We start from the raw sequence: 112,094 nt of genomic DNA on the forward strand, positions 1-112,094 counted from the left end.
TTTCGAAATAGAAATGCGGGTCTGGCGTCAGCTGGAAGGGTCGTCCGGTGAAACCATAGAACTGATCGTACATCGCAATATTCCCGTTGCCCAAAGGGTCAAACCCATCAGAAGTTGTAACGCAGTCCCACCAAAGCTGAACCGATAAGCTGGCTGTCGAAGCCATCCTGATCGAAGGCGTTGAGGCTGGCCGCGGCCGTCCCCGTCAGGCCGCGCCAGAAACGCCGCGAATATGCGGCCGAAAGTCCGGCCGATTGGACATCGCTCGCGTTCGGGGCGCCATTGTCGAAATAATTGACGTAACCTGACAGGCTGAGATCCGAATCGACATCGAGCTGGCGGCCGGCCGACAAGAAGAGATAATAGCTCTCGTCCTTGACGCCGTTGAGATTGGCGATGGGCGAAAGTTGCGGCACAAGCAGCTTGCGCTGGTCGTAGCCCACCCCGACGCCATAGGCCCAGCCGCCGAAGCGCGACGACAGCGTCGCCTGCACGCCGCGGCTGCGATATTGTGCCGAATTGGCGTTGCCGAGCTGGTTGTTGAGGCAGCCGCCGCCTTCCTGCCCAAAGACGCACGGATTGATCGTACCGCCGATCGGGTTGCGGGTGGGGTCGAATTGCGTTGGCAGCGCGGCGAGCCCGCCCGACAGGCCGCGACCCAGGCTCGACAGTCCGTCATACACGCCGATCTGGATTGAGGTCGCATGATCTGCGCGATAGGAAAAGCTGCCCGTGTAGATGGTATCGCCATAGCGGCGACCGACACGCGCGGTCAGCGAGGTGCGACGGCTCGGCTGCCACATCACGCCGGCGTCCCATATCAGCCCGTCGGTATCGAATGACAGTCGGCGCGGCTGGGACTTGTCGGTGACGAAACGGCCGTTCGCATCGCGAACGGGCACGCCATCGGCGTCGAGAACGGGATCGCGCTGGCCGATTTCAATATCCTCATAACCCACGCCGCCGAGCAGCGCGACCGTCGGACCGATCGGCATCGTGACATCGGCGCGCGCATATTTGCCCTCGAACCGCTGGTCCAGCTGGCTCGCATCCTCGCGCTCGTACCCACCCGACAGCTGCCAGCCGAACGGCAGGTCGCCCGGCCGCGCGCCAAAGCTGGCCCATGCGACGTGGTTGGTCGAGCTGTCGAAAATATCCTGCGGCTGGCTGCCGGGACCGAGGATCGCGGGTTCATCGACGTCGACCTTGGTATAGCCGAAACGATAGCCTGCCCCGACATCGAGGCCGCCGATGCGCCGGGCGAAGGTCGGCCCCGCATAGAAGGAATAGAGGTTCGCGACGTTACTGGCGTCGCCGACGAACAAACCACTGTCGGCCCCTTGCCCGTCAGCGCGTGTGCGGGTGGCGAGCGCGCCGCCTTCGAGGTTCAGCCCGCGCATGAGTTCGTAGCGCCCACGCGCGAGGCCGCTAATGACGTCGGTGTCGCCCTCACGGCCCCAGCCGAACTGATGTTCGTATCGCAGCGTCGCGGCCAGTTCGGCACGGCGCGTAACGATCGCCGCATCCACACCCGCCGCGACCGTCGTATAGGTCAACACGTCGCCGCCATTCTTGAGATCGGCTGTCAGGACCTGCCCGACTTCGAGATAGGGGCTGACATCGACCCGACGCGCGGTACGCCGCGCTTCCCGGCGACGCTCCGCGCGGCCGGGCTCGGATGCCGCAGGCGTACCCGCCGATGGCGCATCGCCTGCGCCCGGCCCGGGGTCGCCCGAAAATTGCGCGTGCGCGCCCGTCGCCGTCCCGGCGAGCAGCAGGGCCGCCAGCGTCCCCACATGACGCATGGTGGTTGTGGTGCGCATCACGCGCCTCCTTGTCCATAATAGGTCCCGAAGCGGCGACCGCCCGGCGAATATTTCACTCCGTTGAGGAGCAACTGGATATGCGGACACGCCCCCATCAGGCCGATCGCGTCGCGCAGCGAGGATTCGAGCGTTTCATCGGCGCGCACGACCATGATGAGCTGGCCGACGTGGCCCGCCAGCACGGCGGCGGGCGACGCCGCCAGCACCGGAGGCGAATCGAGAATGAGGATGCGGCCCGGCGCACCGGCTTCGAGCTGCGCCAGCAGCGTTTCGGTCCGCGCAGAGGCGAGGAGTTCGGTATCGTGCATGTGGCCGGTGCCGGCCGGCATGACCTTGAGCCCCGGAATGTCGGTCTGGATTAGGCAGTCGCCGACGGCCAGATGCGGGTCGGCGAGTGCATCCATCAGGCCTGGACCATCCTCCAGCCCTAACACGTCGAGCACGCTTGGTTTGGCGATGTCGGCGTCGATCAGCAGCACGTCATGATCGGCCTCGACCGCAAGGCTGAGCGCGAGATTGACCGCCGAGAAGGTCTTGCCTTCGCCCGGATTCGCGGACGCGATCAGCACGCGATGCCCGCGCGGCAGAATCGGGCGGTTGCCGCTGCCGCCGAAATTTCGAATCAGCTCGCGCTTTACGATGCGATATTCTTCGGCGATGCCGGTGACAGGCGTGCCGGGGACGATCATCCCGCGCGCGGCTAGGCGCTCGCGGTCGATGGTGCCCTGTCGCGCCGGAACCACGGCGGGGGCCGCCCTGGCGACGTCCTTGCGCGGTGACAGTTTGGGCGCCGGGGCCGGTTCGACCGCAGGGGCCGCTTCGACGACGGGGTCCAGGATTTCGGGCGGCGGCGTTTCAGTGGCCGGCTCGGCCTTGACCTTCTTTGTCTTTTTTTCGGGCTCGGGCGGGAGCTTGGACACGTCGATCGTCGGCGCATTGGCGACGGGATCGAGGCCGAACATGTCGGCCGCGCGTTCGAGGAGCGAGGGCGGGCGCTTGACTTTGCGTTGGTCGTTCATGTCATCGTCCCCCGTCACGCAACCATGCCGCGCTGGATGAATTCGGCGACCAGCAGCAGGACATAGAGGCCGACGAGCGCACCCCCTCCCCCGGTCAGCCAGACGAGTTTCTTGCGCCGGTCGAGATGGCGTTCGGGCGTCACCACTTCGGTGATCGATCCGATGACCGGCAGGCCGCTGGCTCGTTCGAGCTTGCCCGCCGTCGCATAGCTGGTGCGCACCTGGCCCAGGCCGAAAGCGACGCCGATGCCCCCGCCGAGACCAGCGAACAGGACGAGCGTCAGGAACAGCGGCCGGTTCGGCGCCGCGGGGCTGGTCGGTTTCGACGGCGGATCCAGCAGTTCGACCTTGATCGCATCGGTTTCGGTCTGCACCTCGCCGCGCAGGCGAACCTGTTCGCGCTGCGCGAGCAGCTTGTCATATTGCGCCTTGAACGCGGTATATTCGCCATTGATCCGGTCATACTCGGCGGCGATGCCGGGGTTCTGTATCTGTTGCGCGGTGATCTTGGCGATATCGCCCAACAGCTGGCTTTTGCGCGACGACAGCGCGCTGACGGTCGCCTGGCGCTCGGCACGCATCGCAGCGAGCGAGGCATAGGCGGGATTCTGCATCCCGCCGGCGCCGCCGCTTCCCTCGCGGTCGGCCGTCGCCTTGAGCGACGCGATCTGGCTCTTCAGCGCGATAACGTCGGGGTGCGCGTCGGTCAGGCCGCGCGAGCGCATCGACGAAAGTTCGTTCTGGGCGCCGGCAAGCTGCTGACGCGCGACACCGCCGCCGACGCCGCCCACTCCGGGGATCGTCTGCGGGGTCGAAGCGAGCTGGCCGTTGGCCGCCGCAAGCTGGGCCTGCGCCGATACCAGCTGCGAGTCGATCTGGCTAAGCTCGGCGCGCGCGGCCTCGACGCGCTGCGCCGGAGAGCCCGAACCGCCGGGGATCAAGCCGATGTTCTGCGCCTCGAATGCGCTGCGGCGCGCTTCGACTTCGCGCAAGGCCTTTTCGCGGTCGGCGATTTGCGCATCGAGGAATTTCAGCCCCTCGCGCGCGTTCATCCGGCCGCCGCGCAATTGATCGTCGCGGAACACGGTGATCAGGCTTTCGAGCACGCCCGATGCAAGCTTGGCATTGTCGGCGTCCGACAGGCTGGCGACTGCGATGCTTGAGGTGATTTCGAAGATGTTATCCTGTTGCGGAACGACCTTGATGTTCTTTTGCAGCATCGCGACCGCGCCCGCCTTTTCGCGCTCACCCGCGCCGGCGGGAAGCAGCCCGGTGGTCGCGGCGACCTTTTCGAGGTTGCGCGCACTGGTCAGCGTTTCGCGGATCTGGTCGATCTGCTGGCGTCCACCCATCCCTCCACCCTGCACATCGTCGGGCAGGATTTCGTTGATATCGACGAGCAGACGGGCCCGCGAATCATAGCGGTTCGGGATCGAAGCGATCGCCAGCCAGCCGAGGATGCAGATGCCCCAGGCCACCGCGAGCACCAGCCACCGGCGCGTCCAGACGCTGTGCAATGCCACCCGGAATTCGTCATAGAGGCTGTTCATCGCTTCGCTTCAGTCCTTGGGAGAGGGTTGACCAGCTGCCGGATCAGAACATGCTTTCGGGGATGATGATCACATCGCCCGGCTGCAACCGCACATTCGCCTTGATATCGCCGCGCTTGATCAGGTCGTTGAGCCGCAGGCCGAATTCCTGCTGCTTGCCGCTGCCCTTGTCGAAGCGGACGAGTCGCGCCTTGTTTCCAGCCGCATATTCGCCAAGGCCGCCCACCGCAATCATTGCGTCGAGCACGGTCATGTTGGCGCGGAACGGGATCGAGGCAGGCTTTTCGGTCGCGCCGACGATCCGCACCTGCTGCGAAAAGGTGCTGTTGAAAGTGGTGACGATGACGCTGACGATCGGATCGGTGATATATTGGCTGAGCTGCAGCTTGATATCCTGCTGCAGCATCGTCGGCGTTTTGCCCACCGCGGGCATGTCGGTGATCAGCGGTGTCGTGATCCGCCCGTCGGGGCGCACCTGCACCTTGCCGCCGAGTTCGGGGTTGCGCCACACGAAGATCTGAAGTTCATCGAGAGGGCCGATGATATATTCCTCGCCGGGTCCTTCCTGGTTCTGGACGAAGGTCGCGCTGGGCAGCTGCGGCGCAGGGCCGCCAGCGCCGGAGCAACCGGTCAGCGCGGTAGCGGCAATGCCCGAGACGAGCGCGGCACGCGCAACGCGGAGCGAGTAGAAGGAAGCCATAATCAATCAACCTTTCGAGCCGCCGGGGGTTGCCGCGGTCCCGATCCCCCGACGACAGCTGTTACGTCAGCATCAGCCATTGCTCGAAAAGGGTGAACATAATGTTAGTATTGACATAAGTTTGAATCGCGGCGCCCCGGAAATGTCCCGATAAGGAACAGCTTCTCGTCGTCAGACGAGCATTTCGCCGGCCGGCCCTTGTCCCAGAAAAGCGGCGGGGCTCGCGCTGGCGCCATAGGCACCCGCCTGAAAAATTGCGATCAGGTCGCCGACGCCGGCGCGCGGCAAGGCCACCTGGTCGCCGAGCCGGTCGAGCGGGGTACAGAGGCAGCCGACGACCGAGACCGTTTCCGTCGGTTCGACGCCGAACTGCCCCGCGACCGCGATCGGATAGTTGCGGCGGATGACGGTTCCGAAATTACCGCTTGCGGCAAGCTGGTGATGAAGCCCGCCGTCGGTGACGAGGAAGGTTTCGCCATGGCTGATCTTTCGGTCGACGATGCGGGTCAAATAGACCCCCGCTTCCGCAACCAGCCAGCGCCCAAGTTCCATCGCGAAGCGGCTGTCCGCGAGGATCGGATCGCGCGCCGCCAACGTCGCGGCAAGCGCTTCGCCGACCGCCACCGCATCGACCGGCTTGTCACCCGGAAAATAGGGAACACCCATCCCCCCGCCCAGATTGACGAGCGGCGGTGTCACGCCGATCTCGCCCCCCAATCGCGCCGCCAACGCAACCGTCTGCGCCTGCGTTTCCGCGATGGCGACCGCGTCAAGCGCTTGCGATCCCGCGAAAATATGGAAGCCCCGCCAGTCGGCTCCAGCGTCGATAAGACGGCGGACGAGCGTTGGGACCTCGGCGGCATCGACCCCGAACGGCTTGGCTCCTCCCCCCATTTTCATCCCCGACCCCTTAAGGTCGAAGTCCGGGTTGACGCGGACCGCGAGCCGCGGGGTCAGGCCCAGATGCGCCGCGATCGACAGCGCCCGGTCCGCCTCGCCCGCCGATTCGAGATTGAGCGTTGCGCCCGCCGATATCGCCGCTTCGAGTTCGCGATCGCGCTTTCCGGGACCGGCAAAGCTGATGTGTTCGGCCGCCATGCCGCAGCCCAGCGCAGCCTTGAGTTCGCCGCCCGAGGCGACATCGAACCCGTCGACGAGCCCCGCCATATAGGCGAGCAACGGCGGATAGGGATTGGCCTTCATCGCGTAATGAAGCTGGACTTCGGCAGGCATCGCCGCGCGCCATTCGGCGACGCGCGCGGTCAGCATTGCGCTGTCATAGACGAACAGCGGCGTGTCGCCCGCGGCGTCCGCCAGAGTCCCGACGCGGTCGCCGCCGACGAGCAACATGCCGTCCGCGTCGGCTCGGAAACCGGGCGGGATCGGACCATGCGGTTTCATGCCGGCACCTCCTGCGCCCAATCGGCCGCTATCGCGACGCGGTCGAGCTTGCCGTTCGGATTGCGCGGCAATTCGAGCCGCCATTCGATGACGTGCGGATGCATGAAATTGGGCAGATTCCGACGAAGATAGCCGGCAAGACCTTCTTCATCGGCGAGGCCGTCCTTGCCGCGCACGATCAGCACGATCGCCGCGCCCAGCCTGGCGTCGGGCACCCCGAACGCCACGGCCTCATAAATCAGGCCCGATGCTACCGCGACATCCTCTACCTCGGTCGGGCTGACGCGGTTGCCCGCTGTCTTGATCATCGCATCGTGGCGGCCAACGAAATAGAGCAGGCCTTCGCCGTCGCGGCGCACCGTATCGCCCGACCAGACGGCGGTGCCGCCATAACGCGATGCGCCGGGTGCCGGCCTGAAACGCTGCGCGGTGCGTTCGCCGTCGCGCCAATAGCCCTGTGCGACGAGCGGCCCGCAATGGACCAGCTCGCCCGGCTCGCCGTCGGCGGTGACGCTGCCGTCGGGGCGACACACCAGGATTTCGGCGTGCGGGATCGCGCGGCCCATCGACGTCGGGTGCGCGGCGACGAGGCCGGGATCGAGAAAGGTCGACCGGAAGGCCTCGGTCAGTCCGTACATTGGATAGATGTCGGCATCGGGGAAGGTTCGGCGCATCGCATCGATCAGCGACGGGGTAAGCGCGCCGCCGCTATTGGTCAGGCGCTTCAGGAGAGAGGCCGTTTCGACGGGCCATTCAGTTTCGACCAGTTGCACCCAGAGCGGCGGCACCCCCGCAAGCGTCGTGATACCGTGCCGCGCCACGGCCTTCGCGACATCGCGCGCGGTCAGATAGTCGAGCGGCGCGACCGCAGCGCCGGCATGCCAGGTCGAAAGCAGCTGGTTCTGGCCATAATCGAAGCTGAACGGCAGCACTCCGAGCACCCGGTCGTCCGGTGCGATCCGCAAATAGGTGGCGACGCTTTCGGCGCCGAGCCAGAGATTGGCATGGCTGAGCATCACCCCCTTGGGCCGTCCGGTCGAGCCGCTGGTGTACAGGATGGCGGCAAGGTCGTCGGGTTCGGCGATCGACGGCGGCAGCCCCTGTCCAGCCGAATCAATCACTTCCTCGCCGACCTTCAGATCCTGCAATGCGCATTCGACGGGCAGCGCCTCACCCAGCATGTCGGCGCGCGCGCCGTTGGTGACGAGCAGCCGCGCTCCGCTGTCGGCAAGGATATGCGCGACCTGCGGTCCTTTGAGCAGCGGATTGATCGGAACATGGATCAACCCGGCGCGCGCGGCGGCAAGCGGCATCAGGCAGGCGAGCCGCGTCTTGGCGCTCCAGCTTGCGACACGTTCGCCCGGACCGCCCGCCTGTTCGAGCAGCCACGACGCCAACCGCCCGACGCCGGCATCGAGTTCAGCGAAGGTCGTGACCGTGTCGCCAGTCAGGAGCGCAGCCGCATCGGGCGCGCCGCGGCGGGCGAGATGGTCGATCGGCCTTGAGGATGGGTTTTCGGCTTTGGTCATCGGCTGTTAGGACAAGAGTGATAGAGGGCCACACCATGCAAGGGAACGGTGAAGATCAGGCTAATGATAATGTGGCACGCGCCGCAGGCTTCGCTTCGCCCTTCGATCGCACGTCGTGGTTCGACCTGCTGGAAGCGCATGGCTTCGCCGGCGAAGGCCGGATCGATGCGCGCGGCAAGGCTGGCACCACCATTGCCTTCTTGCCGCTCCGTATCGACAAGCCCGGGCACGTTGCCGGGCTGACGAACTGGTACAGCTTTGCCATCCGGCCGCTTTACCGGGGCGCGGCGGATCGCGAGGCTGCGCTGACCGGCCTTTTCCGCAGCCTCCGCAAACGCGCCGCACGGCTTTCGCTCGATCCGGTCCGTGACGAGGATCGCGAGGCCATGGAATTTGCGCTACGCGCCGCAGGCTGGTGGACAAAGGCGGTCGCAGCGGGCGATCGCCACTGGCTCGATCTGGGCGATATGGATCACGATGGCTGGTGGGCCACCCGCCCCGGCGCGCTCCGCAGCACCGTCCAGCGCAAGACGAAAAAGGGGATCGTCGATATCCGGCTGTTCACGGCCTTCGATCCCGGAAGCTGGGCGGACTATGAGCGGATCTATGCGGCGAGCTGGAAACCCGAAGAAGGCCATCCCGTCCTGCTCCGCGCCTTTGCCGAAGCCGAAGGCGCCGCCGGACGGCTGCGCATGGGGATAGCGCGGATCGAGGGTGCGCCGGTCGCAGCGCAGTTCTGGACGGTGGAGGATGGCACGGCCTTCATCCACAAGCTCGCACATGTCGAGGACAGCTTGAAAGCCTCGCCGGGCACGCTGCTGTCGGCCGCCTTGTTCCGCCATGCGATCGAGATCGACGAGGTGCGGCGCGTCGATTTCGGCACGGGCAACGACGCGTACAAGCGCGACTGGATGAACCGGCACGATCCGCTGTGGCGCATCGAGGCTTTCAATCCGTCGCGCATCGCGGCATGGGGTCCGGCATTCAAAGCCTTTGCGCGAACCCTGCTCAGGAAAGATACATGACCCAAGCCAATAGCGTCGACGCCACCCTCCGTGCCCTGCTCGCCGACGTGCTCGGGTTGGGAGAGGATCGTGCCGCGGCGCTGACTGAAGACAGCGGTCTGTTCGGCGAGTTGCCCGAGTTCGATTCGATGGCGGTCGCGACGGTGCTGACCGAGATGGAAGACCGGCTTGGCATCATCATCGACGATGACGAGGTCGATGGCGAAATCTTTGAAACCTACGGTAATTTGCTCGCCTTCTCGCTGCGCAAAGTAACCGACTGAGCCGGACGCGGGGCGATGGCCGAACATCAGTTGCGCATCGACCCCGCAGGCGCCCCGCGCGCCACGGTCGTTATCGTTCCGCCGCTGTTCGAGGAAGCGAACCGCATGCGCCGCACGCTGGTGCTCGCGATGCGCGCGCTGGCAGCCGACGGGTTTGCGGCGCTACTGCCCGATCTGCCGGGGCAGAACGAGAGCCCGGTCCCGCTTGCCGAGGTCGACCTCGATCGCTGGCGGGATGCGCTTGCCGAAGCGGTATCGGGGGTCGAGAGTCCGGCGATCGTCGCTTCGTTTCGCGGCGGGGCCCTCATCGATCACAAGGCGAACGCCGAAGCGTGGTGGCGCCTTGCGCCGGTCGGCGGCGCATCGTTGCTCCGCACTTTGCTGCGCGCGCGTGTCAGCGCCGATCGCGAAGCCGGCATCGCGTCGTCGATCCAGGTGCTGCAGGATCAAGCCGGAGCCGCGCCGCTGCTGCTCGCCGGCAATCGCCTTTCGCCCGCGATGATCGCCGGCCTCGGCGCGAGCGAAGCGCAGGCGGTGAGGCCTTTGCGCAGCATTGGCCTGGGTGCCGACGGTATCGCGGGAACGCCGCTGTGGCTGCGCGCCGAACCCGGCGAAGACGCGGCGATGGCACAAGCGATCGCCGCCGACATTGCGGCGTGGAGCAAGACATGCGGCATCAGCTGAGTTTCACCTGCGAAGGTTGCACGCTCGCGGCGACGCTCGACGATGCGCCGGAAACCACCGGGCTGCTGATCGTCTCGGGCGGCAACGAAGTCCGCAGCGGCGCGCACCGCGGCATGGCGACGCTGGCGCAGCAGGTCGCGCTGGCTGGATATCCGGTATTGCGGTTCGACCGGCGCGGAATCGGCGACAGCGAAGGGACGAACGGCGGGTTCGAAAACAGCCGTTCCGATATTGCGGCGGCGATCGCCGCCTTTCGGCAGGCCGCGCCGCAGGTTACGCGCCTCGTCGCTTTCGGCAATTGCGATGCGGCGAGCGCGTTGCTGCTGCACCAGCCGCTTGCGCTCGACGCGCTCATACTTGCCAATCCATGGACTTATGACGGCGAACAGGCCGACGAAGCGGGCGAACCGGCGCTCCCCCCGGCCTCTGCGATCCGTGCGCGCTATCTGTCCCGGCTGAAGGATCCCAAGAGCCTGTTCCGACTGATCAGGGGCGAGGTCGATTTGCGGAAGCTGTTCCGCGGGCTGTCGGCGCTCGGCGCTCCGGCGGCACCCGCTCCGCCCGACAGTCTGGCGGCGCGGATTGACGGCGCGATCGCGGCGCTTGCGGCGCCCGCAACGATCCTGCTGGCGACCGGCGACCGGACCGCTCAGGCCTTTATTGAAAATTGCCCTGCGGCGCTGCAACGCATTCCGGTCGAGCGCCTCGCCAGCGCGTCGCACAGCTTTGCCGGCGACGACGCGGAATGGCTAGCGGAACGGATATTGGCGGCGCTGTCCGGTCAGACTGTCGCCATCGCGTGATATTCGGCTTCGGCGAGGAAGCGTTCGGCGTCGAGCGCGGCCATGCAGCCCATGCCCGCGGCGGTCACTGCCTGGCGATAGACCTTGTCGGTGACGTCGCCCGCGGCGAAGACGCCCGGAATCGCGGTCAGCGACGTGCCCGGGGTCACCTGAAGATAGCCGTCGTCGTCGAGCGGCAGCTTGCCCTTGAACAATTCGGTCGACGGGCTGTGGCCGATCGCGACGAAGCCGCCGTCGGTGGGTTCGTGGCTTTCCTCGCCGGTGACCGTGTCGACCAGGTCGACGCCGACGAGGCCGGTCAGGCCTTCGCCCGCGACGAAGCGCTCGACGTGCTTGTTCCACAGCGTCTTGATCTTCGGATTGACCATCAGCCGGTCCTGCAGGATCTTTTCCGCACGCAGGCTGTCGCGGCGGTGGATCAGCGTGACGTCCTCGCTGTGGTTGGTGAGGTAGAGCGCTTCCTCGACCGCGGTGTTGCCGCCACCGATCACGACGACCTTCTTGCCGCGATAGAAGAATCCGTCGCAGGTCGCGCATGCCGAGACGCCTTTCCCGCCAAGTTCCTGCTCGCCCGGGACGCCCAGCCATTTCGCCTGCGCACCCGTCGCGATCACCAGTGTTTCCGCCATATAGACGTCGCCGCCGTCGCCGGTCAGCTTGAACGGGCGGCGCGACAGGTCGACGTCGACGATCGTGTCCCAGATCATGCTGGTACCGACGTGCATCGCCTGCGCGGTCATCTGTTCCATCAACCACGGCCCCTGGATCACGTCGGCAAAGCCGGGATAATTTTCGACGTCGGTGGTGATCGTTAGCTGGCCGCCCGGCTGGAGTCCCTGCACGACGATCGGCATCATGCCCGCCCGCGCCGCATAAATGGCGGCCGACAGTCCGGCGGGGCCGGAACCGAGGATGAGCATCTTGGTGTGGTGGACGGCGGGCATGGCGATCTTTCGTTGGCTGTGCGGACAGGCACAGATGGGTGTTGCCAACCGCGCTAGCAAGGCTCACCTTCCGCGCCAAGAGGGAGCGATGCAAATGGCGAACTGGTGGGAACGTCACGGAGTACCACGCCTGATCAAATGCGCCTGTTCGCAGGGACAGATCATGAAGGTGCGTAGCAAGGTTGTGCCGCATGCGCGGGGCCATGTGCTGGAACTTGGCTGCGGCGGCGGGATCAACATGGAATTCTATCGCCCCGGCCAGATCGAGAGCTTCAGCGGACTCGACCCCTCGCCCGAACTGCTCGCGATGAGCGTCGCGGCGGCAGCGGCGCGCGGCATCGACGCCGATATCCGCGAAGGCGTCGGCGAGGCGATGCCGTTCGAGAGCGGGCAGTTCGACACCGTCGTCACGACCTTCACGCTCTGCTCGGTCGCCGATCAGGCGGCGGTGCTGCGCGAAATCCGCCGCGTGCTGAAACCGGGCGGCACAGCGCTGTTCCTCGAGCATGGCGCCGCGCCCGATGCCGGCGTCGCGAAATGGCAGCGGCGGATCGAGCCCATATGGAAACGGATCGGCGGCAATTGCCACCTGACCCGCCCGATCGCCGATGCCTATGCGAAGGCCGGCTTTGCTGTCGACCGGCAAGCCGCCGCCTATATCCCCAAAACGCCCCGCCCGTTCGGCTGGTACGAATGTGGAGCCGCACGCCCCGCCTGAAAAGGGATTGCAAGATGATCCGTTTCTGGCTGCTCACCCTCAGCGGCCACGCCAGCCCCCGCCGCTGCAACCGAGATAGCGAGCATTTTCCCGACGGATCGCGCGAGATATTTTCGATAAAGCGCGGCGAAATCTGTGTCGCGGACCGATTCTCGCCTTTGAACAGCCGGTGAGTTTCCGGCTGAGTGAATTTGACGACATCGGGGGCAGCGACACGATCGGAACGATCGGATCTCCGCGACACGCCGGGGACATTCACACGAACGCCCGATGGCGATAAGAGCGATTACGGGATGACCTATACGCTGACAGTCGGCTAGCGATCGTCAGGACCGGACAAAGAACGCCCCGCCGGATCGCTCCGGCGGGGCCGTTCATTGCCCGCAAGCGCGGCGCGGGTTAGGCCGCGCCGTGGGCCAGCGCCGCGAGGAGCAGGATCGCCACGATGTTGGTGATCTTGATCATCGGGTTGACTGCCGGACCCGCGGTATCCTTGTACGGATCGCCAACGGTATCGCCGGTCACCGCGGCTTTATGGGCTTCGCTGCCTTTGCCGCCATGGTTGCCGTCCTCGATATATTTTTTGGCATTGTCCCACGCGCCGCCGCCCGAGGTCATCGAGATGGCGACGAACAGGCCGCCGACGATCACGCCGAGCAGCAGCGCGCCGAGCGCTTCGAGCGCCGCGGCCGGACCCGCCACCCACAGGATCACGAAATAGACGACGATCGGCGCCAGCACGGGGAGCAGCGACGGGACGATCATTTCCTTGATCGCGGCCTTGGTGACGAGATCGACGGTGCGGGCATAATCGGGGCGGCTGGTGCCGTCCATGATCCCCTTGTTGTTCGCGAACTGGTCGCGGACATCCTTCACCACATCCCCCGCCGCGCGGCCGACCGCGGTCATCCCCATCGCACCGAACAGGTACGGCAGAAGCGCGCCGAGCAGCAGCCCGACGATGACATAGGGCGACGACAACGAGAAGGTCAGCGGCTCGGTCAGACCCAGCACCGACGAATATTCGGTGATGTCGGCAGTATAGGTGCCGAACAGCACCAATGCCGCCAGACCCGCCGAACCGATCGCATAACCCTTGGTCACCGCCTTGGTCGTGTTGCCCACGGCGTCGAGCAGGTCGGTCTTTTCACGAACCGAGTCGTCAAGCCCCGCCATTTCGGCGATGCCGCCAGCGTTGTCGGTGACCGGGCCATAGGCGTCGAGCGCGACGACCATGCCCGCAAGCGCGAGCATCGCGGTCGCGGCAAAGGCGATGCCGATGATACCCGCAAGCAGATAGGCGATGATGATGCCGGCGCAGATCACCAGCGTCGGCAGCGCGGTCGATTCAAGACTGATGGCCAGCCCTTGGATCACATTGGTGCCATGGCCCGTTTCCGATGCCTTGGCGATGCTGCGGACCGGGCGATAGTTGGTCCCGGTGTAATATTCGGTGATCCAGATGATCAGCCCGGTGATGACGAGCCCGAGCAGCGAACAATAGAAGAGCGCGCGGCCATTGAAGCCGGTGCCCGCAATCTCCGCATTCATGTCGCCCAGCGCATATTGGGTCGAGAACCAGATCGCCGGGATCGAGAGAATCGCGGTGACGAGGAAACCCTTGTACATCGCGCCCATCACATTGGTCCCGCTGCCGAGACGCACAAAGTAAGTACCGATGATCGAGGTGATGATGCACACGCCGCCCATCAGCAGCGGCAGGGTCATGAGCGGGAGCAGCATGTCGCCCGCGCTCTTCAGCAGCAGCGCGATCAGTACCATGGTAGCACCGACGGTGACGACATAGGTTTCAAAAAGATCGGCGGCCATGCCTGCGCAATCACCGACATTGTCGCCGACGTTATCGGCGATCACCGCCGGGTTGCGCGGATCGTCCTCGGGAATCCCCGCCTCGACCTTGCCGACGAGGTCGGCGCCGACGTCGGCGGCCTTGGTGAAGATGCCGCCACCAAGGCGCGCGAAGATCGAGATCAGCGAAGCACCGAATGCCAGCGCAACGAGCGAATCCACAACGGTGCGGTCGTCACCGCCGACGGTGAAGCCGCCCGGCCCGATCAGATACCAGAAGAAGACCGAAATCGCGAGCAGCGCGAGGCCCGCCACCAGCATCCCCGTGATCGCGCCGGCGCGGAACGCCATGGTCAGGCCCGCCTGCAATCCGGTCTGCGCCGCCGCCGCGGTGCGGACGTTGGCCTTTACCGAGATGTTCATCCCGACAAAGCCCGCAACACCCGACAGGACGGCGCCAATCACAAAGCCGGTCGCCGAGATCGGGCCGAGAAAATAGCCGACGAGAATGGCTACGACGACGCCGACAATGGCGATGGTACGATATTGACGGCCGAGATAGGCCTTGGCGCCTTCCTGAATGGCGCCGGCGATTTCCTGCATCTTCTCATTCCCCGCCGATGCGCTGAGCACCTGCCGCGAGGTAATGAATCCATAGAGTACGGCCAAAAGGCCGCACGCTATCGCGATCAAAACCGGATTCATGCGTGTTGCTTCCTTCCCATGCGAAGGGCGACGCAGAAGATAGCAGTCGAGCACGTCCGACTTATTGATGCCGGTTCGCTCTCTCCCCTGATGCGACCGCCCCAAATTTGGACGCCGAGTTATGGGAAGAAAGGATGCGGCGCGCAACCCCGCTTATTCGGCTGAATTCCGTGCTCGCAGGATCAATGCATGAAACCGAGGCGGGCGGGCAAGGCGATGCGCTGCGCGCGGTGCGTGAGCATGATTCCCTCGCCGACCCCGGCATGGCCGATCGGCGTCACCGCGACGTTCAACCCGGCCGCGATCTCGCGGATCGCCACCGCCGCCGACGGATCGGCGGAAAACAGCAATTGGTAATCGTCGCCCGCTGTCGCGGCGGCAAGCCGCGTGTCGAGAATGTCGGGACGCACCGCGAGCAGCGCCGCCGACAAGGGCAGCGATTCCAGCATGAGGCCAAGTTCGCACCCGCTCGCCTGTGCCATCCGCTGCGCATCGATGAGCAGCCCGTCGGACACGTCCATCATCGCGTGGACATGGCGTGCCACCGCCCGTCCGAAGGCGAGCTGGGGCTGCGGCCGCCTATAGGCGGCAAGACAGGTTTCATTAGCGTGCTCCTGCCCCAGCCGCATCGCGAGGCCGAGCCCGGCGTTACCGATCGTTCCCGTCACCCAGATCTGGTCGCCCGGCCGCGCGCCGCTGCGCAAGGGGGCGCCGCCCGGCGGCGCGCGCCCGATCGCGGTCAGCCCGAAGCTGCGCGGCGCGCCCGCCGGCACGCGCACCGTGTCGCCGCCGAGCAGGATGACGCCGAAACGGCGCAGCACGAGGCCGAGTCCTTCGGCGAAACCCGCGTCCCACGCGTCGTCGCCGAGGCTGTAACCGACCAGCACGCCGACGGGCGCTGCCCCCTTGGCCGCCAGGTCGGACAGGTTCACCGCGACGAGTTTCCACGCCACATCTTGCGGCGTGTCGTCGGGCAGGAAATGCACGCCCTCGACGATCATGTCATGGGTGAGCACCAGCCCTTCCCACTCGGCCGCGTCGTCGGCGAGGCCGCGCGCGGCGGGATCGGTCGCGATGCTGCGCAGACGGGCAATGAAATCGGCTTCGGACATGCGCGCCCCTTTCGCCCGAACAATGTGCCCTAATTCGGTTCGTGTTTTAAGTGGCTTTGCGCACATCCTTGCCGATCGCATCGAGCAGGCCGTTGGCGAAGCCGGCCTCGCGACCGTCGAAAAAGGCCTTGGCGACATCGACATATTCGCTGACAACCGCGCCGACCGGCACGTCGCCGCGGGCCACGAGTTCATAGACGCCGGCGCGCAGAATCGCCTTCATCGTGCGGTCGAGCCGGTCCATCGTCCAGCCGCTCGCAAGCCGGGCGACGATCGCTGCGTCGATCTCGCCGCGGCGCGCAAGCGTTCCCTTGACGATATCGTCGAAGAATGCCGTGTCGGCATCGGCATATTCGGCGTCCTCGATCGTCGCGCCGATACGATGCTGGTGGAATTCGTGGATCAGCTTGGCAACCGGGGTCGCTTCCATTTCATGCTGGTAGAGCGCCTGCACCGCGGCAAGGCGGGCGGCGGAGCGGGATTGGGTGCGCTTGTTCATGTCTGTTTCAATCTGTTGGCGACGCTGAGCGCGTGCGCAGGAAGTCCCTCGGCACCGGCAAGCGCGACGGCGGCTGGGCCGATCGCGGCAAGGCTCGCGTCGTCGAGCGCGAGGAAGCTGGTGCGCTTCATGAAATCGGTGACCGACAGACCGCTCGAAAAGCGCGCGCGGCGTCCGGTGGGAAGAACATGGTTCGGGCCCGCGACATAATCGCCGATCGCTTCGGGCGTCTGGCGACCGAGAAAGACCGAGCCCGCGTGGCGCACCTTGGCAAACAGCGCGTCGGCCTCGGCAGGATCGACCGCAAGTTCGAGATGTTCAGGCGCCAGCCGGTCGCAGAGCGGGATCGCGTCGACCAGGGCCGGGACGACGATCACCGCACCATTGTCCGCCCAGCTTGTCTGCATCGTCGCCGCGGTGTTCAGCGTCGGGATAACCTGCGCGACCGCCGCTGCGACCGCATCGGCGAAATCGCCATCGTCGGTGAACAGGATCGATTGGCTGGTCGGATCGTGCTCGGCCTGGCTCAAAAGATCGGCGGCGATGACATGCGGCTCGTTCCTGTTGTCGGCAACGACGACGATCTCGCTCGGCCCGGCAACCATGTCGATGCCGACGACGCCGTAAAGCTGGCGCTTCGCCTCGGCCACCCAAGCGTTGCCTGGGCCGGTGACGACGTCGACGGGTGCAATCCTGTCGGTGCCATGAGCCAGCGCCGCAATCGCCTGCGCGCCGCCGACGCGCCAGATTTCATCGACCCCGCCGATATGCGCCGCGGCCATCACGACCGGGTTCGTCTCGCCCCCCGGGGTCGGGGTCATCATCACGATACGTTCGACCCCGGCGACCTTCGCGGGAATGATGTTCATCAGCACCGACGAGGGATAGGCGGCGCGCCCGCCGGGGACATAAACCCCCGCGGCATCGACGCCGCGCCAGCGCGCGCCCAGCCGCGCGCCGGTGTCGTCGCGATAATCGCGATCCTCGGGCAGCTGCCCGGCGTGATAGGCGCGGATGCGCGCGGCGGCGAGGTCGAGAGCATCGCGCAGTTCGGGCGCCAGCGCCGCATAGGCGGCCGCGCAATCCTCTTTCGAGATGCCCCAGCCGCGCCCGCCCAGATCGAAGCCGTCGAACTTTGCGGTATAATCGGCGAGCGCGGCGTCGCCCTCGGCCTTCACGCGCGCGATGATCGCCGCGACATCGGCCGAAACGTCGGACGCGCTCTCGCGCCGGTCGCCCACGAGCGCATCGAACGCGGCCGCAAAGCCCGGCGCCGAGGCGTCAAGCCGCCGCATCGCCGACCGCTGCACGGAATTTTTCGACCAAAGCAGGAACTTCGGCCGAATTGAGCTTGAACGCCGCGCGGTTCACGATCAGCCGCGCCGATACCTCGCTGATGACCTTCTGCTCGGCCAGCGCATTTTCGACGAGCGTGCGCCCGGTCGAAACGAGGTCGACGATATGCGAGGCGAGGCCCAGCTTCGGCGCGATTTCCATCGCGCCGTTCAATTTTATGCACTCGGCCTGGATGCCCTGCGCCTCGAACCAGCGACGCGTCGTCGCGGGATATTTGGTCGCAACGCGGATATGACTTTCGCCCAGCCCGGGCGGCGCGCTGCCCTCGGGCCCCGCGAGCGACAGCCGGCAATGGCCGATGCCGAGGTCGACCGGCGCATAAAGTTCCGAATAGTCGAACTCGTCGACGACGTCCGACCCGACGATGCCAAGCTGGGCCGCGCCATGCGCGACGAAGGTCGCCACATCGAATGCGCGCACGCGGATCAGCGAGATGTGCGGCTGGTTGGTACCGAACACCAGCGCGCGGCTCTTCTTGTCGAAGAAATCCGCCGCAGGCTCGATACCGACGCGCGCGAGCAGCGGCAGCGCCTCGTCCAGGATGCGCCCTTTCGGGATGGCAAAGATGATCGGTTCGGGCATAAGCGCGCCAGCCCATAAGCGGCAGAGGGAGAAAGGGCAATGAGCGACCGGTACCAGTTTGTCGATATGGCCCAGACCGGACCTGCGGCGGTCCGCACCGCCTTTGCCAACCAGGTCGCTTACTGCCGCGCCAATGACGCCCCGGTTACGGCGCGCGTTGTCGCGGCGCTCGCGACGTTGCTGGACAGGCCCACCACGGATTTTGCGCGGCGCATCGCTGCCTGGCCGGGGACACCGCTCGCCGACGCGCTGCCGCTGCGGGCTGCGGGCGGCATCCACGCGCTGCATCTCGGTCGCACCGTGCCCGATCTTGCCCCCATTTATGCCGACGCCGACGGCTTCAACGACGCGGCGATCGTCGGCGCCGTCGTCAACCGGCACGAGGCGGCGCTGCTGCCATGGCTCGACGGACCGCCGCAGACCAACGAGGCCGGGCGCTCGTCGAATTTCATCGCCGCGATGTTGTGGCTCGCCGAGCGGGGCCTGCCGCCGCACTTCGAATGCCTCGAAATCGGATCGAGCGCCGGGATCAACCTGATGATCGACCGCTATCACTACGACCTTGGCGGCGTGCAGGTCGGGCCTGCGCCCGGCGCCATGGCCTTCACACCCGAATGGCGCGGCCATCATCCGCCGATGCATAATATCGCCTTTGCCGCGCTGAAGGGCTGCGACGTCGCGCCTGTCGACCTGACCGACCCCGCGCAGGCGCTGCGACTCAAGGCCTATATCTGGCCCGAACATCATATCCGCTTCGCGCGCATGGAGGCGGCGATCGCCGCCGCATCGGAGGAGCCGCCGCATTTGGTCCATGCCAACGCCGCCGATTTCGTCGAGGCCGAACTTGCCCGGCCGCAAGCCGAAGGCACGACGCGAGTGCTGATGCACTCGATCGTGTGGCAATATGTTCCGAGCGACCAACAGGCGCGGATCACCGCGGCGATGGAAGCCGCCGGCGCCCGGGCAACGCCCGAGCGCCCGCTCGCGTGGGTCGCGCTGGAAGCTAACCGGACCGTGCATCATCATGAATTGGTGGTGCGATATTGGCCCGCCGGCGATACCTTGAAAAAGCTGGGCCACGCGCATGCGCACGGTGCGTGGATCGAATGGCTTGGCTGACGGACGTCGGCGATGGCGGCTTTGGGGTGGTTAGCTGCCATCTCGTGAACCGGCCGCCTTCGCTGGTTAGCAGCCCGCCCTCCCTTACGCCCCGAAAAGCTTGTCGATCGCTTCGTCCAGATAGGGACGATCGACGAACAGCCGCATGGGGTCGCGCCGGTTGAGCCAGAATCCGGCCCCATGCCGATCGGTCAGCGCACGGCGCGTCGTGTCCTGCAACAACCGCAGGCGCATGATCGCAGTGCGGCGCGCTCGGCCAAGGCCATCCGGCGCCTGCAACGCGAAATGCACTCGAATCGCCTCGACGCGCGCGGCGACCACGTCGTTATAACCCCGATGCGGGCCGCGATGCAGCGCGTGACCCAAGCGCAAAGCGGTTCGCTCGCACGCGGGCAGCATCAACCCGTTACGGCCGAAATGCCGGAGGGCGAATCCCTCTCCGCGCAGCTGCTCGAACATCGCCGCCATTTGCGGACGCTGCATCAGGCCGATGGGAATGAGGTGGTGGCGCTGGAACCCCGCGCGCGCCGCCGGCGCGCCCTGCCACCCCCGCCCCTGTCTCAACCGTCGCGGCCAAATTCGACAACAACCGTCGCCCTTTGCCGTTCGCCGTCCGGCGGCGGCAACAGGTCGATCCACTCGCCCGCTTCCAGTCCGCGCATGCTCCGCGCCTCGCGGACCGGACCGTTGAGCATCATGTCGAGCGCCAGTCGCGACAATCGCCGCACCATCTCCGCCGCCGTCCAGCCGTCCGGCACGCGCGCCTCCAGTTCCTGCCCGGCAAACAGCGCCAATCCGCGCGTTCCCATCGCGCTCCCCTCCCCCAGATCCTTGCGCCGGAACGCGACGAGGTGGAGCACCGGCGGCATGCCGCTCACCAGCATTTCGGCGATCGACGCGCGAAATTGCGGGGCGTCGGACCACAGCCGCGCCGGCGACCAGAATATATGGCCGGCATCGAAGAGGTCGATCAACAGCACCATCGTCTTGAAAAATTCGCGCATCTGCGTCGCCCTTGCGTCCGACGAGGTCGACGGTGCGGGCTCGGGCTCGGGAATGAATATCCAGCACGCGCCGCCCGCCCGCCACTTCGGCGGCAGGCTTGCCGCGAACTGGCTGGTCGAGGGATCGCCGGGATCGGCGAAATCCAGCGCGTCGGCAGCAGCGGGGCCGGCCAACACCGATAGCGTCCCGAACGACAGGCGGAAGCGCGGCGCCGCGATCAGCGCCGACATCTCGCCGTCCGCATGGTCGATGCGCTCCGGCTTCAACCCCATTCGGCGCAGCGATGCCTCGATAACCTCACCCGAACCGCCCGGCCTTGTCACGCCAGCGACAAGGGCAAAGGTCGCCGGCGGCACCGGCAGGTTCAAAGCGTCGATGTTGCCGACATCCATCGTGTTGCGCGGCCTTTTGTGGGTCCCCCTTGCATTGCAAGACTGGCACCGAAGTTCAAACGCTTATTCGTGGATGTCGCAAAGTTAACCTTGGCGCGGATCGGGGTCAGATCGCGACCTGGCTGCCGAGCTCGACGACGCGGTTCGTCGGCAGGCGGAAATATTCCATCGCGCTTTCCGAATTGCGTAGCATCCAGGCGAACAGCTTTTCGCGCCAGATCGGCATTCCCGGCTTGCTCGCGGCGATCAGCGTCTGGCGCGACAGAAAGAAACTGGTCTCGAGCATCTTGAACTCGCCGCCACAGCTCGTCACGCGCTTCAACGCGTCGGGCACGTCGATCGGCTGCATGAAGCCGTAATTCAGGATCAGCCGGTGAAACCCCTGCCCCAGGTCGTCGAGCGCGCAGTGATTTTCCGCGCGGACATAGGGCACGTCGGCGATCTTGATCGTCAGCAGGATGATCCGTTGGTGCAGCACCTTGTTGTGTTTCAGATTGTGGAGCAGCGCGTGCGGAACGCCGTCGCTGCTCGACGTCATGAACACAGCGGTGCCGGGCACGCGCGTTGCGCTGTTCGCCGCCGACTTGACGAACACGGGGATCGGCATCGCCCCTTCGGCCATTTCCTGCTGCATCAGCTTGCGCCCGCGCGACCAGGTGGTCAGCAATGTGAAGATGGTGAGGCCGATCGCCAGCGGCACCCAACCGCCATCGGGTACCTTGATCAGGTTCGCGCCGAAATAGGCGATATCGACGATGAAAAAGACCGCAAGCACAGGCAGCGCCTTCCACGCCGGCCATTTCCACAGCGTGAAGAGCACGACGCTCATCAGACAGGTGTCGATGAACATCGCGCCCGTCACCGCAATGCCATAGGCCGCGGCAAGGTTGCTCGACGATCCGAAGAAGAGGACGAGGATGATCACCATCACCATCAGCCCCCAATTGACCATCGGGATATAGATCTGCCCCTGCGCCGACGCGCTGGTATGCTCGACACGCAGGCGCGGCATGAAACCCAGCTGGATCGCCTGCTGGGTCAGCGAAAAGGCGCCCGAGATCACCGCCTGGCTCGCGATGATCGTCGCGAGGATTGCCAGGATCACCACGGGGACCTGCCAGGCATCGGGCATCATCTGGAAAAAGGGATCGGCGATCAGGTCGCCGCGCGGTCCCATCTCGGCGTCGAGCACCATCGCGCCCTGTCCCATATAGTTCAGCATCAGCGCCGGCAGCACGAAGGCCAGCCAGCTGAGCCCGATCGGCCCGCGCCCGAAATGCCCCATATCGGCATAGAGCGCCTCGGCCCCCGTCACCGCGAGCACCACTGCGCCCAGGGCGATGAAAGCGGTGAAACCGTCGACATAGAAGAAGCGCAGCGCATTGAGCGGGTTCAGCGTTTCGAGGATGATCCCCGGATGATCGACGATATGGATCAGGCCAAGGATCGCCAGCATCGTGAAATAGGAGAGCATGATCGGCCCGAACAGCATTCCGACCTTCGCGGTCCCGCGCGACTGGAGCGCGAACAGGCCGATAAGGATCGCGAGCGCGATCGGCACGATATAGGGCTCGAAGCCTTTGTTGACGTAACTCAACCCCTCGGTCGCCGATAGCACCGACATCGCGGGCGTGATCATGCTGTCGCCGTAGAACAGCGCGGTCGCGAACACGCCGAGCAGCACGATCGGCCAGGTCCATCGCTTGCCCTCCGACGACCGGCTGATCAGCGCGAGCAGCGCGAGACTGCCACCCTCGCCCTTGTTGTCGGCGCGCATGATCGTCATGACATATTTGAACGTCACGACGAGCATCATCGACCAGAAGACGAGGCTCAGCACGCCATAGATATGCAGCCGGTCGGGCTCGATCGGATGATGCCCGGCAAAGGTTTCGCGAAACGCATAGAGCGGGCTGGTGCCGATGTCGCCGAACACGACGCCGATCGCGCCGACGGCAAGCTTCAGCTTGCCATCGCCATGATGTCCATGGCCGTGATGGCCGGTACCGGCGGCAGCCTCGATGGCGCTCTGCGCGCCTTCGGCCGCCTGTTGCGACTCAGCAGTCATCGCGCGCCTTTAGACGAGCCGGCGCTTTTGGAATAGGTTTCAATTGGGGACGCCATCGGCCGACTCATCGCCCGGAATCTCCGGCGGAAGCTGCGGCCCGAGCGCCTGCCGCAATTGCGCAAGCCGCATCTCAAGGTCCGCTCGCCACGGCGCATCGGCGGGGCTGCGCGCAAGAAGCTGGCTCCACACCGCCTCGGCGCCCTTCAGGTCGCCGCCCTGCGCAAGCGCGAGCCCTGCGAAGAAAGGCGGCGCCGGATGCGTCGGGTCGCGCTTCGCCGCCTCGTCAAACGCCAGCGCGGCCGCGGGCGACATCATGCCGCCGCCATGGGCGGCGAGCGCATTGCCCAGCCCGACCCACAGATCGACATTGTCGGGATGGCTCTCCAGCCCCTTTTCCAGCGTCTTGGCCGCCAGCTCGGTCTTGCCCGTACGCGCGAAACCGTCGGACATGCCTAGCCATTGCGCAGCGGGACCGAAGCGTTCGGACATGCCTTGCCGTTGGTCGGTGATCGCCTCGCCGAACCCGTCGGGCTCTTCGGGCGCCGCGACGGGCTTGCCCGGCAGCGACGGGCTCCCTTGCAGCGCATAGCCCGCAAGCCCCAGCATCACCGCCGCACCGGCGAGCGGCCGCGCCGCAGCGGGGAGCCGGCCCAGCCAGAAAATACCACCGATCGTCAGCGCAGCGGCAAGAAGGACCCACAGCCAGATCATGGGACATCGTCCCCGTCGCGCGCGCCGCCCCGAAACCGGCCGAACGCCAGCCACCCGCCGATGGCAAGGAACATCAGCGGCCCGAGCCACAGGAGCGCCGTCGCCCCGTCGAACGGAGGGTCATAGCTCACCCAGTTGCCATAGCGCGCGACAAGCCAGGCCTTGATCTCGTCCGGGCTTTCGCCCGCCGCGATCTTGCTGCGCACCTCGTGCCGCATATCGCCCGCGAGCGGCGCATCGCTGTCGGCAATCGACTGCCCCTGACAGACGAGGCAGCGCAATTCCTCCATCAGCGCTTTGGCGCGCGCTTCCTTGGCCGGATCGCTCAGCTGCTGATAGGCATAGGGCGCCGGCGGCAACCGGTCCTGCGCCGCCAGCGGCAGCGCGAACGCGCTGAACAGGCAAAGCAGGATCAGCCGCAATCTCACTTCATCGCCTCCAGCTTCGCGACGATCTCGGGCACCTGATCGGCAAGGATCACGCCCTGAATCTGCTCGCGAATGACCCCCTTGCCGTCGATCAGGAAGGTTTCCGGCACGCCCGACGACCCGAGCGCGATCTGGACGCTGCTCTGCATGTCCGCCCCGATGCGGTCGAATGGATTGCCGTATTCACGCAGGAACATCGCGACATCCTCCGGCCGGTCGCGGATTGCGATGCCATCGATGGGGACGCCTGCGGCCTTCAGCGCCTCGAGCTGCGGCGCCTCGGCGCGGCACGGAACGCACCAGCTCGCGAACACATTGACCAGCCGTGGCTTGCCGTCGGCGAGCTGACTGCTCTTCAGCCCCTCGACCCCCGCGGTAGCGGGCGGCAGGTCGAACAAGGGCATCGGCTTGTCGATCCACTGCGACTGGATCAGCGTTTCGGCGGGCGTCACCAGCCGATAGATGAAGGCGCCGAACAGCAACCCCATGATCGCCAGCGGCACGAACAGGACCCAGCGATTCTTCATGGCGCAAAACGCTCCTGTGACTTGCGGTGGCGGCGCGAGCGCCAGATGGCGAGCAACTGCGCGCGGCCGAGCAGCGACAGCGCCGCGCCGACGGCGACCAGCGCGCCGCCAAGCCAGATCCACCACACCAGCGGCTTCCACCACAGGCGGATCTGGTAACGGTCGGCGCGGCCGTCGTCCGCCGTCACCGGCTGGCCGAGTACCGCGTAGAGCTGCCCGCCCGGCCGCGTCAGCAGCGCCGCCTCGTTCGTCTCGGTCGGCGCTGTGCCCATCAGCCCCGGAAAGGTGCGCGATTCGGGCTTCATCGTAAAGCTCGTCCCCGATGACGTCGTTGCGACCAGCGTGCCCTCGATCGCAGTATAGTTCGGCCCCGCGACCGGCTTCACCCCGACGAACTTCATTGAAAAATCGCCGATCCTTATATCGTCGCCCGGCGCCGCCGCGACCAGCCGTTCCTTGATGAAAGCGCTTTCGGCGCCCATGCCTGCGAGGCAGACCGCGACGCCGAAATGCGCGACGACCATGCCCCACGTCGGCAGCGGCGTGCGGCGGAGGTTGCGCCCCCACAAGGGCGCAAGGCTCGCGACTGCGACGATGGCCGCGACGGTCATGCCGAGCAGCGGCAATATGCCGACCTTACCGCCGAACAGCACGAGCCCGAACAGCACCGCGGCCCCTGCAAACACCGCCAGCGGCAGCCGCGACCACAGCCGCTTGCCGTCGTCCTTACGCCAGCTCAAGAGCGGTCCCGCCACCATCACGAGGCAGAGGATCAGCGCAAGCGGCCCCGCTACCTTGTTATAATAGGGCGGCCCCACCGAAATCTTCTCGCCCATCGCCTCGGCCATGATCGGGTAGAGTGTGCCCAGGAGCACGAGCGCGAGGATCGTCGTCAACAAGAGGTTGTTGATTACTAGCGAGCCTTCGCGGCTCAAGAGCGCGAATTTCTTGCCTTCGGCCACGCTGCCGGCACGCAGCGCGAACAGGGTCAGCGCGCCACCGATATAGATCGCCATCAGCACAAGCAGAAAGGTGCCGCGCTCGGGGTCGACCGCGAAACTGTGGACGCTCGTCAAAAGCCCCGACCGCACGATGAATGTGCCGACCATCGACATCGAGAAGCCGATCACCGCGAGCATCACCGTCCACGCGCGCAGCGCGTTGCGCGTCGCGGTCACCGCGACTGAATGGAGCAGCGCCGCGCCCGCGAGCCACGGGACGAGCGACACATTCTCGACCGGGTCCCAGAACCACCAGCCGCCCCAGCCCAGCTCATAATAGGCCCAGTAGCTGCCCGCGGTGATGCCGAGCGTGAGGAAAATCCAGCTTCCGAGCACCCACGGCCGCATCGCCCGCGCGAACGCCGGGCCGATCTCGCGCGTGATGAGCGCGCCGACGGCAAAGCTGAACGCGACCGATAACCCGACATAGCCGACGTAGAGGGTCGGCGGGTGGAAGGCCAAGCCGATGTCCTGCAACAGCGGATTCAATCCTTGTCCATTGGGCGGTGCTACCGGCAACCGCTTGAATGGGTTCGACGAGAACAGCAGGAAAGCGAAGAAGCCGAGGCTTAGCGCCGCCTGCGCCGCGAGCGTCGCGATCAGCGTATCCTCGCGCAGCCTCTTCTCGAAAATCGCGATCAGCCCCCCCGACAGCGAGAGGATCATCAGCCACAGCAGCATCGACCCTTCGTGATTGCCCCACGTCCCCGCGATCTTGAAGATCATCGGTTTCAGGCTGTTGCTGTTGCGCGCGACCAGTTCGACCGACATGTCCGACCGCACGAACAGCGCGATCAGCAGCCCGAATGCGGCCGTGGTGAGCACGCCCTGCGCAACACTGGCCGGGCGCACGAGCGCCGCCAGATCCTTGGGTCCGCCGCGCAGGAACAATATCGCCGCGACCAGCGTCAGGCACGCGAGCGCCGCCGCGATCCACAACAGGGCCAGACCCAGTTCGGCGATCATACCCCCGCCGGCGCTTTCATATTTTTCGGCATCTCGCTCATCTGCGGCGGCATATAGCGCTCGTCATGCTTGGCGAGGATGCGGTCGGCAACGAACACCCCGTCGGCGCGCATCCGGCCGTCGGCGACCATGCCGCTTTCCTCGCCGAACAGGTCGGGGACGATGCCCCTATATTCGACTGGAACCGACGCCTTGCCGTCGGTCGCGACGAAGCGGATCGTCAGCCCGTCGCTCTGCCTTACGATACTGCCCTTGGCGACCATCCCGCCCAGCCGCATCGCCTCGCCGCCCCCCGCCTTTCCGCCCTGCACCTCGACAGGGGTGCGGAAATAGGCCGCCTCGTCGCGCAGCGCGCTCGCCGCGAGCACGCCCGCGCCCGCCACGCCGCCGAGCGCGACGAGCGCGAGGATCAGCCGTTGATGCTTCGCCTTCACTTGCGGTCCTTTCGCAGCGCGTCACTGCGCTTCTCAGCCTTTTTCATCGCGCGCCAGCTTGCCCACAGCACGGCGCCGGTCAGCACCGCCGTCAGTCCATAGGCCGCTGCGACGAACGCCCATTGGCCGCCCCCGCTGATCACCCCCGTCACGCGTCAATCCTCCTCGTCGGCCAATCGCCGCAGCCGCGCCGAAACCCGGTTGTCGGCGAGGATCCGCCGCATCCGCATCAGCACGATCGCCCCGAATAACAGCGAAAAGCCGAACAGGGTCAAGCCCAGCGGCCACAGCAGGGCGCCGTCGATGCTCGAACCGCGCAGCGTGATGCTCGGCCCCTGATGCAGGCTGTTCCACCACACGACGCTCCGATTGATGATCGGAATGTTGATCGCGCCCACCAGCGCATAGATCGCCGCGCCGCGCGACAGCGAGCCGCCCTGTGGTTGCCCGTCGTCGCCGCTCGTCAGCGCGATGAATCCGGCATAGAGGAACAGGAGGACGAGCATCGAGGTCATCCGGCCGTCCCATTCCCACCAGGTTCCCCAGGTCGGGCGGCCCCAGATCGACCCGGTCGCGAGGCAGAGCGCGGTGAACAGCATCCCCGGCACCGCGATCGCGCGAGCAGCGATGCCCGACAATGGATGCCGCCAGACGAGCTGCACCAGCCCCGCGATCGCCAGCGACGTCCAGCCGCCCATGCCGAGCCAGGCCGAGGGGACATGGACATAAAGAATGCGCGCGGTTTCGCCCTGTTTGTAATCGCCAGGAACCATCGCCAGCCCGCCGAACGCGCCGCCGAGCACGAAGAACAGCCCGGCGCCGAGCAACCAGGGCGTCAGCGGCTTGACGATCGCCAGAAAACGGGTCGGATTGGCATAGGCGTGCATCGGTTTCGCATCGTCCTTAGGCGAGCCGGACAAGAGGGTCCAGCGATTTGCCCCGCGCACTCGACGCACCGCTGTCACAGCGGCGCGCAGCGAAGTCATCCCTCGGGCCGCGTCCATATCCAGCTTCCCGTCACCACCGCCGCGATCACCGGCAACATCACCCACGGCCAGGGCGAAAAGATCGCGGCCAGCACGATGCTGAGGGCGAACGCTGCGCTCGCGGCGATCTTGCCCTTGCGGCTGATCGCGCCCTTCTCGCGCCACGCGACGATATGATGCCCGAAATGCGGATGCGTGAGCAGCCAGGTCTCCAGCTGCGGCGACGAGCGCGCGAAACAGAAGGCCGCCAGGATGACGAACGGCACCGTCGGCAGCAGCGGCAGTAAAGCGCCGATCGCGCCAAGCCCCAGCGACGCCCAGCCCGCGACCAGATAGAAATGCCGTTTCATCGAGGGCCGGCTTAGCGGAATTACGGTCCCGCGCCAGCCCTCGAAGCAGCTCAACCCCGCCCGATCAGCTTCTGCGCCATCCGGTCGGCCACCACCGACGCCGGCGTCACGCTCGCCTTGCTCTCGGCCCAGATTTCGGCGAGGCGGCCGGGGATTTGATGGATGCGGCTTTCGACTTCCTCACGGCTGCCCTGCCCCAGATATTCGAGCGCGACGTTGATGATGCCGCCCGCGTTGATCACATAATCGGGGGCATAGACGATCCCGCGATCATGCACATGCTGACCGTCGAGCGCAGTCGCGAGCTGGTTGTTCGCGCCGCCCGCGACGATCGGCACGCGCAGCTTTTCGATGCTTTGCTCGGTCAGGATGGCCCCCAGCGCATTGGGGCTCAGCACGTCGGCCTCGATCTCCATGATCGCCGCCGAATCAGCGAGCTCGGCGCCGAGTTCCTCGGCCAACGCCTTCGCGCGCGCTAGGTTGACGTCGGCAAGCGTCAGCTTCGCACCGTCGGCCGCAAGCCGCCGCGCGACGCCGCCGCCGACGCTGCCGACACCCTGGATAGCAACGCGCACATCCTTTGCGCTGTCGGTGTTCAGCCCCTCGCGGATCGCCGCCTTGATGCCAAGATACACCCCCAGCGCGGTAAAGGGCCCGGGATCGCCGCCGGCATCGGCCCCGCTCGCGACCGGAAGCCCGCTGACATGGTTCGTCTGCCTCGAAATCTCGACCATGTCGGCGTCGGTGATCCCGACGTCCTCGGCGGTGACATAAGCACCGCCCAGCGAATCGACCGCGCGGCCAAATGCCGCCAGCAGTTCGGGGGACTTGGCGCCGTGTTCGTCGGCCAGGATCACGCCCTTGCCGCCGCCCATCGGCAGTCCGGCCATCGCATTTTTATAGCTCATACCGCGCGACAGGCGCAGCGCATCCGTGATCGCCGCCGCGCGCTGCGGATAATGCCAGTAACGCACGCCGCCCGCACCGGGGCCGAGGTGAGTCGAATGGACCGCGATGACCGCCGTCAGGCCGCTCGCCCGATCGCGGAACATGTGGACATGCTCATGATCGTCGAAATCGGCGAAATCCCAGACAGCAGACATGCGCGGCTCCTCGCATTAGAAAATTACGTAGAGACGCAATAATCCAATAGGGATTGAGAGTCACCCCAAATCCCGCATTGGCGCCAAAAATGAGAAAATGGGGCGATCAACGGGGCTCGAACCCGCGACCTCCGGTACCACAAACCGGCGCTCTAACCAACTGAGCTATGATCGCCACATGCCGCGCGCGAAGCCGCTGCGACAGCGCGCGGCGATAGGCGTGACCTCCCCCTTCGTCAAGCATTGTTCGCTTGCCGAGACCTCACTAAAAGCGCGTCATGGCTGGCAAGGATCATGTCGACATGGCGCCCTCGGGCGCCGACCGCACCGCCGAGCGGCTTGCCGCCGTCCCCGGCATCCGCCGTGCGCCAACGCCAAAGCTGCAACAGTTCATCCTGTCCCGCTTCCTCGATACCGAAACCTGCGCGGCGCTGATCGCGCAGATCGACCGCGACGTCCGCCCCTCGACCATCGCCGACCCGAACGGTGACGACGCCTTCCGCACCAGCGCGACCTGCGACCTCGATCATCGCGACCCGCTGGTGATGGCGGTCAACAACCGCCTTCACGATCTCGCCGGCATCCCGCTCGCCTATGGCGAACCGATGCAGGGCCAGCGTTACGACGTCGGACAGGAATTCAAGGCACACACTGACTATTTCGACCCGCATGGCGCTGACTGGGAAACCTATTGCGCGGTCCCCGGCCAGCGCAGCTGGACGCTGATGATCTATCTCAACGAACCGGGCGCGGGCGGCGCGACGCGGTTTCTCGCGACCGGCAAGATGCACCAGCCGGAAGTGGGCAAGCTGCTGGCGTGGAACAATGTCCGGACCGACGGCACTGCCAACCCCGACACGCTTCATCACGGGATGAAGGTGCGCAAGGGCCGCAAATATATCATCACCAAATGGTTCCGCGAACGGCCATGGCCGTGGGCGGAAGGGGAATTGGGTTAGACGGTCGTTTACAGCCGCTGGACCAACAATGATCGATGCACCCTCACCCTTCCCACCGGCTTGGCCGGCGGGCTCCCTCCGTCTCCCATCGGGAGAGGGAGGGAGGCGCAAAGCGCCGGACGGGTGAGGGTCGCGATCAACGCACCAGCCGATACTGGAAATTCAGCGTCAGCGTGTTGCCGACCTGCCCTGGTTCGACCGGCGTTGCCTTGCCGGCGGCATCCATCGCCTGCAAACGGACCATCGGCATCGGCGGCTGCGGCCCGCCAAAGCTGCCTTCGCTGATCGAAACCAACTCGACGCCGCGAAAACCCGCGAGCCGCGCATAATCCTGCGCCTTCGCCTCGGCCGCCTTGATCGCGGTACCGCGCGCGCCGACGAGCTGCGCGTCGGGATCCTTCATGCCGAACCACGGCCCGTCGACATTGGTGCCGCCGGCGGCGACCAGCGCGTCGAGCAGCGGGCCGATATCGTCGATCTTGGGCGTCGTCGCGCGCACGCTGTTCGACACCTGATAGCCGAGAAAACGCGGGGGCTGACCGTCGCCACGATTGTTGTAATCATATTGCGGCGACAGGTTGATGCCACTCGTCTGGATATCCTCGCCCTTGATCCCGCGCGCCTTCGCGGCGGCGATCAGCTTGTCCATCGCCGCGGCATTGGCGCGCATCGCTTCGACCGCGGTCGGCGCGGTCGTCGTCACGCCGGCGCCGACGGTCGCTTGGTCGGGGCGCGAGCGCACCTCCTCGCTGACCGAAAAGCTCAGTATCGGTCCCTGCGTCGTTGCTGCAGTCACCGTCGAACCTCCTTGTTGCGCGGCGGCGGGCACTGCCGCCATCAGGACCAGTCCGGATGCCATAGCGGCGAGCATTTGCTTCGTCATTTCATTCTCCTGCGAACCGGGCTTCCGGTTCATTATGATCTCCGCCCCGTAACGCAGACGGAGCAGACCCGTTCCGCCCTTTGCGCGGACGGCGCTTGCATGATGCTGAACGCGCCAGTAGCGAGCCGTTCATCATGGCAGCACCAATTCTTTCATACGAAGGCCTCGGCCTTGTGCAGGGCAGCGGCTGGCTGTTTCAGGATCTCGACATCTATGTCGGCGAACGCGACCGCCTTGCGCTGATCGGCCGCAACGGCGCAGGCAAGACGACTTTGCTCAAGCTGCTCGCCGGCCGCATCGATCCCGACAAGGGCAAGCGCACGATCGTTCCCGGCACCCATGTCGTGATGCTCGAACAGGAGCCCGATTTCCGTCCCTTCGCAACGCTCATGGACTTCGCCGTCGCCGGCAACGACGGGCCGCCCGAGTATGAGGTGGCGGCGATCGCCGACCAGCTTGGCATCGACATGAGCCGCGCCGCCGCCAGCGCCTCGGGCGGCGAGCGCCGCCGCGCCGCGCTCGCGCGCGCTTTGGCGCAGAACCCCGATGTGCTGCTGCTCGACGAGCCGACCAATCATCTCGACCTCGCCGCGATCGACTGGCTCGAATCCTGGCTCGCGCGCTACACCGGCGCCTTCGTCGCGATCAGCCATGACCGCACCTTCCTGACCCGCCTCACGCGGCAGACCTTGTGGCTCGACCGTGGCAGTATCCGCCGCAAGGAAATCGGCTTCGGCGGTTTCGAGGAATGGAGCGACGCGGTCGCCGCCGAGGAAGCGCGCGCCGCACAGAAACTCGATTCGAAGCTGCGGCTCGAGGCGCACTGGCTCGAACGCGGCGTCACCGCGCGCCGCAAGCGCAATCAGGGACGTCTCGAGAAATTGAAGGAAATGCGTGCGACCCGCGCCGCGATGATCGGCGGCCCCGGCGTCGCCAAGCTCGGCCTCGCCAACGACGATGTCCGCTCGAAATCGGTGATCGTCGCTGAGAATGTGAGCAAGAGCTTCGGCGACCGCACGATCATCAAGAATCTCGATTTCCGCGTCCAGCGCGGCGATCGCATCGGCATCGTCGGCGCCAACGGCGCGGGCAAATCGACATTGCTCAAACTGCTTACGGGCGAAATTCAGCCCGACGAAGGCAGCATCACCCTCGCCCCTACACTCGACGGCATCGTCATCGACCAACAGCGCAGCCTGCTTTCCCCCGAAAAACGCGTCCGCGACGTGCTCGCCGACGGCGGCGACTGGGTCGAGGTGCGCGGGGTCAAAAAGCATATCCAGGGCTATCTGAAAGAGTTCCTCTTCGACCCCGGCGTCGTCGAAGCCAGCGTCGGCGCGCTGTCGGGCGGCGAACGCTCGCGGCTGTTGCTCGCGCGCGAATTCGCGCGCGAATCGAACCTGCTCGTCCTCGACGAGCCGACCAACGACCTCGATTTGGAAACGCTCGACCTGTTACAGGAAGTCATCGCCGACTATGCGGGGACAGTGCTGCTCGTCAGCCACGACCGCGACTTCCTCGACCGCACCGTCACCGTGACGCTCGGCCTCGACGGATCGGGCAAGGTCGACATCGTGGCGGGCGGCTATGCCGATTGGGAGGCGAAGCGTGTCAAACCCAACAGCGTCAAGGCCAAGGCGGCTGGAACCAACGCCCCGCCCCCACCGCCCCAAGCGCGCAAGAAACTCTCCTACAAGGACCAGCGCGACTATGACCTGCTGCCGACCCGGATCGAGGAGATCGAAGGCGAAATGGCGAAGATCGAAACCGAACTCTCCGACGGCGCCCTCTTCACGCGCGACAATGCGCGCTTCAATGCGTTGACATCGGAGCTCGACAAGCTGCGCAAGGAAAAAGCGGCCGCCGAAGATCGTTGGCTTACGCTGGCCGAGGAAGTCGAAGCATTAGGCTAAGTGGCGATCGCCAGCGTCCACCGCGTGGCCGCGGGGCTGTGGGGGGCTTTCGCGGGGGTCACATCTCCCAACGGCGCATCCGGTCATTCGCGGCTGTTCAGCCACCTGCGGTGGCGCTTTCAGAGTCGCGCTTCGAGTTGCGCGAGCAGCGCCTGTACGGGCGGCTGCGGGGGCGGCGCTTCCCAACCGGCCTCGATCGCCGCGATGCGTTCGAACAGGCGTTCGCTGGCGGAAACGATGCGGCGAACCGACAGGTCGAAACCTGCGCAGACGGCCCAATCGGCGGCGACGGGTTCGCCGATGCGCGCCGCGCTGTCGTTCGGCCCGGCCCCCGGATCGCCGACAAACATCGCGCGGCGATGCAGTAGCCAGGCGATGACATGCATCAGGCGGGTTGTCGTCTTCAGCGATTCACAGGCGAGGCCGATCTGCGCCAGGGCATCCCCATTCGCGCGTCCAAGATCGCGCTGCGCGGCAAAGGCCGCGTGCGCTTCGTCGGCAAGCAGCATCGCCTCGACATAGAGATTTTCCACCTGCGCGCGCTGCACCGGCCGTGCCATCGCCATCATGTCCGTTCGCCCACCGACCATGGCGTCAGGGATGCCACGCACCCGGGCTATTTCGCAATGGCAGTAACCATGAAATATGATGCACCGCCCGTCCCGTTTTGATTCAGGGCGTTACCAGTGTCAGGCGATAATGTCGGGGAGCAGTTGATCTTCGCACCACGCGATTTCGTCGCGCAGGCGCAACTTGCGCTTCTTGAGGCGCGCGAGTTGCAGCTGGTCGGGAACGGAGCCGCCGCCGAGCGCGATGATCGCGGCGTCGAGATCGCGATGCTCGACGCGAAGCAGTTCCAGGCGCTGGGTAATTTCCTCGGGGCTCACACCGGTCTCCCTGCCACGTTCACCACTGGTCCGCAACGGGAACCAGCTGACCGAATCGCCACGACATTCCGCCCGATTCGTGATTTACTCGACCCTGCCAATCGAGTCGAAAAAGGAGAATGGCATATGAGCACGTCGCACCTTTCCGCCCTGAAGTCCCGCCACGCGGACCTTGACGAGAAAATTGCGAATGAAGAACGCCGCCCCTGCCCCGACGCAGGCGTGCTGGCCCAGATGAAAAAGCAAAAGCTGAGGATCAAGGAAGAGATGCTCGCGATCGCCTGACGATCGCGACGACCGCCCGCTGATGCCGCCCTGTCGAGGACGCATCAGCGTCGGCGGTAAAAGGGCCCTCGTTCGAGGCCAGTGCGCCGAAGATGCGGCGGCAGATCGGACTCCGATACCACCTGACGACGAACCGCCTGGGGATCGACCGCCCGGTCGAACGCAATACCGAACTTGCCCTCGCCCGCCCAGACGACGCGCCCCGAAACCGGGCCGACGTTGCGCAATTCGACTTCAATCACGTCCCCCTGTTCCACCCGGACCATGCCCTCGGCGAGCATGCCGCCCGCGGACAGGTTGCGCACGCGCACGACGACGCCCCCGCTTTTTCCGGGCACGGTCAGGCTGGCCTGCATGAACAGGCTGTCCCGATCGGTGCCGCGCGACAGCGCGGCGACTTCTTCGTCCACTGTTGTTGGCACGCGCGATTCCATTGCGACCCGTTCCCCGCGTTGAATGTCAGGCGGCGAATCTAGGCGCTGGTCGTTGCGGAATCGTAAATAGGATTGCCCCCGGCCGATCAATCTTCGCGGGAAATCCGTTCGTTGCGTTCGTGGCGCTCCTGCGCCTCCAGCGTCATCGTCGCGATTGGACGGGCTTGCAGGCGCGCCAGCGAGATCGGTTCGCCGGTGACGGCGCAATAGCCATATTCGCCCTCGTCGATACGACGGATCGCCGAATCGATCTTGGCGATCAGCTTGCGCTGGCGATCGCGAGTGCGCAGTTCGATCGCCCAATCGGTCTCGCTCGACGCGCGATCGGCAAGGTCGGGCTCGCGCAGCGGACCGTCCTGAAGATGCGCGAGCGTCGATTCGGATTCGGACAGGATAGATTTTTTCCAGGCGAGGAGCAGGCCGCGGAAATAATCCTGCTGCCGCTCGTTCATAAACTCTTCGTCGTCGCTGGGAACATAATCCGAATCGAGATTGGACTTGGCTTCGCGAAGCGCGTCTGCGCCAACATCGGCAATCTTGGTCGGCATGAGGGGCTCTCGCGTCCTTTCCTGTCACCCCGCAGACCGCAAAGCGCGCAGGGAGTGGCGCGCCTATAACCAGCCACTGGTCACGATACAAGCGCCGAAGCAGCGCATTGCATCGACCGCGTGAAGCACGGCTGAACCGGCGCCCTTCGGACGGTGATTCCCGGTCGCCAGCGGACCCGCCGGCGGGTGCGGGCCAGTCCCGATTTAGGGCCGAAGATTAACCAATTGCATAGAATCGTTGCACATTCCGTTCTGTTTTGGGACAGATACCGTGATTTTGATTGATTCCGTCGCCCTTTTCCCGCTGTCGGACAGGCAAACGCGGTTAACGCGATTGCCGCGTTCATAAAGATTTGGCCTTTTGGGTTATAGCGAAGGTGAAATCGGGTGTCGGTCGAGGGACGCTTCGCACCTGCAACGGGAAAGAAAGAGAAACCTATGTCTGTCCGAATGGCCCTTGCCAAGCTTTGCGCCTGCACCTGCGGGGGGGCAATCATCGGTAGCGGTGCGATGCAGATCGCCGACGTTCCGAAGGCACGGGCGCAGGTCCAGTCCTGCTCGCCGTGCGTCGCCAAGAAAAAGGTCGTGCGCAAGCGCCATGCGGCCCGCAAGCCGGTGAAACGCGTCCGCCGCGTCGTCACGACGAAAAAGGTGATCCGGACCGCGACGCCGCAGACGCAGGTCGTGACGCAGACGATCCCGTTGCCGCCGATCCCCTATGCGCCCTTCCCGCAGCGCGGCGGTTTTGAAGGCGGCGGCAGCGGCGGCGGCGTGACCGTGATCGGCGGCGGCTTCGGCGGCGGTTTCGGCGGCGGCTTCTTTGGCGGTTTCTTCGGCGGCAGCTCGGGCGGCGGCAGCAGCGGCAGCATCGTCGTCACCTCGACGACGACGGGCGGTGTCAGCACCTCGACCAGCACCTCGTCGGGCGTGTCGACCTCTACCGGCGGTGTTTCCACCTCGACTGGCGGTGTTTCCACCTCGACTGGCGGGGTTTCCACCTCGACCGGCGGGGTTTCCACCTCGACGGGCAGCGTGTCGACCTCGACCGGCGGCGTTTCGACCTCGACGGGCAGCGTCAGCACCTCGTCGGGCAATGTGTCGACGTCGTCGGGCAACGTCAGCACCTCGTCGTCGAGCAGCAGTTCTTCGTCGAGCTCGTCCTCCTCTTCTTCCTCGTCGAGCTCGTCCTCGTCGGGCGGCTCGTCGAAGGGCGGCAGCTCGCATGGTTCCTCGCACGGATCGTCACATGGTTCGTCGCACGGCAGCTCGGGCTGGGGCGGTTCGTCGAAGGGCGGCAGCTCGAGCAGCTCGAGCTCGTCCTCCTCTTCTTCCTCGTCTTCGTCGAGCAGCAGCACGTCGAGCGGCGCGACCTCGTCGGGCGCAACCGGCGGCAGCAGCAGCTTCGGCACGACGAGTGGCTCGTCTTCCTCGTCGTCGAGCAGCAGTTCCTCCTCGTCGTCGTCCTCCTCGTCCAGTTCGGGCGGCAGCAGCAGCAACGGTGGTTCGTCGGGCGATCCGACGCCGGTTCCCGCGCCGCCGATGATGCTACTGTTCGGTGCCGCGGCGGCGGCGCTCGTCGCGCGGCGCCGCGCGGCGAACCGCAACGACGACGACGCCAACGCGGCGTGATGAAATCCACTGGCGGTTTTCGGGGCTGACCCGGACCACCGAACTGGGGGCCGCCCTGCGGGGCGGTCCTTTTTGATTCCGGGTGCCCGACGGCAGCGGCCACGCAGCGAGCATGGCGCGCCCGCAACGGGCTTGCGCCGCGCGAACGGCAACGCCATAGCGCCGCCATGCACGATATCCGCCTGATCCGGGATCACCCGCAAGCCTTCGACGCCGGCCTCGTCCGCCGCGGCCTCGAACCCCTGTCCGCCGAGATTCTCGCCATGGACGCCTCGCTGCGCGCTTTGCAGACCGAAATTCAGGCCGCGCTCGCTCGCCGCAACGAAGCGTCGAAGCTGATCGGCCAGGCGATGGCGGCGGGCGACAAGGACAAGACCGAAGCGCTGAAGGCCGAGGTCGCCGACCTCAAGACATCGCTCCCCGCCAGGGAAGAGGCCGAGCGCGCGCAGCACGCGGCGCTGCACGACCGGCTCGCCGCGCTGCCCAACCTCCCCGCCGACGATGTGCCCGATGGCGAGGATGAGGAGGGCAATGTCGAAATTTCGCGCTGGGGCACCCCGCGCAGCTTCGATTTCGCGCCTCAGGAACATGCCGATTTCGCCCCCGCGCTCGGGCTCGATTTCGAGACTGCGGCAAAGATGTCGGGCGCGCGCTTCGCCTTCCTGAAAGGTCAGATGGCGCGGCTCGAACGCGCGATCGGCCAGTTCATGATCGACAGGCAAACCAGTGAGGCGGGCTATACCGAATGCGCGACCCCGCTGATGGTCCGCGACGAGGCGGCGTTCGGGACGACGCAGCTTCCGAAATTCCGCGAAGATTTGTTCCAGACGACCGACGGGCGCTGGCTCATCTCGACGTCCGAAATGAGCCTGACCAACGCGGTGCGCGAAGAGATATTGCCCGAGGCCGAGCTGCCGGTCCGCATGACCGCGCTCACCCCCTGCTTCCGCTCCGAAGCGGGGTCGGCGGGACGCGACACGCGGGGCTATATCCGCCAGCACCAATTCTGGAAGGTCGAGCTCGTCTCGATCGTCCGCCCCGAAGACAGCGACGCCGAACTCGAACGCAAGACGCGCGCGGCGGAGCAAATCCTCGAGGCGCTCGAGCTGCCATACCGCAAGATGCTGCTGTGCGCGGGCGACATGGGTTTTGCCGCGCGCAAGACCTATGATCTCGAAGTCTGGCTGCCGGGCCAAAACAGCTATCGCGAGATTTCGAGCTGCTCGAACTGCGGCGATTTCCAGGCGCGCCGCATGAACACGCGCTTCCGCCGCGAGGAGGTAAAGGGCAACGAGTTCGTCCATACGCTCAACGGCTCGGGCCTCGCCGTCGGGCGGACGCTGGTGGCAATCCTCGAAAACTACCAACAAGCCGACGGCAGCGTCGACATTCCAAAAGCATTGCTCCCGTATATGGGCGGCATCACCCGGCTGACGCCGGCCAACTAAGACATCGCCACCCCGGACTTGATCCGGGGTCCACGACGCCGGCGCCGAATGGATCCCGGATCTAGTCCGGGATGACGAAGAAAGAGAGACAGAAACGTGCGCATCCTCCTCACCAATGACGACGGTTATCACGCCCCCGGCATGGCCGTACTGGAGGCGATCGCGCGCCAGCTTTCGGACGACATCTGGATTTGCGCCCCGGCCGAGGAACAGTCGGGCGCCGGCCACTCGCTGACCCTGTCGCGCCCGGTGCGTATCCGCGAACATGGACCACGCCGCTGGTCGTGCAGCGGTACCCCTACCGATTCGGTGATGATGGCGATCGGCAAGCTGATGCCCGAAAAGCCCGACCTCATCCTCTCTGGCGTCAACCGCGGCGCGAACCTTGGCGACGACATCACTTACTCGGGTACCGTATCGGCGGCGATCGAGGGCGCGCTTGCCGGGATCCGCTCGATCGCGCTCAGCCAAGTTTACGCGAAGGAAGGCATGGGCGACAGCGTGTCGTTCGAGGCGGCGGAAATGTGGGGCGCCAAAGTGCTGCGTCCGCTGATGGATCACGACATGCCGCCGCGCACGCTGATCAACATAAACTTCCCCGCCCTTCCCGCTGCCGAGGTACAGGGCATTCGCGTCACGCGTCAGGGTTTCCACGATTATGGCCGCGGCTCGATCGTCGAAGGCACCGATCCGCGCGGTTATCGCTATTACTGGTTCGGCCTGCACGGCATCGAACACAGCCTTGGCCACGACAGCGATCTGGAGGCGATCGACGATCGCTATATCTCGGTCACCCCGCTCCAGCTCGACCTGACGCACGACGCGTCGCTCGCGGCGCTGCGCGGCGCCTACGGCGGCTGATCGGCACGCAAAAATCGAAATTTCTGTTCCATATCGGGACAGAAGCCTAGTCAGCCTCGCTCTGCTTTGGCAAAGAGCGGCCATGGGGGGCGTTAACCATCGTATCTGGCTGTTGTCGGGGGTATTTTTGCTCGTCGGCTGTATTCCCGCGGTCGACGCGCCGGCGCCGGCCTCGCGGCCCGCGCGCGAAGAGCCGCCGCCCCGCGAGGAGGCGGGGCGCGGAGATATCTTCGGCGGCGAGGTTGTCGGCGGCGACGCCAAACCGACCTGGACCCTGAAACACGTCACCACCAACGCCGTGCAAGTGGCGGCGGGAAACTATGTCGTCCGCCGTGGCGACACGCTGCGCGCGATCGGCGAAATGACCGGCGCGGGGTCCGAAGCGCTGGCGATCGAGAATGACCTAGCCCCGCCCTATATACTGCATCCGGGGCAGGAACTGCGCATTCCGGCCGGCCTCTATCATCGCGTTGCGGCGGGTGAGACCGGCATTGGCATTGCCGCCGCCTACGACGCCGACTGGGGCGAGATCATTACGGTGAACGCGCTCAGCGAACCCTATATCTTGCGTGTCGGCCAGCGGCTGTGCCTGCCATCCGATGCGCGGCCGGTGCGCGGCCCCGTCGATGTCGGCGCGCGCGCCGCGGCCTTCCGCCTCGACATCGACGACATCGCGACCGGCAGCCAGCCGGCGCTTGCCGCCAGCGGCAAGCCCGCCGCCGGGACCGCCGCGCCGCGCAAGCCCGTGACCACCGCGATCGCCGATCCCGCCTATTTCACCGGACGCTTCGAATGGCCGCTCCACGGCCCGATCCTCGCGCGGTTCGGCCCCATCGCGCCGGGCAAGGTCAGTGACGGGATCAATATCGCCGCGGCTGGCGGCACCCCGATTCGCGCGACGGCGAACGGTGTCGTCGCCTATGCCGGCGACCAGATCGGCGTTTACGGCGGGCTGATCCTGATCAACCATGGCAGCGGCTGGGTCAGCGCCTATGGTCATGCGGGACGGATCGACGTGAAGCGCGGTCAGACGGTGCGGATGGGCGACGTCATCGGCCGCGCTGGCGCGACGGGCCAGGTCCAGACGTCGCAACTCCATTTCCAGTTGCGCAAAAATCGCATACCTGTCGATCCGATGAAGCAATTGCCGCCCCGATGAGCCGCAAGCCGTCCGACAGGCGGAAGCTGCCGCACCAGTTTCAGTTGCTCAAGCGTGCCAGCAAATGGCCGGTCTGGGCCGACCTTATCACTCGGCTCGGCGTCGCCTTTCTGTTGATCGGCGTGGTGGTACTCGTCCACTGGATCGACCGCGACGGCTTGATCGATCATCATGACGGCCATATCAGCTTCCTCGACGTCGTCTATTTCACGATGATCTCGGTCACGACGACCGGGTTCGGCGACATCGCCCCGATATCGAACCGGTCGCGACTGATCGAAGCAGTGATCGTCACGCCGATCCGCATCGCGGTGCTCTTCATCTTCGTGGGCACTGCCTATAATTTCGTCATCAAACGCACATGGGAAAAATGGCGTATGGCCCGCATCCAGTCCAAACTCACAAACCATATCGTGGTGCTCGGCTATGGCGTCAGCGGCGGCGAGGCGGTGCAGGAACTGATCAAGCGCGGGACCGACCCCTCCTGCATTGTCGTGATCGACCAGTCGCCGGGCCGGATCAATGCCGCCGAAGCCGCAGGCTGCAACGTGCTCGAGGGCGATGCGTCGAACGACGACACGCTGGTCGATGTGCGGATTAACGAGGCGCAGTCGGTACTCGTCTCGGCGGGGCGCGACGACACGTCGATCCTGATCGTGCTCACCGTCCGCCACCTTGCCCCGCGTGTCCCGATCAGCGTAGTGATCCGCGCGCAGGATAACGAGCTGCTCGCGCGGCAGGCGGGCGCGAACAATGTCATCAACCCGGTCAGCTTCACCGGCCTGCTGCTCGCGGGATCGGCGCAGGGCGCGCATGTCGCCGATTATATGGCCGACCTCGCCAGCATCGGCGGCCGCGTCCAACTGCGCGAACGCCCGGTCGAAATCGGCGAAATCGGCCGCGGCCTCGATCAGCTATCGAGCGGCGGCCGCGGCCTGCGCGTCTATCGTGCTGGGAAACCCTATGGATTCTGGGAGCCCGAGGTTCAGCGACTCGAAGCCGGCGACCAGATCGTCGAAGTCGTGCGCTGCGAAGACAGCGAAGCGAGCGTTCCGGGCAGCTAAATCCGCCAGTAGAGCCAACCCGCCCACAGCCAGCCGATGATCAGCAGCCCGCCGCCGATCGGGGTCACCGCGCCCAGCCACCGCGGCGCTCCCAACGCCATCGCATAAAGGGTGATCGAAAAGATCGCCACGCCGGCGAGCAGCAAGATCGCCGGCCCGCGTGCGAAGCCCATGATCGCGAGCGCCGCGACCGCGTGGAGCAACTGATAGATGCCGCCAGTGCGCAGCCATTCGGCCTCCTGCGGCCCCGACGCGCCATGCGCGCCGAATGCGCCCGCGGCGACCGCCATCGCCGCCGAAATCGCCGCAAACGCCCCGATCGCCATCGCACTTATCCTTTCGTCCGAACCGCGCGCTCCATGCCCCGAAGCGCCGCGCGTGACAAGCGCCGCGAAATCGACTATGGGCGCGGCCAATCATGACAGTCAAAACCCTCCCCACCCAGCCGAAGGTCGGCATGGTTTCGCTCGGCTGCCCCAAGGCGCTCGTCGACAGCGAACGGATTCTGACCAAACTGCGCGCCGACGGCTATGGCCTCTCGCCCGATTATGCGGGCGCCGATGTCGTCCTCGTCAACACCTGCGGCTTCCTCGATTCGGCGAAGGAAGAAAGCCTTGAAGCGATCGGCGAAGCGATGGCGGAGAATGGCCGCGTCATCGTTACCGGCTGCATGGGCAACGAGGCCGAGGTCATCCGCGCGCGCTTCCCGAACGTGCTCGCGGTCACCGGCGCGCACCAGTACGAACAGGTCGTCGATGCCGTCCACGACGCCGCGCCGCCCACGCAGGGTCCGTTCATCGACCTGGTGCCCGAGGGCGGGCTGAAACTGACGCCGCGGCACTATAGTTATCTGAAGATATCCGAAGGCTGCAATCATAGCTGCTCCTTCTGCATCATCCCCGACCTCCGCGGAAAACTGGTCTCGCGGCGCATCGATGCGGTGCTGCGCGAGGCCGAAAAGCTCGTCGCCGCCGGAACGAAGGAATTGCTGGTCATCAGCCAGGATACTTCGGCCTATGGCGTTGATATAAAACATGAAAGTCGTATGTGGCATGGCGCGGAAGTTCGCGCCCACATGACCGATCTTGCGCGGCAACTTGGACAACTTCGGACCAGCGAAGGCCGCGCCCCGTGGGTGCGCCTCCACTATGTCTATCCCTATCCGCACGTCGATGCGGTGATCCCGCTGATGGCCGAAGGGCTGCTGACGCCCTATCTCGATATCCCGTTCCAGCACGCAAGCCCGAGCGTCCTCAAGCGCATGAAGCGCCCCGCAAACGAAGCGAAGGTGCTCGAACGGCTGAAGAACTGGCGCGCGGTCGCTCCCGACATTTCGATCCGCTCGAGCTTCGTCGTCGGCTTCCCCGGCGAAACCGAGGCGGATTTCCAATATCTCCTCGACTGGCTCGACGAGGCGCAGCTCGACCGCGTCGGCGCCTTCCGCTTCGAACCCGTCGCCGGCGCGCAGGCGAATGCCCTCGACGATCAGGTCCCCGAAGAGCTCAAGGAAGAACGCTACCAGCGCATCATGGCCAAGACCGCGGCGATCAGCGCCGCGAAGCTCGAAGCCAAGATCGGCCGCACGCTGCCCGTCATCATCGACGACGTCGGTGAGGCCGACGAAGACGGCAGCATCGGCGCGACGGGGCGTTCACAAGCCGACGCGCCCGAAATCGATGGCCACGTCTACCTCCGCGACGTCGCAGCAACGCTGAAAGCCGGCGATATCGTCGATGTCGAGATCGAGGACGCCGACGAGCATGACCTGTTCGGGGTGATCAGCGCTTAGGCATGTGCGGCCCCACCCTTCAGCGATCCGTGCGACCCTTGGGCCATTTCACGGCGTCATCGGGGCCAAAGGCATAGCATCGCCCGGACTGCAACCCGCCGGGTTCATACCAGACCGGCACGCATTGCGCGACGTCCTGCGGACCGATCCGACCCGACCGCACCAGCGCGGTACATAGGGCGAGGTCGCCTACGAAATAGGAGGCAACGACGCCGTTGCGGGCATCCGCATTGGCGTCGCCGGTGTCGGTGAACGCCGGAAGGTAGCGATGCGGGTCGCGACTGATCGTGTGCGATATTTCGTGCGCCATCGTGTTAATCGCACAGGCCTTGACCACCGGATTGGCGGACCGCCACCGGTCGAGCAGCGATCGACGAAGGCGTATGCGCAGCTTTCCGTCCCGCTCCATTCGGGTCGAAGCCCAGCCGGAACGCCAGGGGATTACCAAGGCTTCGACATAGGACATCGAAGCTTCGCCCGGGCTGACGATGGCGGCGACGCGTTCGCCGCTGTCGTAACCCAATGCCCCGGTCAGCCATATTTTGGAGTATTTTGCCGGCAATTGTCGAGCGTTGTCGCGGAAGGCATCCGACGTCATTTCAGTGATTGCCGCGCGAACCAGCGCATCCATGTCCTTTCGATCCCTATCGGACCACCCTGGCCCGACCGTGACATTCGGTTCTTGCGGACCTCCACTTTTTTTGATGCTGCCCGATGCGATGGGCAGTCCCACACCCTTCGGATCCTCCGGCGCGGCGATCTCGGCCCGAGCATGGCGCGGTTCGGGGAGTGCCATGGCGCCATTTGGCAATGCCGGCGGCCCTGAACATCCCGCTATGCCGATCAGGAGCAAACCCCAGCCGTATTTCTTCATGCCCCCTCCCGCCGCTGCGCGGATCGCAACCTAGCATGATGGCTATCATTTCAGCGTCGGATGGAAAAGATCGCATCGGTGCGACCTCCGGCGCGGACGTGAAACCGGAGCCCGGGCCTCCCGTCAGAACAACCGCGTAATGCTGTAAAAAGCCGCCGCGACGATCGCGCTCGCCGGGATGGTGATAAACCATGCCGCGACGACATTGCCCGCGACGCCCCAGCGCACCGCGCTGGCGCGGCGCGCGACACCGGCGCCGATGATGCTGCCGGTGATCGTGTGCGTGGTCGACACCGGGATGCCGAGCAGGCTGGCGGTGAACACCATGATCGACCCGCCGGTCGAGGCGGCAAAGCCCTGGTGGTGCGACAGTTTGGTAATGCGCCCGCCCATCGTCTCGATGATCTTCCACCCACCCGACAGCGTGCCCAGCGCGATCGCGACATAACAGCTGAACGCCACCCAGTGCGGCACATTGAATTCGCCCTGCAAATAGCCGGTCGAATAGAGCAGCACCGCGATGATCCCCATCGTCTTTTGCGCGTCGTTCAGCCCGTGGCTGATCGAATAGGCCGCCGACGAAAAGAGATGGAGATGGCGGAAGGTCTTTTCGGCGAATTTTGCGGTCGCCCGGTGCAGCGCCCAGCTGCTGACCAGCATCACCAGCATGGCAAGCAGCATGCCCAGCATCGGCGACAGGAAGATCGCGATGACGGTCTTGTTGAGCCCCGTCCATTCGATCCCCTCGAACCCCGCATGCGCAACGCCCGCGCCGACGATGCCGCCGACCAGCGCGTGGCTCGACGAGGAGGGAATGCCCTTGAGCCAGGTCACGACGTTCCAGAACATCGCCCCGACCAGCGCGCCGAACACCACCGCGGGGGTCACCAGATCCTTGTCGATGATCCCCTTGCCGATCGTCTCGGCAACCTTGTGTAGTTCGGGGAAGATGATCGACAGGAAATATGCGGCGAAGTTGAAGAAGGCGGCGAACAGCACCGCCTGCACCGGGCGCAGCAGCCGCGTCGCGACGACCGTCGCGATGCTGTTCGCGGCATCGTGCAGGCCGTTCAGGAAATCGAACGCCAGCGCCAGGATGACGAGGCCGACGAGGAGCGGGAAAGCGAGTTCGTGCATGGTGGACGCCCCCGCTTATGCGTGGTCGATAACCAGGCCGTCGATCTCGTTCGCAACATCCTCGAAACTGTCGGTGACGCGTTCGAGATGGCGGAAGAGTTCGCGAGTGATCAGGAAGCGCGTCGGGTTCGCCTCGCCATGTTCCTTGAACAGGCGCTTGAGGCCCGCCGCGTGGATTTCGTCGGCATGTCCCTCCATACGAACGAGCCGCTCGGTAAGTTCGTGAAGACGCGGGCCATTGGCCGAAATATTACGCAGCAGGGGCAATGCCTCGGCGGTCAGACGCGCGGCATCGACGATGATGCCGGCCATGTCGCGCATTTCGGGCTCGAATTCTGTGACATCGTAAAGGTCGACCGCGCCCGCGGTCTTCTGCATTTCGTCGATCGCATCGTCCATCGAGGCGATGAGGTCGGTGATCGCGCTACGGTCGAACGGGGTCAGGAAAGTACGGCGGACGGTCTGCAATACTTCGCGCGTGATCGCGTCGGCGTCATGCTCGCGTTCAATGATCTCCTGGACATGGTCGGCCATGCCTTCGCCGCCCTGAAGCATGCGCGACAACGCATTCGCCCCGGCGACGAGCGTCGCGGCATGGCTTTCGAACAGTTCGAAGAAATTTCCCTGTCGCGGCAGCAAACGCTGAAACCATGCGAACATCCAGCTAACCCCTGTCTTGTTTGCTACATTTTCGACCACTCCCCGCGGCTGGGCGGCGGCGCGAAAGCCGCTGTCGCCAAAGGAACGGATCAAGGCCTGTAAATCGGGCTCGTCGACTGCGGAGGCGGCGGCGTCGAACGCGAACCATTTGCGGTCGCGCTCGTCCATTTCCTTCCACTCGGCGAGTTCGTTGGTCACCGCGAGCGGAAAAACCTCGACATTGTACATGATCGACGCGCCGTTCGCGCGACGCTTGCGATACTCATAGCTGCCGATCGGCGTCGGACAGACCGCGCCGATCACGCCAGCCTCTTCCTCGGCTTCGACCGCCGCGGCGGCGTGGCGCGTCATGCCTGTCAGCGGATTGCCCTTCGGCACAACCCAGCGCTTCGTCTCGCGCGAGGTAATAAGCAGAATCTCGGTCGGACCATCCTGCGCGGGGCCGCCGAATCGATAGGGAAGAACCGCGATCTGGCGCATGAAGATCAATCCTTTCCTATAGTGGATGCCGCGCTATGGCAGAATGATGACAATGGGGCTTCGCCCCTATGACAATAATGTGACAGCCACAAGGGAAGCTGGCCTTCCGCTGCGATACTTCCATCCCTGTCAATTCGATTGCAAAATGCAACGCGGTGCGTAAGCTGGCGCCAAAGAGAGACGGGAGACGAGACGATGGCAGATACTGCGACGAGGGAACGTCCGGCGGACGCGAAAGCTGCCCCGGTGGATCAGGACGTCCTGATCGTCGGCGCCGGCATTTCCGGCATCGGCATGGCGGTACATCTCCGGATGAACTGTCCCGACCGCAGCTTCGCCCTCGTCGAACGCCGTGAACAGCTCGGCGGCACATGGGACCTGTTCCGTTACCCCGGGATCCGGTCGGACAGCGACATGCACACATTGGGCTTCGTCTTCGAGCCATGGAAGCATGAAAAGTCGATCGCCGACGGCCCTTCGATCCTCGAATATCTGAACCGTATCGTCGACGAACGCCATATCCGCGAACGCATCCGTTTCGACAGCAAGGTCGTCGGGGCAGACTGGGACAGCGCCGCCGCGCGCTGGACGGTGACGATGGAAGAAAGCACGGGCCGGACTTCGACGACGACGGCGCGCTGGCTTTATCTCGGCTCGGGCTACTACGACTATGACGAACCCTTCGATGCCCAGTTCGCGGGCCGCGAGGATTTCCAGGGCCAGATCATCCACCCGCAATTCTGGCCGAAAGATCTCGATTACAAGGACAAGAAGGTCGTGGTGATCGGGTCGGGCGCGACCGCGGTGACGATCGTTCCCTCGATGAAGGAAGCCGCGCACGTCACCATGCTCCAGCGCACGCCGACCTGGTATTTCATCCGTCCTGCGAAGGACGGCTTCGCCAATTTCCTGCGCAAGATCCTGCCCGAAGAACTGGCCTACAAGATCACACGCTACAAGAATGTGAAGTTGCAGGACATCAGCTTCCGCCGGGCGCGGACCCAGCCGCATAAGGTCAGGGATTTCCTGACCAAGAAATTGAAGGCGGCGCTGGGCAATCGCTATGACGAAAAGGCGTTCACGCCGCCGTACGACCCGTGGGACCAGCGGCTGTGCCTCGTCCCCGACGCCGATTTCTTCGAAGCAATGAAGGCCGACAAGGCTTCGGTGGTCACCGACCATATCGAAAAATTCGACGCGACCGGCATCCAGCTAAAATCGGGCAAGCATCTCGACGCCGATATCATCATCACCGCGACGGGGCTGAAGCTCGCGGTCGCGGGCAAGATTCCGGTTCGTGTGGACGGCGCGCCGGTCAATTGGCACGACCATTTCTATTACAAGGCGTGCATGTTTTCGAACGTCCCGAACTTTTCGGCCGTTTTCGGCTATCTCAACGCCAGCTGGACGCTCCGCGCCGACATCGTATCCGAATATGTCTGCCGCGTGCTCAACCATATGCGCGATACCGGAACCACGGTCGCGACGCCCGTCCTTGCCGATCCGTCGAGCCTTGAAGAGGAAAATGTCTTCGACTTTTCCTCAGGCTATATCCAGCGTTCGCTGCACATCATGCCCAAAAGCACGGCCACCCTCCCTTGGCGCCTCAGCCAAAATTATGTGCAGGACCGGATCGACATGCGCACGGGCGCGATAGCGGACGGCGTTTTGACGTTCGGTCACGCCAAAGCCGCGGCGGCGGCGCCAGCCGAACTCGAAGCGGCTGAGTAATATTCGTCATTGCGAGTGAAACGAAGCAATCTAGGGCTGGCGCAAACCGCTCTGGAATTGCTTCGTTCGCAATGACGGCGGTGATATCAATCCGCGTGTTCGGGCTTGCCTCTGGTCGATCCCTTGGCAAAATCCGTGAGCTGCTTTTCGGTCATGCTATCGATCATTTGCTTAGATGCACCCTTCAGCTTCGATTTGGGTGTTTCGCCGCGCTTGGCGCTGAGCGCGGCGCCAGCGGCCTTTTGCTGCGCTTTCGATTTGGCAGGCATCGTCCTTCTCCTTTGCCGCCCCGCTATCCGTTAACGATCGTGCCGCCATTCGGATGCAGCACCTGACCCGACATATAGCTGCTGTCGTCGCAAGCGAGGAAAAGGAAGCAGGGCGCGACTTCGTTGGGTTCGCCCGGTCGTTTCATCGGCGTACCTTCGCCGAAGGTCGCCACCTTTTCGGCCGGCGCGCCGCCACGGGGATTGAGCGGGGTCCAGATCGGCCCCGGCGCAACGCCGTTCACGCGAATGCCCTTTTCCACCAGATTTTCGCTGAGCGAGCGGGTGAAGGCCGTGATCGCGCCCTTGGTCGCGCTGTAATCGAGCAGGCCCTTCGACCCCTGATACATGGTGACGCTGGTGCAATTGACGATCGCCGAACCTTTTTTGAGATGCGGGAGCGCCGCCTGCACCAGATAGAACATTCCGAAGATGTTGGTCGCGAACGTCTGTTGCAGCTGTTCGGGGCCGATATCGCGGATGTCGGCGGCGGGGTGCTGTTCGCCGGCATTGTTTACGAGGATATCCAGTCGGCCGAGTTTATCGACCGTCTGCGCAACGATCCTTTCGCCCGCCTTGGGCTTTCCGACATCGGCCTTGATCGCAATCGCGCGGCGGCCTTCGGCTTCGACGATCGCCGCGGTCTCGACTGCGTCAGACCGGTTTTCAAAATAGACGACCGCGATGTCGGCGCCTTCGCGGGCGAAGAGCGCACAAACCGCCCGCCCGATGCCGCTGTCGCCCCCGGTCACGATCGCCACCTTTCCGGCAAGCCGTCCCGATCCGGGGTAGCGCGGTTGCCATTTGGGCGCGCGGGCGAGGTCCGCCTCGCGGTCCGACGGCGGATCGGCGATCGTTTTGGTGGCGCCGACGTCGCGCCGCAGTTTCGCGGCCGCGCTTTGCTTGCCCTTCTTTTCCTTGCTGCTTTCGCCGACCTTGCCGGCTTTAGGCTGTTTCGCCACGGTTCGTTCTCCATTCAATTGATGGGCAGGAAATCGCGCGCAAATTCGTCCTTGACCGCCTTGGCCAGCGCGCCGGTGATTGGGACATTGATCTTGTAGCTGCCCTCGGCAAAGGGGCCGACCTCGTAGGGGGAGATCGCAATCGTCAGGCGATCGAGATAGCGGCCATCGGACGATCCCAGCCAGACGGTCTGCGCCGAAGCGGGCGGACATTTGGCGAAGGGGCTGTCCGGCGCGTCGTCGGCAACGATGCCCTTGGCCGCCTTGGCGCGCTTGATGCCGGCACAGAAGGAATCGCGGATCGCGGCGTCGAACGCCTCGCTGCTCTTGAACAGGTCGAGCGGTTTGCGCTGCTTGCGACGGTTGCGATCCCATATCAGCGTGTCGAAACTCTTCATACCGTGCGCGCCGCCCATATAGGTTTCGATTTCGGCGGACAGGCTGAGGAAGCGCGGGGTGTTGGTCACGCGTTGCCAGCTCTGAAGATGGCTGTGGCGACGATAGGGGAAACCGCCCTTTTCCGCCGCAGCCTTGTCGCGCCTCGCGGCCGCAACGAGCGCGTCGCGCTTCGTCGCCCGGTCGCTGTTGAGGAACGCTGCGAGCTCGGGGATGGCGGCCGCATCGCGCGGATAGGCGTAGGTAAACTCAACCAGATCGTCGGTTTCGTTCACTTTTGACGCCGGAGCGCTTTTGGCGGCAATATGGGCCGGCCCGTCGGGGGGGGCGCCGGGAACAGATGCCGCCGCGACCATTTTCTCGGTGGTCGGCTTGTCCTCGGAACATCCCGCCAGCAGCATGGTGGCGGCCAGGGTCGCAATGGCGTTTCGCCAAGTCTTTTCGTTCGTCATGCCGGCACAACGCAAGGAATCGACAAAATATCCCTGGCGGCCTAGCACCACGGGTATGATAGACTATTCCGACATGATCCAGCCCGACAAGGGACAGGACGCCCGCGCGATCCATCTGGTCGACAAGAAGAGCTATGACGAATGGCTGAAAAGCCGCAGTGCACGCGAGCGCGCGCATCTTGCGGCCGTCGGCTTCAAACCCGACGCTTTCGTCCACGCGATCCTGCCTGGCGACGATCCCGAAAAATGGGCGGTCGTCACGACCGTTGCGAACGTCGAGAGCCTGTCGGCTTGGTGCCTTGCGAAGCTGGGACAAATCTTGCCCGAAGGCCATTATCGCGTCGAAGGCCGGCAGCCGGGCAAGGCCTTGTTCGGCTGGATGAGCGCGCAATATCGCTTCGACGCTTATAAATCGAAGCCGCCGACCAAGGGCCCGCGTGTCCTGTTGACCACCGACGTCGGCGCGATTGCGCCGATGGTCGCCGAGGTCCGCGCCGTTGCGCTCGTCCGCGACCTGGTGAACACTCCAGCCGCCGACATGGGGCCCGCGGCGATTGAGAAGGCGGCCGAACGCATCGCCAAGGCGCACGGCGGCACGCTGACCGTCACCAAGGGCGAAGCGCTCGAACAGGGCTATCCCATGATCCATGCCGTCGGCCGCGCCGCGGCCAAGCATCACGCCCCGCGCCTGATCGAGATCGAATGGGGCAAAGACGGCCACCCGCGCGTCGCGCTGGTCGGCAAGGGGATCAGCTTCGACAGCGGGGGACTCGATATCAAGCCCGCGGCGGGCATGCGGTTGATGAAGAAGGATATGGGCGGCGCCGCGCATGTCCTCGCGCTCGCCGAACTGGTGATGGCGAGCGGGCTGCCGATACGACTCCACTGCCTTGTCGCCGCCGCCGAAAACGCGATTTCATCCGATGCCTTCCGCCCGGGCGACGTGCTCAAGAGTCGGCTCGGCCTGACGGTCGAGATTGGCAATACCGATGCCGAAGGCCGGTTGGTTCTGGGCGATGCGCTGGCGAAGGCGGGCGAAGCCAAGCCCGAATTGATCGTCGATTTCGCGACGCTGACCGGCGCAGCGCGCGTCGCACTGGGTCCCGACCTGCCGCCGCTGTTCGCTAACGACGACGCGCTCGCCGACGCCATGCTCGCGGGCGGGATCGAACGCGACGATCCGCTATGGCGGATGCCGCTGTGGGATGGCTATGCCGATCTGCTCGAAACCGACATCGCCGACCTCGGCAATGCGGGCAGTTCGCCCTTCGCCGGATCGATCACTGCCGCCCTGTTCCTTAAGCGCTTCGTTCCCGAAAATGCCCTGTGGGCGCACCTCGACACCTTCGCTTGGCGCCCGTCGGCGAAGCCCGGGCGCCCCAAGGGCGGCGCCGCGCTGGGGCTGCGCGCGGCGTGGGCAATGCTTCAGTCGCGGTACGACCGGCGCGGAAAAATCGAACATTCTTGATCAAGCGGGTCTTGCTGGTCTAATGGCGCGCGATTGTCCGCACCATGCGGGCCTCGGGTTTCAACAGGACGGCCAGTGATAGCAGAAAGCGGCGAGAATTCAGCGACCAATCGCGTGCGCATGGGGCGCCCCGGTGCCGCCGGTGCTGGCCGCAACCGTTTCGGCCTCACCGGTGCGTCGCAGGCTTTCGATCCGCGCGTCGTCGCGATCCGTCCCGATCTCGCCGACATTGCCGTCGCCGGGACGCATTTCGCGCCGCATTATGCCGCACCGATGATGCGCAGCGGCGTGCTGCCGGCAACGGCGCTGCGTGCCACCCCCTCGGTCGATGCCGACATGACGAGCGAACTGCTGTTCGGCGAAGGCTTTGCGCTGCTCGACCTCACCGGCGGCTGGGCCTGGGGATATTGCCTTTCCGACCATTATGTCGGCTATCTCGCGGCCGATGCGCTGGCCGGGCCGATCGCGCCGACACACTGCGTCGCGGCAATCGAGGCGATGTTGCACAGCGCACCCGACGCCGCCAGCGGCGGCCCGGCCATCCTGCCGCGCGGCGCGCTCGTGATGGGCGAACCCGAGGGCGAGTGGCTCGCAACGTCGCATGGCTATCTGCCGCTCGCGGCGCTTGCCGATGTCGGCACGTCCGATAAGGACCCCGCCGGCATCGCCGAGCAGATGGTCGACACCCCCTATCTGTGGGGCGGGCGGACAATGACGGGCATCGACTGTTCGGGGCTCGTCCAACTTGCCTGGGGTGCTGCCGGCGTCCCGCTGCCACGCGACAGCGACCTGCAATTCGCTGCGCTCGGCGCAGACAAGAATGTCGATCCAGCGAGCCTCGCGCGCGGCGACCTCGTCTTCTTTCCCGGCCATGTCGGCATCATGGCCGACGAGCGGAATATCATCCATGCCAGCCGACGATGGATGGCGGTGAAGGTTGAGCCGCTGGCCGACGTCATCGCGCGTTCGGCCGCAAAGGACCATGATCCGCCGGTGAGCGGATATAAAAGACTGCGATAACATCATGACACAGACGGTTTTCATCGACGGCGCCGCCGGAACGACGGGCCTCGAAATCACCGAGCGGCTTGCCGGGCGCAGCGAATTTACGCTCATCGCGCTTCCCGATGCCGAACGCAAGGACGCGGCGCGGCGAGCCGAAGCGCTGAACGGCGCCGATTTCGTCATCCTGTGCCTGCCCGATGCCGCGGCGATCGAAGCAGTCGCGATGATCCGCAACGATCGCACCAAGGTGATCGACGCATCGACAGCCCACCGCGTTGCGCCTGACTGGGCCTATGGCTTTCCCGAACTGAGCATGGCGCAGCGCGAGGCGATCGCCGCCTCGACGCGTGTCAGCAATCCGGGCTGTTATCCGACCGGCTTCCTCGCGCTCGTCGCGCCGCTGGTCGCCGCGGGGGTCGTCCCGACGGACATGCGGTTCAGCGTCAACGCGGTGTCCGGCTATTCTGGAGGCGGCAAGGAATTGATCGCTCGCTTCGAAGCCGAGCCCGACATCGGCTTTCGCAGCTACGGCCTGTCGTTGAACCACAAACATGTGCCCGAAATGCAACAGGGCGCCGGCCTTGCCTACCCCCCGCTATTCGCTCCGGCAGTGGTGCCCGTCTATCGCGGGATGCTCGTCGAGGTGCCGCTCAGCTTCGATACGCCGACCGCCGACGCGGCCTTCGACACGCTCGCGGCGCATTTCGACGGGTCGCCGCTGGTCAGCGTGCGGCGCGGCGATGAGAGCGAATTGCTGCTCAGCCAGAAGGATGCGGCGACCGACCGGATGGAACTGACCGTCTTCGCGGACCCTAGCGGCCGCCAGCTCCGCCTTGTCGCGCGATTCGACAATCTGGGCAAGGGTGCAAGCGGCGCCTGCGTCCAGAACCTCAACATCATGGCGGGTTTGCCCGAAACCGCGGGTCTGCGGCTCTAGCGCCTAATGCACCGTGTCGAGGATATCCTCGACCGACAAATAGGTGATCAGCCGTTCGATCTGGCGCCAGCGCGCGAAATGGATGTGATTGCCGAGTACCCGATATTGTTCGGCGCGCGCCGCAGCGGCAAAACCCGCTTCTTCGCCATGCAGATTAATGAGTGCATGAGCATCCTCGACCGCGGCGCGATCGGCAAGGAAAGGGGCTGGCAGGTGCATCGGGTTCCTGGTCCGTTGGTGTGGCCCGCGTGATAATCCCCACCCCTTCACCGTCGCGTTCCCAACCGTGATGAACAAGCAGGTAAGGTTAACCGTGCAGGCTCCATCCCTAACCTGTTTCGCCCGCACCCACCCCTTTGACGCCGCGCCGTGCCCGTGTAGACAGTCGCAATGCGCAAGATCCTGAAATATGCCGCCCTCGCCCTGTTGCTGCTGCTGATCGCCGGCGGCATCGCATTTTATGTCATGTCGCGGCCCGATGTCGCGCGCTTTTCGACCGCCGAACTCAGCGGTCGGGTGCCGGTGATGGCGTCGCAGCGGACCGAGACATTTCCGACGATCAACGTGCCCGAGGCGACAAGCTGGCCCGCCGGACAGGCGCCGCGCGCCGCGCAGGGGCTGGCCGTGGCGCGCTTCGCCGAGGGGCTCGACCATCCGCGCACCATATTGGTTCTGCCGAACGGCGATGTGCTCGTCGCCGAATCGCAGAGCCCGCCGCGCGACACATCGGGGGTCGAGGGCAAGATCATGAGCAGCCTGATGGGCAAGGGCGGCACCGGCCGCCGCCCGTCGGCGAACCGGATCACCCTGCTCCGCGACGCAGACGGCGACGGCGAGGCCGAGGTCAAGACCGCCTATATCACAGGGCTCAACTCGCCCTATGGCATGGCGCTGGTCGGCTCGACGCTCTACGTCGCCAATACCGACGCGCTGCTCGCCTTCCCCTATGTCGCGGGCGAAACGAAGATGAGCGGCAAGCCCGCCAAGATCGTCGACCTGCCCGCCAAGGGCACCAACCGGCACTGGACCAAGAGCCTTGCCGCCGCGCCGAACGGCTGGCTCTATATCGGCGTCGGCGCCGACTCCAACATCGGCGAAGCGGGGATGAACCGCGAATTCCGCCGCGCCAGCGTGCTCGAGGTGCGGCCCGAGAATAAATATATGCGCACCTTCGCCGCCGGCATCCGCAACCCCGTTGGCCTCGGATTCTATCCCGGCAGCGACCGGCTGTGGACCGTCGTCAACGAACGCGACATGCTCGGCAGCGACCTTGTCCCCGACTATATGACCGACGTCGCCGAGGGCGATTTCTACGGCTGGCCGTGGTATTATTGGGGGGGCTACATCGACCCGCGCGTCGAACCCGAGGCCGAGGATCGGCGCCAATATGTCAAGCGTCCCGAATATGGCCTCGGCGCCCACACCGCGCCGCTGGGCTTCACCTTCACCGAAGGGCTTAACCTTGGCGATCGCTGGGCGAACGGCGCGCTGATCGCGCTGCACGGATCGTGGAACCGCGAACCCGTGGCCGGGTACAGCGTCGTGTTCGTCAAGTTCGGCGCGAACGGCAAGCCCGTCGACGCCCTGCCCGTCACCCTGCTCGACCGGTTCCTGGCCAAGGACGGGAAAACCACCCGCGGCCGCCCGGCCGACGTCAAGGTTGCGAAGGACGGCAGCGCGCTGGTCGCCGACGATACCGGCGGGGTGATCTGGCGGGTCGCGAAGGCCGAATAAGAAAAGGCCCCGCAATCGCAGGGCCTTTTTCATTTGCCGTTTGAAGGTCCTCAGACCCGCATCGGCATCAGCACATAGAGCGCCGGGCTCTTTTCGCTTTCGCGGATCAGCGTCGGCGCATTGGCGTCGGCAAGGTGGAGTTCGACGCTGTCGCCGTCGACCTGGCCCAAGATGTCGCTGAGATAGCGCGCGTTGAAGCCGATCTCCATCGCGTCGCTGTCGTAGCCGGCGGCGAGTTCTTCGGCGGCGGTGCCGTTCTCGGGGCTGGTCACCGAGAGGGTGATGCGGTCCTTGTCGAGCCCGACCTTGACCGCGCGCGTCTTTTCGCTGGCGATGGTCGAGACGCGATCGACACCCTGGAACAGGCTCTTCGGGTCGACCTTGAGCAGCTTGTCGTTCGCGGTCGGGATGACGCGGCTGTAATCGGGAAAAGTGCCGTCGATCAGCTTCGAGGTCAGGATTGCATTGCCGAGCTGGAAGCGGACCTTGCTCGCCGACAGGCTGATTTCGACATTGCCTTCGGCCTCGTCGAGCAGTTTGCGGATCTCGGTGACGCATTTGCGTGGCACGATGACGTCGGGCATCGATGCGGCGCCGTCGGGGCGCGTCACCGTGTAGCGCGCGAGGCGGTGGCCGTCGGTCGCCGCAGCTTTCAGCACCGGGCCCGAGGCATCCTCGGCGACATGCAGGAAAATGCCGTTGAGGTAGTAGCGCGTTTCCTCGGTCGAGATCGCGAAGCGCGTCTTGTCGATGATCTGGATCAGTTCGGCAACGGGCAGTTCGAAATTGGTCGGCAGGTCGCCTTCTGCGATCACCGGGAAATCGTCGCGCGGCAGCGTCGGCAGGTTGAAGTTCGAGCGGCCGGCCTTGACCTGCATCTTGCCCTCGGCGGCGGCGAGGCTGACTTCCGACCCCTCGGGCAGCTTGCGGGCGATTTCGAACAGGGTGTGTGCCGAAACCGTCGTCGTGCCCGGCGTTTCGACCTTGGCCGCGATCGTTTCGACGACCTGCAGGTCGAGGTCGGTCGCCATCAATTTGAGCTGGCCCGACGCATCGGCTTCGATCAGCACGTTGGAAAGGATCGGGATCGTATTGCGCCGTTCGACCACCGACTGAACGTGGCCGAGGCTCTTCAACAACACTGCGCGTTCGATCGTCGCTTTCATTCTAAATCCGCCATCCCTGTATGTGCCGCGGGAAAAGTCCCTGAGGGACAGACCATCGGAGGCGATTCGTGCCCCGATTCTGGCCCCTGAAAATGTCCACCTTCCTTAACGCACGCACCGCATCGCGCAAGCCATGCTTGCAAAGCATCCCCAATCGCGCAAACGAGGAGCGATGCGGCGCTGGGCCACTCTTTTCCTCATGCTGACGGCGGTGCCCGCAGCAACGCTTGCGGCCGCCCCGACCGCGCTCGGCATTTTCGACGGCTGGGGCGCGTTCCGCGATCCCGCCACCCCGCGCTGCTACGCCCTCGCCGCCCCCTCCGCGACGATCGGCACGCCGCAAGTGAAAGCCTATGCCAGCGTCGGCTATTGGCCGAAGTCGCGTATACGCGGCCAATTCTATGTCCGCCTGTCGAAGCCGCGCGCGCCGGATCGCGACCTGCGCCTGACGATCGGCAGCCGCCACTTCATCCTGACCGGCAACGGCACGCATGGTTGGGCCAGCGACCCGCGCATGGACGCGGCGATCGTTGCCGCAATGCGGTCGGCGCCGAGCATGAGCGTCGAAAGCGGGACCGCCGCCGGCGGCGCGATCGCCGACACGTACCGGCTGCGCGGTGCCGCGACCGCGATCGATGCAGCGGCGCTGGGTTGCGCGAAGCTGCGCTGAGCCGGTTTCGGGTAATGGCGGATTTCTGCCGAACTTCACTCGCGATTCGTGTTTTCCCTTCCCCTTCGTCGCGCCGGGCCCGACCAGCCATCCAGCGTCCGCCGATGCCGCGCACGGATTCCGGATCAAGTCCGGGGTGACGAAAGAAGACCAAAAGGCACTTTCACGAAACGGCGGAAAACTGCGCAACTTCACTCGCAAATCGCATCTCGTCGCGCGCGCCGGGCGAGGCCGAAGCCCGACTGTTGCCGTTGGCAGGAAAGCTGTGTCGCAGGTCATTGCCGGTCAGGCTAGACCGGCGCCATATTGTAGGACAGCGATTTCGGGACGGACCTGACGCGATGAAAACGATCGGCCTGATCGGCGGTTTGAGCTGGGAAAGCTCGGCGCAATATTACCGCCTGCTCAACGAAGCTGTGCGTCAGCGGATGGGCGGGCTCCATTCGGCTCGCGTCCTTCTGCTGTCGCTCGATTTCGCGCCCATCGCCGAATATCAGGCGAGCGGCGACTGGGACGTGCTCGACACCCAGATGGCGGACGCGGCCCGATCATTGGCTGCGGGCGGCGCCGAACTGCTGCTGATCTGTGCGAACACCATGCATCTTTGCGCAGAAGCGGTCGAGGCGGCGACACCCGTACCGCTGCTGCACATCGCCGACCCGGCCATCGCCGCGATCAAGGCGGCGGGATTCGCGCGCGTTGGCCTGCTCGGCACGGCTTTCACGATGGAAAAGCCTTTCTATACCGCGCGGATGGCAGCCGCGGGGATCGAGGCGATGATCCCCGGCGATGCCGATCGCGCGATCGTCCATGGCATCATCTATGACGAGCTGGTGCAAGGCGTGATCCGCGACGCGTCGCGCGCCGAATATCGCCGGATCATCGCCGCGCTGGTCGCCGGCGGCGCCGAGGCGATCGTCCTCGGCTGCACCGAAATCATGCTGCTGGTCGGCGAGGCGGACAGCCCCGTCCCGTTGTTCGACACGCTGGCACTGCACGTCGATGCAGCGGTCGAGGCAGCCTTGGCCGCCTAAGTCCGGGCGAGCTTCGTCAATTCGGCGGCGAGGAAATCGAGCACGAGCCGGACGCGGGGAACGTGGCGCAGCCGTTCATGGGTGAGCAGCCACAGCCCCGTCGTATCTTCAGCCTTGGGTGGGATGCAGCGGATCAAATCGGGTTCGCGGTCGGCGATGAAGGCGGGCAGGATCGTGAGCCCCATGCCCGAGCGCACGCCCGCCAGCAGCCCGGTGCCGGTGTCATATTTCATCACCACCGACTCTTCGAGCCGATATTGCCGCAGCCACGCCTGATAGGGTTCCCAGACATAGCCGCCGCCGCCGATGAAGGGGTGCGTGGCAAGTTCCTCACGCGTGTGCGGGATGCCGTGCAAATCGGCATAGTCGCGGCTGCAATAGACGGTCCACGGATTGTCCGCGATGCGCCGCCCGACGAGGCCGCCGCCGCTCGGCTGCTTGCTGCTGCGGATCGCGATGTCCGCCGCGCCGGCCGCAAGGTCGCGCGGCTCGTCTGCCGTATCGAGCTGGATGTGGATGCCCGGATGCGCGACGCGCAGGTCGCGCAGGATCGGCGGCAGGATCGTCACCGCAAAGATTTCCATCGTCGTCAGGCTGACCGTTCCCCCGGCGTCGCGCGATCGCGCGCCCGCGGCCTCGCCGAAACGGTCAGCGGCATCGCGCACCGCCATCGCGCTCGCCATCATCGCCTCGCCCACCGGGGTCAATGCGTAGCCGGCCTGCCGGCGTTCGAACAGGTTGAGCCCCGTAGCGTCCTCGAGCGCCGCGATACGGCGCGCGACGGTGGTCTGGCTGACGCGCATCGATTGCGCCGCCGACAGCGTGCTGCCGGTTTCGGCGACGGCCAGAAAGGCCTTCAGGTCGTTCCAATCATACATGACGCCTTGTGCGACATAATGCGCGGGCGCTCATTCTGCAATTTTGCAGAATGGTCGGGCAAACTCGTTGCTCCCGCCGCACCTGCCGATCCCTTATCCCTGTGTCACCGGCTTCCTCCCCTCCTCAGCCGGACGATGGAGACACGAGATGCAAAAGCTTCTGATCCTCGCCGCCCTTGCTGCCGCAACGGTCGGCCAGCCCGTAGCGGCACAAACCGCGCCCGCAAATTCGAGCGTCGCCGTGACACACAAGGACCTCGACCTTCGGACCGAGGCCGGCACGAGGGCGCTCGACCGCCGCATCTGGCGCGCCGTCGTCGAGGTGTGCGGCACGGCGCCCGATTTCGACATCGCGGGCAAGAATGACGTGCGACAATGCCGCCGCGATACGCGCGCCCTCGCGTCGGCGCAGGCCGACGTCGTGATCGCCAGCGCGACGCGCGACCAGCCGATCCGGGTCAGTTCGTTCCGCAAGTGACCGGCGGACCCAAGTTGCAGGGTTCGCCAAAGCCGGGATCGTGATTCGGGCACGATCACGGTCCCGGCTTTTCTTGTGGATTATGTGCCGTCCCATGCCCCTCGCCGGTGGCGTCGAGCCGGACTTCGGCGGCTGCGGGGGTGGTGAGCCGTCACAGTCAGCCCCCCTCGTCACCCCGGACTTGATCCGGGGTCCATGACTTCGACGCCGCGATGGATCCCGGATCAAGTCCGGGATGACGATGGGTGGAATATCCTCCCTGTGGCGCAGCCATGGGGAGGATTAAGGACGCAACCGGTCGGAAGCTGCCGGCGCAAATCTTTCCTCAATCCCGCGCGTCGAACGCCATTCGCGCCCGCGCTACCCTTTCCAGATTGGCCTCTGCCCACACCCACACGCCGCAAAAGGCTTCGCCCAAACTATGTCCGAGGTCGGTCAGGCAATATTCGACCTTGGGCGGGACGACCGGATGGACGGTGCGCACCACCAGGCCGTCGCGCTCCATCGCGCGCAGCGTCTGCGTCAACATCTTCTGGCTGATGCCGGGCACGCGGCGCGACAATTCGGTGAAGCGGCAGGTTCCATGGTCCTCCAACTCTTCGAGAACGAGCAGGGTCCATTTGTCGGCAACTCGACCGATGAGTTCGTTGACGAGCGTTTCGACGCGCGGATCGACCGGCACGTTCGGATCATAGGCAATTTTTTGGGGCGTCGGCATGGCGGAAAATCCAAATCTCTCTTTTGGGTAACTATGGCACTTCCGGGTGCCTACTTTCTTTTGGAAAGTATAGGGATATCTAGGTCCTCTCACCACCCCCAAAGGAGGCAATCCATGAAAACCACAGGCAACACCATCCTCGTCACCGGCGGCGGTTCGGGCATCGGGCTGGCACTCGCGCAGCGTTGGCACGACGCCGGCAACATGGTCATCGTCACCGGGCGCAATGCGGCCAAACTCGACGCGGCGATCGCCGGACGGGCGAACATGTCGGCGATGGCGCTCGACGTGACCGACGCTGATGCGATCGCGACTTTCGCGAAAGAGGTCGTGGCGAAATTTCCGAACCTCAATATCCTCGTGAACAACGCCGGTATCATGGCCGCCGAGGATGCCGGCGCAAAACGCGACCTGTCGCATGCCCAGGCAACCGTCATCACCAACATCCTCGGTCCGATCCGGCTAACCGACGCGCTGGTCGATCATCTGGCGGCGCAGGCGGACAGTGCGATCGTCAATGTCACGTCCGGCCTGGCATTCGTACCGCTGCCCAAGGCGCCGACCTATTCGGCGACCAAGGCGGCGATGCACAGCTATTCGGTCGCGCTGCGCATCCAACTGGGAGGCAAGATCGAGGTGATCGAACTGGCGCCGCCCGCGGTGCGCACCGACCTGACCCCGGGCCAGTCGACACGCGAGGGCTATATGCCGCTCGACGATTTCGCCGACGAGGTGATGACGCTGTTTGCGCAGACGCCAACGCCGGAGGAAATCCTCGTGCAGAATGTCCTGCCGCTGCGCAATGCCGAGGCGAACGGCACGGTGCCGCAGGTGCTGGCAATGCTGAAATCGCTGTAAAAGATCCAATCCTCCCTGTGGCGAAACCATGGGGGGTGGCAGCGCGAAGCGCTGACGGAGGGGCTGTGACGCGGCCCCTCCACCACCCTTGCGGGGCGGCCCGCTGGCGCTACGCGCCGTCTGCGACTCCCCCATCGCGACGCGACAGGGAGGATCAATGGCCGCAATTGCGCTTTTCGCCCTCTCCCACTATATCGCCGCGCATCATGCAGATTCCCGGCCATATCGATCCCCTGACGACGGGCACCGTCCCGCTGCGCGGCGGCAACCGCATCGACCTTGTCGGGCTGACGCGCGACGCGATCGGCGGCGTCCTCGTCGAGGCCGGGCTCGACGCCAAGGCGGCGAAGCTGCGCGCCAAGCAGATCTGGCACTGGATTTATCACCGCGGCGTCACCGATTTCGAGGCGATGACCGACATCGCCAAGACGATGCGTCCCTGGCTGACCGATCGCTTCATCATCGGGCGGCCGACGGTGCGCGAGGCGCAGGTGTCGGGCGACGGCACGCGCAAATGGTTGCTCGCCGCCGCCGACGGCCAGGAATATGAAATGGTGTTCATCCCCGACGCCGATCGGGGAACGCTCTGTGTTTCGAGCCAGGTCGGCTGCACGCTGAACTGCCGCTTCTGCCACACCGGGACGATGCGGCTGGTGCGCAATCTCGGTGCGGGCGAGATCGTCGGGCAGGTGCTGCTCGCGCGCGACGCGCTCGGCGAATGGCCGAAGGGAACGATGGCGGGATTTGGTCCCGATCCCGAAGACGATGACGCCGACGACGATGCCGGCCATTATACCGCCGACGGCCGGATGCTCACCAACATCGTGATGATGGGCATGGGCGAACCGCTGTATAATTTCGACGAGGTCAAGGGCGCGCTCAAGATCGTGATGGACGGCGACGGGCTCGCACTGTCGAAGCGACGGATCACTTTGTCGACGAGCGGGGTGGTGCCGATGATGGCGCGCGCGGGCGACGAGATCGGGGTCAATCTTGCGGTTTCGCTCCACGCGGTGACCAAGGAAATCCGCGACGAGATCGTGCCGCTCAACCGCAAATATGGCATCGAGGAATTGCTGCAGGCGTGCGCCGACTATCCCGGCGCGAACAATGCGCGGCGCATCACCTTCGAATATGTGATGCTGAAGGACAAGAATGACAGCGACGAGGATGCGCGCGAGCTCGTCCGGCTGATCAAGCAGTACAAGCTGCCCGCCAAGGTCAATCTGATCCCGTTCAATCCATGGCCCGGCGCACCCTATGAATGTTCGACCCCCGAGCGCGTGCGCGCGTTCAGCAACCTGATTTTCAAGGCGGGCATATCGGCCCCGGTGCGCACCCCGCGCGGGCGCGACATCATGGCGGCGTGCGGGCAATTGAAGAGCGCCGCGACCAAGCCGACGCGCGCCGAACTCGACCGTATCGCCGAGGAAAAACAGGCCGCGCTCGGCTGATCGTCCTTCGCGCGCCGATTTCTCCCTTATAAAAATCGTCGGAAATCTGCCGCTCCCGCAGGTTCGTTCTTGCATAGCTATTCTATACTGTGTGGTAAAAATAACACAGGTCAGAAAATTGTCACATTCTGAACGCCCCGTTCATTGACGCGACAGGCGCGGACGCCATTTAGGGGCCGGACCGCGACCCAAAGGGCGTGGCCGTGTTTGAATGAAGGAACGAAAAAATGAAAAAATTCGCAGTTGCTGCCGCTCTCCTCTCGGCCGTCGTCGCAACCCCCGCCCTCGCAGCCCCCGGTGGCGAAGGTCATGTGGAAGTTCGCGGCGGCCTGATCACCGGCAACGGCCAGGACGAAGCCACGCTCGGCGCCGCCGCCGGTTATGACTTCGACCTCGGCAGCTCGGCGTTCGTCGGTGCCGAAATCGCGGGCGACAAGGTTCTTGTCGACGGTGCGAACGTCCAGTTCTCGGCCGGCGGCCGCGCCGGCGCCAAGGTCGGCGCCAACGGCAAGCTCTATGTCACCGGCGGCTACACCTTCGGCGACGTCGACGATCCGTACGTCGGTGCCGGCTACCAGCACAAGCTGACCCAGAATGTCTATGCCAAGGGCGAATATCGTCACCAGTTCATCGACAATTTCGGTGACTTCGACACCTTCGTCGTTGGCGTCGGCTTCGCTTTCTGATCCATTCGGAACAGCGAGACGAAAAGAGAGGGGCGGCCCCGTCGGGTCACCCCTTTTCTTTTGCCCGCGATCCCGGCACCGTGCGCCGATGACGGCTGTGGCATATATCGGGGCGGCACTCGCCGAAATCGCTGGCTGCTTCGCCTTCTGGGCGTGGCTGCGGCTGGACAAGCCGATGTGGTGGGTCGTGCCGGGAATGACGGCGCTCGCGCTGTTCGCTTACCTGCTCACGCTGGTCGATGCCGAACATGCAGGGCGGACCTACGCCGCCTATGGCGGGGTCTATATCGTGTCGGCGCTGCTGTGGCTGTGGGCGGTCGAGGGGGCGAAGCCCGACCGCTGGGATGCGATCGGTGCTGCAGTGTGCCTTGCCGGCGCGGCGATCATCCTGTTCGGGCCGCGCGGCAGCTAGTCGGCGTCAGGCAGCGCCTGTTCGACGAGCGGCGCCAGCCCCTCGGCCACGACCTTCACGCCCTTCGCATTGGGATGGAGATTGTCGCCGAGCATCAGCGCCTTGTCGGTGACGACATTGTCGAGGATGAAGGGATAGAAACTCACATCATATTTCGACGCGAGGTCGGGATAGATGGGATTGAACCTGCCCGCATAATCGCTGCCGAGATTGGGCGCCGCCATCATACCGGTGAGCAGAACCGGAATCTCGCGCTTTTTCAGCTCTGCAAGCATCGCGTCGAGATTGGCGCGCGTCTGGTCGGGGCCGATGCCGCGCAGCATGTCGTTGCCGCCGAGCCCGAGCAGGACGAGTGCCGGCTTCGTCTTCGCATTGTCGAGCACATAGGTCAGCCGCTGGCGGCCGGCGGCGGTGGTGTCGCCCGACACGCCGGCATTCTGCACGCGCGCGACGACGCCGTCATCGGCAAGCGCGGCCTGCAACTGCGGCGCAAGACCTTCTTTCGGACCAAGCTGGTAACCGGCGTAGAGGCTGTCGCCGAAAGCGATGACGAGCGGCGCATCGGCTGGGATCGCCGCCGTCCCGGGCGCGGCCGCAGTGTCGTTCGTCGACGCGGGTGGCGCCTCCGCCGACCCGCATGCGGCGAGCGGTTGGCAAAGCGCGATCGCGCAACCATATATCGCAGAAGAGCGCCATCCGGCCGTTCTCATTTCAAAGGGTCCTCTCCTTGCCCGACGCCCAACGACAATCGCCAGGCGTGGCGATCGCCGCCCATAATGTGACGCTCACGCTGGGAAGCGACAAGGCCCCCGTCGAAATTTTACGCGGCGTCGACCTCGAGGTCGAAGCCGGCACCTCGGTCGCGCTGCTTGGCCCGTCGGGATCGGGCAAAAGCTCGCTGATGGCGGTGCTGGCGGGGCTCGAGCGCGCCAATGGCGGCAGCATCCATGTCGCGGGGCTCGATTTTGCGGCGATGGACGAGGATGATCTGGCGCGCGCGAGGCGCGGCCGCATCGGCATCGTGCTCCAGGCTTTTCACCTGCTCCCGACAATGACCGCGCTCGAAAATGTCGCGGTGCCGCTCGAACTCGCGGGGATCGCCGACCCCTTCGGCCGCGCCGCCGCCGAACTCGAAGCCGTCGGGCTCGGGCATCGGCTCACCCACTATCCCGCGCAGCTGTCGGGCGGCGAGCAGCAGCGTGTCGCGATTGCGCGCGCGATGGCAAGCAGTCCCGCGATCATCTTTGCCGATGAACCGACCGGGAACCTCGACACCGCGACGGGGCATGCGATCATCGAGCTGATTTTCGCGCGCCGTGCCGCGTTGGATGCCACCTTGCTGATCATTACGCACGACCCCGAACTGGCCGAGCATTGCGACCGGGTTGTCGTGATGCACGATGGGCGGATCGAGAAACGGGCGTGAGCGTGGCCAAACCATCCTCCCTGTGGCGCAGCCATAGGGAGGCGGCAGCCGCGCGGCCGCTGACGGAGGAGCTATGGCGCTGGCGTCGCGGCCCCTCCACCATCTGCTTCGCAGACAGTCCCCTTCCCCATCGCTTCGCGACAGGGAGGATTTGGTGATGTTGCCGTTCGCCACGCTCTGGCGGATCGCGCGGCGCGACCTTGCGGCGCGCATCCGGGGTCTGCGCCTGCTCGCGGTTTGCTTGTTCCTCGGCGTCGCGACGCTCGCCGCGATCGGCAGCCTGACGCGCGGCATCACATCCGAGCTCGAAGTCCGCGGGCAGACGATCCTTGGCGGCGACATCGAATTCAGCCTGCCGCAGCGCGAGGCCACCGCGGAAGAAATGGCGGGCTTCCGCCGCGTCGGCACGCCCTCGGCCACTGTGCGACTGCGCGCGATGGCAAACGATCCCGACGGCGAGGCCTTGCTGTCCGAGCTGAAGGCGGTCGATGGCGCCTATCCGCTCTATGGCACGATGCGGCTTGAGAGCGGCGCGCGCCAAGGCCCGCCGCCCCCGGGCGCAATCTGGATCGGCAAGGACCTCGCCTCGCGGCTCGACCTGAAGGTTGGCGAACGCGTAAAGTTCGGCGAAAAAGGCTTTCTGATCGACGGCGTGATCGCCGAGGAACCCGACCGGCTGGGCGAAGGCTTCACGCTCGGTCCCGTTGCGATCATCGGGCTTGGCGACCTACCCGCGACACAGCTGATCCAGCCCGGCAGTCTCTACGAAAGCAAATATCGCGTCCGCCTGCCGGGGGACGCGAACCCCGAAGCGGTCGGCAAGGCGCTGACCGCGGAATTTCCCGACGCGGGCTGGGACATCACCGACAGCAGCAATGGTGCCCCCGGCACGCGGCGCTTCATCGAGCGCATGGGGCAGTTCCTGTCGCTTGTCGGGCTGGCGGCGCTGGTGATCGCGGGGATCGGCGTCGGGAACGGCGTCGCGAGCTATCTTGCCGGCAAGCGCCCCGGTCTCGCGACGCTGAAAGTGCTCGGTGCCGACAGCGGCACCGTCGCGCGCATCTATGGCCTGCAAATTCTCGCGGTCGCAGCGGTCTCCATTATCGCCGGGCTGATCGTGGGAGCGCTCGCCCCCGCGATCATCGGCTGGATCGCGGGCGACGTGCTGCCGGTCAAGCCCGGCATCGCCATCTATCCGCTGCCGCTCGCCGTCAGCGCGGCCTATGGCCTGCTCATCGCGATCGCCTTTGCCCTGCCTCCGCTCGCAGCGACGCGCCATGTTCCCGCCGCCGGCCTCTACCGCGCAACGGTCAGCGGCGCGGCGCGGATCGACCGGCAGACGGTGATCGCGGTGGCGGCGGCGCTCACGGCAATCATCGCGCTGGCGGTCGGCACCGCGCGCGAGCCGCTGTTCGCATTGGGCTTCATCGGCGCCGCGATCGGCCTGCTGCTAATCCTCGTCGGGCTTGGCTGGCTGGTGCGTCGCACCGCGAGCCGCCTGCCGCGACCCCAGCGCCCATTGTTCCGCCTCGCGCTCGCAAACCTCCACCGTCCCGGCGCGGCGACGGGCGCGCTCGTCGTCGCGCTGGGACTGGGGCTCACCCTGTTCGTGACGCTCGCGGCGACCCAGACGAGCATCACCGCCGAAATCCGCTCGACCGTGCCGCAGCGCGCGCCGAGCTTTTTCGTGCTCGACGTGCCGCGCACCGAGGCGACACGCTTTCGCACGATGGTGACGGACGCCGATGCGAAGGCCGAGATCAACATGATCCCCGCACTGCGCGGCAGCGTCACCGAATTTCGCGGCCAGCGCGTCGACGAGCTCGCCGAACTGCCCGAGGGCGCATGGGTGCTGCGCGGCGACCGCGGGCTGACCTATAGCCCTCTCCTTCCCAACGGCAGCGAGCTCGTCGGCGGCGCATGGTGGGCGTCCGATTACAAGGGGCCGCCGCTGGTCAGCGTCGAGCAGGAGGTCGCGACGTCGCTCGGGCTCAAGCTCGGCGATACGCTGTCGGTCAATGTGCTGGGGGTCGAGGTGCAGGCGAAGGTCGCCTCATTCCGCACCGTCAACTGGGACAATTTCGGGCTGAACTATGTGCTCGTCTTCTCGCCCGGTACCTTCGACGCGGCGCCGCACAATATGGTCGCGACGGTCGCGGTGGGGCCCGAGGCCGAAACCGCGCTGTCGCGTAGCATCCCGCGCGCCTTTCCTTCCGCCTCGTTGATCGCCGTGCGCGATGTGGTGAGCCAGGTCACCACCCTGCTGACCCAGATGAGCCAGGCGATCGCCGCGGCGGCGAGCATCGCGATCCTCGCCGGCATCGCGGTGCTGATCGGGGCGATCGCGGCGAGCCGCGAGCGGCGCGTCTACGACAGCGTGATCCTGAAGCTGCTCGGCGCGACGCGCGGGCAGATTTTGGGCGCGCAGGGCATGGAATATGCGGTGCTGGCCGCCATCCTCGCGGGGCTGGCGCTTGGGCTGGGGCTTGCCGGCGCCTGGTATGTGGTGACGCAGCTGTTCGAGTTCGACTTCGCGCCCGATCCGCTGATCGTCGGGCTGACCCTCCTCGGCGGCGCGGGCCTGTCATTCCTGATCGGCATCGCGGGAAGCTGGCCCTTGCTTTCGGCGAAACCCGCGCAGGCGCTGCGCAGCCTCTAGTTCAGGATCCGCACCACCGCCGAAACCGCCGCGACGCCCAGAACGACCGCAACCATCGCCTGCCACACATGCGGCGCGACGCTGCCGAAATGGCGCCCGCCGACACGGTTGCCGAACCACATCGGCGGGAAGAGGATCAGCGACAGGACGACAAGCCGCGTCGTCGCGATCCCCACCCACAGCGCCGCGAGCGTCCCCGCGATCGCGGTTGCAAAGAAGATCAGCATCATCGATGCGCGCGCAACCTTGGGCTCAAGATGGCGGCGAAGATAGAAGGGCACGACCGGCGGCCCGGGCATCGCGGCGAAGCCGGTGAGGATGCCCGATACGATCCCCGTCCCCGCGATCGCGAAGCGCCCCGGCCGGTGCCCCTCGGGCTGTTTGGGCAACAGGACCGCGACGAAGGCGCCGACGGCGATCAGCGTAATCAGCAAGCGGGCGACGTCGGGCCTTGTTGCGTCCAGCGCGACCATGCCGGCGGGCGTCGCGAGCATGGCAAGCAGCGCGATCGGGACCGACGTGCTGCGGTCGGCGTCGGCCAATATCACTTTCAGCCCCACGGGTCCGATCAGCAATTGCAGCAAGATGCCGAGCACCACCGCCTCCCCCGGCGCGACGATCAGCCCGAGCAGCGGCACGAGGATGATCGCCATGCCGAACCCCGTCAGCCCGCGCACATAAGCCGCGCCGAACGTCATTGCCGCCGCGCCCGCGACGGTCGGCGGCGCAAGCCCGACGAGATGCTCTAAGCCGGTCATCGCGGCGGCGCTTTCGGTTTCAGCGTCACCAGCCACGCGTCGGGCGGGGTATTGAAGCGAAGCGGCAGGATGCTGGTCCCGAGCCCGGCGCCGACAAAGACGCGCTGGCCCGCATCGTCGATATCGCCGCACGCAAAGCGGTCGCCGTAGCGCGAGACATAGGTCAGTGCGCCGATGAAGGGAAAGCGGATCTGGCCGCAATGGGTGTGACCGGCGAACACCGCGGCAACCGGCCGCGGCAGGTCGGGGACGACGTCAGGGCTGTGCGTCAGCAGCAGCGGTACGCCGGGGCCCAACCGGTCCATCGCCGCGAACGTCGCGGGCACATCGTCGTGCCCCGAATAATCGTCGTCGACCCCGCCGACGATCAGCGGACCCACCGCGATCACTTCATTCTGCAACACGCGAAGCCCGCGTTTTTCGAGCTCGCCGCGCAGCGCGTCGCGCCGGAACCAGTGGTCGTGATTTCCCGGCGCGACGACGACGCCGAGCGGCGCCTTCAGCCCGCCGAGCGGCGCGACGACCTCGGCCGGCGTATAGATATGCGTCGCGCTGCGCTTTTCGCTGACAAGGTCGCCCGCGATCAGGACGAGGTCGGGCTTTAGCCGGTTGAGGTTGCCGACGATCCGCGCCAGCCGCGCGGGCGGCATGTCGGGGCCCGCGACATGCGTGTCCGAGATCAGCAGGATTTTGACCGGCGGCTGTCCCGCCGGCCAGTCGCCGACATCCACGGTCGCGGTACGGATCAGCGGATCGCGCGCCGCGTTCCAATATCCCTTTGCGAGAAGCGCCGCGCCGATAACCGCCAGCAACAACAGCCAGCGCAGCCAGCGGCGCGGGCGACGCTTCTTCGTCACGCTCAATCGCGCAGGTCGGGCGGCGTCGCCTCAGTCTTCAGCATCGCGATCGCCTCGGCGAGCGGCATGACGCGCTGGCCATCCTGCCCCAGCGTGCGGATCGCGACGGTGCCCTCCTCGGCCTCGCGCTTGCCGACGACGAGCAGATGGGGGACCTTGGCGAGACTGTGCTCGCGGACCTTGTAATTGATCTTCTCGTTGCGCAGGTCGCTGTCGGCGCGGATGCCTGCGGCGACGAGCTGATCGAGGGCATCCTTCGCATAATCGTCGGCGTCGCTGACGATCGTCGCGACCACCGCCTGCACCGGCGCGAGCCAGGTCGGGAAGCGGCCCGCAAAATGCTCGATCAAAATGCCGATGAAGCGTTCGTAGCTGCCGAAGATCGCGCGATGGAGCATCACCGGGCGGTGGCGCTCGCCATCCTCGCCGATGTACGACGCGTCGAGCCGGTCGGGCAGCACGCGGTCGGACTGGATCGTGCCGACCTGCCACGTCCGGCCGATCGCGTCGGTCAGGTGCCATTCGAGCTTGGGCGCATAGAAGGCACCCTCGCCCGGCAGTTCTTCCCAGCCATATTGTTCGGTCGCGAGCCCCGCCTCGACCACGGCATTGCGCAGTTCGTCCTCCGACTTGTCCCACATCTCTTCGCTGCCGAAGCGCTTTTCGGGGCGCAGCGCGAGCTTGATCGCATAGGTGAAGCCGAAATCCTTGTAGATGCGATCGGCAAGCGCGCAGAAATTGCGCACCTCCTCGACGATCTGGTCCTCGCGGCAGAAGATATGCGCATCGTCCTGCGTGAACTGGCGCACGCGCATCAACCCGTGGAGCGCGCCATGCGGTTCGTTGCGGTGGCAGCAGCCGTTTTCGTAAAGGCGCAGCGGCAGGTCGCGATAGGACTTCATGCCCTGGCGGAAGATCAGCACATGCGCGGGGCAGTTCATCGGCTTGAGCGCCATCCATTCGGCGGCGTCGGAGACGATCGGCCCTTCGTCCTCGGTGTTCGGCACCTCGTCGGGGATGACGAACATATTCTCGCGATATTTGCCCCAATGGCCCGACTGTTCCCACTGGCGCGCGTCCATCACCTGCGGCGTCTTGACCTCCTGATAGCCCGCGCCGTCGATCGCGCGGCGCATATAGGCCTCCAGCTCGCGCCAGACGCGGAAGCCGTTGGGGTGCCAGAAGACCGAGCCATGCGCTTCCTGCTGGAGGTGGAACAGGTCCATCTCCTGCCCCAGCCGGCGATGGTCGCGCTTTGCCGCCTCTTCCAGCCGGACGAGATGTTCGGCGAGCTGCTTTTTGTTGAGCCAGCCGGTGCCATAGATGCGCGAGAGCTGCGCATTCTTCTGGTCGCCGCGCCAATAGGCGCCCGACACGCGCGTGAGTTTGAACGCCGCAGGGTCGAGCTTGCCTGTCGAGGCGAGGTGCGGACCGCGGCACATGTCCATCCAGCCCTCACCGCTGCGATAGACAGTGAGTTCTTCGCCCTGCGGCAGTTCGGCGGCCCATTCGGCCTTGAACGTCTCGCCGTCCGCCTGCCATTTCGCGATCAGCGCGTCGCGTTCCCACACTTCGCGCGTGAGGGGGAGGTCGGCGGCGATGATCCGCCGCATCTCTTCCTCGATCAGCGGCAATTCCTCGTCGCGGAACGGGCCATGCTCGGCGGTCGGCGCGAAGTCGTAATAGAAGCCGTCGTTTGTCGACGGGCCAAAGGTGATCTGCGTGCCTGGAAACAGGTTCTGCACCGCCTCCGCCAACACATGCGCATAATCGTGGCGCACCAGTTCGAGCGCATCGGCCTCGTCGCGGCTCGTCACCAGCGCGAGGTTCGTGTCCGCCTCAAGCGGCCGCATGATATCGCGCAGTTCGCCGTTGACCTTCGCGGCGAGCGCTGCCTTCGCGAGGCCGGCTCCGATATCGGCCGCGATCTCGGCCGCGGTAGTCCCGCGCACGACTTCACGGGCAGAGCCATCGGGAAGGGTGACACGGATCATCTCGGACATCGAAAAAGGGGCCTTTCTTGCGGGGTAAAACAGCGCCCCTTTGCCAGCATGCGATATGGGCGGCAAGGGGCGGATTCACAACCAGGCTGGCAACGACGAACAGCCGCGGGCTGTCCCCCATCACTCTCCTGCCGGGCCCGTGATCGTTTGGTCGATATAGGTAGCGTATCTGCGCACGAAGGAGGCATTGAGATGGGATTCGTCGAGATATGCGGGGTTGCCGTCGGCGTCCGCCACCCGGCACGAAATTCCCGAACATAATGTCTCGAACGGGTCGATCACGATGGCGCCCTGCCGTGCGGCTATCCGCCGTATGAGGCGATTCAGCTCCACCAGTCCATCGCGCGCCTTGCGGCCGTCGCGGTATTCCGCGGGGCTGTATCGAAGGTCGCCGAGCCGCGAGCCGGTCAAAAGGTCGCGAGGTCCAAAGCCCTCCCCCGTCGGGATGCTGAGGACGATGAATTTCTGCTTGCCCGCCGGGATCGTCTTCAGAAATCTTTCGAAGGAAGCCGCAGCATTTGGGTCGGTGAGCAACGACCGAAGATTGACCCACTGCTGGGCAATCACAACGGCCTTGACCTCATCCAGCCGCACCAAACGGTCGATTTCCGCCAACTTCCCGGCGCAGTCGCGTTGCTGCGCGGCCCAGCTCAGGCGAAGCGAAGTGACACCCGCCTTTCGTTGCAAAAATCGCGCTGGGGCTTCCCGGGTTGCCGTCGATCAGGAACGAGACGCGCGGCGCATATTGCTCCATGTTCGAATCGCCCACGAAAAGCACCGCATCGTCCGCGCGCCCTTTCTTGCGATAGAAGGTGTAGTCCAGAAAACTTTTCTGGACCGTCATGTCCCGCGACGGATATTCCCAATCATTGACGGCGCGAACGACCCGTTCGAGGTCCGGCCGGTCGAGACGGTTGGATACCGGTCCGGTCCAGAACAACAGCCCTGCGACGCCGATCGCCGTCATGACGCCTGCCAGGATCAGCGCGATCGCCCCGGTGTTTCTGCGCCGGATCGGCCGTTCGAACAGAAGATATGTCATCCACGCCAGAATGATGGAGAGGCCAACGAGCCCGATACGATGGATGGCCCCAAGCGAACTGGTCATGACCAGCGTCTTTGCCCAGACGAGCAAGCTCCAATGCCAGAGATAGAGGGGATAGCTGATGAGCCCGATCCAGATCATCGGGGGGAACGCGAGGAGCCGGTTCGGCAATGCCGCCGACCCCGCCGCGATCAGCGCCGCGGTGCCAAGCGTCGGCAGCAAAGCGTAAAGGCCGGGAAAAGGGCTGGCGTCGGTTATGAGCAAGACGCCGGCGAGAAGCATGGCGACGCCGGCAAAGGCCAGCCGATTCCCTGTCCGACGTCCGAAGCCGCCGCCTTGCAGACGCCAATATGCCAACATCCCGCCTATCGCGAGTTCAAAAAAAAGCGGGACAGTGGCGAATAATAGGCAGCCGTGGGGTCCTGGAAAGTCGCGTAGGGGCTGTAGACAAGCGAACCGAGCGCGAGGAGACCGACAATCCAGATAAACCGGCGCCGCGACGCGAAAGCCAGAATCAAGGGCCAGACAATATAGAACTGCTCCTCGATCGCGAGGCTCCAGAGGTGGAGCAGCGGCTTTGTATCGGCGGCGCTGTCGAAATAGCCCGCCTCTCCCCAAAAGGCGAAATTTGCAACAAAAGCTGCGCTGGCGGCGATGTGCTTGCCCAGTTGCTCGAACTCGTTCGGCACCAAGCTGTACCAGCCGAGCGCCGCGTTGAATCCAAGAACCACGACGAGCGCCGGAAAAATCCGGTTGATCCGGCGGGTATAGAAATGGAGATATCCCCACGTTCCGCGGTTCATCTGCCCGAGGATGATCGTCGAAATGAGGTAGCCGGAGATGACGAAAAAGACATCGACCCCGATGAAGCCCGCTTTGATATGGTTTGGGAAAAAATGATATCCTAGGACCAGCCCCACAGCGACCGTACGCAGGCCATCGATATCCGGTCGGTAATTCACGTTTTCGGACAAACCATTATTCCCGTCTGCGTCGCTTTGTGCGTGCGGCGCGACTGCATGGCATGGGCGGCGAATGTCAAGAGGCGGGAGATAGAAGCAGCATCGGTTGAGTTGTGGCACATATGGCTGGAAAATCGCACCCGGCAGGCTAGGCTGGGGTCGTGGTCGATGCCCCCTGCCACCAGCACCGCTTTCTATGAAAAGCTCGGCCTGTCGATTGTCAGCGACTATGGCAGCTATCGCCTACTCGAGGATGGCAAGGGCTGGCAGCTTCACCTGACCAACGAGTCGCAACCTACATGGCCCGAGCGCGACGAGAACCCGTTCGGCCTGTATCTGTACTCCGAGCGCGTCGACGAATTGGCCGAACGGGTGCGCGAAGCGATCCTCGGCCCGGTGAAGGCGCCGACGCACAAGCCGTGGGGCATGTACGAGTTCGCGCTGTCCGATCCCGACGAGACGCTGGCGCGCGTCGGCTGGTCGAGCCGGTTGACGAAGTAGGGCGGTCGCTTTCTGCTAGCGAGCTTGTCATTATGTCAACGTCGGTTGACTTCGTAGCGGCGAATATGTAAAGCTACCTTGTCTATCAGATAAGGATGTTTGACATGGCCGAGAAGACGAAAAATGTTGGAAAGGGCTTCTCGGGTCGCCAACCTGGCTTCTGGGCGGCGGCCTTTGCGCTGGCGATGTGCGCTATCGCCTTTGCTGAGCATCGCGGCCTTCTGGGCGGCTGGCGGTCGCTACCGTTTGTCGCAGCGGCGACGCTGTTTCTTTTTCCACTGACAAAGGCGGCGAACAATCGGCAAGCCGCCGCAGGCGCGCTGTCGCCGGCGACACGGCGATATAATCGGCGCATGTTGATCTGGTCCCTCGGTTATGTCCTGTGTCTGGGCATAGCGATGACCGTTCGCAACTATCTTCACCCGCAAGGCGCCCTGCTGTGGGGGATCGCCGTCCTGCCTTCGGTGCCGATGATCTTCTTCGTGTGGACGCTGGCGCGCTATGTGGTCGAGGAAGAGGATGAATATCTGCGATATCGACAGACCAGCGCCGCCCTGATCGGCCTCGCGCTTGTCCTTCTGGCCGGAACGCTATGGGGCTTTCTGGAAACCTTCGGCGTCGCTCCGCATGTCCCCGCCTGGTGGGTGGTGCCGGTCTGGGCGATTGGCCTGGGACTGGGCCAGATGGTCATGACGTCGGCCGAACGGCGCACGGGCCGGACATGAAGAACCGATTGAAGGTCCTCCGCGCGGAGCGCGACTGGAGCCAGCAGGACCTCGCCGATCGACTCGAGGTGTCGCGCCAGTCGGTCAATGCGATCGAGACCGGTAAATATGACCCGTCGCTTCCCCTCGCCTTTCGCATCGCAGAACTGTTCGACATGCGGATCGAAGAGATTTTCTTGCGCGGCTGACCGGCAACCTTGCCCCCCCGCCCCCGCCCCGCTAGGGCGGCCGCAGCCGCAAAGGAGCCGTCCCCATGTTCAAGCGCCTGTTCGTCGATCACCCCAAGAGCGTCGATGAAAATTATATCGAGCATTTCGGCGTTGCGTCGAAATTCGGCGTCACGATGATCTGGGGCGGCCTGTGCGCGCTCGTTCATGCCGTGGTGCCCGGTTGGTGCATCACGACAGGCAGCGACACGATCCAGCGGCTCAACCACATCATGGTCGAAAAGCGGCGTGCCAAAGGGCAGGCCGTGATGCAGATGAGCACGATCGACTGGGTCATCTGATCGCGGTGCGTTCGTCCACGCACGATATGCCGTTCGCATCGGGCGGGAAATGAGGGCCGAGCTTCGTGAATGATTCCGCTGCCCCAGCTTATCTGGACCGTCCCGGCCGCCCCCGGCTCGCCTATCGCCACACGCCGGGCGCTGGTTCGACGATCGTCTTCCTGCCCGGCTATATGTCCGACATGGCGGGGGGCAAGGCGACCGCGCTGTTCGACTGGGCGGTGGCCGAAGGGCAAAGCTGCCTGCTGCTTGACTATGCGGGATGCGGGCAGTCGGACGGACTGTTCGCCGACCAGACCCTGCTCGACTGGCGGGGGGACGTGCTCGATCTGATCGACGCCAACACCCAAGGCCCCGTCGTGATCGTCGGATCGTCGATGGGCGGCTGGCTGATGCTGCTCGCGGCACTGGCGCTTGTCCAGCGCGACGGGACGGGGCGCGTCGCAGGCCTTGTCGGCATCGCCGCCGCGCCCGATTTCACCGACTGGGGTTTCAGCGAGGACGAAAAGGCGATCATCCTTGCGGAAGGCGCGTTGGTCGAGGAAACGCCCTACAGCGATCAGCCCTATGTCACCGCGCGCGGATTTTTCCAATCGGGCGAAGCGAACCGGCTGCTCGATACCGAAATCCTCCTCACCTGCCCCGTGCGCCTGCTTCATGGCCAAGAGGATGGCGACGTGCCGCCCGAGATCAGCCTGCGCCTGTCGGTCGCGCTTGCAAGCGAGGATGTGCAGGTAACGCTGATCAAGGGCGGCGACCACCGCCTGTCGCGCGACACCGATATCGCGCTGCTGATCGACACGGTCGCGCGGCTTGCCACCAACTAGAGGAACATCATGGCTCGCAGCGATTTCAAATTCAGCGTCAGGAAGCGCATCCGCTATGCCGAAATCGACGCGCAGGCGGTGGTGTTCAACAGCCGCTATCTCGAATATTTCGACATCGGCATCACCGAATATTGGCGCGGAGTCGGCGTCTATGATCGCTGGCCGGCGCATAGCAGCCCCGAATTCCACGTCGCGCGCGCCGAGGTCAATTATCGCGCGCCGATCCTGCTCGACGAGGAAATCGAGATTTGCGTGCGCGTGGCGCGCGTCGGCACCAGTTCGATGACCTATGTGTTCGAGCTACACGGCGCGGGCAAAGACGATCTGCGCGCCGACGGGCAGCTCGTCTATGTCCATGTCGCCAAGGCGCAGGGCGCGCCCGCGCCCGTGCCCGACGAATTCCTATTCCTGTTCGAAGCGTTTGAAGCGCGCCCGCTTCGCGCCTAATATGACGCCATGATCAAATATCTTCACACGATGATCCGCGTGTCGGATCCGCAAGCCACCGTCGATTTCTTCAAGCTGATCGGGCTCGAGGAGACACGCCGTTTCGATAACGAAGCCGGCCGCTTCACTCTGATCTTCCTCGCTGCCCCCGGACAGGGCGATGTGGCCGAGGTCGAGCTGACCTATAACTGGCCGCCCGAGGACGGCAGCGCGCCCGAGCAATATAGCGGCGGGCGCAATTTCGGGCATCTCGCCTACCGGGTCGACGATATCTATGCGACCTGCCAGCGGTTGATGGATGCCGGGGTGACGATCAACCGCCCGCCGCGCGACGGGCATATGGCGTTCGTGCGCTCGCCCGACGGCATTTCGGTCGAACTGTTGCAGGACGGCCATCTGCCGCCGCAGGAACCCTGGGCCTCGATGCCCAACACCGGCGCCTGGTAGAAACCGCGAGGATGCCGGGCCTGTTGATCAATATCGACGTGCCCGACCTTGTCGCTGGCGAGCTTTTCTATACCAGCGCGCTGGGGCTGACCGCGGCGCGGCGGTTCGACGACGACATTCTCGAACTGACCGGCTGCGAAATATCCCTCTATCTGATCGCCAAGCCCGCCGGCTCGGCGATCGGCCCCGGCGGTGGCGATTTCCGCCGTTACGGCCGGCACTGGACGCCGGTCCACCCCGACTTTTCGGTCGGCGATCTCGACGATGCGATCCGGCGCGCCGTTGCGGCGGGCGCCGTGCAGGAGGGCGAGACATTGGACCTGCCCTATGGCAGACAGGCGATGTTCGCCGATCCCTTCGGCAACGGATTCTGCCTGATCGAGTTCAACGAACGGGGCTATGACGCCCTTGCGCGTTGACCCTCGACCAAGGCCCGCTGGCGCCCGCTCCGTCTTGAAGGTGCGAGACGCTGGAAAGGAGACATCATGGCTGCGCTGGAAATCGTCCGTATTCCCGTCCTCAGCGACAATTATGTCTGGCTGGTCCACGATCCCGTCAGCGGGGCGACGATGGTGGTCGACCCCGCGGTCGCCGATCCCGTGCTGGCGGCGGCGGCGGAACGCGGCTGGACGATCACCGATATCTGGAATACCCACTGGCACCCCGATCACACCGGCGGCAATGCCGCGATCCGGGAAGCCACCGGTTGCACGATCACCGGCCCCGCCGCAGAATATGCACGCATCCCGACGCTCGACGTGCAGGTGAAGGGCGGCGACAAGGTCAAGCTCGGCGAACACGTCGCCGACGTCTGGGACGTCCCCGCACACACCGCGGGGCACATCGCCTATCATTTCGCCGATGATCTAGCGATCTTCGTCGGCGACACGATGTTCGCGATGGGGTGCGGCCGGTTGTTCGAGGGCACCGCCGAGCAGATGTTCGCCAATATGCGGAAGCTCGCGACGCTCGACGAGGCGACGCAGGTCTATTGCGCGCACGAATATACGCTTTCGAACGCGCGCTTTGCGGTGACGGTCGATCCGGACAATGAGGCGCTGGCCGCGCGGCTGGCGGCGGTCGAAGCCGCGCGCGCCGCGGGCGAGGCGACGGTGCCGACAAGCATCGGAGAGGAGCGCGCGACCAACCCCTTCCTCCGCGCGCCGAGCGCCGCCGAACTTGGCCGTATCCGAGCGCTGAAAGATGCCGCCTGATGTCCACGCTTCAGCGCGCGTTCATACGCCTTTGCTATCCCGATCCGACTCAAGGAGCATTTTCATGGTCAAGCTGAACCTGATGGGGGGCGCGCTGCTGATCGCGGCCGCGCCACTGGTGGTCAGCTGCGCGCCGTCCGGCTCGGCCGAACCGGGTGCAGCCGCACTCACCCCCAAACAGGCCGAACGGCTCGACAAGCAGCTCGCCGGCAAGGTCCCCGGCGAACCGATCAAATGCCTGCCCAGCTATCGCAGCACCGATATGATCCGCGTGTCCGACAGCATCCTGCTCTATCGTTCGGGCGGCAACCTTGTTTATCGCAACGACCTGAAGAGCAGTTGCCCGGGCCTCGCCCGCGACAGCGACATCATGGTCGTGCGGCAATTCGGATCGTCGACGTGCAGCGGCGATTTCTTTCACCTTGTCGACCGGTCGAGCGGAATCCGCGGCCCGACGTGCGTGTTTGGCGAATTTGTCCCCTATCGCAAACCGGCGGGGGACAAAGGCTGAACCACCGGTTCAGCCGCAGGCGGGGACCGGTTTGCGCCGAGCTCTTCGGGTCGCAACCCCGCCTGCCATAGAAATGCAGTCACTATCGGATCCCGTTCGACCCGAACGGAATTTGAGTCAGGCCTTGTACAGCGCCGCGATCTTGTCCGCATAAACCTGTTTCAGGATATGCCGCCGGATCTTCATCGAGGGCGTCATCTGCTCATTTTCGATGGTGAAGGCTTCGTCGGCGAAATCGAATTTGCGCACCTTCTCGATCACCGATAGCTGGCCGTTGACGCGGTCGACCGCGGCGCGGATCGCGGCACGGAATTTCTCATGCTCGCGGAGCAGCTTGAGCTCCTTGGGCAGTCCTTCGGCCTCGGCCCATTCGGCCGTCCATTCGGGATCGGGGACGAGAATGCCGACGAGGTGCGGGCGCTTGTCGCCATAGACCATCGCCTGCAGGATTTCGGGCTGGAGCGTCAGCATGCCCTCGACGCGCTGCGGCGAGACATTGTCGCCCTTGTCGTTGACGATCAGATCCTTTTTGCGGTCGGTGATGACGATGCGGCCCGCCTCGTCGATATGTCCGATGTCGCCCGTGTGGAGCCAACCGTCGACAAGCACCCGCTCCGTCTCGGCCTGGTTGCGCCAATACCCCTTCATGACGAGTTCGCCGCGAACGAGAATCTCGCCGTCGTCGGCGATCTTCACCTCGGTGTTCATCAGCGGCGGGCCGACGGTGTCCATCTTGATCCCCGCGCTCGGGCGGTTGCAGCTGATCACCGGCCCCGCCTCGGTCTGACCATAGCCTTGCAGCAGGGTGAGCCCGATCGAGTGAAAGAAGACCCCGATTTCGGGATTGAGCGGCGCGCCGCCCGACACCAGCGCCTTCATCCGGCCGCCGAAGCGCTTGCCGATCTTGGGCCGGAACAATTTGTCGAGGATCAGATCGACCGGCCGGTCGAGCAGCCCCATGCGGCGTTCATAGTCCTTTTCGCCGACGCGCAGCGCCTGGTTCAGCATCCAGTTCGCGATCTTGCCCTGTTTTTCGACCGACTTGATCATGCGCGCGCGGATCACCTCGAACAGGCGCGGCACGACGACCATGATCGTCGGGCGCGTCTCTTCGATGTTCGAAACGAGCTTTTCGAGCCCCTCGCTGTAATAGATTTGCGCGCCGACCATGATCGGCAGGAACTGGCCACCGGAATGTTCATAGGCGTGGCTCAAGGGCAGGAACGACAGGAACACCTCTTCGTCGCCGATGCCGAAATCGTTGACCAGCACTTCGGCCGCGCCCGCCGCATTGTGCAGGATCGCGCCATGATGCTGCATCACGCCGCGCGGCGCGCCGCCGGTGCCGCTGGTGTAGATGAGGCAGGCGGTGTCCTCGCGCTTGACCCCCAGCCCGCGCGCCTTGGTTTCCTCGACATAAGCCTCGCCGCCCTCGACCAGTGGCGCCCAGTCGTGCACCGACACCTCGCCCTGCTGACCGACGCGCAGGCTTTCCATCGTGATGACGATATGCGCGTCGGACCGCATGACCGCGGGCATCAGCGTCCGCGCAAGCTTCGCGCTCGACACGATCACCGCCTTTGCGCCGCTGTTGTCGAGGATATGCTGATGGTCGCGTTCGGTATTGGTCGTATAGGTCGGAACGGTAATGCAGCCCGCGGCCATGATGCCAAGGTCGGCGATGCACCATTCGGGCCTGTTCTCGCTGACCAGCACCACCCGGTCGCCTTCCCTGAGCCCCAGTTCGCGCAGATTATGTGCGAGCGCCGCGACCTGGTTCGCGACCTGCCGCCAGCTCAGCGGCTGCCAGGCACGGTCGGCCTTGCGCCACAGGAAGGGATCCTCGCCGCCCCGCCCCGCGCGGTCGAAGAACATCGCGACCAGACTTGGGAACTGGTCGAGATGGGGGTTTTCGAGCTTCATTCTGCCTCTCTCCAGGGAGTGTTCATTGTCTCTTTTCGTCGTCGTTACCGGTTTAGCCCTGCGGCGGCGCGCCATCCACGGCCGAGGTGCCGGGCCCCCGCGGGTCGGCCGCGCCCCGCCAGCCTTCGCCGACGCGTTCGATCGCGTTGAGTTTCGACCCGAGATCGGTCGGCGTGATGCTGTAGCCAAAGGGTTTCATCTTCGCGGCAATCGCCTTGCCCGCATCATTATCCTCGATAATCACGCCGTCGCGGCCGAAAAACAGATTGGGAAGCTCCATCGCCGATTGGGCATCGAGACCCCAGTCGAGCACACCGACCAGCACCTTGGTCACGTGCATGATGATGCGCTTGCCGCCCGCCGAGCCGACCGCGAGCACGACCTTGCCATCGGGACCGTAAACGATCGTCGGCGACATGGAGGATAGCGGCCGCTTGCCCGCCTGAACCCGGTTCGCGGTCGGGACGCCGTCCATCGTGGGTGCATGGTCGAAATCGGTCAGTTCGTTGTTCAGGAAATAGCCGTTCGCGATCAAATGGCTGCCGAAGATGCTTTCGACGGTCGAGGTCATCGAGACGACATTGCCCGTCCGGTCGGCGACGACGAAATGGGTGGTCCCCAGTTCGGGCACCGGCGGTGCCGCCGCGCGCGGCTTGGCGCCCGGCGGGGTGCCGGGTTCGTAGCGGCCCGCGGCGCGATAGGGCGAGATGAGCTGGCGGCGCTGGCCGAGATAGGTCTTGTCGAGCAGACCCTGCACGGGGACGTCGACGAAGTCGGCGTCGCCGAGATAGGCGGCGCGGTCGGCGTAGCTGAGCTGCATCGCTTCGGCGAGCAGGTGCCAGCTCATCGGATTGTCCTTGCCCATCGCTTTCATGTCCCACCCCTCGATCATGCCGAGGATGCCGAAAACGGTGGTCGCGCCCGACGAGGGCGGCCCCATGCCGCAAACCTTGTAGATACGATAGGTCGTGCAGACCGCCGGGCGTTCCTTCGCCTTGTAGGCGGCGAGGTCGTTCGCCGTCAGCACTGCCGCGTTGCGCGGCGATTTTGCGACCGCATCGCTGATCGCGCGGGCGTTCGCGCCGCTGTAGAAAGCATCGGGTCCGCGCGCCGCGATGTCGCGGAGCAGCGCGGCATAGGCGGGATTCTTGAGGCGCGTGCCGACCGGCGCGGGTTTTCCGTCGATATAATAGATTGCGCGCGCGGCGGGAAAATCCTTCCACGTCGGTTCGAACCGGCTGAGCCAGCCGTAGAGCGCCGGGGTGACTTCAAACCCTTCCTCGGCCAGCTTGATCGCCGGCTGGAACAGCGCCTTCCATTCGAGCTTGCCCCATTTTTTTTGCGCCATTTCCATGAGGCGCATATTGCCCGGCACCCCGACCGAAAGGCCGCCGGGAATGACATCCATATAGGGGCGCGGTTTGCCGTCGGCGCCAAGGAAGCGATCGGGCTTGGCCGCCGCCGGTGCCGTCTCGCGGCCATCGATCGTCGAAATGCTGCCATCGGCGGCGTGGTGATAGACCATGAGGCCGCCGCCGCCGATCCCGCTCGATTGCGGTTCGACCAGCGTCAGCACCGCCACCATCGCCACGGCGGCGTCGGCGGCGGTTCCGCCCTGATGCAAAATCTCGCGCCCCGCCTCGGTCGCGCGCGAATCCGCCGAAGAGGTCACGCCCTGCGCCGCAGCGAGCGAGGGGAAAGCCGTCAGGAAAAGGGCGAAAGCGGCGAGGAATCTCTTGGTCATGCGCGCGACATTGGCGCGGGGGAGGAGTTGGTGCAACCCCGTCCCTGTTCCTCGCTGTCGCGCAGCGGTGGGGAGGTGGCAGCGGCCCTTTGACGGCGTTGCAGGCGCCCGGGGTAAATTACGCCCCTGGCGCAGCCGCCGACGGGGGGCGATTGCGCCGACGTTGCAGGCCCCTCCACCATTCGCCTCGCGAACGGTCCCCTTCCCCCTGGCCTGCGGCCAGAGGGAGGATTGTTACTGCGCCGTCCCCACCGCGTCGGCGACGCGCGTGAAGCCGTCGCGCACCGCAAGATCCTCCAGCCCGCGCGCGATCCGCGCCGCCAGCCCGGGCCCGGCATAGACCATCGCCGAATAGAGCTGGACCAGACTGGCGCCCGCGCGAATCCGGTCCCACGCCTGTTCGGCCGATGCGATCCCGCCGGCGGCGATCAACGGCAATTTCCCGCCGCTTGCGCCATGGAAATCGCGGACCCGCTGGAGCGCGAGTCGGGCGAGCGGCGCGCCCGAGAGACCGCCGGCTTCGGCGGCGTGGCGCGACGCGAGCGCGGGCCGCACGATCGTCGTGTTCGACACGATGACCGCCGCGAGCCCCTTGCCCATCGCCACCGCGACGATATCGTCGATGTCGGCGGGTTCGAGGTCGGGCGCGACCTTCAGAAACACGGGTTTGGCGGCGCCCGCCGGCTGTGCCGCGGCGACGCCGTCGAGCAATGCCTCGAGCGCGCCCTTGTCCTGCAGCGCGCGCAGCCCCGGGGTATTGGGCGAACTGATATTGACCGTCAGATAATCGGCGAGCGGCGCCATCGCCGCGGTGCCCTTCGCATAATCGGCGATGCGGTCGGCGCTGTCCTTGTTGGCGCCGATGTTGATGCCCAGCGGCACCGCGATGCCGCACGCGCGCAGCCGCGCGATGCGTTCGGCCGCCGCGGCCTGTCCGCCGTTGTTGAATCCCATCCGGTTGATCACCGCTCCGTCCTCGACCAGCCGGAACAGGCGCGGGCGCGGATTGCCCTCCTGCGGCAGCGGCGTCAGCGTCCCCACCTCGACGAAGCCGAAACCGAAACGCGGCATCACCGCGGCGACGCGCGCATCCTTGTCGAAGCCGGGCGCGAGCCCGACGGGGTTGGGAAAGCGTATACCGGCGAGTTCGGTCGCGAGGATCGGGCTGGTCAGCGCTTGGCGCGCGCGCGGCAGCGGTTCGAGCGCGCTCAGCGTCAGATTGTGCGCCGCCTCGCCATCGGTGGCGTGGACGATCGGGCGGACGAGCGCATAGGCGGCGTCGGTCAGGGAAGCGAAGAGCGACATGCCCCACGCCATTGCGCGCGCCGAAGCGCTATGGCAAGCCCCGGCCGGTCAGCAAAAGCCGTCGGAAAATCCGGGAGAAAATCGTGTCGCACCTTCGCATCCTCGCCCGCCTGTCCACCGGGATCGTCCTTCTCGCCGCCGCGGGCTGCGCGCCGGCCGCCGTGCAGGACGCGCCCGCGACCGTGGCTGCGGCGCCAGCCCCCGAGGCGGCGCCCGCGGGGGCGAACTTGGCGCAATTCTTCGACAATTACGACGCCGCGCAATTGTCGCTGTCGCCCGAAACCAAGGCGCGGCGCGGGATTCGCGACGGCGATTACGGGAAATGGCGCGATGTGTCGGACGAAACCGAAGTCGCGAGCCACAAGCTGCTGCAGGCGACGGCCGCGGCGATGCGCGGGAGCTATGACCCGGCGGAACTGACCCCCGACGAAGCGCTGTCGTTCGAATTGTTCAACACGCAGGCGGCGCGCGCCGACCGATTGTTCCCCTTCCGCAAACATGGCTATATCTTCGACCAGATGAACGGCGCGCAGAGCCAGATGCCCGCCTTTCTCATCAACATCCACCGCGTCGCCGACATCGCCGAAGCCGAGGCCTATATCGCGCGTATCCGCGGGCTGGGCCCCGTGCTCGATGCCCTGTCGGCGCAGTCGGCGGAACGCGCGGCCAATGGCATCCAGCCGCCCAAATGGGTCTATGCCTATGTCATTTCCGACATCGGCAACTTGCAGGGCCCCGACAATGCGGTGATCGAGGATATCGGCGCGAAGGTCGGCAAGCTGGCCATCGATCCGGCCGAAAAGACCCGCCTGATCGCGTCGGCCAAGACCGCATGGGCGGAAAGCGCGGGCCCCGCCTATGGCCGCTTGCTTGCCGAAATGCAGCGCCAGCAGACGAGCGCGCCGACCGAGGACGGCATCTGGCGCCTGCCGGACGGCAAGGCCTATTATGAAGCGCTGCTCGCCAATTACACGACGACCGACATGACCGCGGCCGAGATTCACGACCTCGGCCTCGCCGAAGTCGCGCGCATCCACGGCGAGATGAAGGCGATCATGGCGAAGGTCGGCTTCAAGGGCACGCTTCAGCAATTTTTCGAGCATCTGCGCACGAGCCCGCAATATTATTATACGACCCGTGAGGCGTATCTGGCCGACGTCGACGCCAAGGTGAAGGCGATGGAGGCGCGCCTGCCCGCCTTTTTCAACACGCTGCCCAAGGCGCATCTACAAGTGAAGGCGGTCGAGGCGTTTCGCGAGAAATCGGCGGGCAAGGCCTTTTATTCGTCGCCCTCGCCCGACGGGTCGCGCCCCGGCATTTATTATGTGAACCTCTACGACCTTCGCGACATGTCGAAGACCGAGCTCGAGGCGCTCGCCTATCATGAGGGCGTGCCGGGGCACCACCTCCAGCGCGCGGTGCAGACCGAACTCACCGGATTGCCGCCCTTCCGCCGCTTCGGCGGCTTCACCGCCTACACCGAAGGCTGGGGCCTCTATACCGAGGAACTCGGCAAGGACATGGGCTTCTATACCGATCCCTACAGCGATTTCGGTCGCCTCGGCATGGAGCTGTGGCGCGCGTGCCGGCTCGTCGTCGACACCGGCATCCACGACAAGCGCTGGAGCCGCGAACGGGCAATCCAGTATCTGAAGGACAATACGCCGAATCCCGACGGCGACATCGAAAAGGCGATCGAGCGCTATATCGTCTACCCCGGGCAGGCGACCGCTTATCTGATCGGCAAGCTCAAGATCATGGAACTGCGCGGCCGCGCGCAGACGGCGCTCGGCGACAAATTCGATTTCCGCAGCTTCCACGATGTCGTTCTCGAAACGGGGCCGGTGCCGCTCGACATTTTGGAACGCCGCGTCGACAGCTGGATCGCCGCGCAGAAGGGTTAAGAAAATTGATGATTGGCGCTTGACGCGCGCGTCCGAAAGGCAAATGATTTCCCGATAAGAAGGCAGCCGGGGAAAGGCTGTCGGGGGTCTGGGTCCATGTCGCAAGCAAACTCTTCGCCGTCGGGCGGGGACGGCGTTACGCCGTTCGAGCTTCATTATTTTCCGCCCGAAGCCGACCTGGCGGAAATGGTGTCGAGTTTTTACTTCGCGCGCGTCAACATGCCGCGATTCGACGAATATGAGCGCGCGGACCGCCCGCAATTCCGCTTCGTGACCGCTGCCGACGGCGAATATATCTTTGCCGACGGCCACAGCTCGAACGTATGCCGGTCCAATATCGTCGGACCGACTAGCGGCCGCGTGCGCGCGATCAGCAACTGTCCGACGCAGATGTTCGGGTTCGGCATGCTGCCCGCCGGCTGGGCGGCGCTGATGGGCGACGACGCCGACAAGCTCACCGATCGCGCGATGGATGCCGCCGACCTGTTCGGCCCGTGGATCGAGGAGGTCGCCGCCGCGCTGGAAAAAGCCGCCAGCGTCGAGGAGATGCTTGTCATCGGCAATAATTTCGCGCGCGAGGTGCTCAAGCGCAACGAACCCGCCCCGATGTGGTTCATCCGCACCGTCGACGGCTGGCTGACCGCATCGCCCTCGCCGCAAGTGCCCGAACTGGTCGAGGCGACGGGTATGTCGATCCGCTCGGTCGAACGGATGACGAAACATTATTACGGCCTGTCGCCACGAATGCTGGCACGCAAATATCGCGCCGTGCGCGCGGCGTCGGCGCTCGCCCGCGGCGAAGGGCTGGACTCGGCGCAGCTCGGAGATGCCTTTTACGACCAATCGCACCTGATCCGCGAGATCAAACGCTTTGCCGGCGCAACGCCCGGCCAGCTCGGCAAGCCGACGACCTATACCGAGGCGACGACCAAGGGCCGCAAGCAGCTTGCCGGCAAGGTCAGCCCGCTCGTCTCCGAGACCTGACCCTAATTACTGTCCCGTCGATTTGGCGTTTCCATCCAATCGCGAATCGCCGCGGGGGCATAATCCCCCCCTGCGACCCAGAAGAGCTCATCCTCTGACGAGGACTTGAGACCTTCATCTTGGCACTCATTTGGCCCCGGCCGGATGGGTGCCTTTTTTTGCGTACCGGACGTCGGCTTGGGCATGGATGCCAGACGATGACGAGGAAGAATATCCTCCCTGCCGCGTAGCGATGGGGAGTCGCAGACGGCGCTTGGCGCCAGCGGGACCGCCGCGCAGCGGTGGTGGAGGGGCCGCGACCTCGCGCCGTCGGCCCCTCCGTCAGCGCTTTGCGCTGCCACCTCCCCATGGCTCCGCCACCGGGAGGACCAATGGCAACGACCGGCGGTCAGCAGCCGCTCACGGATAGCTCACCGTCTTGGGCACTTCGGGGATCGGGATGAATTCCTCGCTGTCGCCGGGGACGAGCGGGAATTTGCGGTCCTTCCATTCCTGCTTCGCTTCGTTGATGCGGTCGCGCGAGGAGCTCACGAAATTCCACCAGACATGGCGCGGGGTCGTGAACGCTTCGCCGCCGAGCAGCATCACACGCGCGTCGCTGGTTGCGCGGAGCGTCATCGCCTGTCCGGGTTTCAGGATATAGAGGCTGTAGCGGTCGAGCGCTTCGCCATCGAGGGTCGCGTCTCCGATCGCCACCAGTAGCGCGCGTTCGTCGGCCTCGGCATCGATCGGCAAGGCCGCCCCGGCATTCATCAAAATGTCGGCGTAGATGGTCGCGCTGTGCTGCGTGGTCGGCGCGGTCGCGCCCCACAAGCTGCCCATGATCACGCGCGCCGACACACTGCCATCCTCGACGAGCGGCAATCGGTCGGCCGGGACATGTTCGAACGCCGCGTCGATCTCTTCCTTGCCATCGGGGAGCGCAAGCCAGGTCTGCATGCCCGAAATGCCCGATCCCGTCGCACGTTCGGCCTGCGGCGTGCGCTCCGAATGGACGATGCCGCGTCCCGCGGTCATCAGGTTGCACGCGCCGGGTCGGATCGTCGCGCAGGTGCCGAGGCTGTCGCGATGGTCGATCGCGCCCTCGAACAAATAGGTGACCGTCGACAGGTTGATATGGGGGTGCGGGCGAACGTCCATGCCCTGCCCGATATCGAAATGCGCGGGGCCGAACTGATCGACGAAGATGAAGGGGCCGACCATCGTGCGGGCCTTGTTCGGCAGCGTGCGGCGCACGTCGAACGCGCCGATATCGTGGGTCGAGGGAGTGATGACGGTGAACATCAGTCGAGCCTTTCCAGCGTCTTTCGGGTCTTTCCGGTTTCGACATTGCCGGTGTTGAGCGTCGAACCGGGTTCGAGCAGCAGGACATGGCATTCGCCGTCCAGCGCCTCGGGACAATGTTCGACGCCGTGCGGCACGATGATGAATTCGCCGGGCTCGACGATCACGTCGCGGTCGCGAAACGCCATCTTCATCCGGCCGGCGACGACGAGGAAGAGTTCATCCTCCTGTACATGATGATGCCAGTCGAACTTGCCGTCGAGCTTGACCAGCTTGACCTGGAAATCATTGATGTCGCCCGCGACGCGCGGGTTCCAGGCATCGGGGATTTTCGAGAAGGCGTCGGCGAGATTGACCTTGTCGGCCATCGTCATTCGCCCGGCGCCATGGCCTTGATCGCCAGCGCGTGAACGCGCTGGCCCGGCAGGTCGCCGAGCGCCTTGTTCACCGTCCGCTGGCGCGCGACGCGGTTCATGCCGGCAAAGCCCGCCCACTCGATGGTCAGGCTGAAATGCGATTCGCCCGATCCGTCGTCGCCCGCATGGCCATGATGGCTGGCGCTGTCGTTGCTGAGGGTGAAATTCGCGTCGGGAAAGGCTGCGGCGAGCAGGCTTTCCATCTCTTGCTGTACGGGGCCTTTGTTGCTCATGGACTTGACCATAAGCCTTTCGTCGCCAAATTATAAGGCCTTCCAAAGCTCTCCACTCTCGATTCCGAAAGCCCCTCGTGCCGTCCTCTGCCCGCCCATCCCGATTTCATGGCCGCGTCCCGCGCGAGGAGCGCTGCGCCGCGCCCGGCTGCCGCGAGGCGGGCGAATTTCGCGCGCCGGTCTCTTCGCACCGATCGCCCGACGGGCCGCCGCCGTACCGCTGGCTGTGCCTCGACCATGTGCGCGAATTCAACGCGGGCTATAATTTCTTCGAGGGAATGAGCGCCGACCAGATCATGGCGGCGCAATCGCCGACCGCCGGATGGGAAACCGAAAGCCGCACCTTCCGCCCCGCGGGCAGCGCCGACCTGCCGCCGCGCTGGGCCGATTTCAAGGACCCGATGGATGCGCTTGGCGCGCGCTTTCGCCAGCGGATGGATGCGGCGCGGCGCGAGGCGGCGACCCCCGGCCTGTCGCGCGAGGAGCAGGACGCGATGCAGTTGATGGCGTTGCCCGCCGATGCCGACCGCGCGGCGCTGCGCCGGCGCTACAGCGAACTCGTCCGCAAATATCATCCCGACCGGAATGGCGGCGATCGCAGTTTCGAAACAAGGCTGGGTGCGGTAGTCGAAGCCTATCAATTGCTGAGGAAGAGCAAGGCGTTCGCATAGGAGAGGCGCAATGAGCGACCTGAACGAAGCACGGATCGCGGTGGTGCGCCGCCACATGGCGCTCGAGATCACGCGCGACTGGGACGGCGTTCTCGCGACCTTCGACCATCCGCGCTACGAACTGATGGGCCCCGGCACGATCTTCGATGGCGAGGCGGCAGTCCGCTCCTATTTCGCGTCGTCGCGCGAGCCCTTTCCCGACCAGTCGAACGAGGTTATCGCGATCGCCGCCGACGCGGGCACGAATACGGTGCTCGTCGAATTCTGGCTGACCGGCACGCATCTGGGGCCGCTCAAGCTCGGCCTGCGCACGATCGAGCCGACGGGCAAGGCGTTCCGCATTCGGATGGCCGCGAGCTTCGAATTCGCGCCGGGCGGCGACAAGATCGTCTGCGAACGCCCCTATTACGACCAGTCGGCGGTGATGAAGGCGCTGGGCCTCCTTTAGAATATCGCCACGAAAGGCGTTGCAAGCCGCAACCCATGACGATACCGCGACGGCGAAGCGCCGCCGCGCGGCGACTCTCCCCGTTTGCTTGCTGGACTTTGCCATGACCGATATCCCGAACAGCCTTCCCGACCACCACGGCTCGACGCTGCTGGCAGCGCCCGATACCGAGGTCGATGCGCGCGAGGTCTTCGGGGTCGATATCGACATGAAGGTGCCGGCGTTCAGCGAGGCCGACGAGCGCGTCCCCGACCTCGACCCTGCTTATGTCTTCGACGGCGACACGACGCTCGCGATCCTCGCCGGCTTCAAATATAACCGCCGCGTGATGGTGCAGGGCTATCACGGCACGGGCAAGTCGACGCATATCGAACAGGTTGCCGCCCGCCTCAAATGGCCGTGCATCCGCGTCAACCTCGACGCGCATATCAGCCGTATCGACCTGGTCGGCCGCGACGCGATCGTGCTGCGCGACGGCCAGCAGGTCACCGAATTTCGCGAAGGCCTGCTCCCCTGGGCGCTGCAGACCCCGACCGCGCTCGTTTTCGACGAATATGACGCCGGGCGTCCCGATGTGATGTTCGTGATCCAGCGCGTGCTGGAAACCGAGGGCAAGCTGACCCTGCTCGACCAGAACCGCGTGATCCGCCCGAACCCGCACTTCCGCCTCTTCTCGACCGCGAACACCGTCGGGCTGGGCGACACGAGCGGGCTGTATCACGGCACGCAGCAGATCAACCAGGGCCAGATGGACCGCTGGAACATCGTCGTCACGCTGAACTATCTGCCCGCGGCGACCGAAAGCGCGATCATCCTCGCCAAGGTGCCCGACACCGACGACACGACGGTTGCCAATATGGTGAAGGTTGCGGATTTGACGCGGCAGGGCTTCATAAACGGCGACATCTCGACCGTGATGTCGCCGCGCACGGTGATCAGCTGGGCGCAGAACACCGCGATCTTCAACAATATCGGCTTCGCGTTCCGTTTGAGCTTCCTCAACAAGTGCGACGAGGCCGAGCGAATGATCGTCGCCGAATATTATCAGCGCGTGTTCGGCGAGGATTTGCCCGAAAGCGTGACCGGCAAATGATGCGGCTGCGCCACCTGACGGTGGCGTTCGGCGCCGCGCTGACGCTTTCCGGCTGCAGCATCGCGGCGGTCGATTATGGCAAGATACGCCACGCCGATTATGTCGCCGACCCGCGTTGCGCCGCGCAGCCGGGGGCCGTCGTCGATGGCGAGGCACTGCCCTATTTCTTTGCAACGAGCCGCTTGCCCGACTGCCGCACCAGCGAGATCGAATTGCTCCCCCACCGCGGCGACCGCATCCGCTATGGCCGCTTCAACGCGCCGCGCGAGGTCGTCGTCGGCAAGAAGACGCGCTTCCTGCCGCCGCTTGCCTTCCAGACGTCCGCCGACTGGTGGCGGGCGTTGCAGGCCGAAACCGACCGCAAGCAGGGGCGCGTATTGCTCTATGTTCACGGTTACCGCGAGAATTTCTCGACCACGTCGAATGATGCGGCGCAGATCGCGCGCATGACCGGTTTCGACGGACCGATCGTCGAATATAGCTGGCCGTCGCAGGGCAAGCTTTTGAGCTATGTCGTCGACGAAACGAACATGTATCACGACGTCCGCAATTTCCGCGACTTCCTGCAGTCGCTGGCCGAACAGCCGTGGGTCAAGGAGATCGTCGTCGTCTCGCACTCGCTCGGCGCGCGGCTGGTGATACCGGCGATTTCCTATGTCGATCGCACGTCGAGCAACGCCGACAGCAGCAATATCTCGAACATCATCCTTGCCTCGCCCGACATCGACCGCGAAACCTTTGAACGCGACATCGAGGACGAGGTGCTGTCGGCGCGGCGTGTCGCCAACGACCGGCGGATCACGATTTACACCTCGCGCGCCGACAAGGCGCTTGCCGCTTCGCGCGCGATCCACGGCTATCCGCGGCTTGGCTCGCCCTATTGTTTCGACCCGTTCGAGGCCGCGGATCTGAAAGCCAAAGGGCTGCCCGAACGTTGCTATCCCGCGTCGCGCCCCGGCCTCACGGTCGTCGACACCACCGACGTATCGCGCGGACCGACGGGTCACAGCAATTTCCTGCGCAGCGCAGTGGCGTGCCGCGATTTCATCGACGTGGTCGCGAACAGACGCACACGCCCCGAGCGGGTCGCGACCGAGTGGGCGCATGTGTTCCGCCTGATGCCCGATCCCGCGGTGCCGAAGGACGGCGACGATTCAATCTGTCAGCGGACGCCCGAAGTGGAAGAGCCGCGGTGAGTCGCTAGAAACCGCACATGATGGCGAAATTGGCAAGCCAGACCACCAGCCCCTCACCCGTCCAGAGCCAGAGGCCGCCTGCCGCGACCAGCCCGAACAGCGCCAGCGCAATCCAGTCCTGCCGCGCGACCTTCATGCCCGTTGGGGCCGGCTGACCGGCGCGTCGGCGATCGGCAGGTGGACGAGCCCCGCGAACAGGCCGAGCGCGATCGAGAATCCCCACGCGATATTATAGCTGCCCGTCGCATCGAAGATCAGCCCGGCGGTATAGGCGCCGAAAAAGCTGCCGAGCTGATGGCTGAGGAACACGACACCGTAGAGCATCGAGAGATAGCGGATGCCGAAGATGCGCCCGACGATGCCGCTGGTGAGCGGCACGGTTCCGAGCCACAGGAACCCCATCGCGCCGGCAAAGGCAAGCGCGGTCCAATGGGTCAGCGGCAGGAAAAGAAAGAGCGCGATCACCGCCGAACGCGCGGTGTAGAGCGCCGACAGCACATATTTCTGGCGCAGCAGATCGCCTGCCCGCCCGAAAACGTACGAACCGAGGATGTTGAACAGCCCGACGAGGGCGAGCACCTGCGCCCCGATCTCGATCCCCAGCCCCTTGTCGTCGAGGTAGGCGGGCAGATGCGTCGCGATGAAGGCGATATGGAAACCGCAAACGAAAAAGCCCGCATTGAGCAGCCAGTAACCGCGGTGGACGGCGGCCTCACGCAGCGCCTCGCGCGCGGTCTGCTCGACCTCCAGGGTCAGGCTCGCGCCGCTGTCGGTGCGCCCCGCCACGCCGATCGCGAGCAGGCCGCACAGCGCGACGAGCCCCGCCATGATCCACAGCGTTTCGTGATAGCCGATGTCGCGCAGCAGCATCGACGCCAGCGGTACGACAAGAAATTGGCCGAGCGATCCGCCCGCGGTGACGATGCCGAAGGCGCTGCTGCGCTTTTCAGGGCTGACGACGCGCCCGACCGCGCCGAGCACGACAACGAAGGTCGTCGCCGACTGCGCCATGCCGATGAAGATGCCGAAGCTGATATGGAGCCCGATCGCATCGGTCGCGAACGCCGCACCGATCAGCCCGAGCGCATAGAGCAGCGCCCCGCCGAGCACGACGCGCCCGGCGCCATGCTTGTCGGCCAGCGCGCCGACGAACGGCTGGACGAGCCCGAACAGCAGGTTCTGGAGCGCCATCGCGAGGCCGAAATCGGAGCGGCTGATGCCGATGTCGGCGCTCATCTGCGGCAGGAACAACCCGAACGACTGGCGCACGCCCATCGCCAGCGTGACGATGAAGGCCGCGCAGGCGATGACAATCCACGGGCGTTTCATGGGGGAGACCATGCATCGCGGATGCGCCCGCACTCGTGCAAGGTCAAGCGAGCTTAGCTATGGCCGCATTCATTCCCTCTTCGTCACCCCGGACTTGACCCGGGGTTCATGGCTTCGCCGGCAAAATGGACCCCGGATCAAGTCCGGGGTGACGATGAAAGGGATTTCTTCGACACCCAAAGCTGGTTAGAGCCGACTCGATGACCGCCCAATCTCCCCTCGACGATTTCAAGGCTGCGCTGTCGAGCGTCGCGCGCGCGGTAACCCGCGATGCCGAGGTCGAGGTCGGCTTTACCGCCGACGCCCCGGCCCAGATCGGCAAGGCGATCAAGGTGCCCACGCCGTCGCGCACGCTGCCCGCCGATCAGGTCGCCGAAGCGCGCGGATTTGCCGACAGCTATGCGCTGCGCATGAAGCATCACAGCGAAAAACTGCACGCTGCGGCACGCCCCGCCGAACCGCTCGCCGCCGCCGCGTTCGACGCGATGGAGCGCGCGCGGATCGAGGCGCTCGGCGCGCGCCATATGGACGGCATGCGCGGCAACCTTCGCGCCAGTCTTGCGATGCGGATGCGCTCGGACCCGATCAGCCGCGCGCAGGATCGGGCCGATGTCCCGATGTCGAGCGCGCTCGAATTGATGTTGCGCGAGGCGCTGACCGGCGAACAGGCGCCGCAAGGTACCGAGACCGGCCTGTCGCTGGTGCGCGAATGGATCACCAACGAGGCGGGCGGCGACCTCACCGCATTGTCGATGCTGCTCGACGACCAGGCCGCCTTCGCCGAAACCGCCAAACTCGCGCTCCGCCACCTCGACCTGATCCAGAGCGACGAGCCGCTCGAGGAGGGCAGCGAGGACGGCGGCGAGCAGGACGAAAGCGAAACCGAAGAGAGTCAGGAAGAGCAGGAAAGCGAAGACGGCGGCGCCGGCGAGAGCCAGGTCGACGCGCGCGCCGAAATGGCGGGCGACCAGGCCGACGACGGCGACAGCGACCCCGACGCGCAGGAAATGGAAGCCGACGGCGAGCCCGAAATGGGCGGCGAAGGCGATGAAGGCATGCTCCCGGTGCGCCCCAACCGCCTGCCGAGCGACATTCCCGATTTCAACTATCTGCGTTTCACCGAAAAGCATGACGAGATTATCGCAGCGACCGAGCTGTGCGACGCCGACGAGCTGACGCGACTGCGCGCCTATCTCGACCAGCAGATGACGCATCTGCAGGGCGCCGTGACCAAGCTGGCGAACCGGCTTCAGCGCCGGTTGATGGCGCAGCAGAACCGCGCGTGGGATTTCGACCAGGAGGAAGGCCAGCTCGACGCCGCGCGGCTCGCGCGCGTCATCGTCTCGCCCGGCAGCTCGTTGTCGTACAAGGTAGAACGCGACACCGACTTTCGCGATACCGTCGTCACCCTCCTCATCGACAACAGCGGATCGATGCGCGGCCGGCCGATCAGCATCGCCGCGATCAGCGCCGACATCCTCGCGCGCACGCTCGAACGCTGCGGTGTGAAGACCGAAATCCTGGGTTTCACCACGCGGACGTGGAAGGGCGGGCAAAGCCGCGAGGACTGGCTCGCCGCCGGACGCCCGCCGCACCCCGGCCGCCTCAACGACCTGCGCCACATCATCTACAAACCCGCCGACGAACCCTATCGCCGCGCGCGCAAATCACTGGGGCTGATGATGCGCGAAGGGCTGTTGAAAGAGAATATCGACGGCGAGGCGCTGATGTGGGCGCACCAGCGGATCATCGGCCGGCCCGAGGAACGCAAGATATTGATGGTGATTTCGGACGGCGCGCCGGTCGACGACAGCACCTTGTCGGTCAACCACGGCGCCTATCTCGACCAGCATCTGCGGCAGGTCATCGAATGGATCGAAAACCGCTCGCCAGTCGAGCTGTGCGCGATCGGAATCGGGCATGATGTGACGCGATACTACAGCCGCGCGGTGACGATCATGGATGCCGAGCAATTGGGCGGCACGATGGTCGAGCAATTGGCGGGATTGTTCGACGTGGATTGAGTGCGCTTCGGTGGCCGGGGTATCGGAATTGCTGTGAATGCTTGCCTGTGGATTATATTTGGGGGTTAAGTAAACTGTCACCGTAATTCCACCGTAATTCCAACGTCGGCTCGCTATGAATCACCGATCAACCCAAATGGGAATCCCTAAAATCAGACTTCTGCCAAAGTAGTGCTAAGTTCCGCTCGGCGCCCGAGGCGTGTGCTCGTTGACCCAAATGGAAGTCTCTCCGAACTGCCGCCCTTGGATTATCGCACGCACCGTTTCTTCAGAGCCGAATATGGCCAATGGGTCGAAGGCATGTTTGCGGAAGTGAGCGATCTCAATTTCTCGGTTCAGCATCGTGGACACGGCAGCAATTCGCTTTTGAAACTTCGCCTTAACTTCGCGGATCGCTATCGGCAGCATACGCTCCAGCCGCCCTAATGTCGCTTCATGGTAACTTGTCTGGTTCGAGGCCGACGCAGCGGCCCATGTGCCGTTGGGAGTTTCGACGGCGAAAAAGATGTCGCGATGCCACGTATGATCGCCAGCAGTGCGACCCGAATAGACGTGAGCTAGGGCTTGATTACGCACGTCGATAATCTTTGAGTGATCTTCCCATTCTTCGGACGTGAGCCGGTTTCGCTCCAACTGAATTGAACCTCGCTCATCCTTTTGCCCGCTCGTTGACGTCGCACGCGCGTAATGCATGATCGAAGCCGACATTAGCGCTCGCTCGATGATCATAGGTTCCGGATCGCCACTTCGGCGCGGCTGAGCGGTGGTCGCCCGCAAGACTCGGACGCTCTCTTCGGCTTGCCTCAAGTCTCCCAAGCATGACTGAGCCCGCCAGGCCATCATGATCGCCGCCCTAACTTTCGGATTTGCACCTCTGCGCGCAAGGTCCTCAGCGAGGCTGCCCAAGTCAGTAAACATTGGGAACTGCATCGCGGACACATACCGCGCGCGCGTCACGCCAGCAACGTCCTTGCGCGCTGGAATTGGAAGTTACGGAGACATTTTACCCAGCCCCTGAATTCGATACCAAGATTTGAAGCAAGGCAATTGCGCGCGCCGCCAAGGCTCAGGCAGCAATCAGCCGCTTCACGACGAGGTCGGCTTCATGCTCTCTCGCCTTGGCGAGTTCATAGCGCGAATGCATCCGCAGCAGCGTCTCAGCCTTCACGCCAAAGGCCTTCTCAAAACGAATGGCCATATCGGCGGTCAGCGCCGCGCGGCCATTGAGTACGGCGCTCACCGACTGGCGGCTGACGCCGAACGCCTCCGCCACGTCATTGATCGATACGCCATGCGCTTCGACGATCTCGGTCTTCAGCCACTCGCCGGCATGGATCGCGAAAGAGGGGTGAACCTTGATAGCCATCAGTGATAATCCTCCAAACCCAGGTCGATAATCGCCCCCTGGTCGTCGATCGAGAATGTCATCCGCCAGTTGCGCGTGACGGTCATTGCCCATGTCCCGGCCCGGTCCCCCGTCAGGGGGTGCAGGCCGTAGTTGGGCGGCGTTCCGAGTTCGTCGATCGTCTCTGCAGCGATGATGAAGTTCACCATCCTGGAGAGACGATCGATCAGATCGCCCGACAGGCCCTTCGGCTTGCCCGTCTCGACGAACCGCCGCAGCGCTTTATGGCTGATGCTTTCGATCTCCACGAATGGAAAGTGTCACATTACATGAAATTTGTCAAGTATCGCTTTACATGGACGCGAATTACAGAGCTACGGTGATAGCCGACTTCGGCTCTGAACTCGCCTCCACCGTCGAAAACCTCTTGTCCTACACGATCGCCCCGCGCTAGCCTCGGCTCATGCGCCATGCCGCTCCCCGTCTCCTGAACCAGACGCCCCCGAGCGACGGCTCCGCACCCGAACTCGCTTAACGCCACAAAGAAGATATTTGCGGCGCGCGCCTGCGTATCCTTTGTCGCTTTAAGCGCCGCCGCACGCGCCGGCGAACGACGCTCTCAACGCCGATTCCAAGTAAAATTGCGCAGTTTTTCGAACTTTTCGATAAATCCCTTTCCCCTCTGCGATCTCTGCGCAAATCTCCATACATTCAGGCAAAGACGCCCCGCGTGACAACCCCCTCCCCGCTCGTTACAAATCCTGTCTGAAGCAGCAGGGACTCGCGGCCTGACGACGAGCGCCGTTGCAACGACAACATGCTGAAGGGTCGCCGGCATGATCTGGGGCCGCACCACTGGGGTGCGTGGCTGAGGGGGCGACTGTCACATGAAAAAAGCATCCGACCTGTTCATCGAATGTCTGGAGGAAGAGGGCGTCGAATATATATTCGGCGTTCCGGGCGAGGAGAATCTCGATTTCCTCGACAGCCTGTCGCGCTCGACCAAGATCAAGCTGATCCTGACGCGCCACGAACAGGGGGCGGGCTTCATGGCCGCGACCTATGGGCGGCATACGGGCAAGACCGGCGTGTGTCTTGCGACGCTTGGCCCCGGCGCGACCAATTTCGTCACCGCGGCGGCCTATGCGCAGCTTGGCGGCATGCCGATGATGATGATCACCGGGCAAAAGCCGATCAAGAAATCGAAACAGGGCCGCTTCCAGATCCTCGACGTCGTCGCGATGATGGGGCCGATCACCAAATATACGCACCAGATGGCGTCGTCGGACAATATCCCGAGCCGCGTGCGCGAGGCCTTCCGCCTCGCCGAAGAGGAAAAGCCCGGCGCGGTGCATATCGAGCTGCCCGAGGATATCGCCGACGAACATACCGACAGCCTGCCGCTGAAGCGCAGCCATTCACGCCGTCCGAACGCCGACAGCAAATCGATCCGCGAAGCGGTGAAGGCGCTCGAAAATGCGACCTCGCCGGTGCTCGTCATCGGCGCGGGCGCGAACCGTACGATGACCAGCCGCATGTTGCTGCAATTCATCGAAAAGACGGGGATTCCCTTTCTGACGACGCAACTCGGCAAGGGCGTGATCGACGAGCGGCACCCGAAATTCCTCGGCTGCGCGGCGCTGTCTTCGGGCGATTTCGTCCATCGCGCGGTCGAGGCATCGGACTGTATCGTCAACCTTGGCCACGACGTGATCGAAAAGCCGCCCTTTTTCATGCAGCGCGGCGGGCCCACCGTCATTCATGTCTCGACCAAGACCGCCGAGGTCGATCCCGTCTATTTCCCCGATATCGAGGTGATCGGCGATATCGCCAACGCGGTGTGGCAGATGAAGGAGGACATCGTCCCCAACGGCGGCTGGAAATTCGATCATCTGCTCGCCTATCGCAAGGCCGAGGTCGAGCATACCGCGCCGCTGGCGAAGGACGAGCGTTTCCCGATCTTCCCGCCGCATCTGGTGCAGTCGGTGCGCGACGCGATGCCCGACGACGGCATCATCTGCCTCGACAATGGCGTCTACAAAATCTGGTTCGCGCGCGGCTATACCGCCTGCAAGCCGAACACGGTGCTGCTCGACAATGCGCTCGCGACGATGGGCGCGGGGCTGCCGAGCGCGATGATGTCGGCGATGCTGTATCCGAACCGCAAGGTCATGGCGATTTGCGGCGACGGCGGTTTCATGATGAACAGCCAGGAGATGGAGACCGCGGTGCGCCTTGGCCTCAACCTCACCGTGCTGATCCTCAACGACAACAGCTATGGCATGATCCGCTGGAAACAGGCGAATATGGGCTTCAAGGATTGGGGCCTGACGTATGGCAACCCCGATTTCGTCAAATATGCCGCAAGCTATGGCGCGCACGGCCACCGCGTCGAAAGCGCGGCGCACCTCAAGGAATTGCTTGCGCACACGCGCGATACGCCGGGGGTGCATTTGATCGACTGCCCGGTCGATTATTCGGAGAACGACCAGATTTTGAACAACGATATCAAGAGGCTGTCGAAGGAGCTCTGATTCCGGCTCCCCTCCCGCCTGCGCGAGGGGCAGCGAGGCTTGCGAGCATGCTCGCTAGTCGCAGCGGGGTGGGCAACCGCACCCCCCGTGCACAAACACCCAAACCCCTCCCGCAAGCGGGAGGGGGGAGAATGATATGAAACTCAAAGACGTCTACCCGCTCTATCTCAACAACAAGGCGGTGCAGCCGAACACCGACCTCGAGGTGATCGACAAGTTCACGGGCGAAGTCGCGTTCCGCACCGCGCTGGCGACCCCCGACGTCATCGACGAGGCGATCGCCGGCGCCGTCCGTGCCGCCGAGCCGATGGCAAAGCTGGCGAGTTTCGAGAAGCGCGACGTGCTCAGCCATTGCGTCGCCCGGTTCCAGGAGCGGTTCGACGAACTGGCTTATGCGCTGTGCGTCGAGGCGGGCAAGCCGATCGCCGACAGCGAGGGCGAGGTCACGCGCCTGATCGATACGTTCCGCATCGCCGCCGAGGAAGCCACCCGCAATTATGGCGAGGTGCAGCCGCTCGACATTTCGGCGCGCGCCAAGGGCTATATGGGGATGTGGAAGCGCGTGCCGATCGGCCCGTGCAGTTTCATCTCGCCGTTCAACTTCCCGCTCAACCTCGCCGCGCACAAGATCGCGCCGGCCATCGCAATGGGTTGCCCCTTTGTGATGAAGCCCGCGTCGCTGACGCCGCTCGGCGCGATCATCATGGGCGAGGTGCTCGCCGAGTGCGATATCCTGCCCGAAGGCGCATTCAGCATATTGCCGGCAAGCCGCGCGGGCGCCGACCTGTTCACGACCGACGAGCGGCTGAAATTATTGAGCTTCACCGGCTCGCCCGGCGTCGGCTGGGAGCTGAAGGCCAAAGCGGGCAAGAAGAAGGTCGTGCTCGAACTCGGCGGCAATGCCGCGGTGATCGTCGACAAGGATGCCGACTTGGATCATGCGCTCGCGCGGATCATCTTCGGCGGATATTATCAGTCGGGGCAAAGCTGCATCCACGTCCAGCGCGCGATCATTCACGCGGATATCTATGACAAGTTCCGCGATATGCTCACTGCGAAGGTCAAGACGCTGAAATCGGGCGATCCGAAGCTGCGCGATACCTTCATCGGCCCGATGATTTCGGAGAAGGAAGCGCAGCGGCTCAAGGGCTGGATCGACGGCGCGGTTGCCGCGGGCGCGACGCTGCTCGCGGGCGGCGGCTGCGATGGCAATATGCTCGAGGCGGCGTTGCTCGAAAATGTCCCGCGCGATACCGATGTCGTGGTCGAGGAAGCCTTCGGCCCGGTCGTCGTCCTGTCGAAGTTCAGCGAATGGGACGAGGCGATGGCCGAGGTCAACGACAGCAAGTTCGGGCTGCAGGCCGGCATCTTCACCCGCGATATCCACAAGATACTGGAGGCGTGGGACGATCTCGACGTCGGCGGCATCGTCGTCAACGACGTCTCTTCCTACCGCGTCGACAATATGCCCTATGGCGGGGTGAAGGACAGCGGCCTCGGCCGCGAAGGCGTGCGCTTCGCGATGGAAGATATGAGCGAAATCAGGAATTTGGTGATCCGGCGAACCTGATTGGATCATGGTTAATAGAATATGTGTCAAATAGGCAACGTCACCGAACCGACTTCGAACTTTCTTCAAACTGTCGCCAGTTTGGGCCGCACGCTGTAACATTTCGCGTGTCTACGCCGGGAGCAGCTAGAGGCTGCTTTCGGAGTGCGACATGGCATCGATTTCCACCCTGCCGATCCCCGCCCGTTTTCCCGACCCCTTCACCACCGACCCGCATATTCCCGAGCGCGTGATCGGCGAGCGCCGCAATTATCGCGCCGTGTGGGTCAGCGACATCCACCTCGGCACGCGCGGCTGCAACGCGCCGCTGCTGATTGATTTTTTCGACCATGTCGATTGCGAGACGCTCTATCTTGTCGGCGACATCATCGACGGCTGGCGCCTCAAGAAGCGGCATTTCTGGCCGCCCGAGCATAATGACGTCGTCTGGCGCGTACTCAAGCGCGCGAAGCGCGGCACGCGCGTCGTCTATGTCCCCGGCAACCACGACGAAATGGTCAAGCCGTTCGACGGCTTCGATTTCGGCGGCGTCGAGATCCGCCGCGAGGCGATCCACGAGACCGCCGACGGCCGCAAATTGCTGGTCGTCCACGGCGACGAGTTCGACGCCGTGATGCTCGCGCACCGCTGGCTCGCCTTCGTCGGCGACGCCGCCTACACCGCGCTGATGAAGTGCAATGTGGTCGTGAACCGCATCCGCAGCGCCTTCGGCCTGCCCTATTGGTCGCTGTCGATGGTCGCCAAGCACAAGGTCAAGAACGCCGTCCAGTTCATCGGGCGTTACGAGGAAGTCGTCGCGCACGCCGCGCGCTCGCGCGGGGTCGACGGCGTGGTGTGCGGCCACATCCACAGCGCCGAGATGCGCGAGATCGAGGGCACCGAATATTATAACGACGGCGACTGGGTCGAAGGCTGCACCGCGCTCGTCGAGCATCATGACGGACGGATGGAAATCCTCCATTGGGCGCAGGAAGTCGCGGCGCGCGCCACCCCGGCTCCGCTCAAGCTGCCCGCCGCGGCATGAGAGTCCTGATCGTCACCGACGCGTGGGAGCCGCAGGTCAACGGCGTCGTCCGCACGCTCCAGGCGACGATCGGCGAACTCAAGGCGGCGGGGCATGACGTGGGGGTGATCTCGCCCGACCTCTTCCGTTCGATCCCTTGCCCGTCCTACCCCGAAATCCGCCTCGCCTTTGCCGGCCGGCGTGCTGTCGGGCGGCGTATCCGCGCCTTTGCTCCGCAGGCGATCCATATCTCGACCGAAGGGCCGCTCGGCATGGCCGCGCGGCGCTGGTGCATTCGCAATAAATTCCCGTTCACCACCGCCTATCACACGCGCTTTCCGGAATATGTCGCAGCGCGGTTGCCACTTTCGCCCGCCACGGTCTGGCGCTTCATCCGCTGGTTCCACCGCCCCGCGCGGCATATCATGGTCGCGACACGCAGCCTTGCGCGCGAGCTCGCCGAGCAGGGCCTGACCCAGACGATGATGTGGGAACGCGGGGTCGACCACGAGCTGTTCCGTCCCGACCGCGCCCCGCATCCCGCCTATGCCGGTCTTGCGCGGCCGATCCAGCTCTACGTCGGCCGCGTGGCGGTCGAAAAGAACATCGGCGCCTTCCTCGATTGCGAGCGGCCCGGAACGAAGGTCGTCGTCGGCGACGGCCCCGCGCTCGCCGAATTGCAGGCCCGGCACCCGGCCACGATCTTCCTTGGCAAGCTTGGCGGCGAAACGCTCGCCGCCGCCTATGCGGGCGCCGACGTCTTCGTCTTTCCCAGCCGTACCGACACCTTCGGCCTTGTCGTCATCGAGGCGCTGAGCTGCGGCACGCCGGTCGCCGCCTATCCGGTGCCGGGACCGGGCGATATCGTGACGGGCGGTGCCGGCGCGCTCGACGAGGATCTCGGCCGGGCGATCGACGCGGCGCTGGCGTGCGACCGCGCCGACGCGGCGACGCTCGGGGCACGCTACAGCTGGCCCAGCTGTACGGCGCAGTTCGCGAAGGCGCTGACCTTCGTTCCCTCCGAACCCGCCCCCGATGCCAAGGCCGGCATCGCGGGCGTTGCTGCCTAGAAGGTCTTGCGCCACTCCAGCTCGATATAGCGGCCGAGCGGATCGATATATCCGGGCTGATAATTGAGCGGCACGACCCCGTTCGCATCGGTGATCTTGCGCTGCGCATCGAAGACATTGTCGATCGACAGCCGCAGGCGCGATCCCTTGAGGAACGGCAAGTCTTCGGTCAGTTTCGGCTTCTGGTTGAAATCGACGAAGAAGCGCAGGTTGAACGTTGCGAGGTCGCCGAACTTTAGATCGCCCGCCGTGCCGCCAGTCACCGTGCTGCCGCTGTCATATTTGGCGCTGAGCCGCACGCCCACGCCCTTGTTGAACAGACCGCCATCGAGTTCGAACAGGTGACGGTTGCTGCCGCCGCCGCCGCCCGTCGCCGAACCGTCGAGCAGGTCGAGTTCGGGGACGCCAGGGCGGATCAGCACCGTGTCGGTCAGCTTGATCGTGTGATAGAGCGACACCTGCCAGCGCCCGCCCTGCGGACCGCCGAACCGTCCACCCGGACCGCCGCGCCCGCCCATGCGCGGACCGCCTCCTCCGCCGCGCTGACGCCCCGCGCCGGGGCCGCCCCCTCCTTCACGGGCGCCCGCACCGTCGGGACGCCCGCCGCCGGGGCCGCGCTGCTGTTGCTGGCCAAAGCTCTTGCCGAAATTGAGGCCCCAGCGGATCTGCGAATTTTCGGCGCGGTCGAAATTGACCGGCCGCTGGTCGATCGCCAGCAAGACGCCGTTGGCATCGCGCGTGACGCGATCGGGGAAAGCTGCCTCGATCTCGGGGGTCAGCAACGGCAGGCTGTTCGCCGTGTCATAGCTTTTGTTGCGGTTGTAATTGATCGAGAAATTGAGCCCTTCGACCATCGGCGGCGACCAGTTGAGCCCCAATTTCAGGTCGCGGCGCTGTTCGGCGAGCAGGAAGGGATTGCCGCCCGTCGTCGTCGTGATCTGCACCGTCTGGCCGGTCGCAAAATCATAATAGGTCACGGCGGGCGTCACCAGCGGCGCGGCGCCGAGCTGCTGGATGCCCGGTGCCGCCTCGTCCTGATTGAAGCTCGCGAGCAGCGAGAGATTGTCGGTCACCCCCCAGTTGAGGTTCGCGCCCCAGCTTTTGAGCGCCTCGAAATCGCTCGGGTTTTGCACCTGCCCGCTCAGCGTCAGCGAGACGCGGCCGATTTTGCCGACTTCATATTCGGGGTCGAGCAGCGGCACCGTGAGCGATCCGAAGACGCCCGGCAGGTCGCGCGCGAGGTCGGTCGTCGTGACGCCGCTCGCATTTTCGGAGCGGCTGTCGAAGCGCAGACCCGAATAGCTGCCCGTTATCGACAGGCGGATCGGCCCCGCCCAGCCTTCGGTCACCGTGCCCGACAGGTTCGCATTGCCGCCGAACGTCTGCTGGCTGCTGTCGAACCGGTCGCGCGCGCCGCTGATGCGGTCGGTGAAGGTCCGTTGGTCGGCATCGGCGTAATTGCCCGACACCGACCAGCGCCAGTCGCCGAGCATGCCGTTGACGCTGGCCGTCGATGTGAGATTGCGCGCGCGGCTGTCGCGTTCGAGCGGATCGCCGACACCGCCGAGCCCCGGCCCGAGCAGCGCGCGCGTGTCGGTCTGATCGAAGCGCACATTGACCGACGCGTCGGTGACCTTGTTCAGGCTGCGCTGGACCGTCGCGTCGATGCGATATTCGTCGGAGGCCGAAAGCAGGCTGCGCGCCGGCGCTTCGGCTGCCTGATCGTCATCGCCTCCATAATCGAGGTTCCGCTCGCTCTCGATCAGCATCGACTTATGTTCCCAGCCGGTGTTGATATTGATCCGGCCGCTGTCGGTGATCGCCAGGAAACTGGGCTCTATCTCGCTCTGGAACCGGCCGCCCTGCGTCGGAATGCCGCCCTCGGCCTCGACCGCAATCTGGCGGAAATCGGGCTTGAGCACCATGTTGACGACGCGCTCGTCGGCCGAATAGCCATATTGGAGCGCGACTTCCTCGGGAAAAATTTCGACCTTCGCGATCGCTTCGGGAGGCAGGTTGCGCACCTCGCCGAACCCGCCGATGCGACGTCCGTTGATGAGGATGATCGGACGGCCGCTGCCGCGCCCGCGGCCCGAGCGCGTCTGCGGCGCGAGCGCATCGAGCAGTTCGGACACGTTCGACACGCCATAGCTGGCGATCGCCGCCTCATCGAGCTCGGCTTCGGCCTTGATGTCGGTATCGAGTTGCCCCGCAAGGCGCGGCGCGGTGACGATGATTTCGTCCTCGCTATAATCGTCATAGGCATCCTCGACCGTCTCGGGCGCGGCGAGAGCGGGTTCGGCCGGTTGCTCGGCGACGGCCGAGGCGGCGGGCGGGCCGACCGGCGCTTGCGCAGCGACCGGCAAGGCGAACGAAGCACCGGCGGCAAGCAAGGCGGCGCGAACGGAGATGGACAGGCGCTTATCGTTCATGGGGGAGAACCTTTGTTTCTTTTCTGTCTTCATTTTTACTTGGCATGACAGGGCTTAACGCCTGCTGACACCGCTCTTTGTCCGACGTTCACCTATGTCGCAATTGTCGCAACAATGTGTCGGGGCCATGCCCGTTCCACCAACCGACCATATCGACCGCTGGACAGCATCGCCGCTCTTCCTTATCGGCCACCCATGCCGACTCCCGACTCCTCCGCCGCCCCTGAATCGATCCTGATCATCGACTTCGGATCGCAGGTCACCCAGCTCATCGCCCGCCGCGTCCGCGAGGCCGGCGTCTATAGCGAGATCGTTCCGTTCAGCGCCGCCGAGGCCGCGCTCGAGAGGATGCAGCCAAAGGGCGTGATCCTGTCGGGATCGCCCGCATCGGTCCCCGCGAGCGGCAGCCCGCGCGCGCCGCAGTCGGTGTTCGACAGCGGGCTTCCGATCCTCGGCATCTGTTACGGCCAGCAGGTGATGAGCCAGCAGCTCGGCGGGCAGGTCGAACCCGGCGGTATCGATGGGGAACGCGACGGCGAATTCGGCCGCGCCTTCCTGACCGTCACCGAACCTTGCGTGCTGTTCGACGGATTGTGGGAGGTCGGCGAGCGGCATCAGGTGTGGATGAGCCACGGCGACCGCGTGACGCAATTCGCCCCCGGCTTCCGTATCGTCGCGATCAGCGACGGCGCGCCCTTCGCGCTGATCGCCGACGACGATCGCCGTTACTATGGCACGCAGTTTCACCCCGAGGTCGTCCATACGCCCGACGGCGCCAAGCTGATCGCCAATTTCGTCCGCCACGTCTGCGGGTGCAGCGGCGACTGGACGATGGCCGAGTTCCGCGCCACCAAGATCGCCGAGATCCGCGCGCAGGTCGGCGACCAGCGCGTCCTGTGCGGCCTGTCGGGCGGCGTCGACAGCGCGGTCGCGGCAGTGCTGATCCACGAAGCGATCGGCGAACAGCTCACCTGCGTCTTCGTCGACCACGGCCTGCTCCGCATGAACGAGCGCGAGCAGGTCGAGCGCCTGTTCCGCGACCATTATAATATCCCGCTGGTGGTCGTGGATGCCGAAGAGCGCTTCATGGCGGGCCTCGCCGGGGTCACCGACCCCGAAAAGAAGCGCAAGTTCATCGGCGCCGAATTCATCAATGTTTTCGAGGAAGAAGCGAAGAAGATCGGCGGCGCCGACTTCCTTGCGCAGGGGACGCTCTATCCCGACGTCATCGAGAGCGTCAGCTTCACCGGTGGGCCGAGCGTCACGATCAAGAGCCACCACAATGTCGGCGGCCTGCCCGAACGCATGAACATGAAGCTCGTCGAGCCGCTGCGCGAACTGTTCAAGGACGAGGTCCGCCTGCTCGGCAAGGAGCTCGGCCTTCCCGACATCTTCGTCGGGCGCCACCCCTTCCCCGGCCCTGGCTTGGCGATTCGCATTCCGGGCGAAGTTTCGAAAGAGCGCTGCGACATCCTCCGCAAGGCCGATGCGGTCTATCTGGAAGAGATCCGCAATGCCGGCCTCTATGACGCGATCTGGCAGGCCTTCGCGGTGCTGCTGCCCGTCAAGACCGTCGGCGTGATGGGCGACGGCCGGACCTACGACCATGTCTGCGCACTGCGTGCCGTGACCTCGACCGACGGCATGACCGCCGACATCTACCCCTTCGACGCGAGCTTCCTCAGCCGCTGCGCGACGCGGATCATCAACGAGGTGCAGGGCATCAACCGCGTGGTATATGATTACACTTCGAAGCCGCCGGGCACGATCGAGTGGGAATGATTCGGGGCACGGAATTGCTGCATATTTCCGGTCAGATTCGCACTTCAACCGATTGAAAAAATTTAATTTGTTGTCGATATCTGTCGGTGACTATCGGTGGGCAGCCTTCCCATTTGACGGACGGCCTGACGACCTTGGCTGGCCTTGTTTCTTTCTGAAATCGTCGATACCGTCAGGGAGAGATCAGCGCTTGACGGTATTTTTCGCGCGCTAAATGCCGGAAAAGCAGTGCTTTTTCGGGCCAGGACCCATTGATTTGCGGAGATGGCTGTGATTCAGGCGACCGCGAAGAAGCCTGAATTTGAGCGATTTATTCTGGCTGACAGACGAGCAGATGGCGCGTCTTCAGCCCTATTTTCGGAAGAGCCATGGCCGCGAGCGCGTTGATGATAGGCGTGTTTTGAGCGGCATCATCTTCGTCAACCGCAATGGGCTGAGGTGGCGCGATGCGCCGAGGGAATATGGCCCGGCAAAGACGCTCTATAATCGCTGGAAGCGGTGGAGCGACAAAGGCATCTTCATCCGCATGATGGAGGGCTTGGCGACACCGCAGGCTCCCGATCGCAAGACGATCATGATCGACGCGACCTATTTGAAGGCCCACCGCACGGCGTCGAGCCTGCGGGTAAAAAAGGGGGGCCGGGACGCCTGATCGGCCGTACGAAAGGCGGCATGAACACCAAGCTGCATGCCGTGACCGAGCGAATGGTCGTCCCATCAGCTTCTTCATGACCGCTGGCCAGGTCAGCGATTACACTGGCGCGGTAGCTTTGCTCGACAGTTTGCCCAAAGCGCAATGGATGCTCGCCGACCGGGGCTATGACGCCGACTGGTTCCGCGGCGCATTGCAGGAAAAGGGCATCACGCCCTGCATCCCGGGCCGAAAAATATGCAGCAAGACCGTCAAATACGACACGCGCCGCTACAAACGCCGCAACCGCATCGAGATCATGTTCGGTCGGCTCAAGGACTGGAGACGCGTCGCCACGCGCTACGATCGGTGCCCGAAGGCCTTTTTCTCCGCCGTGGCACTCGCCGCAACCGTCATCTTCCGGCTCTGATCAATGAGTCCTGACCCTAGCCAGGGGACGATTTGGGCAATCGCATTCCAAGATTGCGCGCTGGACGAACCAAGGACCGCTTGCCGTGTTCTAAAAACTGGGTATGCTAAGAATCAGGAAATGCGAAAACGCATAGAATGGGAGAGTGCCGGTGGCCTGGGATTTCGAGACCGACCCGGATTTCCAGCAAAAGCTGGACTGGATGGAGGAATTCGTCGCAGACGAGGTCGAGCCGCTCAGCCTGCTCGGAATCCACCCTTATGACGTGCGTAATCCCTCCAGAAATGCGCTTGTCCGGCCGTTGCAGCGTGCAGTTCAGGACCAAGGGCTGTGGGCCTGCCACCTTGGGCCGGAACTGGGCGGCCAGGGCTATGGCCAAGTCAAACTCGGCTTGATGAATGAGATTCTTGGCGGGGCCTCATTTGCCCCGGTGGTCTTCGGCTGCCAGGCGCCCGATACCGGCAACGCAGAGATTCTTGCCCATTACGGTACGCCGCAACAGAAGGAGCGGTATCTTCGGCCGCTGCTCGCCAACGAAATCGTCTCGGCCTTTTCGATGACAGAGCCACAGGGCGGATCCGACCCCACCGGTTTCGTCACGCGGGCGCGGTTCGACGGCACGCATTGGATCATTGACGGTGAAAAATGGTTCACCACCAACGGACGCTGGGCGGATTTCCTGATCGTCATGGCGGTGACCGATCCCGAAGCTCCGCGCCACAAGCGACAGAGCATGTTCATCGTCCCTATCGACACGCCGGGCGTTGAAATCGTGCGCAATGTCGGCGTCTTCGGGCAGCAGGACGGTTCGGAAAGCTATATCCGCTATACCGGTGTCAAGCTGCCTGCCGATCACCTGCTGGGCGAACAGGGTGGCGCATTTACCATTTCGCAGGTCCGGCTGGGCGGAGGGCGCGTGCATCATGCCATGCGTACGGTCGGCAATTGCCGCCGCCTGCTCGATGCGATGAGCCGCCGTGCCGTCAGCCGCAAGACCCGCAACGGCGCCATCGGCGATTTCCAAGCCGTGCAGATGCAGATTGCCGACAGCTATATCGAACTCGAACAGTTCAAGCTGTTCGTGCTCAAGACCGCTTGGATGATCGATAAATATCAGGACTATCGCAGGGTCCGCAAAGACATCGCCGCGATCAAGGCGCTGATGCCCCAAGTCTATCACAACATCGCAACCCGCTGCGTGCACCTCCATGGCTCGCTTGGGGTGTCGAACGAGATGCCGTTCGCGGGCAGCGTCATCGGCGCAATGGTGATGGGAATCGCCGACGGGCCGACCGAGGTTCACAAGGTCACCGTCGCCCGGCAGCATCTGCAGGACTATCGCGACGTGTCCGACCCGATGTTCCCGGATTATTCCCTGCTCGCACGCCGCGAAAAGGCCTTTGCCCAATATGGCGACACCATCGCCCAAGCCTCGGCCGGAGCGGCCGCCAACACCGGAGGAGCGATCTAGTGGTAACGGACATATTGGCACCAAGGCTTGGCCTGCTCACCAAGATCTTCTATGGCGTTGGATCGATCGGTTACGGCATCAAGGACGTCGCTTTCCGCTCGTTTCTGCTGCTATATTATAATCAGGTCATCGGCATCCGTGCCGATCTGGTATCGCTGGCCATTCTGGTCGCACTCGTGGTCGATGCCATTTCCGATCCTGTCGTCGGCCAGTGGTCGGACCAGTTGCGAACGCGCTGGGGTCGCCGTCATCCGATGATGATCCTGTCGGCCATCCCGGCCTCGCTCAGCATGCTGTTCCTGTTCTTCCCGCCCGCGGGGATGAGCGAGATCGAAACATTCTGGTATCTGGTTGTGGTCGGCTGCCTGGTGCGGACCTTCATCACCTTCTTTGAAATCCCCAGCTCTGCGCTCGCCCCGGAACTGACCAGCGACTATGACGAGCGCACCAGCATCGCCAGCTTTCGCTATTTCTTCGCCTATCTGGGCGGGGTCTGCATGGCCTTCCTCACCCTGATGGTATTCCTGGCCCCAACTGCGGACTATCCGGTGGGGCAGCTCAACCCTGCGGGCTATCACACTTTCGCAATGGTCGGCTCATCGGTCATGCTGGGGGCGATCCTGATTTCCAGCTTCGGCACACTGCACCGGGTCAAATATTTCAGGCCCCCGCCGCGTCAACCGAAGATCGGCGTGCTCGCGACGTTGAAGGATATGCGGCAAACCTTTTCACACCGAAGCTTTCTGGCGCTGCTCGCCTTCGGGGTGCTCAAATACACATCCGTGGGCATGACTTCGGCGCTCAGCATCTATTTCGGCACATATCTGTGGGAGTTGAATTCGGCGCAGCTGGCCATCCTTACCGTCGATTCGCTTGTAGGCGCTGCTCTGGGCCTGTTTTTTGCACCATGGGTGTCGCGCAAGTTCGGCAAGCGCAATGCGGCGCTCTGGCTGTCGGTGATCGCGGTATTGCTGGCCAGCCTGCCCTATCTGTTGCGGATCAACGGCCTTTTCTTTGAGAACGGCGACCCCCTGCTGGTTCCTGCGATATTCCTGTTTGCCACAATCTTTCAGATGTGCGGCATTTCCTCGGCGGTGCTGGTCCATGCGATGATCGGTGATGTGGTCGAAGAGAGTCAGATCGCTACCGGCCGCCGGTCGGAAGGGCTGTTCTTTGCCGCAAATACCTTGATGCAGAAATCAACATCGGGGCTTGGCGTGTTTGCCGCCGGGATTCTTCTCACCCTCGTCGGCATTGCCCCCGGCGCCAATCCGGCAACGCTCGATCCTGATCTGCCGCTTCTGCTGGCCAAGCTTTATGTCCCGCTGCTGGTCGTCCTCTACATTGGCGGAGCGGGCTTCCTGTTGTCCTATGGGATCGACCGGGCCTCGCACGCCGCCAACATCGAGGAGTTGCGTCGCCGCGAGGAAGCGAGCGGCCAGGGGGCTTGAATTGCCAGACTGAACCCATTGTCGATCCCTCCCCGCACCGATTGCGGCACGGGAAAATTTTGCGAGGAGCACGCTATGGCCACCCGGCCGATGACTGACAAAGACGCAGCGACCGACGCCTTCCGCCAGGAAGTGTGCCAGTTTCTGACCGACCATTTCCCGCCCGAACTGAAGGGCAAGGGCAATCCGATGGCGGGGATCGAGAGCGACCTGCGCGAGACCGAGCCCCAGCGCCGCTGGCGCGAGTCGATGGGCAGCCGTGGCTGGGGCACGCCAACCTGGCCGACCGCTTATGGTGGCGGCGGGCTCAGCCGCAAGCAGGCGGCGATCCTCAGCGAAGAGCTGACCCGCGCCGGTGCCTATAACCCGATTGGCGGCATGGGCGTGATGATGTTCGGTCCAACGTTGCTGGAATATGGCAACGAACAGCAGAAGCAGGAGCATATCCCGCCAATCTGCCGCGGCGAAATACGTTGGTGCCAAGGCTATTCCGAACCCAATGCCGGGTCAGACCTTGCCAACCTGCAGACCACGGCCGAGGACAAGGGCGATCATTATCTGGTCAATGGTCAAAAGACTTGGACCAGCGGCGGGCAATGGGCGGACAAATGCTTCTGCCTCGTCCGCACCGATCGGAGCGACAAGCACAAGGGTATCAGTTTCCTGCTGATCGACATGCGCGCGCCGGGGGTGGAAGTGCGCCCGATCCGCATGATCAGCGGCCTCAGCCCGTTCTGCGAGACCTTCTTCACCGATGTGAAGGTGCCCAAGGAAAATCTGGTCGGGCGCGAAGGCGAAGGCTGGACCATTGGCAAGCGTCTGCTGCAGCACGAACGCACCAACCTTTCCGGTGGCGGCTCTACGGGGCGGATGACGGGGCAAAGGCTCCCCGATCTGGCGAAGAAATACCACGAAACCGATGCCAGCGGTGCCCTTGCCGACAAGGTGCTCCGCGACCGCATCGCCGATTTCGAGATCCGCTGGGGAGCATTCCTCCTCAC

114 protein-coding genes, 1 tRNA gene and 1 pseudogene (2 of these 116 only partly in view) are annotated in these 112,094 nt (G+C 64.8%); 54 read left to right on the plus strand and 62 right to left on the minus strand.

Going from position 1 to position 112,094, the window contains the following annotated elements; translation table 11 throughout:
• The 7 genes from HDC35_RS06420 to HDC35_RS06450 all read right to left on the minus strand — a co-directional run.
• Positions 1–73, minus strand: the 5' portion of a protein-coding gene (locus tag HDC35_RS06420; protein WP_184644800.1) for an XrtA/PEP-CTERM system-associated ATPase. Its footprint begins 1,217 nt before the window's first position; only the first 73 of its 1,290 coding nucleotides appear in the window; its start codon is at positions 71–73; its stop codon lies off the left edge, out of view.
• A gap of 34 nt (positions 74–107) precedes the next feature.
• Positions 108–1,823: a hypothetical protein gene (locus HDC35_RS06425; RefSeq protein WP_184644802.1), complete on the minus strand. Its 1,716-nt coding sequence runs from the start codon at positions 1,821–1,823 to the stop codon at positions 108–110.
• Positions 1,823–2,845 (minus strand): P-loop NTPase, encoded by a 1,023-nt coding sequence (locus tag HDC35_RS06430; RefSeq protein WP_184644804.1) that lies wholly within the window; start codon positions 2,843–2,845, stop codon positions 1,823–1,825. The genes HDC35_RS06425 and HDC35_RS06430 overlap by 1 nt, the downstream gene beginning before the upstream one ends.
• A gap of 14 nt (positions 2,846–2,859) precedes the next feature.
• On the minus strand, positions 2,860–4,395 hold the full coding sequence (locus HDC35_RS06435) for an XrtA system polysaccharide chain length determinant (protein WP_184644806.1): 1,536 nt from the start codon (positions 4,393–4,395) through the stop codon (positions 2,860–2,862).
• A 43-nt stretch (positions 4,396–4,438) separates the two neighbouring features.
• Entirely contained in the window at positions 4,439–5,095 is a 657-nt protein-coding gene (locus tag HDC35_RS06440) for an XrtA/PEP-CTERM system exopolysaccharide export protein (RefSeq protein ID WP_184644808.1), read from the minus strand.
• Positions 5,096–5,266: 171 nt separating this feature from the next.
• The gene (locus tag HDC35_RS06445; protein WP_184644810.1) at positions 5,267–6,496 is read right to left on the minus strand and encodes a pyridoxal-dependent decarboxylase, exosortase A system-associated; all 1,230 of its coding nucleotides are present in this window, start codon (positions 6,494–6,496) and stop codon (positions 5,267–5,269) included.
• Positions 6,493–8,025 (minus strand): acyl-CoA ligase (AMP-forming), exosortase A system-associated, encoded by a 1,533-nt coding sequence (locus HDC35_RS06450; protein WP_184644812.1) that lies wholly within the window; start codon positions 8,023–8,025, stop codon positions 6,493–6,495. Before HDC35_RS06450 ends, HDC35_RS06445 begins: the two co-directional genes overlap by 4 nt.
• A 71-nt stretch (positions 8,026–8,096) precedes the next feature.
• On the opposite strand from HDC35_RS06450, the gene HDC35_RS06455 reads away from it, so the two are divergent.
• From HDC35_RS06455 to HDC35_RS06470, 4 genes are read left to right on the plus strand one after another with little or no spacing between them, the layout of a single operon-like run.
• A complete protein-coding gene (locus HDC35_RS06455) occupies positions 8,097–9,050 on the plus strand; it encodes a GNAT family N-acetyltransferase (protein WP_311770725.1) in 954 nt (317 codons plus the stop codon).
• Positions 9,047–9,313: an acyl carrier protein gene (locus tag HDC35_RS06460; RefSeq protein WP_184644816.1), complete on the plus strand. Its 267-nt coding sequence runs from the start codon at positions 9,047–9,049 to the stop codon at positions 9,311–9,313. Before HDC35_RS06455 ends, HDC35_RS06460 begins: the two co-directional genes overlap by 4 nt.
• 15 nt (positions 9,314–9,328) lie before the next feature.
• Positions 9,329–9,997, plus strand: a complete 669-nt coding sequence (locus HDC35_RS06465; protein WP_184644818.1) for a hypothetical protein — start codon at positions 9,329–9,331, stop codon at positions 9,995–9,997.
• The gene (locus tag HDC35_RS06470) at positions 9,982–10,800 is read left to right on the plus strand and encodes a hydrolase 1, exosortase A system-associated (protein WP_184644820.1); all 819 of its coding nucleotides are present in this window, start codon (positions 9,982–9,984) and stop codon (positions 10,798–10,800) included. Before HDC35_RS06465 ends, HDC35_RS06470 begins: the two co-directional genes overlap by 16 nt.
• On the opposite strand, the gene trxB is transcribed toward HDC35_RS06470, so the two are convergent.
• Complete coding sequence (gene trxB / locus HDC35_RS06475) at positions 10,779–11,744, minus strand: thioredoxin-disulfide reductase (RefSeq protein ID WP_184644822.1); 966 nt, start codon at positions 11,742–11,744, stop codon at positions 10,779–10,781. The genes HDC35_RS06470 and trxB overlap by 22 nt on opposite strands.
• A 94-nt stretch (positions 11,745–11,838) precedes the next feature.
• Here trxB and HDC35_RS06480 point away from each other — a divergent pair, with 94 nt between their 5' ends.
• Positions 11,839–12,462, plus strand: a complete 624-nt coding sequence (locus HDC35_RS06480; protein ID WP_184644824.1) for a class I SAM-dependent methyltransferase — start codon at positions 11,839–11,841, stop codon at positions 12,460–12,462.
• Positions 12,463–12,861: 399 nt separating this feature from the next.
• Here the strand turns inward: HDC35_RS06480 and HDC35_RS06485 are convergent, their stop codons facing one another.
• From HDC35_RS06485 to hisG, 5 genes are all read right to left on the minus strand, one after another.
• Positions 12,862–14,976, minus strand: coding sequence for a sodium-translocating pyrophosphatase (locus HDC35_RS06485; RefSeq protein ID WP_184644826.1), 2,115 nt, complete (start codon positions 14,974–14,976; stop codon positions 12,862–12,864).
• Positions 14,977–15,158: 182 nt separating this feature from the next.
• Positions 15,159–16,088 carry a thiamine-phosphate kinase gene (thiL, locus tag HDC35_RS06490; protein WP_184644828.1) on the minus strand — a complete coding sequence of 310 codons (930 nt, stop codon included), beginning with the start codon at positions 16,086–16,088 and terminating at the stop codon, positions 15,159–15,161.
• A 46-nt stretch (positions 16,089–16,134) separates the two neighbouring features.
• The gene (gene nusB / locus HDC35_RS06495; protein ID WP_184644830.1) at positions 16,135–16,587 is read right to left on the minus strand and encodes a transcription antitermination factor NusB; all 453 of its coding nucleotides are present in this window, start codon (positions 16,585–16,587) and stop codon (positions 16,135–16,137) included.
• Positions 16,584–17,882: a histidinol dehydrogenase gene (gene hisD / locus HDC35_RS06500; RefSeq protein WP_184644832.1), complete on the minus strand. Its 1,299-nt coding sequence runs from the start codon at positions 17,880–17,882 to the stop codon at positions 16,584–16,586. The genes nusB and hisD overlap by 4 nt, the downstream gene beginning before the upstream one ends.
• Positions 17,869–18,525 (minus strand): ATP phosphoribosyltransferase, encoded by a 657-nt coding sequence (gene hisG, locus HDC35_RS06505; RefSeq protein ID WP_184644834.1) that lies wholly within the window; start codon positions 18,523–18,525, stop codon positions 17,869–17,871. The genes hisD and hisG overlap by 14 nt, the downstream gene beginning before the upstream one ends.
• Before the next feature lie 39 nt (positions 18,526–18,564).
• Here hisG and HDC35_RS06510 point away from each other — a divergent pair, with 39 nt between their 5' ends.
• On the plus strand, positions 18,565–19,644 hold the full coding sequence (locus HDC35_RS06510) for a DUF2332 domain-containing protein (RefSeq protein WP_184644836.1): 1,080 nt from the start codon (positions 18,565–18,567) through the stop codon (positions 19,642–19,644).
• An 84-nt stretch (positions 19,645–19,728) separates the two neighbouring features.
• On the opposite strand, the gene HDC35_RS06515 is transcribed toward HDC35_RS06510, so the two are convergent.
• From HDC35_RS06515 to HDC35_RS06575, 13 genes are all read right to left on the minus strand, one after another.
• A complete protein-coding gene (locus HDC35_RS06515) occupies positions 19,729–20,283 on the minus strand; it encodes an AHH domain-containing protein (RefSeq protein WP_311770726.1) in 555 nt (184 codons plus the stop codon).
• Complete coding sequence (locus HDC35_RS06520) at positions 20,205–21,041, minus strand: hypothetical protein (RefSeq protein ID WP_184644841.1); 837 nt, start codon at positions 21,039–21,041, stop codon at positions 20,205–20,207. Before HDC35_RS06520 ends, HDC35_RS06515 begins: the two co-directional genes overlap by 79 nt.
• Before the next feature lie 106 nt (positions 21,042–21,147).
• Entirely contained in the window at positions 21,148–23,109 is a 1,962-nt protein-coding gene (locus tag HDC35_RS06525; protein ID WP_184644843.1) for a potassium transporter Kup, read from the minus strand.
• Between the two features lie 39 nt (positions 23,110–23,148).
• Positions 23,149–23,820 carry a tetratricopeptide repeat protein gene (locus tag HDC35_RS06530; RefSeq protein ID WP_184644845.1) on the minus strand — a complete coding sequence of 224 codons (672 nt, stop codon included), beginning with the start codon at positions 23,818–23,820 and terminating at the stop codon, positions 23,149–23,151.
• Entirely contained in the window at positions 23,817–24,242 is a 426-nt protein-coding gene (locus HDC35_RS06535; RefSeq protein WP_260397612.1) for a cytochrome c-type biogenesis protein, read from the minus strand. The genes HDC35_RS06530 and HDC35_RS06535 overlap by 4 nt, the downstream gene beginning before the upstream one ends.
• A 2-nt stretch (positions 24,243–24,244) precedes the next feature.
• The gene (locus HDC35_RS06540) at positions 24,245–24,775 is read right to left on the minus strand and encodes a DsbE family thiol:disulfide interchange protein (protein ID WP_184644849.1); all 531 of its coding nucleotides are present in this window, start codon (positions 24,773–24,775) and stop codon (positions 24,245–24,247) included.
• On the minus strand, positions 24,772–26,742 hold the full coding sequence (locus HDC35_RS06545; RefSeq protein WP_184644851.1) for a heme lyase CcmF/NrfE family subunit: 1,971 nt from the start codon (positions 26,740–26,742) through the stop codon (positions 24,772–24,774). Before HDC35_RS06545 ends, HDC35_RS06540 begins: the two co-directional genes overlap by 4 nt.
• Positions 26,739–27,176 carry a cytochrome c maturation protein CcmE gene (gene ccmE, locus HDC35_RS06550; RefSeq protein WP_184644853.1) on the minus strand — a complete coding sequence of 146 codons (438 nt, stop codon included), beginning with the start codon at positions 27,174–27,176 and terminating at the stop codon, positions 26,739–26,741. Before ccmE ends, HDC35_RS06545 begins: the two co-directional genes overlap by 4 nt.
• Positions 27,173–27,328, minus strand: coding sequence for a heme exporter protein CcmD (locus HDC35_RS06555; protein WP_184644855.1), 156 nt, complete (start codon positions 27,326–27,328; stop codon positions 27,173–27,175). Before HDC35_RS06555 ends, ccmE begins: the two co-directional genes overlap by 4 nt.
• A 3-nt stretch (positions 27,329–27,331) precedes the next feature.
• Positions 27,332–28,063 (minus strand): heme ABC transporter permease CcmC, encoded by a 732-nt coding sequence (ccmC, locus tag HDC35_RS06560; RefSeq protein ID WP_184645252.1) that lies wholly within the window; start codon positions 28,061–28,063, stop codon positions 27,332–27,334.
• Between the two features lie 95 nt (positions 28,064–28,158).
• Positions 28,159–28,512: a YbaN family protein gene (locus HDC35_RS06565; protein ID WP_184644857.1), complete on the minus strand. Its 354-nt coding sequence runs from the start codon at positions 28,510–28,512 to the stop codon at positions 28,159–28,161.
• A 50-nt stretch (positions 28,513–28,562) separates the two neighbouring features.
• Positions 28,563–29,615 (minus strand): Glu/Leu/Phe/Val dehydrogenase, encoded by a 1,053-nt coding sequence (locus HDC35_RS06570; RefSeq protein WP_184644859.1) that lies wholly within the window; start codon positions 29,613–29,615, stop codon positions 28,563–28,565.
• Between the two features lie 98 nt (positions 29,616–29,713).
• A tRNA-His gene (locus HDC35_RS06575) sits at positions 29,714–29,790 on the minus strand.
• Between the two features lie 103 nt (positions 29,791–29,893).
• Between HDC35_RS06575 and HDC35_RS06580 the strand changes: the two genes are divergently transcribed.
• Entirely contained in the window at positions 29,894–30,574 is a 681-nt protein-coding gene (locus HDC35_RS06580) for a prolyl hydroxylase family protein (RefSeq protein WP_260397582.1), read from the plus strand.
• 136 nt (positions 30,575–30,710) lie between these two features.
• Here the strand turns inward: HDC35_RS06580 and HDC35_RS06585 are convergent, their stop codons facing one another.
• On the minus strand, positions 30,711–31,457 hold the full coding sequence (locus HDC35_RS06585) for an SIMPL domain-containing protein (RefSeq protein ID WP_184644861.1): 747 nt from the start codon (positions 31,455–31,457) through the stop codon (positions 30,711–30,713).
• Positions 31,458–31,591: 134 nt separating this feature from the next.
• Here HDC35_RS06585 and HDC35_RS06590 point away from each other — a divergent pair, with 134 nt between their 5' ends.
• Positions 31,592–33,370 carry an ABC-F family ATP-binding cassette domain-containing protein gene (locus tag HDC35_RS06590; RefSeq protein WP_184644863.1) on the plus strand — a complete coding sequence of 593 codons (1,779 nt, stop codon included), beginning with the start codon at positions 31,592–31,594 and terminating at the stop codon, positions 33,368–33,370.
• A 119-nt stretch (positions 33,371–33,489) separates the two neighbouring features.
• Here HDC35_RS06590 and HDC35_RS06595 read toward each other — a convergent pair whose 3' ends face one another.
• Positions 33,490–33,939 (minus strand): DUF1465 family protein, encoded by a 450-nt coding sequence (locus tag HDC35_RS06595; RefSeq protein WP_260397583.1) that lies wholly within the window; start codon positions 33,937–33,939, stop codon positions 33,490–33,492.
• Positions 33,940–34,059: 120 nt separating this feature from the next.
• Positions 34,060–34,257 (minus strand): YdcH family protein, encoded by a 198-nt coding sequence (locus HDC35_RS06600; RefSeq protein WP_184644865.1) that lies wholly within the window; start codon positions 34,255–34,257, stop codon positions 34,060–34,062.
• A 126-nt stretch (positions 34,258–34,383) separates the two neighbouring features.
• Here HDC35_RS06600 and HDC35_RS06605 point away from each other — a divergent pair, with 126 nt between their 5' ends.
• The gene (locus tag HDC35_RS06605) at positions 34,384–34,542 is read left to right on the plus strand and encodes a YdcH family protein (RefSeq protein ID WP_184644867.1); all 159 of its coding nucleotides are present in this window, start codon (positions 34,384–34,386) and stop codon (positions 34,540–34,542) included.
• Positions 34,543–34,586: 44 nt separating this feature from the next.
• On the opposite strand, the gene HDC35_RS06610 is transcribed toward HDC35_RS06605, so the two are convergent.
• The 3 genes from HDC35_RS06610 to HDC35_RS06620 all read right to left on the minus strand — a co-directional run bounded on the left by HDC35_RS06610 (position 34,587) and on the right by HDC35_RS06620 (position 37,128).
• Positions 34,587–34,976: a PilZ domain-containing protein gene (locus tag HDC35_RS06610; RefSeq protein ID WP_184644869.1), complete on the minus strand. Its 390-nt coding sequence runs from the start codon at positions 34,974–34,976 to the stop codon at positions 34,587–34,589.
• An 86-nt stretch (positions 34,977–35,062) separates the two neighbouring features.
• Complete coding sequence (dksA, locus tag HDC35_RS06615) at positions 35,063–35,524, minus strand: RNA polymerase-binding protein DksA (RefSeq protein WP_039572520.1); 462 nt, start codon at positions 35,522–35,524, stop codon at positions 35,063–35,065.
• 716 nt (positions 35,525–36,240) lie between these two features.
• Entirely contained in the window at positions 36,241–37,128 is an 888-nt protein-coding gene (locus HDC35_RS06620; protein WP_184644871.1) for a hypothetical protein, read from the minus strand.
• A gap of 192 nt (positions 37,129–37,320) precedes the next feature.
• On the opposite strand from HDC35_RS06620, the gene serS reads away from it, so the two are divergent.
• The 4 genes from serS (at position 37,321) to HDC35_RS06640 (ending at position 41,685) form a co-directional block, all read left to right on the plus strand.
• Positions 37,321–38,601, plus strand: a complete 1,281-nt coding sequence (gene serS, locus HDC35_RS06625) for a serine--tRNA ligase (protein ID WP_184644873.1) — start codon at positions 37,321–37,323, stop codon at positions 38,599–38,601.
• Between the two features lie 96 nt (positions 38,602–38,697).
• On the plus strand, positions 38,698–39,462 hold the full coding sequence (gene surE / locus HDC35_RS06630; protein WP_184644875.1) for a 5'/3'-nucleotidase SurE: 765 nt from the start codon (positions 38,698–38,700) through the stop codon (positions 39,460–39,462).
• Positions 39,463–39,544: 82 nt separating this feature from the next.
• Positions 39,545–40,621: a M23 family metallopeptidase gene (locus HDC35_RS06635; protein WP_184644877.1), complete on the plus strand. Its 1,077-nt coding sequence runs from the start codon at positions 39,545–39,547 to the stop codon at positions 40,619–40,621.
• Complete coding sequence (locus HDC35_RS06640) at positions 40,618–41,685, plus strand: TrkA family potassium uptake protein (protein ID WP_184644879.1); 1,068 nt, start codon at positions 40,618–40,620, stop codon at positions 41,683–41,685. Before HDC35_RS06635 ends, HDC35_RS06640 begins: the two co-directional genes overlap by 4 nt.
• Here HDC35_RS06640 and HDC35_RS06645 read toward each other — a convergent pair.
• Positions 41,682–42,011 (minus strand): DUF423 domain-containing protein, encoded by a 330-nt coding sequence (locus tag HDC35_RS06645; RefSeq protein WP_184644881.1) that lies wholly within the window; start codon positions 42,009–42,011, stop codon positions 41,682–41,684. The genes HDC35_RS06640 and HDC35_RS06645 overlap by 4 nt on opposite strands.
• A gap of 92 nt (positions 42,012–42,103) precedes the next feature.
• On the opposite strand from HDC35_RS06645, the gene rimO reads away from it, so the two are divergent.
• Positions 42,104–43,474, plus strand: coding sequence for a 30S ribosomal protein S12 methylthiotransferase RimO (rimO, locus tag HDC35_RS06650; RefSeq protein ID WP_184644883.1), 1,371 nt, complete (start codon positions 42,104–42,106; stop codon positions 43,472–43,474).
• 19 nt (positions 43,475–43,493) lie between these two features.
• Here the strand turns inward: rimO and HDC35_RS06655 are convergent, their stop codons facing one another.
• The 3 genes from HDC35_RS06655 to HDC35_RS06665 form a co-directional block, all read right to left on the minus strand.
• Complete coding sequence (locus HDC35_RS06655) at positions 43,494–44,348, minus strand: hypothetical protein (protein ID WP_184644885.1); 855 nt, start codon at positions 44,346–44,348, stop codon at positions 43,494–43,496.
• 123 nt (positions 44,349–44,471) lie between these two features.
• Entirely contained in the window at positions 44,472–45,485 is a 1,014-nt protein-coding gene (locus tag HDC35_RS06660; RefSeq protein WP_184644887.1) for an inorganic phosphate transporter, read from the minus strand.
• 15 nt (positions 45,486–45,500) lie between these two features.
• Positions 45,501–46,625 carry a DUF47 family protein gene (locus HDC35_RS06665; protein WP_184644889.1) on the minus strand — a complete coding sequence of 375 codons (1,125 nt, stop codon included), beginning with the start codon at positions 46,623–46,625 and terminating at the stop codon, positions 45,501–45,503.
• A gap of 195 nt (positions 46,626–46,820) precedes the next feature.
• On the opposite strand from HDC35_RS06665, the gene HDC35_RS06670 reads away from it, so the two are divergent.
• Complete coding sequence (locus HDC35_RS06670; RefSeq protein WP_184644891.1) at positions 46,821–48,356, plus strand: NAD(P)/FAD-dependent oxidoreductase; 1,536 nt, start codon at positions 46,821–46,823, stop codon at positions 48,354–48,356.
• A gap of 86 nt (positions 48,357–48,442) precedes the next feature.
• On the opposite strand, the gene HDC35_RS06675 is transcribed toward HDC35_RS06670, so the two are convergent.
• From HDC35_RS06675 to HDC35_RS06685, 3 genes are all read right to left on the minus strand, one after another.
• Positions 48,443–48,625 carry a DUF3008 family protein gene (locus tag HDC35_RS06675; protein ID WP_184644893.1) on the minus strand — a complete coding sequence of 61 codons (183 nt, stop codon included), beginning with the start codon at positions 48,623–48,625 and terminating at the stop codon, positions 48,443–48,445.
• 23 nt (positions 48,626–48,648) lie between these two features.
• On the minus strand, positions 48,649–49,476 hold the full coding sequence (locus tag HDC35_RS06680; RefSeq protein WP_184645259.1) for an SDR family oxidoreductase: 828 nt from the start codon (positions 49,474–49,476) through the stop codon (positions 48,649–48,651).
• Between the two features lie 122 nt (positions 49,477–49,598).
• Positions 49,599–50,432: a DUF3298 and DUF4163 domain-containing protein gene (locus tag HDC35_RS06685; RefSeq protein WP_184644895.1), complete on the minus strand. Its 834-nt coding sequence runs from the start codon at positions 50,430–50,432 to the stop codon at positions 49,599–49,601.
• Between the two features lie 55 nt (positions 50,433–50,487).
• Between HDC35_RS06685 and HDC35_RS06690 the strand changes: the two genes are divergently transcribed.
• The 3 genes from HDC35_RS06690 to argC all read left to right on the plus strand — a co-directional run bounded on the left by HDC35_RS06690 (position 50,488) and on the right by argC (position 53,842).
• A complete protein-coding gene (locus HDC35_RS06690) occupies positions 50,488–51,900 on the plus strand; it encodes a M17 family metallopeptidase (protein WP_184644897.1) in 1,413 nt (470 codons plus the stop codon).
• Between the two features lie 75 nt (positions 51,901–51,975).
• Positions 51,976–52,920, plus strand: a complete 945-nt coding sequence (locus tag HDC35_RS06695) for an NlpC/P60 family protein (protein WP_311770727.1) — start codon at positions 51,976–51,978, stop codon at positions 52,918–52,920.
• A gap of 4 nt (positions 52,921–52,924) precedes the next feature.
• Positions 52,925–53,842, plus strand: a complete 918-nt coding sequence (gene argC, locus HDC35_RS06700; protein WP_184644899.1) for an N-acetyl-gamma-glutamyl-phosphate reductase — start codon at positions 52,925–52,927, stop codon at positions 53,840–53,842.
• A gap of 3 nt (positions 53,843–53,845) precedes the next feature.
• Here the strand turns inward: argC and HDC35_RS06705 are convergent, their stop codons facing one another.
• A complete protein-coding gene (locus HDC35_RS06705) occupies positions 53,846–54,061 on the minus strand; it encodes a hypothetical protein (RefSeq protein WP_184644901.1) in 216 nt (71 codons plus the stop codon).
• A gap of 171 nt (positions 54,062–54,232) precedes the next feature.
• On the opposite strand from HDC35_RS06705, the gene HDC35_RS06710 reads away from it, so the two are divergent.
• The gene (locus tag HDC35_RS06710; protein ID WP_184644904.1) at positions 54,233–55,576 is read left to right on the plus strand and encodes a sorbosone dehydrogenase family protein; all 1,344 of its coding nucleotides are present in this window, start codon (positions 54,233–54,235) and stop codon (positions 55,574–55,576) included.
• Positions 55,577–55,626: 50 nt separating this feature from the next.
• On the opposite strand, the gene dnaN is transcribed toward HDC35_RS06710, so the two are convergent.
• On the minus strand, positions 55,627–56,742 hold the full coding sequence (gene dnaN, locus HDC35_RS06715; protein ID WP_184644906.1) for a DNA polymerase III subunit beta: 1,116 nt from the start codon (positions 56,740–56,742) through the stop codon (positions 55,627–55,629).
• A 172-nt stretch (positions 56,743–56,914) separates the two neighbouring features.
• Between dnaN and HDC35_RS06720 the strand changes: the two genes are divergently transcribed.
• Complete coding sequence (locus HDC35_RS06720) at positions 56,915–57,412, plus strand: hypothetical protein (RefSeq protein WP_184644908.1); 498 nt, start codon at positions 56,915–56,917, stop codon at positions 57,410–57,412.
• Between the two features lie 341 nt (positions 57,413–57,753).
• The gene (locus HDC35_RS06725; RefSeq protein WP_184644910.1) at positions 57,754–58,446 is read left to right on the plus strand and encodes an aspartate/glutamate racemase family protein; all 693 of its coding nucleotides are present in this window, start codon (positions 57,754–57,756) and stop codon (positions 58,444–58,446) included.
• On the opposite strand, the gene HDC35_RS06730 is transcribed toward HDC35_RS06725, so the two are convergent.
• Positions 58,443–59,324, minus strand: coding sequence for a LysR family transcriptional regulator (locus HDC35_RS06730; protein ID WP_184644911.1), 882 nt, complete (start codon positions 59,322–59,324; stop codon positions 58,443–58,445). The genes HDC35_RS06725 and HDC35_RS06730 overlap by 4 nt on opposite strands.
• A gap of 148 nt (positions 59,325–59,472) precedes the next feature.
• On the opposite strand from HDC35_RS06730, the gene HDC35_RS06735 reads away from it, so the two are divergent.
• The gene (locus HDC35_RS06735; protein WP_184644913.1) at positions 59,473–59,802 is read left to right on the plus strand and encodes a UrcA family protein; all 330 of its coding nucleotides are present in this window, start codon (positions 59,473–59,475) and stop codon (positions 59,800–59,802) included.
• Between the two features lie 325 nt (positions 59,803–60,127).
• Here the strand turns inward: HDC35_RS06735 and HDC35_RS06740 are convergent, their stop codons facing one another.
• Positions 60,128–60,520: a helix-turn-helix domain-containing protein gene (locus tag HDC35_RS06740; RefSeq protein WP_184644915.1), complete on the minus strand. Its 393-nt coding sequence runs from the start codon at positions 60,518–60,520 to the stop codon at positions 60,128–60,130.
• A gap of 114 nt (positions 60,521–60,634) precedes the next feature.
• Between HDC35_RS06740 and HDC35_RS06745 the strand changes: the two genes are divergently transcribed.
• From HDC35_RS06745 to HDC35_RS06760, 4 genes are all read left to right on the plus strand, one after another.
• Positions 60,635–61,378, plus strand: a complete 744-nt coding sequence (locus HDC35_RS06745; protein WP_184644917.1) for an SDR family oxidoreductase — start codon at positions 60,635–60,637, stop codon at positions 61,376–61,378.
• A 206-nt stretch (positions 61,379–61,584) separates the two neighbouring features.
• Entirely contained in the window at positions 61,585–62,832 is a 1,248-nt protein-coding gene (rlmN, locus tag HDC35_RS06750; RefSeq protein WP_184644919.1) for a 23S rRNA (adenine(2503)-C(2))-methyltransferase RlmN, read from the plus strand.
• Between the two features lie 227 nt (positions 62,833–63,059).
• Positions 63,060–63,518: an outer membrane protein gene (locus HDC35_RS06755; RefSeq protein ID WP_184644920.1), complete on the plus strand. Its 459-nt coding sequence runs from the start codon at positions 63,060–63,062 to the stop codon at positions 63,516–63,518.
• Positions 63,519–63,606: 88 nt separating this feature from the next.
• The gene (locus tag HDC35_RS06760; protein ID WP_184644922.1) at positions 63,607–63,930 is read left to right on the plus strand and encodes a YnfA family protein; all 324 of its coding nucleotides are present in this window, start codon (positions 63,607–63,609) and stop codon (positions 63,928–63,930) included.
• Here HDC35_RS06760 and HDC35_RS06765 read toward each other — a convergent pair.
• Entirely contained in the window at positions 63,927–64,640 is a 714-nt protein-coding gene (locus HDC35_RS06765; RefSeq protein ID WP_184644924.1) for an arylesterase, read from the minus strand. The genes HDC35_RS06760 and HDC35_RS06765 overlap by 4 nt on opposite strands.
• A gap of 47 nt (positions 64,641–64,687) precedes the next feature.
• Here HDC35_RS06765 and HDC35_RS06770 point away from each other — a divergent pair, with 47 nt between their 5' ends.
• Together HDC35_RS06770 and HDC35_RS06775 are read left to right on the plus strand one after the other, a co-directional pair.
• On the plus strand, positions 64,688–65,356 hold the full coding sequence (locus HDC35_RS06770) for an ATP-binding cassette domain-containing protein (protein WP_311770728.1): 669 nt from the start codon (positions 64,688–64,690) through the stop codon (positions 65,354–65,356).
• A 157-nt stretch (positions 65,357–65,513) separates the two neighbouring features.
• Positions 65,514–68,015, plus strand: a complete 2,502-nt coding sequence (locus HDC35_RS06775) for an ABC transporter permease (protein WP_184644929.1) — start codon at positions 65,514–65,516, stop codon at positions 68,013–68,015.
• On the opposite strand, the gene HDC35_RS06780 is transcribed toward HDC35_RS06775, so the two are convergent.
• The 6 genes from HDC35_RS06780 to HDC35_RS06805 form a co-directional block, all read right to left on the minus strand.
• Complete coding sequence (locus HDC35_RS06780; RefSeq protein WP_184644931.1) at positions 68,012–68,773, minus strand: sulfite exporter TauE/SafE family protein; 762 nt, start codon at positions 68,771–68,773, stop codon at positions 68,012–68,014. The genes HDC35_RS06775 and HDC35_RS06780 overlap by 4 nt on opposite strands.
• Positions 68,770–69,630 (minus strand): metallophosphoesterase, encoded by an 861-nt coding sequence (locus HDC35_RS06785; RefSeq protein ID WP_184644932.1) that lies wholly within the window; start codon positions 69,628–69,630, stop codon positions 68,770–68,772. Before HDC35_RS06785 ends, HDC35_RS06780 begins: the two co-directional genes overlap by 4 nt.
• Positions 69,631–69,632: 2 nt before the next feature.
• Positions 69,633–71,633: a threonine--tRNA ligase gene (gene thrS / locus HDC35_RS06790; protein ID WP_184644933.1), complete on the minus strand. Its 2,001-nt coding sequence runs from the start codon at positions 71,631–71,633 to the stop codon at positions 69,633–69,635.
• Between the two features lie 120 nt (positions 71,634–71,753).
• Entirely contained in the window at positions 71,754–72,248 is a 495-nt protein-coding gene (locus HDC35_RS06795) for an SGNH hydrolase domain-containing protein (RefSeq protein ID WP_184644934.1), read from the minus strand.
• The gene (locus tag HDC35_RS06800) at positions 72,214–72,741 is read right to left on the minus strand and encodes a hypothetical protein (RefSeq protein ID WP_184644935.1); all 528 of its coding nucleotides are present in this window, start codon (positions 72,739–72,741) and stop codon (positions 72,214–72,216) included. Before HDC35_RS06800 ends, HDC35_RS06795 begins: the two co-directional genes overlap by 35 nt.
• A 302-nt stretch (positions 72,742–73,043) precedes the next feature.
• Entirely contained in the window at positions 73,044–73,760 is a 717-nt protein-coding gene (locus tag HDC35_RS06805; RefSeq protein WP_184644936.1) for an acyltransferase, read from the minus strand.
• A 48-nt stretch (positions 73,761–73,808) separates the two neighbouring features.
• Here HDC35_RS06805 and HDC35_RS06810 point away from each other — a divergent pair, with 48 nt between their 5' ends.
• The 10 genes from HDC35_RS06810 to HDC35_RS06855 all read left to right on the plus strand — a co-directional run bounded on the left by HDC35_RS06810 (position 73,809) and on the right by HDC35_RS06855 (position 78,820).
• A complete protein-coding gene (locus tag HDC35_RS06810) occupies positions 73,809–74,141 on the plus strand; it encodes a VOC family protein (RefSeq protein ID WP_184644937.1) in 333 nt (110 codons plus the stop codon).
• A gap of 104 nt (positions 74,142–74,245) precedes the next feature.
• Positions 74,246–74,866, plus strand: a complete 621-nt coding sequence (locus tag HDC35_RS06815) for a hypothetical protein (protein ID WP_184644939.1) — start codon at positions 74,246–74,248, stop codon at positions 74,864–74,866.
• Positions 74,863–75,054: a helix-turn-helix transcriptional regulator gene (locus HDC35_RS06820; protein WP_184644941.1), complete on the plus strand. Its 192-nt coding sequence runs from the start codon at positions 74,863–74,865 to the stop codon at positions 75,052–75,054. Before HDC35_RS06815 ends, HDC35_RS06820 begins: the two co-directional genes overlap by 4 nt.
• Positions 75,055–75,119: 65 nt before the next feature.
• Positions 75,120–75,374 (plus strand): DUF6356 family protein, encoded by a 255-nt coding sequence (locus HDC35_RS06825; protein WP_037556512.1) that lies wholly within the window; start codon positions 75,120–75,122, stop codon positions 75,372–75,374.
• A 65-nt stretch (positions 75,375–75,439) separates the two neighbouring features.
• The gene (locus HDC35_RS06830; protein ID WP_184644943.1) at positions 75,440–76,201 is read left to right on the plus strand and encodes an alpha/beta fold hydrolase; all 762 of its coding nucleotides are present in this window, start codon (positions 75,440–75,442) and stop codon (positions 76,199–76,201) included.
• Positions 76,202–76,210: 9 nt separating this feature from the next.
• Complete coding sequence (locus HDC35_RS06835) at positions 76,211–76,648, plus strand: thioesterase family protein (RefSeq protein WP_184644945.1); 438 nt, start codon at positions 76,211–76,213, stop codon at positions 76,646–76,648.
• A gap of 9 nt (positions 76,649–76,657) precedes the next feature.
• Positions 76,658–77,095: a VOC family protein gene (locus tag HDC35_RS06840; RefSeq protein ID WP_184644946.1), complete on the plus strand. Its 438-nt coding sequence runs from the start codon at positions 76,658–76,660 to the stop codon at positions 77,093–77,095.
• A 23-nt stretch (positions 77,096–77,118) separates the two neighbouring features.
• A complete protein-coding gene (locus tag HDC35_RS06845) occupies positions 77,119–77,514 on the plus strand; it encodes a VOC family protein (protein ID WP_221438137.1) in 396 nt (131 codons plus the stop codon).
• Between the two features lie 66 nt (positions 77,515–77,580).
• Positions 77,581–78,309, plus strand: a complete 729-nt coding sequence (gloB, locus tag HDC35_RS06850; RefSeq protein ID WP_184644950.1) for a hydroxyacylglutathione hydrolase — start codon at positions 77,581–77,583, stop codon at positions 78,307–78,309.
• Between the two features lie 64 nt (positions 78,310–78,373).
• Positions 78,374–78,820, plus strand: coding sequence for a hypothetical protein (locus HDC35_RS06855; RefSeq protein WP_184644953.1), 447 nt, complete (start codon positions 78,374–78,376; stop codon positions 78,818–78,820).
• Between the two features lie 117 nt (positions 78,821–78,937).
• On the opposite strand, the gene HDC35_RS06860 is transcribed toward HDC35_RS06855, so the two are convergent.
• The 3 genes from HDC35_RS06860 to HDC35_RS06870 all read right to left on the minus strand — a co-directional run bounded on the left by HDC35_RS06860 (position 78,938) and on the right by HDC35_RS06870 (position 83,792).
• Positions 78,938–80,743, minus strand: coding sequence for a long-chain fatty acid--CoA ligase (locus tag HDC35_RS06860; protein WP_184644955.1), 1,806 nt, complete (start codon positions 80,741–80,743; stop codon positions 78,938–78,940).
• A gap of 52 nt (positions 80,744–80,795) precedes the next feature.
• Positions 80,796–82,487 carry a gamma-glutamyltransferase gene (gene ggt / locus HDC35_RS06865; protein ID WP_184644957.1) on the minus strand — a complete coding sequence of 564 codons (1,692 nt, stop codon included), beginning with the start codon at positions 82,485–82,487 and terminating at the stop codon, positions 80,796–80,798.
• 234 nt (positions 82,488–82,721) lie between these two features.
• Positions 82,722–83,792, minus strand: a complete 1,071-nt coding sequence (locus HDC35_RS06870; protein WP_184644959.1) for a quinone-dependent dihydroorotate dehydrogenase — start codon at positions 83,790–83,792, stop codon at positions 82,722–82,724.
• Positions 83,793–83,875: 83 nt separating this feature from the next.
• Here HDC35_RS06870 and HDC35_RS06875 point away from each other — a divergent pair, with 83 nt between their 5' ends.
• Positions 83,876–85,696, plus strand: a complete 1,821-nt coding sequence (locus tag HDC35_RS06875; protein WP_184644961.1) for a DUF885 family protein — start codon at positions 83,876–83,878, stop codon at positions 85,694–85,696.
• Positions 85,697–85,792: 96 nt separating this feature from the next.
• Positions 85,793–86,680: a helix-turn-helix domain-containing protein gene (locus HDC35_RS06880; protein WP_184644963.1), complete on the plus strand. Its 888-nt coding sequence runs from the start codon at positions 85,793–85,795 to the stop codon at positions 86,678–86,680.
• 399 nt (positions 86,681–87,079) lie between these two features.
• Here HDC35_RS06880 and HDC35_RS06885 read toward each other — a convergent pair whose 3' ends face one another.
• From HDC35_RS06885 to HDC35_RS06895, 3 genes are read right to left on the minus strand one after another with little or no spacing between them, the layout of a single operon-like run.
• On the minus strand, positions 87,080–87,964 hold the full coding sequence (locus tag HDC35_RS06885; RefSeq protein ID WP_184644964.1) for a pirin family protein: 885 nt from the start codon (positions 87,962–87,964) through the stop codon (positions 87,080–87,082).
• Positions 87,964–88,338 carry a cupin domain-containing protein gene (locus HDC35_RS06890; protein ID WP_184644966.1) on the minus strand — a complete coding sequence of 125 codons (375 nt, stop codon included), beginning with the start codon at positions 88,336–88,338 and terminating at the stop codon, positions 87,964–87,966. Before HDC35_RS06890 ends, HDC35_RS06885 begins: the two co-directional genes overlap by 1 nt.
• Complete coding sequence (locus HDC35_RS06895; RefSeq protein WP_409437934.1) at positions 88,335–88,613, minus strand: BolA family protein; 279 nt, start codon at positions 88,611–88,613, stop codon at positions 88,335–88,337. Before HDC35_RS06895 ends, HDC35_RS06890 begins: the two co-directional genes overlap by 4 nt.
• A gap of 77 nt (positions 88,614–88,690) precedes the next feature.
• On the opposite strand from HDC35_RS06895, the gene HDC35_RS06900 reads away from it, so the two are divergent.
• The 4 genes from HDC35_RS06900 to HDC35_RS06915 all read left to right on the plus strand — a co-directional run bounded on the left by HDC35_RS06900 (position 88,691) and on the right by HDC35_RS06915 (position 92,021).
• Positions 88,691–89,284 (plus strand): J domain-containing protein, encoded by a 594-nt coding sequence (locus HDC35_RS06900; RefSeq protein WP_184644972.1) that lies wholly within the window; start codon positions 88,691–88,693, stop codon positions 89,282–89,284.
• Positions 89,285–89,294: 10 nt separating this feature from the next.
• The gene (locus HDC35_RS06905) at positions 89,295–89,732 is read left to right on the plus strand and encodes an ester cyclase (protein ID WP_184644974.1); all 438 of its coding nucleotides are present in this window, start codon (positions 89,295–89,297) and stop codon (positions 89,730–89,732) included.
• A gap of 103 nt (positions 89,733–89,835) precedes the next feature.
• On the plus strand, positions 89,836–90,825 hold the full coding sequence (gene cobS, locus HDC35_RS06910; protein WP_184644976.1) for a cobaltochelatase subunit CobS: 990 nt from the start codon (positions 89,836–89,838) through the stop codon (positions 90,823–90,825).
• Positions 90,822–92,021 carry an alpha/beta hydrolase gene (locus tag HDC35_RS06915; protein WP_184644978.1) on the plus strand — a complete coding sequence of 400 codons (1,200 nt, stop codon included), beginning with the start codon at positions 90,822–90,824 and terminating at the stop codon, positions 92,019–92,021. The genes cobS and HDC35_RS06915 overlap by 4 nt, the downstream gene beginning before the upstream one ends.
• Before the next feature lie 4 nt (positions 92,022–92,025).
• On the opposite strand, the gene HDC35_RS19590 is transcribed toward HDC35_RS06915, so the two are convergent.
• Positions 92,026–92,157, minus strand: coding sequence for a hypothetical protein (locus tag HDC35_RS19590; RefSeq protein ID WP_260397584.1), 132 nt, complete (start codon positions 92,155–92,157; stop codon positions 92,026–92,028).
• Entirely contained in the window at positions 92,154–93,350 is a 1,197-nt protein-coding gene (locus tag HDC35_RS06920; protein ID WP_221438138.1) for an MFS transporter, read from the minus strand. The genes HDC35_RS19590 and HDC35_RS06920 overlap by 4 nt, the downstream gene beginning before the upstream one ends.
• Positions 93,351–93,550: 200 nt before the next feature.
• Between HDC35_RS06920 and cobT the strand changes: the two genes are divergently transcribed.
• Positions 93,551–95,374 carry a cobaltochelatase subunit CobT gene (cobT, locus tag HDC35_RS06925; protein WP_184644982.1) on the plus strand — a complete coding sequence of 608 codons (1,824 nt, stop codon included), beginning with the start codon at positions 93,551–93,553 and terminating at the stop codon, positions 95,372–95,374.
• Between the two features lie 174 nt (positions 95,375–95,548).
• Here cobT and HDC35_RS06930 read toward each other — a convergent pair whose 3' ends face one another.
• From HDC35_RS06930 to HDC35_RS06940, 3 genes are all read right to left on the minus strand, one after another.
• On the minus strand, positions 95,549–96,103 hold the full coding sequence (locus HDC35_RS06930; RefSeq protein WP_184644984.1) for a hypothetical protein: 555 nt from the start codon (positions 96,101–96,103) through the stop codon (positions 95,549–95,551).
• 337 nt (positions 96,104–96,440) lie between these two features.
• Positions 96,441–96,740 (minus strand): HigA family addiction module antitoxin, encoded by a 300-nt coding sequence (locus HDC35_RS06935; protein ID WP_184644986.1) that lies wholly within the window; start codon positions 96,738–96,740, stop codon positions 96,441–96,443.
• Positions 96,740–97,027: a type II toxin-antitoxin system RelE/ParE family toxin gene (locus HDC35_RS06940; RefSeq protein ID WP_184644988.1), complete on the minus strand. Its 288-nt coding sequence runs from the start codon at positions 97,025–97,027 to the stop codon at positions 96,740–96,742. The genes HDC35_RS06935 and HDC35_RS06940 overlap by 1 nt, the downstream gene beginning before the upstream one ends.
• Positions 97,028–97,606: 579 nt before the next feature.
• On the opposite strand from HDC35_RS06940, the gene HDC35_RS06945 reads away from it, so the two are divergent.
• From HDC35_RS06945 to HDC35_RS06960, 4 genes are all read left to right on the plus strand, one after another.
• Positions 97,607–99,253: an acetolactate synthase large subunit gene (locus tag HDC35_RS06945; protein WP_184644990.1), complete on the plus strand. Its 1,647-nt coding sequence runs from the start codon at positions 97,607–97,609 to the stop codon at positions 99,251–99,253.
• Positions 99,254–99,389: 136 nt separating this feature from the next.
• Positions 99,390–100,823, plus strand: a complete 1,434-nt coding sequence (locus HDC35_RS06950) for an aldehyde dehydrogenase family protein (protein ID WP_184644992.1) — start codon at positions 99,390–99,392, stop codon at positions 100,821–100,823.
• A gap of 151 nt (positions 100,824–100,974) precedes the next feature.
• Complete coding sequence (locus HDC35_RS06955; protein WP_184644993.1) at positions 100,975–101,847, plus strand: UDP-2,3-diacylglucosamine diphosphatase; 873 nt, start codon at positions 100,975–100,977, stop codon at positions 101,845–101,847.
• The gene (locus tag HDC35_RS06960) at positions 101,844–102,896 is read left to right on the plus strand and encodes a glycosyltransferase family 1 protein (protein ID WP_184644995.1); all 1,053 of its coding nucleotides are present in this window, start codon (positions 101,844–101,846) and stop codon (positions 102,894–102,896) included. The genes HDC35_RS06955 and HDC35_RS06960 overlap by 4 nt, the downstream gene beginning before the upstream one ends.
• On the opposite strand, the gene HDC35_RS06965 is transcribed toward HDC35_RS06960, so the two are convergent.
• Positions 102,893–105,328: a TonB-dependent siderophore receptor gene (locus HDC35_RS06965; protein ID WP_184644997.1), complete on the minus strand. Its 2,436-nt coding sequence runs from the start codon at positions 105,326–105,328 to the stop codon at positions 102,893–102,895. The two genes, HDC35_RS06960 and HDC35_RS06965, sit on opposite strands and share 4 nt — an antisense overlap.
• Before the next feature lie 195 nt (positions 105,329–105,523).
• Here HDC35_RS06965 and guaA point away from each other — a divergent pair, with 195 nt between their 5' ends.
• From guaA to HDC35_RS06990, 5 genes and pseudogenes are all read left to right on the plus strand, one after another.
• On the plus strand, positions 105,524–107,110 hold the full coding sequence (gene guaA / locus HDC35_RS06970; protein ID WP_184645000.1) for a glutamine-hydrolyzing GMP synthase: 1,587 nt from the start codon (positions 105,524–105,526) through the stop codon (positions 107,108–107,110).
• A gap of 301 nt (positions 107,111–107,411) precedes the next feature.
• A pseudogene (locus HDC35_RS06975) lies at positions 107,412–108,171 on the plus strand (IS5 family transposase).
• A 151-nt stretch (positions 108,172–108,322) separates the two neighbouring features.
• Positions 108,323–109,642, plus strand: a complete 1,320-nt coding sequence (locus tag HDC35_RS06980) for an acyl-CoA dehydrogenase family protein (RefSeq protein ID WP_184645002.1) — start codon at positions 108,323–108,325, stop codon at positions 109,640–109,642.
• Positions 109,642–111,093, plus strand: coding sequence for an MFS transporter (locus HDC35_RS06985; protein ID WP_184645004.1), 1,452 nt, complete (start codon positions 109,642–109,644; stop codon positions 111,091–111,093). Before HDC35_RS06980 ends, HDC35_RS06985 begins: the two co-directional genes overlap by 1 nt.
• A gap of 75 nt (positions 111,094–111,168) precedes the next feature.
• On the plus strand, positions 111,169–112,094 hold the 5' portion of the coding sequence (locus tag HDC35_RS06990) for an acyl-CoA dehydrogenase family protein (RefSeq protein WP_184645006.1). The gene runs 286 nt beyond the window's last position; the window shows 926 of its 1,212 coding nt (coding positions 1–926); the start codon lies at positions 111,169–111,171; its stop codon lies off the right edge, out of view.

This window comes from Sphingopyxis sp. JAI128 (assembly GCF_014207235.1).
Taxonomy (GTDB): Bacteria; Pseudomonadota; Alphaproteobacteria; order Sphingomonadales; family Sphingomonadaceae; genus Sphingopyxis.

Excerpts from the sequence above, each read along its gene's own strand:
- HDC35_RS06905 (WP_184644974.1), top strand. The coding sequence starts at position 89,295 with ATGAGCGACCTGAACGAAGCACGGATCGCGGTGGTGCGCCGCCACATG.
- HDC35_RS06930 (WP_184644984.1), bottom strand. The coding sequence starts at position 96,103 with ATGATCATCGAGCGAGCGCTAATGTCGGCTTCGATCATGCATTACGCG.
- HDC35_RS06890 (WP_184644966.1), bottom strand. The coding sequence starts at position 88,338 with ATGACGATGGCCGACAAGGTCAATCTCGCCGACGCCTTCTCGAAAATC.
- HDC35_RS06800 (WP_184644935.1), bottom strand. The coding sequence starts at position 72,741 with ATGACCAGTTCGCTTGGGGCCATCCATCGTATCGGGCTCGTTGGCCTC.
- HDC35_RS06570 (WP_184644859.1), bottom strand. The coding sequence starts at position 29,615 with ATGTCTGCTGTCTGGGATTTCGCCGATTTCGACGATCATGAGCATGTC.
- HDC35_RS06755 (WP_184644920.1), top strand. The coding sequence starts at position 63,060 with ATGAAAAAATTCGCAGTTGCTGCCGCTCTCCTCTCGGCCGTCGTCGCA.
- HDC35_RS06675 (WP_184644893.1), bottom strand. The coding sequence starts at position 48,625 with ATGCCTGCCAAATCGAAAGCGCAGCAAAAGGCCGCTGGCGCCGCGCTC.
- HDC35_RS06840 (WP_184644946.1), top strand. The coding sequence starts at position 76,658 with ATGATCAAATATCTTCACACGATGATCCGCGTGTCGGATCCGCAAGCC.
- cobS (WP_184644976.1), top strand. The coding sequence starts at position 89,836 with ATGACCGATATCCCGAACAGCCTTCCCGACCACCACGGCTCGACGCTG.
- HDC35_RS19590 (WP_260397584.1), bottom strand. The coding sequence starts at position 92,157 with ATGAAGGTCGCGCGGCAGGACTGGATTGCGCTGGCGCTGTTCGGGCTG.
- HDC35_RS06735 (WP_184644913.1), top strand. The coding sequence starts at position 59,473 with ATGCAAAAGCTTCTGATCCTCGCCGCCCTTGCTGCCGCAACGGTCGGC.
- HDC35_RS06470 (WP_184644820.1), top strand. The coding sequence starts at position 9,982 with ATGCGGCATCAGCTGAGTTTCACCTGCGAAGGTTGCACGCTCGCGGCG.
- HDC35_RS06815 (WP_184644939.1), top strand. The coding sequence starts at position 74,246 with ATGGCCGAGAAGACGAAAAATGTTGGAAAGGGCTTCTCGGGTCGCCAA.
- thrS (WP_184644933.1), bottom strand. The coding sequence starts at position 71,633 with ATGTCCGAGATGATCCGTGTCACCCTTCCCGATGGCTCTGCCCGTGAA.
- HDC35_RS06565 (WP_184644857.1), bottom strand. The coding sequence starts at position 28,512 with ATGAAACGGCATTTCTATCTGGTCGCGGGCTGGGCGTCGCTGGGGCTT.
- HDC35_RS06440 (WP_184644808.1), bottom strand. The coding sequence starts at position 5,095 with ATGGCTTCCTTCTACTCGCTCCGCGTTGCGCGTGCCGCGCTCGTCTCG.
- HDC35_RS06835 (WP_184644945.1), top strand. The coding sequence starts at position 76,211 with ATGGCTCGCAGCGATTTCAAATTCAGCGTCAGGAAGCGCATCCGCTAT.
- HDC35_RS06465 (WP_184644818.1), top strand. The coding sequence starts at position 9,329 with ATGGCCGAACATCAGTTGCGCATCGACCCCGCAGGCGCCCCGCGCGCC.
- HDC35_RS06950 (WP_184644992.1), top strand. The coding sequence starts at position 99,390 with ATGAAACTCAAAGACGTCTACCCGCTCTATCTCAACAACAAGGCGGTG.
- HDC35_RS06480 (WP_184644824.1), top strand. The coding sequence starts at position 11,839 with ATGGCGAACTGGTGGGAACGTCACGGAGTACCACGCCTGATCAAATGC.
- nusB (WP_184644830.1), bottom strand. The coding sequence starts at position 16,587 with ATGAACAAGCGCACCCAATCCCGCTCCGCCGCCCGCCTTGCCGCGGTG.
- dnaN (WP_184644906.1), bottom strand. The coding sequence starts at position 56,742 with ATGAAAGCGACGATCGAACGCGCAGTGTTGTTGAAGAGCCTCGGCCAC.
- HDC35_RS06895 (WP_409437934.1), bottom strand. The coding sequence starts at position 88,613 with ATGAGCAACAAAGGCCCCGTACAGCAAGAGATGGAAAGCCTGCTCGCC.
- HDC35_RS06605 (WP_184644867.1), top strand. The coding sequence starts at position 34,384 with ATGAGCACGTCGCACCTTTCCGCCCTGAAGTCCCGCCACGCGGACCTT.
- rlmN (WP_184644919.1), top strand. The coding sequence starts at position 61,585 with ATGCAGATTCCCGGCCATATCGATCCCCTGACGACGGGCACCGTCCCG.
- HDC35_RS06520 (WP_184644841.1), bottom strand. The coding sequence starts at position 21,041 with ATGGATGTCGGCAACATCGACGCTTTGAACCTGCCGGTGCCGCCGGCG.
- HDC35_RS06870 (WP_184644959.1), bottom strand. The coding sequence starts at position 83,792 with ATGTCGCTCTTCGCTTCCCTGACCGACGCCGCCTATGCGCTCGTCCGC.
- HDC35_RS06960 (WP_184644995.1), top strand. The coding sequence starts at position 101,844 with ATGAGAGTCCTGATCGTCACCGACGCGTGGGAGCCGCAGGTCAACGGC.
- cobT (WP_184644982.1), top strand. The coding sequence starts at position 93,551 with ATGACCGCCCAATCTCCCCTCGACGATTTCAAGGCTGCGCTGTCGAGC.
- HDC35_RS06485 (WP_184644826.1), bottom strand. The coding sequence starts at position 14,976 with ATGAATCCGGTTTTGATCGCGATAGCGTGCGGCCTTTTGGCCGTACTC.
- ccmC (WP_184645252.1), bottom strand. The coding sequence starts at position 28,063 with ATGCACGCCTATGCCAATCCGACCCGTTTTCTGGCGATCGTCAAGCCG.
- HDC35_RS06665 (WP_184644889.1), bottom strand. The coding sequence starts at position 46,625 with ATGCGCCAGATCGCGGTTCTTCCCTATCGATTCGGCGGCCCCGCGCAG.
- gloB (WP_184644950.1), top strand. The coding sequence starts at position 77,581 with ATGGCTGCGCTGGAAATCGTCCGTATTCCCGTCCTCAGCGACAATTAT.
- HDC35_RS06590 (WP_184644863.1), top strand. The coding sequence starts at position 31,592 with ATGGCAGCACCAATTCTTTCATACGAAGGCCTCGGCCTTGTGCAGGGC.
- HDC35_RS06545 (WP_184644851.1), bottom strand. The coding sequence starts at position 26,742 with ATGATCGCCGAACTGGGTCTGGCCCTGTTGTGGATCGCGGCGGCGCTC.
- HDC35_RS06460 (WP_184644816.1), top strand. The coding sequence starts at position 9,047 with ATGACCCAAGCCAATAGCGTCGACGCCACCCTCCGTGCCCTGCTCGCC.
- HDC35_RS06825 (WP_037556512.1), top strand. The coding sequence starts at position 75,120 with ATGTTCAAGCGCCTGTTCGTCGATCACCCCAAGAGCGTCGATGAAAAT.
- HDC35_RS06685 (WP_184644895.1), bottom strand. The coding sequence starts at position 50,432 with ATGACGAACGAAAAGACTTGGCGAAACGCCATTGCGACCCTGGCCGCC.
- HDC35_RS06645 (WP_184644881.1), bottom strand. The coding sequence starts at position 42,011 with ATGGCGATCGGGGCGTTTGCGGCGATTTCGGCGGCGATGGCGGTCGCC.
- HDC35_RS06640 (WP_184644879.1), top strand. The coding sequence starts at position 40,618 with ATGAGCCGCAAGCCGTCCGACAGGCGGAAGCTGCCGCACCAGTTTCAG.
- HDC35_RS06430 (WP_184644804.1), bottom strand. The coding sequence starts at position 2,845 with ATGAACGACCAACGCAAAGTCAAGCGCCCGCCCTCGCTCCTCGAACGC.
- HDC35_RS06730 (WP_184644911.1), bottom strand. The coding sequence starts at position 59,324 with ATGTATGATTGGAACGACCTGAAGGCCTTTCTGGCCGTCGCCGAAACC.
- dksA (WP_039572520.1), bottom strand. The coding sequence starts at position 35,524 with ATGCCGACCAAGATTGCCGATGTTGGCGCAGACGCGCTTCGCGAAGCC.
- HDC35_RS06855 (WP_184644953.1), top strand. The coding sequence starts at position 78,374 with ATGGTCAAGCTGAACCTGATGGGGGGCGCGCTGCTGATCGCGGCCGCG.
- HDC35_RS06635 (WP_184644877.1), top strand. The coding sequence starts at position 39,545 with ATGGGGGGCGTTAACCATCGTATCTGGCTGTTGTCGGGGGTATTTTTG.
- HDC35_RS06660 (WP_184644887.1), bottom strand. The coding sequence starts at position 45,485 with ATGCACGAACTCGCTTTCCCGCTCCTCGTCGGCCTCGTCATCCTGGCG.
- HDC35_RS06955 (WP_184644993.1), top strand. The coding sequence starts at position 100,975 with ATGGCATCGATTTCCACCCTGCCGATCCCCGCCCGTTTTCCCGACCCC.
- HDC35_RS06860 (WP_184644955.1), bottom strand. The coding sequence starts at position 80,743 with ATGAAGCTCGAAAACCCCCATCTCGACCAGTTCCCAAGTCTGGTCGCG.
- thiL (WP_184644828.1), bottom strand. The coding sequence starts at position 16,088 with ATGTCCGAAGCCGATTTCATTGCCCGTCTGCGCAGCATCGCGACCGAT.
- HDC35_RS06445 (WP_184644810.1), bottom strand. The coding sequence starts at position 6,496 with ATGAAACCGCATGGTCCGATCCCGCCCGGTTTCCGAGCCGACGCGGAC.
- HDC35_RS06945 (WP_184644990.1), top strand. The coding sequence starts at position 97,607 with ATGAAAAAAGCATCCGACCTGTTCATCGAATGTCTGGAGGAAGAGGGC.
- HDC35_RS06745 (WP_184644917.1), top strand. The coding sequence starts at position 60,635 with ATGAAAACCACAGGCAACACCATCCTCGTCACCGGCGGCGGTTCGGGC.
- HDC35_RS06710 (WP_184644904.1), top strand. The coding sequence starts at position 54,233 with ATGCGCAAGATCCTGAAATATGCCGCCCTCGCCCTGTTGCTGCTGCTG.
- HDC35_RS06525 (WP_184644843.1), bottom strand. The coding sequence starts at position 23,109 with ATGACTGCTGAGTCGCAACAGGCGGCCGAAGGCGCGCAGAGCGCCATC.
- HDC35_RS06820 (WP_184644941.1), top strand. The coding sequence starts at position 74,863 with ATGAAGAACCGATTGAAGGTCCTCCGCGCGGAGCGCGACTGGAGCCAG.
- HDC35_RS06705 (WP_184644901.1), bottom strand. The coding sequence starts at position 54,061 with ATGCACCTGCCAGCCCCTTTCCTTGCCGATCGCGCCGCGGTCGAGGAT.
- HDC35_RS06965 (WP_184644997.1), bottom strand. The coding sequence starts at position 105,328 with ATGAACGATAAGCGCCTGTCCATCTCCGTTCGCGCCGCCTTGCTTGCC.
- argC (WP_184644899.1), top strand. The coding sequence starts at position 52,925 with ATGACACAGACGGTTTTCATCGACGGCGCCGCCGGAACGACGGGCCTC.
- HDC35_RS06760 (WP_184644922.1), top strand. The coding sequence starts at position 63,607 with ATGACGGCTGTGGCATATATCGGGGCGGCACTCGCCGAAATCGCTGGC.
- HDC35_RS06720 (WP_184644908.1), top strand. The coding sequence starts at position 56,915 with ATGCGGCGCTGGGCCACTCTTTTCCTCATGCTGACGGCGGTGCCCGCA.
- HDC35_RS06595 (WP_260397583.1), bottom strand. The coding sequence starts at position 33,939 with ATGATGGCGATGGCACGGCCGGTGCAGCGCGCGCAGGTGGAAAATCTC.
- HDC35_RS06775 (WP_184644929.1), top strand. The coding sequence starts at position 65,514 with ATGTTGCCGTTCGCCACGCTCTGGCGGATCGCGCGGCGCGACCTTGCG.
- HDC35_RS06540 (WP_184644849.1), bottom strand. The coding sequence starts at position 24,775 with ATGAAGAATCGCTGGGTCCTGTTCGTGCCGCTGGCGATCATGGGGTTG.
- trxB (WP_184644822.1), bottom strand. The coding sequence starts at position 11,744 with ATGCCCGCCGTCCACCACACCAAGATGCTCATCCTCGGTTCCGGCCCC.
- HDC35_RS06780 (WP_184644931.1), bottom strand. The coding sequence starts at position 68,773 with ATGACCGGCTTAGAGCATCTCGTCGGGCTTGCGCCGCCGACCGTCGCG.
- HDC35_RS06690 (WP_184644897.1), top strand. The coding sequence starts at position 50,488 with ATGATAGACTATTCCGACATGATCCAGCCCGACAAGGGACAGGACGCC.
- rimO (WP_184644883.1), top strand. The coding sequence starts at position 42,104 with ATGACAGTCAAAACCCTCCCCACCCAGCCGAAGGTCGGCATGGTTTCG.
- HDC35_RS06740 (WP_184644915.1), bottom strand. The coding sequence starts at position 60,520 with ATGCCGACGCCCCAAAAAATTGCCTATGATCCGAACGTGCCGGTCGAT.
- HDC35_RS06580 (WP_260397582.1), top strand. The coding sequence starts at position 29,894 with ATGGCTGGCAAGGATCATGTCGACATGGCGCCCTCGGGCGCCGACCGC.
- HDC35_RS06915 (WP_184644978.1), top strand. The coding sequence starts at position 90,822 with ATGATGCGGCTGCGCCACCTGACGGTGGCGTTCGGCGCCGCGCTGACG.
- HDC35_RS06435 (WP_184644806.1), bottom strand. The coding sequence starts at position 4,395 with ATGAACAGCCTCTATGACGAATTCCGGGTGGCATTGCACAGCGTCTGG.
- HDC35_RS06765 (WP_184644924.1), bottom strand. The coding sequence starts at position 64,640 with ATGAGAACGGCCGGATGGCGCTCTTCTGCGATATATGGTTGCGCGATC.
- HDC35_RS06935 (WP_184644986.1), bottom strand. The coding sequence starts at position 96,740 with ATGGCTATCAAGGTTCACCCCTCTTTCGCGATCCATGCCGGCGAGTGG.
- serS (WP_184644873.1), top strand. The coding sequence starts at position 37,321 with ATGCACGATATCCGCCTGATCCGGGATCACCCGCAAGCCTTCGACGCC.
- HDC35_RS06585 (WP_184644861.1), bottom strand. The coding sequence starts at position 31,457 with ATGACGAAGCAAATGCTCGCCGCTATGGCATCCGGACTGGTCCTGATG.
- HDC35_RS06510 (WP_184644836.1), top strand. The coding sequence starts at position 18,565 with ATGAGCGACCGGTACCAGTTTGTCGATATGGCCCAGACCGGACCTGCG.
- hisD (WP_184644832.1), bottom strand. The coding sequence starts at position 17,882 with ATGCGGCGGCTTGACGCCTCGGCGCCGGGCTTTGCGGCCGCGTTCGAT.
- HDC35_RS06725 (WP_184644910.1), top strand. The coding sequence starts at position 57,754 with ATGAAAACGATCGGCCTGATCGGCGGTTTGAGCTGGGAAAGCTCGGCG.
- hisG (WP_184644834.1), bottom strand. The coding sequence starts at position 18,525 with ATGCCCGAACCGATCATCTTTGCCATCCCGAAAGGGCGCATCCTGGAC.
- HDC35_RS06670 (WP_184644891.1), top strand. The coding sequence starts at position 46,821 with ATGGCAGATACTGCGACGAGGGAACGTCCGGCGGACGCGAAAGCTGCC.
- HDC35_RS06880 (WP_184644963.1), top strand. The coding sequence starts at position 85,793 with ATGTCGCAAGCAAACTCTTCGCCGTCGGGCGGGGACGGCGTTACGCCG.
- HDC35_RS06810 (WP_184644937.1), top strand. The coding sequence starts at position 73,809 with ATGCCCCCTGCCACCAGCACCGCTTTCTATGAAAAGCTCGGCCTGTCG.
- HDC35_RS06920 (WP_221438138.1), bottom strand. The coding sequence starts at position 93,350 with ATGAAACGCCCGTGGATTGTCATCGCCTGCGCGGCCTTCATCGTCACG.
- HDC35_RS06425 (WP_184644802.1), bottom strand. The coding sequence starts at position 1,823 with ATGCGCACCACAACCACCATGCGTCATGTGGGGACGCTGGCGGCCCTG.
- HDC35_RS06885 (WP_184644964.1), bottom strand. The coding sequence starts at position 87,964 with ATGTTCACCGTCATCACTCCCTCGACCCACGATATCGGCGCGTTCGAC.
- HDC35_RS06450 (WP_184644812.1), bottom strand. The coding sequence starts at position 8,025 with ATGACCAAAGCCGAAAACCCATCCTCAAGGCCGATCGACCATCTCGCC.
- HDC35_RS06610 (WP_184644869.1), bottom strand. The coding sequence starts at position 34,976 with ATGGAATCGCGCGTGCCAACAACAGTGGACGAAGAAGTCGCCGCGCTG.
- HDC35_RS06655 (WP_184644885.1), bottom strand. The coding sequence starts at position 44,348 with ATGAAGAAATACGGCTGGGGTTTGCTCCTGATCGGCATAGCGGGATGT.
- guaA (WP_184645000.1), top strand. The coding sequence starts at position 105,524 with ATGCCGACTCCCGACTCCTCCGCCGCCCCTGAATCGATCCTGATCATC.
- ggt (WP_184644957.1), bottom strand. The coding sequence starts at position 82,487 with ATGACCAAGAGATTCCTCGCCGCTTTCGCCCTTTTCCTGACGGCTTTC.
- HDC35_RS06530 (WP_184644845.1), bottom strand. The coding sequence starts at position 23,820 with ATGATCTGGCTGTGGGTCCTTCTTGCCGCTGCGCTGACGATCGGTGGT.